Here is a 111,620-nt window from a genome sequence, read left to right as displayed (position 1 = left end):
GGGACATGTGGCCGGGGCCGTACGGCAGCGGCGGCGGGTCGCGCAAGTACGTGCTCGCGAGCCTCGACCAGAGCCTGCAGCGGATGGGGCTCGACTACGTCGACATCTTCTATTCGCACCGCTTCGACGCGCATACGCCGCTCGAGGAAACGGCGGGCGCGCTCGCGTCGGCCGTGCAGCAGGGCAAGGCGCTCTACATCGGCATCTCGTCGTATTCGGCGGCGAAGACGCGCGAGATGGCCGGGTTGCTCGCGCAGTACAAGGTACCGCTGCTGATCCACCAGCCTTCGTACAACATGCTGAACCGCTGGATCGAGAGCGACCTGCTCGGCACGCTCGACGACGTCGGCGCGGGCAGCATCGCGTTCACGCCGCTCGCGCAGGGGCTGCTCACGTCTAAGTACCTGAACGGTGTGCCGGCCGACGCGCGCGTGAACAAGCCGGGCGGCGGCTCGCTGACGCAGGATCACCTGAGCGCGGACAACCTCGAGCATGTGCGCAAGCTCAACGCGATCGCAGAGCGGCGCGGGCAGAGCCTCGCGCAGATGGCGCTTGCGTGGGTGCTGCGCAGTGGCCGCGTGACGTCCGCGCTGATCGGCGCGAGCCGTGCGGAGCAGGTGCGTGAGAACGTCGGCGCGCTGAAGAACCTCGAATTCTCGGCGGAAGAACTCGCGGAGATCGATCGTTACGCGACGGAAGGCGGCATCAATCTGTGGGAAAAGCCGTCCACCGATCAGGCCATCTGACCGGCAGTCGATACGGCATGCGAAACATCGCGTGCCGGTATCTCCGGCTTGCAGGCAACAGATCGCATCGCTGCGGTGCAGCGATGCGCGTCAGGCACGAGGTGCGCGGCTAGAGCAGCGCAGGCAGACCTTCGACCAGCAATACCGCGACGCCGACGCCGAGGATGACGCCCAGCACGCGCAGCAGGTTGTGGCGGAATTCGGTTGCGCACGGCACCGCGCCAAGAAATAGCGCTCCGGCCAGCGCCATCGGAATCAACAGGATGAAGTCGCCGATCGTGAAATAGGTCGTCATGCGTGTCTCCAGTGTCGGCCGGAGTTGGCGCTTTAGTGCTGACTCCAGTCCCATGCCGGGTGTTTCTAATGTTGGTCCGACCCGATTGCGAGTGGGGCGGTCAATTCGAGTATAGGTAACCGGCAGCGCTTTTCGCTATCCGAACCATTAAAAATCAGCGGAAAGCCCGGCGAATCGCGCATTTTTCCTGCAAGCTCGACGAACGCCTTGCACGCATCTTTCCCGTTCCTTTCGATTTTCGCGGAATTGTCGTATATGTCCGATGCAGGCCGCCGCACCCGCGGGCGCGGCGGCCTGTCCGCTTACGCGCGGTTCGGTTGCGTGCCGGCGGCCGGTGCGCGGAACACGAGCGCCAGCCCCGCGATGATCGCGCCCATGCCGGCAAGCGCGAGCGGCTCGGGCCGGTTGCCGAGCCACATGGCATCCATCAGCGTCGTGACGACGGGCACGAGGTAGAACAGGCTCGTTACGTTGACGAGATCGCCGCGCTGCATCAACCGGTAGAACAGCAGTTGCGCGATCACCGAGATCACGATGCCGAGCCACAGGAGCGGCACGACGAACGCCCAGCTCATATCGAGCGACACCGGCCGGAACGGCACGATCGCCACGCACAGTGCGAGGCCGATCGCATTCTGCAGCGGCAGCACGTCGGCGGGCGCCGTGCGTACGCGCTTTTGCAGCAGCGAGCCGACGGTCAGCGCGACGAGTGCCGTGAGCGCGCACGCGACGCCCGCGACCGGCAGGCCGGCATCGCCCACGCCGCGGCATACGACGAGCGCGAGGCCGGCCAGCGACAGCGCGAGCCCCGCGATGCGCACCGGCTGCCAGCGCCGCTCGACGATCGCGAGCGTGAGGATCGGCTGCACGCCGAGGATCGTCGCGAGCACGCCCGGCGCGATCCCGCGCTCGAGTGCGAGCAGGTAGAAGATCGAATAGCCACCCATCATCAGCAGGCCGGTCAGCGCGGCCATGCGCCGCTCGCCGCGCGGCGGCAGCCAGCGTTTGCGCACGAAGGCCAGCGCGAGCAGCACGAGCGATGCGAGCGCGAAACGCGCGGTGAGAAAGACGAACGCGGATGCGTGACGCAGACCGAGTTCGGCGAAGATCGCGCCGCTGCTCCACAGCAGCACGAAGAGCGACGTCGCTCCATGCGCGGCAAGCGCGCGTTTGAACGAAACCATGTGAATCCACCTGTCGAACGGATCGGAACGTTCCATCCGCGCGCGCAGCCAGGAGCCGTGCGTCACGACGCACGAACGAAAGCTGACGGGCGAATGGAAGACGAAACGGAAGCCGGCTGGTCAGCCGGCGCGTGCCACCGGAGGGGGCGGCGCGGCGCCGACGAGCGGCGGTGCGACAGGAGGCGGGAGGACCGACGGATGCGCGCACGCCTGCGGCCGCGAGTCGAACTGCGGCCGGGATTTTGCGAGGGCGGACGTGAGCGGATGCATCGTGTCGGAATGCGGTTGAACGCGAATGAACGTCAAAGGTACTGCAAGGCCGGCATCCAGCGCAACAACTGTCGGCGGCCCGCATGACGAAAGACGTGTTGCGGCGATGCCGGGCGACGCGTGCGCGCCGGCGGCTGCGCGAGCCGCGTACCAGGCGGGGGCATCGCACGAGGCCGGCGGCGTGGTTCCGGCAGGCTCGGTCACGCGAAATCTCCCGGCGGCCGGGCACCGGACAAACGATGTGCGCGTTGCGTCAATCGCGTGCGCGCTGCGGCGCCGGGCGGATTCGGCGGGCGGTCACATTCGACAGGGTATGATGGGGGTATCCGTCCGTGCAAGCGCACGCGCGGCGCAGTGGTTGATTGGAGACATTCGACGAATTCGCGGCACTTCGCCTGCTTCTTCTTCTTTTCGCGCTTCGATAAACCGTGAACAATGGGATGACGCGCAACGCTCCGTCGAGAGCGGCGCGGATCGCGCATTTGCCGGCTCGCCAGCGGGCCGGGTTTCAAGATTCAAGAGTGGGGAACCATCATGCATGTCGGGTCGATTGTCTGCACTACCCATATCGCGGTGCCGAAGGGCGCGCGCGGCATCGTCCAGCGCATCCTGGGCGACATGGCCATGGTGACCTGGTACGCGGGCGTGCCGGGTGAGTCGAAAGAACTCAACACCGAGCCGTTCTTTCTCGAGGACCTGATCGACACCGGCGAATCCGTGCTGCCGGCGGGCGCCGCGCTTCACTGAGCGTGCAAGCCGTACCGGGCGCTCGTCTTTCGGCCCGGCTGACGGCACAATGCGGGGCATGACAGACGCTACTTCCGCTCCCGCTTCTCCCGCCGGCCCGCCGTTCGCCGGCCTCACGCCCGAGTGCGTGCTCGACGCGCTCGACAGCGTGCTGATGCCGGCCGGCCTGCGCACCGACGGGCGCCTGCTCGCCCTCAACAGCTACGAAAACCGCGTCTACCAGGTCGGCATCGAAGACGGCCCGCCGGTCGTCGCGAAGTTCTACCGTCCGGCGCGCTGGTCGGACGACGCGATCCTCGAAGAGCACGCGTTCGTCGCCGAACTCGCCGCGCGCGAGATTCCGGCGGTGCCTGCGCGCACGTTCGACGGCCGCACGCTGCACGCGTTCGACGGCTTTCGGTTCTCGATCTTCGAGCGGCGCGGCGGTCGCGCACCCGATCTCGATCGCAACGACACGCTCGAATGGCTCGGCCGCTTCATCGGCCGGATTCATGCGGTCGGCGCGACGCAGCCGTATGTCGCGCGTCCCGTGCTCGACATCGGGACGTTCGGCTACGAGCCGCGCGACTACCTGCTTGCGCACGATTTCATTCCGGATGACGTACGACCCGCGTACGAGACGGCGGTCACGCTTGCGCTCGAAGGGGTCGAGGCCGCGTTCGAACGCGCGGGCGAGATCCGCCTGCTGCGCACGCACGGCGACTGTCATCCGAGCAACGTGCTATGGACCGATGCCGGTCCGCATTTCGTCGACTTCGACGACAGCCGGATGGCGCCCGCGATCCAGGATCTGTGGCTGTTGTTGCCGGGCGATCGCGAAGGCGCGTCGCGCGCGCTGGCGGACCTGCTGGCCGGCTACGAGGATTTCTGCGAATTCGAGCCGCGCGAGCTGCATCTCGTCGAAGCGCTGCGTACGCTGCGGCTCATCCACTACGCGGCGTGGCTTGCGCGGCGCTGGGACGATCCCGCGTTCCCGGCCGCGTTTCCGTGGTTCAACACGCATCGTTACTGGGAAGCACGCGTGCTCGAACTGCGCGAGCAGATCGGTGCGATGCAGGAAGGGCCGCTCTGGCCCGTGTGACGGCGCGCGCGGCACCCGCGCCGCGCGGCAGGCTTGCGCGGGCCGCGGCGCGATGCGCGCGGCCCGTTCCGATCAGAACTTCAGCATCAGCTTGATCACCGCGGCGAAGCGCTTGCCGTACGGCGGCGCGATCAGGCCGCGCGTGTTCAGCCGCGCCTGCGTGAGCACGGGCTTCATCTTCGAGAACGTCACGAAGCCGTCGTAACCGTGATACGCGCCCATGCCGCTCGCACCGACGCCGCCGAACGGCAGGCTGCCGCATGCGATGTGCATCAGCGCTTCGTTGACCGTCACGCCGCCCGAGATCGTTTCGCGCATCACGCGGTCGATCGTGCCGCCGTCCTCGTCGAACAGGTAGAGCGCGAGCGGACGCGGGCGCGCATTCACATACGCGATCGCCTCGTCGAGCCGTTCGTACGGCACGAGCGGCAGCAGCGGCCCGAAGATTTCCTCCTGCATCAGTTGCGACGCGGCCGGCACCTGCGTGACCGCGCACGGTACGAAGCGGCGCGACGCCGGATCGGACTGCGCATCGGACAGCGGATGCAGTTGCGCACCGGCCGCCTGCGCATCGCTCGCGAGTTGCTGCAGCCGGGCGTAATGGCGCGGCGACACGATCGTCGTGTAATCGCCGTTCGCCGACAGGTCGGGATACATCTTCGCGAACTTTGCTCGCGCCCGCTCGATGAACGCGGCTTCCATGCCGCGCGGCAGCAGTACGTAGTCGGGCGCGATGCAGGTCTGGCCCGCGTTCAGCGTCTTGCCCGCGACGATCGCGTCGACGGCTGCGTCGAAGCGTGCATTCGGGCCGACGATCGCCGGCGACTTGCCGCCGAGTTCGAGCGTGACGGGCGTGAGGTTATCGGCGGCCGCACGCATCACGTGGCGGCCGACTTGCGTCGAGCCGGTGAACAGCAGGTGATCGAACGGCAGCCCGCTGAACGCGGCGCCGACCTCCGCATCGCCGTTCACGACCGCGACGTGATCGCGCGTGAAGGTCTTCGCGATCAGTTGCTCGAACAGCGCCGACGTGCGCGGCGTCAGTTCGGACATCTTGATGATCGCGCGGTTGCCGGCCGCAAGCGCGCAGATCAGCGGGCCGGCCGCGAGCAGCACCGGGTAGTTCCACGGCACGACGATGCCGACCACGCCGAGCGGTTGCGGAATCACCTTCGCGCGCGCCGGGCGCAGCCACTTGTTCATCGGCTTGCGGATCGGCTTCATCCAGCGCTTGCCGTGCTTGAGCGCGTCGTCGATCTCTTCCTTCGCCATCCAGATTTCCGACAGCAGCACTTCCTGCTTCGAGCGATGGCCGAAATCGGCGCTGATTGCTTCGGCGAGCGCGTCCGCGTGGTCGAGCAGCATCGCGCGCAGCGCACGCAGGTGTTGCACGCGCGTCTCCCAGGCCGGGTACGGTGCGCGCAGGTAGGCCGCGCGCTGGTCGCGCAGCAGCGACGTCAGCGCATCGGCCGACGGCAGTGCTTGCGGGGCCAGTTCGGGCAGGTCGTTCTTCATGTCGTCTCCTCCAGTTGGGCCTGGCTTGTCGGCCAGCCGTCACGCCGCACGCGAGCGCTCGGCGAGCGCGGCGGCGCGGATCGGGGTGGTGCGCGTCGCGCGGCGCGGGGCCGGATGCGACGTGTGCTCGAAAACCGGTTGCAGCGTGCGGCGGGCGTCGCATCCGCGCGACGGTATTGGCATCCGAAAACCGCGCTGCGGTGCATGCGGGTGCCGTGCGATACGACTACTGTCGGGCATGCGACGCTGCAGCGCGAGCGCCTGCCGGCGCACCGAAGCGGGGCCGCGCGACACGCACGCCGATACGAGCCGCAGCACATCGTGCCGCTGCGGCGGACAGCCGTCCAAACGGTCGGCGACGACGCATGCCGTTCGATTTCGATCGGCTGCGCGCATGACGCCGACCGTCCCCGCGCGGGCAGCCGTTTGAAATGAAATGCGGGCCGCGTGCGGTGCATCCGGACAACCCGGTCGACACCCGGCCTGCAGAACCTGGCGCTGCATCGTCGTCCCTCCCGTTTCGCGACGGATCGGCTTCTCGTGGCCGGCGCGTCGCGCGAAGCGAATCGATACATCTTAAATTTAGTTCACGCGGGCGTTTAGAGGAATCGCTCTTGAATCCGCGCGCCGCGCGTGCGACGGCGATTCCTACAATGCCCGAACATTACAAGAGGGGACGCGGTCGCGCGGCGGTGCCGGGCGCCTTCCATGACACGACGGAGACGTGACATGCAATACGACTACATCATCGTCGGCGGCGGTTCGGGCGGTTCGAGCCTGGCAGGCCGTCTCGCCGATGCCTGCCCCGACGCGACGGTCGCGCTGATCGAGGCCGGCTCGCATACCGAGCGCAACCTGCTCGTCAACATGCCGGTCGGCATCGCGGCGCTGGTGCCGTTCAAGCTCGGCACGAACTACGGCTACGAGACGGTGCCGCAGCCGGGCCTCGGCGGGCGGCGCGGCTACCAGCCGCGCGGGCGCGGGATGGGCGGCTCGAGCGCGATCAACGCGATGATCTATACGCGCGGCCACCCGGGCGACTACGACGAGTGGGCGCAGCTCGGCGCAACGGGCTGGGGCTGGCAGGACGTGCTGCCGTATTTCCGTCGCTCGGAAGGCAACGAGCGCGGCGCCGATGCGTGGCACGGCGCGGACGGCCCGTTGTCGGTGTCCGATCTGCGCTTTCGCAATCCGTTCTCCGAACGATTCATCGAGGCCGCGCACGCGGCCGGCTATCCGCTGAACGACGACTTCAACGGCGCGACGCAGGAAGGCGTCGGCTTCTACCAGGTTACGCACCGCGACGGCTCGCGCTGCAGCGTGGCGCGCGCGTATATCTACGGCCGCAACCGGCCGAACCTGCACGTGATCACCGATGCGACGGTGCTGCGCGTCGGCTTCGACGGCAAGCGCGCGGTCGGCGTCGCGGTATCGCGCAACGGTCGCATCGAGACGCTCGGCGCGCGTGCGGAAGTGATCCTGTCGGCCGGCGCGTTCAATTCGCCGCAACTGCTGATGTGTTCGGGGATCGGTCCGGCCGAGCAACTGCGCCGGCACGGGATCGCGGTCGTGCAGGATGCGCCGGACGTCGGCACGAACCTGATCGACCATATCGACTTCATCATCAACACGCGCGTGAATTCGTCGGAACTGGTCGGCGTGTGCCTGCGCGGGATCGCGAAGATGACACCGGCGCTCGCGCGCTATTTCTCGAGCCGCACGGGGATGATGACGAGCAACGTCGCGGAGGCCGGCGGCTTCATCAAGAGCGATCCGTCGCTCGAGCGTCCCGACCTGCAACTGCATTTCTGCACGGCGCTCGTCGACGATCACAACCGCAAGATGCACTGGGGTTTCGGCTATTCGCTGCACGTGTGCGCGCTGCGGCCGTTCAGCCGCGGCACGGTGGCGCTCGCGAGCGGCGATGCGCGCGACGCGCCGCTGATCGATCCGCGTTTCTTCAGCGATACGCGCGATCTCGACCTGCTCGTGCGCGGCACGCAGGCGATGCGCCGCATCCTGTCGCAGGCACCGCTCGCGTCGCAGGGCGGGCGCGAGCTGTACACGCGGGCAGATCAGAGCGAAGCCGAGCTGCGCGCGACGATCGTCGCACATGCCGACACGATCTATCACCCGGTCGGCACGTGCCGGATGGGCTCCGATGCGCGCGCGGTCGTCGATCCGCAGCTGCGCGTGCGCGGCGTCGAAGGGTTGCGCGTGGTGGATGCGTCGGTGATGCCGACGCTGGTCGGCGGGAACACGAATGCGCCGTCGGTGATGATCGGCGAACGCGCGGCGGACTTCATCGTCGCGGCGCGCAAGGGCGGTGTGCCAAGCGGCGAGGCGGCTGCCGCGGTGCACGGCCGCTGAGCGGCGTGCACCGGGCCGCGCGGCGGCGTCGAAAGGGGACTTCCGTCGGGGCGTTCGGCACGGCCAAACGGTGCCCCTCACTTCTTGCATGCGCCCGAAGGAAGTCCCCCTGGGGGACGACCGGCAACGCACGTTCGCAAGCCCGTTATTAACGGGAACAGGCCCTATGCAAACGTATCGACGAGGCCGGCGCGGCTCACGCTCGCGGCGGCCGGTGCGGATTGCGCAGCGTCGATGGGTGCGTCGACGGCTGACGATCCGCCGTTCCCGCGCCGCGACGACTGGCCGCCTGCGAAGGTCTGTTGCGGGTTCTGCTGCTGCGACGCGAAGCCGCCGTCGCTGACGGTCGCGCTGCCGAGCCCGAGTCCGCCCGCTTCCATCGCTTCGCGCAGCTTCGGCAGCGCGGCTTCGACCGCGTCGCGCACCTGCGCGTGCTGCGACACGAACAGCGCGTGCGCGTGGTTGTCCGCGACGCGCAGCACCACCTGCAGCGGCCCGAGATCGGGCGGGTTGAGCGTCAGCTCGGCGCTCTGCTGGTGCGCATTCGACAGGAATACGACCTTCTGGCTCAGCGCGTCCGTCCAGTCGGCGGTGCCGACGTGCGGGGCGAGCACGTGCGTGTTGGCGGCGGCGATCGCGCTCGCGGCGGGCGACAGTTGCAGGTTCGCCTGCGCCGCGGCCGCAGCCGTTGCGCCGGCCGCGAGCGTCGCGCTGGCGGCCGGGTCCGTTGCTTCGCTGGCTGCCGCGAGCGCATGCTGCGCGCCGGACTGCGCGTTCGCGTCGGCCTGCAGCGCCTGCGCGGGGGCCTGCGTCGGCGTCTGCTGCGGGGCGAGCGCCCCTTTCGCGTCGGCGAGCGTGCGGTCGAACGTCGGCACTTTCGGCGTCAGCGGTGCGGCAGCGGCGGTCGAGGCAGACGGTGCCGGTGTCGAAGTTGAAGCCGAAGCCGTTGCGCTGGTCGCGGGCATCGCGATCGCGCCCGAGCCGCCGGTCAGCTTGGCGAGCGCCGCTTGCAGCGCGTCGCGGCTAGACGCAGGCGTGGCCGGCTGGGCGGCCGCATCCTTGGCTGTGTGGTCCGCCAGAGTCGCCGTCGCGTCGGGCTGGCCGGACACGGCCGTCTTTTGCGCGGCAGAGGCAATGGCAGTGGCAGCGGCAGCGGCGGTAGAGGTAGCGGCATCGGCCGGCGTTGCGTTGTCCGTGCGTGCCTGCAGTTGTGCCTGCACGGCCGCGGCAGCCGCGAGTGCGCCGGCGTCGGGGTTGATGGCGGCGTTCGTGCCGTCGGTCGACTGGTCGTCGTCCGTGCCGGACGGCTTCGTTCCGGCGGCTGGTTTCGACGCGGCCTGCGTCGTCGACGCATCCGGCGTGGCGGAATTCGCCGCGTCGCGCCGCGTGTCGACGCTTTGCTTCAGCGTCTGCGCGAACGGCACGGCGGTCGTGGCGGTTGCGGCGTCGTTACCGGCGGCGCCGGACGAACCCGAGCCGCGGGCGGCCTTGAGTGCGGCGCCGGCGGTGTCGATCAGCGCGCCGAGCAGGGGCAGGGGAGGCATGACGGTTCTCTCGTTCGAAGGCGGTGGTCGGTTACGACGAGCGGGCCGCGTCGGCCCGCATGCGCAGGATCTTCGCGGCGTGTTCGTCGGAGTCGCGCTGTTCGCGTCGGGCGTCGCGCTGCGCTTCCTGCGCGACGCCGCGCGCCTGCAGGATTTCATACGAGCCGACGGTGCGTTTCTTCTGTTGCCAGTTTGGGCGCGCCTCGTCGATGCGGACTTCGGCCGCGGCCAGCACGTTGCGCTGCTGCGCGATTGCCGATTCGAGCGTGTCGATGAATGCCTGGAAATTGCGCCAGTTGCCGGCCGGCATCCCGTGCTGCGCGGATTGCGCGAAGCGCGCGTGGTATTCGTCGCGATAGCGCAGCAGCGCGTCGAGCTGCTCGGCGGCCGCGCTGCGGTCGCGCTGCGCGGTGCCGAGCTGCTTCGCGGCCGAGTCGAGGTCTTCCTGCGCGCGGTCGAGCAGCAGTTGAAGGGGAAACCCGTGAGCCATCTGGATCAGCCTCCGTAAGCGTCGAACAGCGCATCGAGCCCGGCGAGGCTCGATGCGAACGGCGCGCATTCGCGAAAGCCCTGCTGCAGGAACGCCTCGATGCGCGGATAGAGCGCGATCGCGCGGTCGAGCTGCGCGTCGCGTCCGGGTGCGTACGCGCCGACCGCGATCAGGTCGCGATTGCGCTGGTAGCGCGACAGCATCTGCTTGAATTGCCGCACGTGGTCGAGATGCGTTTCGTCGATCAGCGCGGTCATCGCGCGGCTGATCGACGCCTCGATATCGATCGCCGGATAGTGGCCGGCCTCGGCGAGCGTGCGCGACAGCACGATGTGGCCGTCGAGGATCGCGCGCGCCGAATCGGCGATCGGGTCCTGCTGGTCGTCGCCTTCGGTCAGCACCGTGTAGAACGCAGTGATCGAGCCGCCGCCTTCGGGCCCGTTGCCGGTGCGCTCGACGAGCGCGGGCAGCTTCGCGAACACCGACGGCGGATAGCCCTTCGTCGCGGGCGGCTCGCCGATCGCCAGCGCGATCTCGCGCTGCGCCATCGCGTAGCGCGTCAGCGAATCCATCAGCAGCAGCACGTGCTTGCCCTGGTCGCGGAAATACTCGGCGAGCGACGTCGCGTAGGCCGCGCCCTGCATCCGCAGCAGCGGCGACACGTCGGCCGGCGCCGCGACGACGACCGAGCGCGCGAGCCCGTCCTCGCCGAGGATTTGTTCGATGAATTCCTTCACTTCGCGGCCGCGTTCGCCGATCAGCCCGATCACGATCACTTCCGCGCTCGTGTAGCGCGCCATCGTGCCGAGCAGCACCGACTTGCCGACGCCGGAGCCCGCGAACAGGCCCATGCGCTGCCCGCGGCCGACGGTGAGCAGCGCGTTGATCGCGCGCACGCCGACGTCGAGCACATGGTGGATCGGTTCGCGTTCGAGCGGGTTGATCGACGGCGCCGACAGCGGCGCATCGACCTTCGACGCGAGCGGGCCGAGGCCGTCGAGCGGGCGGCCCGACGCGTCGACGACGCGCCCGAGCATCTCCCAGCCGACCGGCAGCCGTTTCGCGCCCGCGAGCGGATCGGCGACGGGTGCGCTTTCGAGCGGCCACACGCGCGCACCGGGCAGCACGCCGGCGACGTCGGTGGTCGGCATCAGGAACAGGCGGTCGCCGGCGAAGCCGACGACTTCCGCCTCCGCGTGCGGCAGCGTGCTGCCGGGCGGCAATTCGATCGTGCATTCGGCGCCGACCGACAGGCGCAGCCCGATCGCCTCGAGCACGAGGCCCGCCGCGCGCGTGAGGCGCCCGCACGGCCGCAGCGGCAGCGCGCGGTGGCTGCGCGCGGCAAGCCCGTTCAGGTGCGTGCGCCAGTGCGCGAGATGCGGATTGTGCGGCGCGCGCGGCGCGGCGTCGTGTGCGACCGCCGCTGCGGCGGTTGCGTGCGGCGTCGTGTCGTGTGCGATGTCGTGCGCGGCAGCGGGGCCGAACGACGCGAGCGCGAGTTCGCGCTCGAGCGGCGTCATGCCGTCGTGCGCGAGCGATTCGGGCGACCGCGTCACCACGTGCTCACCTTGCCGATCGCGGCGGCGACGCGCTGCCAGCGCGTGGGCAGCGTCGCGTCGACTTCGCCGGTCGCGGCGTGCGCGCGGCAGCCGCCGCGCGCGATCGACGCATCGGTGTGTACGTTCCAGCCGAGCGTGTCGAGATCGTCCTGCAGATAGGCTTCGACGACGGGCAGGTCGGCCGGATTCACCGCGAGATGCGGCGCGCCGGACAGCGCGGGTTCGGCCGCGAGCACGTCGCGTACGGCAGCGACGAGCGCGGCCGGGTCGTGCTTCACGTGCTGGCGTACGACCTGCTGCGCGATGTCGAGCGCGAGCTGCGCGATGTCGGACGCGAGATCGTGCTCGGCGGTCGATACGGCCTCGCGAAACGACGCGGCGAGCGCCGCGAGTTGCGCGGCCTGTTCGCGCGCGTCGGCCTGGCCGATCTCGAAACCCTGTTCGCGGCCCTGCTCGAAACCGGCCCGGTAGCCGAGCGCCTGGCCTTCGACGTGGCCGGCCGCATGGCCTTCGGCGTGCGCGGCGTCGCGCACGCGCTGCAGTTCCTCGGCGAGCGCGGCGGCGGCCGCGGCCGCGTTGTCGGGCGGCGGCGGGGGCGGGGGCGGGTCGAATGACGCCATCTCCCACCGCTGGTAGGCGGTGAGGGTGCCCACGCGATCGCTCGCCGAATCAGACATACGCGTCTTCCGCCTTGCCGCCGATCGCGATCTGGCCGCTTTCGGCGAGGTTGCGCACGATCTGCAGGATGCGGCGCTGCTGCGTCTCGACGTCGGACACGCGCACCGGGCCGCGCGCGTCGAGATCCTCGGCGAGCAGTTCGGCCGCGCGCTGCGACATGTTCGCGAGGAATTTCTGGCGCAGCGCGGGCGGCGCGCCCTTCAGCGCGATGATCAGCGTTTCCGACTCGACTTCCTTGAGCACCATCTGGATCGCGCGATCCTCGAGGTCGAGCAGGTTCTCGAACACGAACATCTGGTCGATGATCTTCTGCGCGAGATCGGCGTCGTACTGGCGCACGCTTTCGAGCACGCCTTCCTCGTGCACGCTCGTCATGAAGTTCAGGATCTCGGCCGCGGTGCGGATGCCGCCCATCGGGCTGCGCTTCAGGTTATCGCTGCCGGACAGCAGGCCCGTCAGCACGTCGTCGAGCTCGCGCAGCGCGGCCGGCTGGATGCCGTCGAGCGTCGCGATCCGCAGCAGCACGTCGTTGCGCAGCCGCTCGGTGAAGCACGACGCGATCTCGGACGCCTGGTCGCGGTCGAGGTGCACGAGGATCGTCGCGATGATCTGCGGATGCTCGTTCTTGATCAGTTCGGCCACGGCGCCCGAGTCCATCCACTTCAGGCCCTCGATGCCGCTCGTGTCGCTGCCCTGCAGGATGCGGTCGATCAGCACGCCGGCCTTGTCCTCGCCGAGCGCCTTGGTCAGCACCGAGCGGATGTACTCGCTCGAATCGAGCGACAGCGCGGTGTGCTCCTCGGCTTCCTTCACGAAGTCCTGCAGCACGCTCTCGACCTGCTCGCGCGTGACGTTCTTCAGCGCGGCCATCGCGGCGCCGATCTTCTGCACCTCGCGCGGCGCGAGGAACTTGAATACCTCCGCGGCCTCTTCCTCGCCGATCGACATCAGCAGCAGCGCGCTCTTGGTCAAGCCTTCAGCGTTCATCGGACACCCAGTTCTTCACGACGGTGGCGACGATCTTCGGATCCTGGCGGGCGATCGTGCGCGCGTAGTCGAGGTTGCGTTCGTAGCGGTTCTTCTCGGATTCGAAGCCGAGCAGCAGCGAATCGGGCTCGTCGTCCGCCTTGACCGGAGCGGGCAGGCCGTCGAGCGTGACGACGTCTTCCGGCGCCGCGAGCGCCGGCGCGACCGGTTCGGGCGGCGGGAACGCGCGGCGCATCGCCGGGCGCACGAACATGAAGTAGAGCGCCGCAGCGGCCGCCGCGATGCCGAGCCACTTCGCGGCTTCCTTCGCCATCGCGATCATGTCGGGCTGGCGCCACCACGGCAGGTCGGCGTACAGGTCGCTCACGGTCGAGAACGCGCTGTTCACGACGTTCACCGAGTCGCCGCGCTTCTCGTCGTAGCCCATCGCGTCCTTCACGAGCTGCTCGACCTGCGCGAGCTTCGCGGGCGGCAGCGGCTGCATCGTCACGTGGCCCTTCGCGTCCGCGACCGGCTGGTAGTTGACGACGACCGCGACCGACAGCCGCTTCACGCTGCCCATCGGCTGTTCGAGATGGCGGATCGTCTTGTCGACTTCGTAGTTGGTCGTCTGGTCCTTGCGGTCGCTGACCGGCGTCGTCTGCGGCGCGTTCTGGCCGTTGCCGGCGACGACCGGCGCGGAGGCAGGCTGCGGCGGCGTGTTCGACAGCGCGCCCGGCACGCCCGACGCGCCGCCCTGCGCGAGTTCGGTCGCGCTGCTGGTCTGCTGGCTGCGGATCGCGGCCTGCTGCGGCACGCCGTTCGGTCCGTAGCTTTCCGAGGTCTGTTCGATCTTCGAGAAATCGAGGTCCGCGCTGACCTGCGAGCGCGCGTTGCCGGTGCCGAAGATCGGCGCGAGGATCGCGTCGATGCGCTTCTGCGTGTTGTGCTCGACCTGCTGCACGTACTTGAGCTGGCTCGCGTCGAGGCCGGACGCAGAAGCCGACTGGGTCAGCAGGTTGCCGTCCTGGTCGACGATCGTCACGTTCTTCGCGGGCATGTCGGGCACGCCGGACGACACCATCCGCGTGATCGCCTGGACCTGGCCCTCGTCGAGCACGCGGCCCGGGTAGAGGTCGACGAACACCGACGCGCTCGGCGCTTCCTTGTCGCGCACGAATACCGACGGCTTCGGGATCGCGAGATGCACGCGTGCGCTGCGCACCGCGTTGATCGATTCGATGGTGCGCTGCAGCTCGCCTTCGAGCGCGCGCTGGTAGTTGACCTGTTCGGCGAACTGGCTGATGCCGAATTTCTGGTTGTCCATCAGCTCGAAGCCGACCGAGCCGCCCTTCGGCAGCCCCATCGCGGCGAGCTTCAGGCGCGTTTCATGCACCTGGTTCGACGGCACGAGGATCGCGCCGCCGGCATCGGCGAACTTGTAGGGAACGTTTGCCTGCTGGAGCGCGGTAATGATCGCGCCGCCGTCGCGGTCCGACAGGTTGCTGTACAGCACGCGGTAGTCGGGCGTCCGGCTCCACAGCACGAGCGCGGTGATCGCGGCGATCGCGAACGCGACGGCGATCAGGAACGGCAGCTTCGGGTTGCCCTTCATCCGCGAGATGCCGGGAATGCGTTCCGCGAAGCCGCCGAGCCCGAAGTCCGCGCCGGCGACGCCCGCGCCCGGCAGCGCGGCGGCCGCGGCGGCGCCGGACGCCGGGCTGGCGAGGCCCGCGCGGGCGTCGGGGTTGATCAGCGAGTTGGCCTGCGAATCCATGCGTCGAGTTTCTCCGGAGCGGGACGACTGAGCTCGCTCGGACGAGCGGGCGGACAATGACACGATGCGATTATCGTGACCCGGGCCGGACTCCGATCGACCGAAAAGAGCGGGGTTTCCCCCGTACTTTCTCGGCTTTGCCGCGCGGCGCGCTGCTATCCTTTTTCGCGATCCGGCATGGTGCGCGTGGTGCGGCGCCGGCGGAAACGCCCGGTGCGTCCGGGTCTCTTCTCTTATGTCTGGGGACAGCATGACGGCGAACGTCAGCGGAATCGGTTCGGTGTTGCAACAGATGCAGTCGATGGCCGCGCAGGCGTCGGGCGGCGTCGCGAGCCCGACGGCGGCGCTTGCCGGCTCGGGCGCGGCGACGGCCGGCACGTTCGCGAGCGCGATGAAGGCGTCGCTCGACAAGATCAGCGGCGACCAGCAGCACGCGCTCGGCCAGGCGCAGGCGTTCGAGGTCGGTGCGCCGAACGTGTCGCTGAACGACGTGATGGTCGACATGCAGAAAGCCAACATCGGCTTCCAGTTCGGGCTTCAGGTCCGCAACAAGTTGGTGAGCGCTTACAACGACATCATGCAGATGTCGGTGTGACGGGACGGCCAACCGGGGCCGGCCATCCGGGCGACGGGCATCCGGGGACGGCCACCGGCGACGGCCATCCGGGGACGGCCACCCGGCGACGGGCATCCGGGGCCGGCCAACCGGCGACACCCATCCGGGCTTGCCGGACGGGGCCGGCGGGCCGGTTTCCCGCGCCCGGCGGAGGCCCCGCGCGCCTAAAGCTTTTCAAATCCCTTCCGATAACTCCGGAGAAGGCCGCGTCGTGCGATGCACGGCGGCGGCTCCCGTATAGCCAAGGCATCACAAGGAGAAGCGCATGTTTTCCCCAGGACACGCTGGAGCCAGTGCCTACGCGCGTGTCGGCGTCGAGACGGGGGTGATGGGCGCGTCCCCGCACCGGCTGATCGCGATGCTGTACCAGGGCGCGCGGCAGGCGATCGCACTGGCGCGCATGCACCTGCAGCAGGGCAACGTGTCCGCGCGCGGCGAAGCGATCGGCAAGGCGATCCGGATCGTCGAGAGCGGCCTGCGGGCGTCGCTGAACCGCGACGCGGGCGGCGACATCGCGGGCCGGCTCGACGCGCTGTATGCGTATATCGGCCGGCGCCTGCTGGAAGCGAACGCGCAGGCGAGCGACGCGATGCTGGTCGAGGTCGACGGGCTGCTCGCCACGCTCGAGGAAGCATGGACGGGCATCGCCCCGGAAGTCGCGCGGATGGCCGCGCAACAGGCAGTGGAAGCAGCACGATGAATCTCAAGGCCGAATACTTCGCGCGTTACGAGGCGCTCGCCGCCGTGTCGGGCCGGATGCTGTGCGCCGCGCGCAGCGCCGACTGGAGCGCGTTGCCGGGGTTGCAGGCCGAATTCATGCAGCTCGTCGACGGGCTGAAGGAAGCCGATCCGGGCGTCGCGCTCGACGAATCGGATCTCGGCCGCAAGCTCGACCTGATTCGCCGCATCCTGGCCGACGACGCCGCGATCCGCGATCTCGCGAGCCCGGACGTCGCGCGGCTGTCCGCGCTGTTCGAGGCGCGGCGCTCGACCAAGGTATTGACCGATCTCTACCGCGCGCGCGGGTAGGGCCCGTTTTCCGGGGAGACGGGCGCGGGGCGCCCATGCCCGTTGCCGCACGTGGCACGCGCGCTGTTCCCGTGGGCCGCACCGGCGTGCTGCTCCCGGATTCGCAACGATGTCGCTGAGGTGAGCAGGCTCCGATCATGACCGGTATCGACCCCGTTGCGGCCGCACTGCTGGCAAGCCGCCTCGACAGCTTGCTGACCGGCACCGTATCGGCACCCGCCGGCGGCGGCGCGACCGCGCAGGTCGGCACGCCGGGCGTCGGTGTGTCTTCCCCGCCTCCGGCCGGCGGCCAGCCCGCCGCGCCGCAAGCCTCCACGCAGACCGCGCTGTCCGACGTCGGGCGCGTGCTCGACGCGATCTCGCGCGCGGGCGGCGACGCGACGCCCGCGATCGCCGGGCGTGCGCCGCTGCTGGCCGATCCCGCCGTGCTGCTGACCGATCCGGCCGTGCCGGCGCGTGCGCCGGCCGCGTCCGATCCGGCGACGCCTTCCACGCCTTCTTCCGCTGCGGCTTCGTCCGCCGCGGCGGCGCGCGAAACGACCGCGCTGCCGCCGGTCGCGGCGTTGCGCGCAGCGCTCGCGCAGGCCGTGAGCGAGAGCGGCCTCTTCTACGAATCCCATCTGGCGCAGTGGCTGGCCGGCCAGCGTCCGCTCGCGGCGCTGATGCGCGAGCCGCAGGCGCGCCTGACGGCCGCGCTCGCGCCGGCCGACCCGAATGCCGTGCAGCACGACTCGACCGACGTGCTCGACGAACTGCTCGCGCAGCGCACGCCGCTGCCGGCGACCACGCGGGCGACCGCGCCAGCGGGCCCGCCGGCCCAAGGCGGTGCACCCGCTCGCGACCCCGCGCAGACGTTGCCGGCGGCCGCCCGGCAGGGCGTGTCGTTGCCGCCCGACACCGCCGATCCGCTCGGCGCGCACGCCGACCCGCGCTGGACGCCCGCGCGTGCCGAGCTGGCCGCCGCGTCGTCCGATCCGCAGGCGCAGACGCTTGCTCCCGTGCACCCGGCCGCCGTGCCGCTCGTCAGGCAGCAGCTCGACGCGCTTGCGACCGACCAGTTCCGCTGGACCGGCGAGGCGTGGCCCGGCGCACGGCTCGACTGGACGATCGAACCCGACGATCCGGGCGGTCGCGCGCCGCGCGGCGGTGGCGATGACGCGGGCGACGGCATCGCATGGCGCACGCGCCTGACGCTGACGTTGCCGTCGCTCGGCACGGTCGACGCGGAGCTGGTGCTGAACGGCGCGCAACTCGTCGCACGGCTGCGTGCGAACCAGACGGGCGCCGACCGCCTCACGCGGCACGAAGCCGCGCTGCGGCAGCGGCTCGAGGGATCGGGGCTGCGGGTGGGCGGACTGTCGATCCGCGCGGTCGACGACGGGCCGGACGGCTTCGACCTGTTTGCCGCGCAGGCGGCCGCCGCCGCATATGCGCGCGGTGCGGCGGGTATGCCCGGCGCCGACGACGAGGTGCCGCAATGAGCATGACGTCCCGCAAGCGTGCGGCCGCGCTCGTCTACGATCCGAAAGGCGGCGATGCGGCGCCGCGCGTGGTCGCGAAGGGCTATGGCGTGCTCGCCGAGATGATCGTCGCGCGCGCGCACGATGCGGGGCTGTACGTGCATACCGCGCCGGAGATGGTGTCGCTGCTGATGCAGGTCGACCTCGACGACCGGATTCCGCCGCAGCTCTACCAGGCCGTCGCGGATCTGCTCGCGTGGCTGTACGCGCTCGATCGCACCGAGCCCGCACCGGATGGCGTCGCGCCGCGTTTTCCACTGCCGCCGCTGCGCTGAACGGCGCGCCGTCGCGCCGCTTCTTACGAAATGCTGTCCCGGTCTTGCGGGATCATTCGGACGGCATGTGTCGTCCATCTGTCGATATTCCGGCGCAACGTGCCTGCATCGTCCGCGTTCCTTGGTTCGTCGAGCCCGCCGCTGCGTAGCCGGGCCGATTGAGCCGGAATTCGATTTATGTAATGATATCCATTCTCATTTTCATGTTGCCGGGCGGTGCGCGATCTCTGCGCGCCGCCCGTTGTTTTGAACGAATGGAACCTTCCGCGTGAACGCGCCCGAAACGATCGACCCTCCCAAAACGGGTAAGCCGCGCGCGGGCGTCACCGTGCTGCACCCGGCGGCCCGCCCGCTGACCGACGACGAACTGGCCGCGCGCCGCCAGCGCTCGCGCCGCGCGACGTTCATCAAGTGGCTGCGCAAGGTGCACGGCTGGGTCGGGCTGTGGGGTGCGGTGCTCGGGCTGCTGTTCGGCGTGACGGGCGTGCTGCTGAACCACCGCGCGCCGCCGCTGAAGATTCCGACCGGCGAGCCGCAAGTCGAGCAGATGCAGATCGCACTGCCCGATCCGGCGCCGAAGACGCCCGCCGCGATGACGAAATGGCTGCAGCAGGAACTGCACTTCGACGGCCGGCCCGGCCGCATCCGCAAGGATCCCGCGCAGGCCGTCGCATGGGGCGACCAGCGCGTGATGCAGCCCGAGCACTGGCAGTTCGGCCTGTTCGGCCCGCACCGGAACCTGCAGGCCGAATACTGGGTCGGCAACGGTTATGTGTCGGTGAAGCGCACGGACAACACGTTCCTGACGACGCTGAACAACCTGCATCGCGGCGTCGGGATGAACCTCGGCTGGGTGCTGCTGATGGACACGATCGCGGGCTCGCTGATCCTGCTGTCGCTGACGGGCGTGCTGCTGTGGACCGAGCTGAACAAGCGCCGCACGGTCGGCGTCGTGCTGGTGGTCGGTTCGGTTGCCGCGGCGCTTGCCGCCGGCCTGACCTGATCGACGATCGCGCCGGCCCGACGCCGGCGTGAGCCGGTTCGTCCGATTCCGCCGCGCATCCGGCGCGGCCGAGGCGGTTGGCCGGTGCGGCTCAGAGGCCGCAGGCCGCGCCGCTGTTCGCCGCGATTTCTCGCGCGGCCTTTGCGCCTTCGACCTGCAGGATCGTCGGCAGCGACACGTTGTTCTTCGCGGCGGTGATCTCGGCGAGGATCGAGATCGCGATTTCCGGCGGCGTCCGGCTGCCGATGTAGATGCCGGCCGGCCCGTGCAGCCGGCCCAGTTCCGCTTCGTTCAGGTCGAACTCGCGCAGCCGCTCGCGCCGCGCCGCGTTGTTGCGCCGCGAGCCGAGCGCGCCGACGTAGAACGCGGGCGTCTTCAGCGCCTCCATCAGCGCGAGATCGTCGAGCTTCGGATCGTGCGTGAGCGCAATCACGGCCGAACGCGCATCGAGCTTCATGTCGAGCACCGTATCGTCGGGCATCGTGCGCACGACGCGCGTGCCCGGCACGTCCCACGCATCCGTGTATTCCTCGCGCGGATCGCACACCGTCACCTGGTAGTCGAGCCCGGCCGCGATCTGGCACAGATAGCGCGACAACTGGCCCGCGCCGATCACGAGCATCCGGTAGCGCGGCCCGTGGATCGTCACGAGCCGCTCGCCGTCGAACGCGAGCCCGTCGGCCGCCTGCGCGGGCGACAGCGACGCGCGGCCGGTCGCGAGCGTCATCGTGCGCGTGACGAGGCGGCCGGCCTCGACTTCCGCGCACAGCGCGGCAATTCCGCTGTCGCGCGTGAGCGGCTCGAGCACGAGCTGGATCGTGCCGCCGCACGGCAGCCCGAAGCGGTGCGCTTCCTCGGCCGTCACGCCGTACTTGAGCGCTTCCGGGCGCGCATCGGCCTCGATCCCGCTCGCGTGCACGCGGGCGATCAGGTCGTCCTCGATGCAGCCGCCGGACACGGAGCCGACCACGAGCCCGTCCTCGCGCACCGCGAGCATCGCGCCTTCGGGGCGCGGCGACGAGCCCCACGTCTTCACGACCGTCACGAGCAGCACGCGGCGGCCTTCTTTGATCCAGCGCGCGCTGGATTTCAGTACATCGAGATCGACGCTTTCCATCATCTTTTTCCTGTTGCCGGACGGCCCGCCGGTCCGGCCGTCGTTCGATGGCGGGATTATGAACCGCCCGGCGCACGCGTGCAGGCAGCGTGCAATGCGTGCGGGCAAATCCGGACGATCAGGCAAGATTTCGCGACGATCGGACACGATCGCGCGGGGGAACGGCGCTGCGGCGCGTGTCCGGCGGCGGCTGGTTCGGCAGGGGAAGGGGGGCCGCACGGGGTCGGTGACGACCCGGCGCGGCGTCGCACCGCTGCGCGCGGCGAGCGCGCGCAGCGGCGGAGGTCAGTGCGCGTCGTGGTGACCGTGCGCGAGCTTCGAGTGGTGTCGCGAGTACAGGAAGTAGATCACGAGGCCGATCACGAGCCAGATGCCGAACGCGGCCCACGTGACGGGCTGCAGGTTCAGCATCAGGAACAGGCACGACGCGACCGCGAGGATCGGCACCACGGGCACGCCCGGGCAGCGGAACGCGCGCGGCAGGTCGGGGTGCGTGCGGCGCAGCACGAGCACTGCGATCGACACCATCGAGAACGCGGCGAGCGTGCCGATGTTGATCAGTTCGGCGAGCACGTTGAGCGGCACGAGCGCGGCGATCAGGCCGAAGAACAGGCCGACGAGCCAGGTGGTCAGGAACGGCGTCGCGTAGCGCGGATGCACGCGCGACAGCGCCGCCGGCAGCAGGCCGTCGCGCGACATCGCGAAGACGATGCGGGTCTGGCCGTAGCTCATCACGAGGATCACGGTCAGCATGCCGAGCACGGCGCCGAGGTCGATGAAGCCCGCGACCCAGTTCTCGCCGGCGGCCTGCAGCGCGTACGAGATCGGGTGCGAGATGTTCGCGTACTGGGCCGACGGCACGATGCCGGTCGCGACCGCGGCGACCGTCACGTACAGCACCGCGCACACCGCGAGCGACGCGATGATGCCGATCGGCAGGTCGCGTTTCGGGTTCTTCACTTCCTCGGCCGCCGACGACACCGCGTCGAAGCCGATGAACGCGAAGAACATCACGGCCGCCGCGCCGAACACGCCGTTCCAGCCGTGCGGCATGAACGGCTTCCAGTTCGCGGGCGTCACGTGGAACACGCCGACCGCTATCACGAGCAGCACGACCGACACCTTGATGAACACCATGATGTTGTTGATGCGGGTCGATTCGCGGATGCCGATCGACAGCAGCGTCGTGATCACGAGCATCACGAGGAACGCGGGCAGGTTGAACCACGTGACCACGCCGGGCACCGCGCCGGGCGCGGCCGTCAGCACGGTCGGCAGCGACAGCCCGAAGCCCTGCAGCAGCGACTGCAGGTAGCCCGACCAGCCGACCGACACGGCCGATGCCGCGAGGCCGTACTCGAGCATCAGGTCCCAGCCGATGATCCATGCGACCAGCTCGCCGAGCGTCGCGTACGAATACGTGTAGATCGAGCCGGCGACGGGGATCGTCGACGCGAATTCCGCGTACGACAGCGCCGCGAGGCCGCATGCGATCGCGGCGATCACGAACGACAGCATCAGTGCGGGGCCGGCCTGCACGGCGCCGGTGCCGGTCAACACGAAGATGCCGGTGCCGATGATCGCACCGATGCCGAGGAAGGTGAGGTCGATCGCGCCGAGCGCTTTCTTGAGTCCGGCGGCGTGCGCGCCGGCGATCATGCGATCGACGTTTTTCTTGCGGAAGAGAGACATTGCGGATGAATGGCCAGCGCGCGCGAGCGCGGCTGCGCTGACTGAGTGAAAACCCGTAATTTTAGCCGATTTGACGAACAAGACCCGCTGCGGCGCAGCGGCGTGCCGTGGAATCGTCCGGTAAAACAAGCGCTTGCGCGCGAAACGGGTGGCTGTTGAAGGCGACGCGGCGTGCCGCGTCGTTGGATCGGACGAATCCGATGTGTCGGGGGAATCGGACGAATCAGGCGCCGGCCGCGGGCGCCATGTCGACGAGCTGGTTGCTCATCACGTAGAACGTGAGTTCCGCGTTGTTCGACAGCCGCATCTTCTCGAGCAGCCGCGACCGGTACACGCTCACCGTCTTCACGGACAGCGACAGCGTGTTCGCGATGTCGGTGAGCCGCTTGCCCGATGCGAGCATGCAGAGCGTCTGGTATTCGCGGTCGGACAGCTTCTCGTGCGGCAGCGGCTCGTTCTCGAACGACACGTATTCGGCGAGCGCCTCGGCCATCGCGGGGCTCACGTACTTGCGGCCGGCCGCGACCTGCTGGATCGCGCCGATCATCTGCGCGGCGTTGACCGTCTTCGACAGGTAGCCGGCGGCGCCGGCCTTCAGCGCACGCACCGCGTACTGGTCCTCGCGGTACATCGAGAACATCAGCACCGGCGTGCGCGACAGCTTGCGCTTGAGGCGCTTGAGGACCTCGATGCCGTTCGTGTCCGGCAGCGAGATGTCGAGCAGGATCACGTCGAATTCCTGCCGGTCGACGGCAGCCATCGCGTCGCCGCCGGTCTCGGCCTCGGTCACGTCGCGGGCGATGCCGCGATCGATCAGCAACTGGCGAATCCCTTGCCGGACGATCGCGTGATCGTCCACGAGCAGGATGTTCAGGCTCATGCCGACCTCACGAAAGCGACGCGCGGCGTGCCGCGACGGGCACCGCGAGCAGCGAATCCCACGCGAAGCGCGCGGTGACGCGGGTGCCGTGGCCGGTCTCCGGCGTGGCCGCCTCGAAGCTGCCGCCGAACGCTTCGCAGCGGGCGCGCATGCCGGCGAGGCCGTAGCCGGTGCGGCGGCGCCGGGCGAAACCGATCCCATCGTCGGAGACAATCAGCGACAGATGCGTGCCGTCGGTGACGATCCGCACGTCGACCGACGCCGCGCGTGCGTGTTTCGCGACGTTCGACAGCGCTTCCTGCGCGACGCGGAACACCGCGAGCGCGCTGGCGCCGGCGATCTGGGTCAGGCGCGCGTCGGCCGCGCACACGAAGCTGGTGCGCAGGCCCGTGCGCGTCGCATGGCTGTCGACCCACGACGACAGCGCGCCGACCATGCCCGCGTCGAGCGCCGGCGTGTCGCGTTCGTCGATCAGCCGGCGATTCGCGTCGGTTGCGGCGTCGAGCGCCTGCTGGGCAAGCTCCAGCGCGCGCAGGCAGCCGTCCGGCGCATCGGCCGGCAGCCACGTTTGAACGTTTGCGAGCGCGAAACGCGCAGCGGTGAGTTCGGCGCCGAGCCCGTCGTGCAGCTCGCCGGCCAGATGGCGGCGGGCGGCTTCGTCGGCGGCAAGCAGTTGGGCGGACAGCGCCGCGATGCGCGCGGCGCAGGCATCGCGTGTCGACGCGGTTTCGGCAATGGGCGGAGTAGCGGCGCAGCCATGCACGAGCTGCGGCGACGGGAACGGGGCGTGGGCGCCCGGGGGCGCGTTAAGCGACGTATCCATGACTCTCCCTGCTGTCAGAAAGCGGTTCAGACACCGGCTGGTTGCGTGGAACGGTTGCCGTTTCGATGACGGTCGCCGCCAGAGAATCGCCCCATGCCGAGGTAACAAAAGTTACGTTTTGTAACACTTGCATCCGACCCTTCACACGTATCCGAGCGGCAATCACGCGCGCCGAATAATATCTCAAAAATTCCGTAAAAGTCATGTCAGGCGGACATTTAAGGGTAAATGTGAATAATCGGGATGAAGCTGTTGTAGGAAAAACACTGACACCCGAGCGCCGGGCGATGACGTATCGAAATGTAACTATTTGAGATGAGATGGTCCCAGTTTGTTACGAATTCGCCAAGTGGGGACGAAAAAAAAACCGGAGCGAAAGCTCCGGTTCTTGATGCTGCACAAATTTCGGGGACTGATCAGTCCACGAATGCGCGTTCGATCACGTAGTGGCCCGGCGCGCTGTTCTTGCCTTCGACGAGGCCGGCCTGCTTCAGCAGGTCGGTCGTGTCCTTCAGCATCGCGGTGCTGCCGCACAGCATCACGCGGTCGTGTTCCGGCGAGAACGGCGGGACGTCGAGATCCGTGAACAGCTTGCCCGTCGCGATCAGGTCGGTGATCCGGCCTTCGTTGTCGAACGCTTCGCGCGTGACCGTCGGGTAGTAGACGAGCTTTTCCTTGATGATGTCGCCCAGGTACTCGTGGCCCGGCAGGTCGTGCTTGATGTAGTCCATGTACGCGAGCTCGCCCTTCAGACGGCACGTGTGCGTGAGGATCACCTTGTCGAAGCGGTCGTAGATGTCCGGATCGCGGATGATCGACATGAACGGCGCCAGGCCCGTGCCCGTCGACAGCATCCACAGCGTCTTGCCCGGCAGCAGGTTGTCGGCGACCAGCGTGCCCGTCGGCTTCTTGCCGATCAGCACGGTATCGCCCACCTTCAGGTGCTGCAGGCGTGACGTCAGCGGGCCGTTCTGCACCTTGATGCTGAAGAATTCGAGGTGCTCTTCGTAGTTCGGGCTGACGATCGAGTAGGCGCGCGCGAGCGGCTTGCCGTCGACCTCGAGGCCGACCATCGTGAATTCGCCGTTGTTGAAGCGCAGGCTCGCCTCACGGCTGCAGGTGAAGCTGAAAAGCGTGTCGGTCCAGTGGTGGACGGATTGGACGGTGGCGGTGTCGTATTTGCTCATGGCTTTGAAAACGGACGCGCGTGGCGAACGCGTGTAACGGGCCCAAAAACGGGCAAAAAAAACCGAGTGCGACGGCCCGATCGAGGATCGGCCGGCCGGCGCGTCGGACACGCGCCTTCTCGATGACAGACGATTGACGAACTGGTTATTTTACCCTGTTGGCGCTGATCGCGGGCTTGACCCCCGCAGCCGCGCGGATTTGGCGCAACGAATTATTTCAATCAGCTTTCAGCGATCGGCCGCGAGTTTCGCGCCGAGGCCGACGAGCGCGACGCCGCACAGCGCGTCGAGCGGGCGCCGCACGCGCCGGTAGCCGCGCTGCGCGCGCGGGCTCGCGAACAGGGTCGCGACGCACGAGTACCAGCCGGCCGACAGCACGCCGATCGTCACCAGCACCGCGCCGTTGAACCACAGCGGCACATGCGCGGGCAGCATCGCCGCGAATACGCTGGTCCAGAACGCGCACGATTTCGGGTTCGTCAGGCAGGTGAACAGGCCGCTGCGATAGGCGCGCAGGTAGTCGCGCGCGTGCGGCGCGGCCAGCGGCGCGCGTTCGTCCGGTGCGTCGACCGGCGCCGCGTCGCGGCGCACGCCCGAGCGCAGCAGCTTGAAGCCGAAATACACGAGATAGACGGCGCCGCCGATCCGGATCGCCTCGTACAGCCATTCGACCTGGTGCAGCACGGCCGCGAGACCGAGCATCGCGAGCGTCGCCCAGGCGACCGACGCGGTGCCGACGCCGAGCGCCGACGCGGCGCCGAGGCTGCGCCGCCCCGCGAGCGACAGTTGCGAAATCATGAAGAAATTCGGGCCGGGCGTGATCGCCGCGACGAGATAGACGACGGCGATTTGCAGCAGGATCGGCAGGTAGGTCATGGCGGCGCGGGCCGGCGGCGGCTCGGTGGCGGGATGGGCAAGCCGTTAATGTAGCGTGCGCCGCGCGGCCGCGCTTGCGACGGATCGCGATCGAGACCGTTATTGCGGATCGAGGCGCAGGCGCGCGATGTACGGCAGGTGGTCCGACAGCCACGCGGCCTCGCCGGACGGCGCGCGCCATTCGAGCGGCGTCAGGCCGCGCACGAACATCTTGTCGAGCGCCAGCGCCGGCGAGAACGCGGGGAACGTGCGGCCCGATTCGCCGAGCAGCGTCGCGACCTCGGACATCCCGATCTCGCCGAACAGCGCAACCGAATCGTTGCGCCAGTCGTTGAAGTCGCCGGCGAGCATCAGCGGGCCGTCGCCCGCATTGCGCACGATCCAGTGCGCGATCCAGTGCATCTGGCGCAGCCGCGCGGCGCGCGTGAGCGCGAGGTGTGCGCACAGCAGCGTGACCGGGCGCGCGCCCGCCAGCGTCGCGCGCGCGACGAGCAGCCCGCGCCGCTCGAAGCGGTGCGCGGAGATGTCCCAGCGGCCGCCGAGGTCGAGCGGATGCGGCGACAGGATCGCGTTGCCGTGCCGCCACGACGGCTTGAACACGTTCGGCCCGAGCGCGATCTGCCAGTCGAGCGCATGCGCGATCTCGGTGGCCTGGCAGTGCCACACGTCGTCGACCGCGTCGTCCATCTGCGCGCCGAAGCCGGGGGCGAGCATCGGGCGCGGCATGCGGCGCGCCATCGCTTCCTGCAGGAAATACACGTCGGCGTGCGTCGACTGCATCCAGTTGCGCATCGCGTTCCACGCGGTGAAGCCGAGCGGCGAGCGGCCCTTGTGCAGGTTCCAGCTGACTGCGGTGATTTCGTCGGGGGCGGCGTGCGGTTCGGCGAACGGCAGGGACAGGGCGTCGGCGGACATGACGCTCAGTCCTTCGCGACGTGCGCACGCACGCGGTACACGAGATGCGGATGCTGCTCGACGAGCGTCCAGTCGGTCCACGCGTCGCCGCCGACCGACAGGCCGGGGTGGCTTGCGACGATCTGCCGTGGCGATGCGGGCACGCACGGATCGCCGCGCGTCGCGTTTTCGTCGTCGAGCGTTTCCTGCACGTCGAGCGCGAGCGACACCGTGTTCGCACTGGCGTCGACGGTGAGCGGCGCGACCGTCACCGAGCGCGAGCGCTCGGTCGGCACGACGCGCGCGGCGTTGCCGCAGCCGACCGGCACGGCGGAAGGATAGCGATGGGTGTCGGTGCGGGTCTGACCCACGGTGGTGCGCTGCTGGAACGTGTCGATCGTCTGACCGTCGCGCACCACCTGGATCTCCCATGCGACGGAGGCCGGTGCGGGGCTCTGCGCATGGGCGGCGAGCGCGACGCTCGCAAGCAGGACGGCCAGGCCGTGTTTCAGCATGAAACGTCTCCGGAAACGCGGAATAGCGGGGAACGGACGCACATCTTACGCCCGATCGATTTCGATCGGGATGTGACAGGACGCGCCGCGGCAGGTTCGCCGCACGATGCGGTCCTGTTCGAAAGGTAGGTGCGCGTCATGCGTTTTCAAGCGAAAAAGCGCGCGAATTCGGCGACGGGCGCGCGTTCGGTGACGAGGCGGTTCTCGATCGCGTCGGGGTCCGCATGGCCGAGCGACATGCCGCAGACGAATTGCTCGTTGGCGGGAATGCCGAGGTGTTCGGTGACGATCCGGTGAAACGGCACGAACGCGGCCTGCGGGCAGGTATCGAGCCCGCGTGCGCGCGCGGCCGTCATCACGCCGTGCAGGAACATCCCGCAATCGAGCCATGCACCGTGCGTCATCACGCGATCGAGCGTGAAGAACAACGCGACCGGCGCATCGAAGAAACGGAAGTTGCGCGCGTGCTGCGCGTGCATGCGCGCTTTCTCGTCGCGGCCGATGTTCAACAGGCCGTACAGGTCCCAGCCGACCTTGCGGCGCCGGTCGATGTACGGCGACACCCATTCGCGCGGGTAGTAGTCGTACTCGGCGACGTATTTCTCGTCGCGCGCGGGATCGTCGTGGGCTGCAGTCAGCGCGGCGGCGAGCGCATCGCGCGTGGCGCCGGTCGCGACGTACACGCGCCACGGCTGGATGTTGGTGCCCGACGGCGCGCGGCTCGCGGCTTCGAGGATCGCCTCGAGCGTGTCGCGCGGCACGGGTGTCGGCAGGAACGCGCGGATCGCGCGGCGCGACGTGAGCGCCGCGTCGACGGCGCCGATCGCATCGGCATCGACGCGCGGGGAAGCAGTGGGGACGGACATCGGCATACCTTCGGGACCGGGCGCGAAGCGCCGCGTGGGCGCCGTCGACGAGGGCCGGCTCGGCGGGTGAATGGATGGGTGAACCGACGATCATACGCCGCGCCGCGCAGCCGTGCAGCGCACGCCGGGTGTTAGCAGCAGACTCGCACGGCTGCTTGCTTGCGCGGCGATGCGGGCCCGCTACACTGAAATCGTAAGGGTCTGATGGTTGTGCGACAGCAAGCGGCAGCGAGGTTGGTATGACGACGGCGATGGTGAAACAGGAACTGGCGGTGGCGTCCTTCAGCACGGTGTACGACCTCGAGCAGGTCGAGACGGCGCTGAGCGACCTGAACGAGAGCGCGAGCGACGCATTGCGCGCCACCTACGAAAGGATGCTCAAGACGGGGAATCTGCGCTTTTGCGTGAAGCCGAACCGGATGCCGTCGTTCGACGCGCTCGGCGACGCGCTGCCCAATTTCGTCGAACCGCTCGACGACGTGCGCAAGCAGGTCGCGCTGTGTCTCGAAACGGACGACCGGCTCGAACTGATGCCGATCCTGCTGCTCGGGCCGCCCGGTATTGGCAAGACGCATTTCGCGAAGGCGCTCGCGCAACTGCTCGGCACCGCGTACCACTACGTGCCGATGAGTTCGCTGACGGCCGGCTGGATCCTGTCGGGCGCGTCGTCGCAATGGAAGAACGCGAAGCCCGGCAAGGTGTTCGATGCGCTCGTGAACGGCAGCTACGCGAACCCGGTGATCGCGGTCGACGAGATCGACAAGGCCGGCAGCGATGCGCAATACGATCCGCTCGGCGCGCTGTATGCGTTGCTCGAGCACGACACCGCGCGCGCGTTCATCGACGAATTCGCGGAAGTGCCGATCGATGCGGGCAACGTGATCTGGGTCGCGACCGCAAACGACGCGCAGGCGATTCCGGAGCCGCTGCTCAACCGGATGAACGTGTACGAGATCGCGCCGCCCGATGCGGCCGGCGCGCGCCGGATCGCGCAGACGATCTACGACGAGATCCGCACGTCGCACGCGTGGGGGCGGCGCTTCCCCGAGACGCTCGGCGACGACGCGCTCGACGTGCTGGCCGCGACGCCGCCGCGCACGATGCGCCGCGCGCTGCTGCACGCATTCGGCGCCGCGCGGCTCGGCGGCCGCGACGCGATCGGGCCGCACGACATCCGCGCAGACGAGGGGGCGGCGAAGCGCAGGCCGATCGGCTTCTGAACCGGCGGCGCGCGCACGGCGGCGGCGTGCGCGCGCCGCGTCGTGCATCGCGCGACGCGTCGTCGCGACGCGATGCAGATGCGTTCGGCAAGCGGATGAGCCGGGACGTACAATTCTGTTCTCTCCCCTCGACGCGTTAGCGGCGCGAAAAGTCATGGAGCAGATGGATTGTGTAGTGATCGGCGCGGGCGTCGTCGGCCTTGCGATTGCACGCGAACTGGCTGCGCGCGGGCGGGACACGCTCGTGCTCGAGGCCACCGATGCGATCGGCATGGGCACGAGCTCGCGCAACAGCGAAGTGATCCACGCGGGGCTCTACTACCCGCGCGGTTCGCTGAAGGCGATGTCGTGCGTGCGCGGCCGCGATCTGCTGTACGAATTCTGCGATACCCATCACGTGCCGCACCGGCGCACGGGCAAGCTGCTCGTCGCGACGAGTGTCACGCAGGTGAAACAGTTGAAGGCGATCGCCGCACGCGCGGCCGAAAACGGCGTGCTCGACCTGATGCCGCTCACGCGCGTCGAGGCGCAGACGCTCGAACCCGCGCTCGAATGCGTGGAAGCGCTGTTCTCGCCGTCCACCGGCATCGTCGACAGCCACCAGTTGATGCTTGCGCTGCTGGGCGATGCGGAACGCGACGGCGCGGTGTGCGCGCTGAAATCCCCGGTCGAGTCGATCGACGTGCTGCGCGGCGGGCGCTTCGTCGTGCGCACGGGCGGCGACACGCCGACCGAGATCGAGGCCGCCTGCGTGATCAACAGTGCGGGCCTCGGTGCGCAGGCGCTGGCGCGCCGCACGCGCGGCCTCGACCCGCGCTGGGTGCCGCCGCTTTATCTCGCGCGCGGCAATTATTTCAGCCTGTCGGGCCGCGCGCCGTTCTCGCATCTCGTCTACCCGATGCCCGACCGCGCGGGGCTCGGCGTGCACCTGACGCTCGACCTCGCCGGGCAGGCGCGCTTCGGCCCGGACGTCGAATGGTGCGATTCGCTGCGCTACGAAGTCGACCCGGCGCGCGCGGGCGCGTTCTACGCGTCGATCCGCGCGTACTGGCCGGATCTGCCCGACGACGCGCTGCAGCCTGCGTACGCGGGCATCCGGCCGAAGGTCGCGGGGCCCGGCGAGCCGCCCGCCGACTTCATCGTGCAGGGTGCCGCGCAGCATGGCGTGCGCGGGCTCGTGAACCTGTTCGGCATCGAATCGCCGGGGCTCACCGCGTCGCTCGCGCTCGCGCAACGTGTCGGCGAGATGACTGCTTACGGCTGACGCACCGGTGCGCGTCGCGCCGTGTGAAATCCCTTATCTCCGGCATTTCGGCGCGCACGGTTTATTCGTTGGCGGTTATTCTGTCGAACGGCTGTCGCCAGAACAGCTTTCAAACCGATAACGTTGGAGCGAGTCCCCCATGAAAACATCCCGTCGGAGTTTCCTGATTTCGAGCGTTGGCGTCGTGTCCGCGCTGGCGCTGTCGCGTGAAGCGCTGGCCGATGCGCCGATGCTGTCGGAAACCGATCCGACCGCGGTGGCGCTCGGCTACAAGGCCGATGCCACGAAGGTCGACAAGACGAAGTACCCGAAATACGCAGCGGGCCAGGATTGCGCGGCCTGCATGCTGTACCAGGGCAAGAAGGGTTCGGCTTCGGGCCCGTGCGGCGCCTTCCCCGGCAAGCAGGTGTCGGCGAAGGGCTGGTGCAGCGCATTCTCGAAGATGGGTTAACGCGCAAGCGGCATCGTGCGATGCCGCAATGTGGCGAAAACCGCAAAACGCCCGCCGTCGAAAGACGGTGAACTGACCCCACGAAGTTGGACGGTTAAAGGCTAAGCGCCGAAGGGCTGAGTTCTGTATTGCACGGGACTCAGCCCTTTCAGTTTGAGCTTGATACGTTCGTGGTTGTAGTAATGGATGTAGCGGGTCAGCGCATCGCGTAGCTGATCTACGCTGCTAAAGCGGCTGAGTCTGTAGCACTCGGACTTCAGCGTACCGAAGAAGCTTTCCATCGCTGCATTATCAAGGCAATTTCCCCGACGGGACATGCTCTGAGTCAGCGCGTGCTGCGCGAGCAGTCGGCGGTAAGCGGGCATCTGATACTGCCATCCTTGATCGGAGTGCAATAGCGGCCGGTCCTTCTGCCCGAGTTTGGCCAGCAACTTCTTCAACATGCCGCTGACCAATTCAAAGCTTGGCCGCTGATCCATTTGGTAGGCGACGATCTCCGCGTTGTACAGATCCATCACCGGCGACAGATATAACTTCTGGTCGCCGACGTTGAACTCGGTCACATCCGTTACCCACTTTTGATTCGGCCGCTCGGCATCGAACTGACGCTGCAGCAGATTGGGCGCAACCCGGCCGACTTCACCTCGCCAGGAACGGTATTTCTTTGGACGTACCCGCGACTTCAACTGCAACTGCTCTATCAGCCGTTGCACCGTCTTGTGGTTGATGACGTGCCCTGCCTGCCGGATCGTGGCGGTGATCCGTCGATAGCCGTAGCGGCCTTGATGATGGTCGTACACGGTCCGGATCTTTGCTTTGAGCTCCGCATACCGATCACCGACGTCCAGCGCCTTGAGCTGGTAATAGAACGTGCTGCGCGCCAGACCTGCTGCCCTCAGGAGCGCGGCCACCGGATAGCGCTGCCTCAGCTCATGCACTATTTGCGCTTTTTCTTTGGCGCTGCCGCCTTCTTTGATTGCAGCAGCGCATCGAGTTTTTTTAGGTACGCCACCTCCGCGCGCAGATACTCGATCTCCTTGAGCAATTCCTCGCGGGGCCGCTCGTCCGGCGTGGGTTCTTCACTGGCAGATTGGGGCGGCAGAGATTCGTGCATGTTCCTGGGACGCCCGCGCGGACGGGGCGCCAAAGCGGCTAGACCGCCGTCATGATACAGGCGCTCCCATTGCCCGATGCACCCCGGGCTGCGGATGTCGAAGACGGCTGCCACCTGTCTGTACGACAACTCCGCCCGCCACATATGGAGCAGCACCGAGAGCTTGAACTGTGCATCGTACCGACTTGTCTTCCTGCGCAATCCGGCATCGCCATGCACATGGTAGGCCGTGATCCATTGGCGTATCGCCGATCGGCCAATACCGTGACGCTTCGCCAGTCGGATCGAGCCAAGCCCCTCCGCCAGATGCTCTTGAACAACTTGCCGTCGAAGCTCTTCGCTGTACTTCGTCATGAAAAAACACCCCAAAGGTCGGATCAGAATCCAACTTTTGGGGTGCAGTTCACGGCGGGCGTTTTTATTGCTTGAAAACGGTTTCTGAACGCACGGTCCCGTTGCGCCTGCGCAGGGCAGGTCGATGCCGGCACGGAACGTTTTGTCAGGGGCGACGGAGGTTCGAGCGTCGCTTTGGCGTGTCTTGCATGACTTAGGGAAACTGCGTCAGGAAGCGATCGTAAAGAGAGGGCGGGAGATGGATTGTCTTGAGGGCATCACCCTCTGGATAAATCAATGCATCCTTTGTCCAAGTCAGGCTGGGGAGGATTCCCGACGTGTCCCGGTAGGTTCGCTCGGCAAGAAGCCGCGCGTTGTCTTTGCCATACAGCCTCAGAATGATCGCATCCCTGAAGTAGCAGTATTTCGCGACATAGCGACCGTCTGGCGAGTATTCGGTCACCCGATCGCGAGGGCTGCAGGCCGTACGCAATCGTGCGTCCTGCCAGTAGCGCCATGCAAGGCAGAGCATGATCAGGGCGGCGAGGGTGACGACGAGGCGACGGATCGAGAGGCAGAGCATTTGTCTGGTTCGTTGCGGCCGGCCATCGAAACCTGACCAGATGAAACGTAGCGCACGAATCATCGAGATCGACGCAATCACGATGAAGATGCTCGCCAACAACAGGACGAACGTACCGATACTTGTGGACTCTGCGGCGGTACTCACGAAAACACGATCTCGATGGGTTGGGGGAGGGTTACGCAGCGGTAGTCGGAGAAGATAATGAAGTCTCCGCCGCGCCGATGCCGTTGCTGCCACTCGCGAAACGACTTGTTTCTGACCGGATAATAGATGTTGTCTCGAGATCGCTTGCCTTCGGCGACAACGGGGTAGTCCAGCCAGGGAATGCCGGCAATTCCGGCTGCGCCCGCTGCGGGCACGAGGACGACACGCTTGTGGTTCCAATGCCCGAGATATTGCGATTGATTGTCGCTCCTGTCGGAAAACGTATAGTTGTCGCGCACATAGAGGTAAATCGATGTGACCGTTGCTCGACGGGCCTCCCGGTTGAATTCGGCATACGCGACTGCCGCATAGATATTGAACGACCCCAGCGCTCCCGTCAGGTCATCCGGGATTCCACTGTTGGTCAGGCGCTTCAGGATGAACTCGTCGAGTTTTTGACCGAACGTACTTTCAACGCCGGCGAGCTGGAACTGGAAGCGGTTGTGCAATTCCACGAGGTTTCCATTGCAAAGCGACAACGCATTGATCGTGGTGTCTGGGGTTCGGACACGAGACAGGCACTTGCGAAGCGCTTCGACGGCTCTGGGCGTGGTCAACCGCTGCCTTTGTTGAAGTGCCAAATATTGCGCCTTTGCACGAGGGTAGTTGAGAATCCATTCGAGCTTGATGGATCTCATGTCGTACATGTCGGCCGGATAGGGCTTGCCATCCTGATTGATGCATAGCGCCTCGTCCTTGTCGGTCGGCGAGTAGTTCAGTGCTCCGGCAAACCACCGTTCCATCAGCCGCGCGGATACCGGCATCGAGAGTTTCCGCATCGCGCCGGGGATCTCCTGGATATCCAGCGGTGCGATTGCGTGCTTCTTGTTGCGCTGTGCTGTTGGCGCGGGTTCGGAATGTTTCGGTGCGTCCGGCGTGTCGAGCCACTTCTTGAATCGCGCGAATGCTTCTGCGATGGCCAGAAGATCGTCGAGCGATTTGTCCATGCGATCCTTGTGAGTCAGGTGCTTGACGGACCGCCGGACGGGTTCGGGAGGCTTCGGCCTAGCTGGCAAAGGTGGTGGTGCCTGGTTCATCGACAGCTTGGTGTCGCGAACGATTTCGCAGCCGTCGATGCCTTCGCACCGAGCCCATTTCCACAGCAGTCTATTTGCCTTGTAATAGGGAATCTTGTTGTTGCCCATGACGGTGTCCGAGAATGGTGTGTTGCGACAGACCAACGTTCCGGCGCTCGGCCGAATGCCATGCGACCTGACGAAGCGGAACGGCGCCAAGCGAAAGTTAATAGAAAGAAATGGGATGGGAAATCGGACAAGGTCGAAAGTGCAATCGTCGCAGCGCGAATGCACGCAAGGCGAAATGGTGGAGGGCGTCGCAGGGCCTGGGGCCCCGGTGTAACGCCCATACGCGATCGTGCGATGCCGCAATGTGGCGAAAACCGCAAAACGCCCGCCGTCGAAAGACGGCGGGCGTTTTTATTGCTTGAAAACGGTTCCGTCGCTTTCTACACTCGCTGCAAACCAGCGCGCCGCGGCACACTGCGCCGCGCCACCCGACACGGCGCATTCACGAGGATGAGGCACGCATGGCGACGATTGCGAATTCAACTAAAACGATCCGGCCCGAACGTGCGCTGAACCGGCGTGCGGTCGTGGCCGCCGTGATCGGCAATGCGCTCGAGTGGTACGACTTCACGGTGTTCGGCTTCATGACGGTCGTGATCGCCCAGTTGTTCTTCCCGACCTCCAGCGAATACTCGTCGCTGCTCCTGACCACCGCGACGTTCGGCGTCGCGTTCTTCATGCGCCCGATCGGCGGCATCGTGTTCGGACTGTATGCGGACCGCGCGGGCCGCAAGGCCGCGCTGTCGCTCGTGATCCTGCTGATGACGGGTGGCATCTTCCTGCTCGCGATCGCGCCGCCCTATGCGGCGATCGGCATCGGCGGCCCGATCCTGATCGTGCTCGGCCGGCTGCTGCAGGGCTTCTCCGCGGGCGGCGAATTCGGCAGCGCGACGGCGCTGCTGATCGAGGCGGCGCCGTTCTCGAAACGCGGTTTCTACGGCAGCTGGCAGATGGCGAGCCAGGCGGCCGCGCTGCTGATCGGCGCGCTCGTCGGCGCGGCCGTCACGCGCGGGCTGTCGCACGACGCGCTGCACAGCTGGGGCTGGCGCGTGCCGTTCGTCCTCGGGCTCGTGATCGGCCCGATCGGCTTCTACATCCGCCGCCATCTCGCCGATTCCGAAGCGTTCCTGCATGCGCAGCAGAGCGCGCGCCGCGCGACGCTCGGCGAAGTGTTCACGCGCCACCCGCGCGAGGTGCTGTGCGGGCTCGGCTCGGTGATCGCGCTGACGGTGACGATCTACGTGCTGATCAGCTATCTGCCGACCTTCGCGGTGAAGCAGCTGAAGCTGCCGTATTCGGAATCGTTCTACGCGGTGATCGTCGGCAACCTGCTGCTGATGGTGCTGTCGCCGGTCGCGGGCGCGTGGTCGGACCGCATCGGCCGCAAGGGGCTGTCGCTGTGGTCGCTCGTGCTGACGCTCGTGCTGATGTATCCGCTGTTCGCGTGGCTCGACGCGGCGCCGAGCATCGGGCGGCTGATCGCGGTGCAGGCCTTGCTGTCGGTGACGCTCGCAGGCTATTACGGGCCGTTCGGCGCGATGATCGCCGAGCTGTTCCCGGCCAACGTGCGCTCGACCGGGCTGTCGATTGCGTACAACGTCGCGGTGATGCTGTTCGGCGGCTTCGGGCAGTTCATCGTCACGTGGCTGATCAAGGTCACCGGTTCGCCGCTGGCGCCGACCTACTATGTGATGGCCGGGCTCGCGCTGTCGATCGTCGCGGTCGCGTTCGTGCCCGCACGCAGCGCCGACCTCGACGCGCCGGCGTGACGGCGTGACAGCATGACAGTGCGAAGACTGTCATCGGATCGTTTCGCAAAACGCAATGATGTGCGGCCAATCGCGGGAAACGGCGCGCCGGCCCTTCGCGTTCGCACCCGAATTGTTTAGTTGTCGAACGAAACTTGCGCGAGATGAACGGAACTGTCGCTCGCGCGCGTTTTTCGCATTTTTTACCCACACTAAACATTGGCACAAACCCGGCGGGGCATATAGAAGAGTTTTTTCTCCAGCTTGTTGCCACATCGTTAGCTCAAGTAATATCCGCGTACGCCGGACCCTGGCGGGGCCGGTTCCGATCTGGAGACCTGGAGGAAACATGGAATACAACCGTCTGTTGCACACCCTGCGTGTTACCGCCATTGCAGGCGTGGCAGCGGCATCGCTCGGCGTCGCGGGTTCTGCATTCGCACAGATCCCGAACAAAACGCTCGTCTACTGCTCAGAAGGCAGCCCGGCGGGTTTCGATTCCGCGCAATTTACGACCGGCGTCGATTTCACTGCCGCCACCTTTACCGTTTACAACCGTCTCGTCGAATTCGAGCGCGGCGGCACGAAGGTCGAACCGGGCCTCGCCGAGAAGTGGGACGTGTCGTCCGACGGCAAGGTGTACACGTTCCACCTGCGCCACGGCGTGAAGTTCCACACGACCGACTTCTTCAAGCCGACGCGCGAATTCAACGCGGACGACGTGCTGTTCTCGTTCGAGCGCATGCTCGACCCGAACCAGGCGTTCCGCAAGGCGTATCCGGTGTCGTTCCCGTACTTCACCGACATGGGCCTCGAGAAGCTGATCACGAAGGTCGAGAAGGTCGATCCGTACACCGTGAAGTTCACGCTGGCCGAGCCGAATGCGCCGTTCATCCAGAACATGGCGATGGAATTCGCGTCGATCCTGTCGGCCGAATACGGCGACCAGCTGATGAAGGCCGGCAAGGCCGCCGACATCAACCAGAAGCCGGTCGGCACGGGCCCGTTCATCTTCCGCAGCTACACGAAGGACGCGACGATCCGTTTCGACGGCAATCCTGATTACTGGAAGAAGGGCGAAGTGAAGCTCTCGAAGCTGATCTTCTCGATCACGCCGGATCCGGGCGTGCGCGTGCAGAAGATCAAGCGCAACGAATGCCAGGTGATGAGCTATCCGCGCCCGGCCGACATCGCGACGCTGAAGGCCGATTCGAACGTCGACATGCCGTCGCAGGCGGGCTTCAATCTCGGCTACCTCGCGTACAACGTCGAGCACAAGCCGGTCGACAAGCTCGAAGTGCGTCAGGCGCTCGACATGGCGATCAACAAGAAGGCGATCCTCGAATCCGTCTACCAGGGTGCGGGCCAGGCTGCCAGCGCGCCGATGCCGCCGACCCAATGGTCGTACGACAAGAACCTGAAGATGGCCGCGTACGACACCGCGAAGGCGAAGGCGCTGCTCGCGAAGGCCGGTTATGCGAACGGTTTCGAGATCACGCTGTGGGCGATGCCCGTGCAGCGCGCGTACAACCCGAACGCCCGCCTGATGGCCGAGATGATCCAGGCCGACTGGGCGAAGATCGGCGTGAAGGCGAAGATCGTCACGTACGAGTGGGGCGAGTACATCAAGCGTGCGCACACGGGTGAGCAGGACACGATGCTGATCGGCTGGACGGGCGACAACGGCGATCCGGACAACTGGCTCGGCACGCTGCTCGGCTGCGAGGCGATCAAGGGCAACAACTTCTCGCACTGGTGCTACAAGCCGTTCGACGAACTGGTCCAGAAGGGCCGCACGACGACGGGCCAGGACGCGCGCACGAAGCTCTACACGCAAGCTCAACAGGTCTTCGCGCAACAGCTGCCGTTCTCGCCGATCGCGAACTCGACGGTCTACCAGCCGGTGCGCAAGAACGTGGTCGACATGCGCATCGAGCCGCTCGGTTATGCACGCTTCGACGGTGTCGGCGTGAAGTAATACGACCGGCGTAAGCTGTCTACGAAGACCGAAACCGGTAATTCATCCGGCGGCGGGAGGCCACGAGCTTCCCGTCGCCGGTCGCACATTTCCCACAAGAAAATACGAGACGCATCATGTTCACATTCGTGTTGCGCCGCGTGGGCATGGTGATCCCGACTTTCATCGGCATCACCATCCTGGCGTTTGCGCTGATTCACCTGATACCGGGCGACCCCATCGAAGTGATGATGGGCGAGCGCGGCGTCGATCCCGCCATGCATGCGGAGGCGATGAAACGCCTCGGGCTCGACCAGCCGCTGCCCATGCAGTACGTCCACTACATCGGCCGTGCGATGCACGGCGACCTCGGCACGTCGATCATCACCAACACCAGCGTCGCGGGCGAGTTCTTCGCGCGCTTCCCGGCGACCGTCGAACTGTCGCTGTGCGCGCTCGTGTTCGCGCTCGCGGTCGGGCTGCCGGCCGGCGTGATCGCCGCGCTGCGGCGCGGCTCGGTCGTCGACCACGGCGTGATGGGCACCGCGCTCACCGGCTACTCGATGCCGATCTTCTGGTGGGGGCTGATCCTCATCATGGTGTTTTCGTCGTACCTCGGCTGGACGCCCGTGTCGGGGCGCATCGCCGTCGAATACGACTTCCCGCACCCGACGGGCTTCATGCTGATCGACGCGCTGCTTGCGCCGGACGAAGGCTCGTTCAAGTCGGCGGTCAGCCACCTGATCCTGCCCGCGATCGTGCTCGGCACGATCCCGCTCGCGGTGATCGCGCGGATGACGCGCTCGTCGATGCTCGAAGTGCTGCGCGAGGACTACATCCGCACCGCCCGCGCGAAGGGGCTGTCGCCCGCGCGCGTGGTCGTCGTGCATGCGCTGCGCAACGCGCTGATCCCGGTCGTCACCGTGATCGGCCTGCAGATCGGCACGCTGCTCGCGGGCGCCGTGCTGACCGAGACGCTCTTTTCGTGGCCCGGTGTCGGCAAGTGGCTGATCGATGCGATCGGCCGCCGCGACTATCCGGTCGTCCAGGGCGGCATCCTGCTGATCGCGACGCTCGTGATCGTCGTGAACCTGGTCGTCGACCTGCTGTACGGCGTGCTGAATCCGCGCATCCGCCACACGAGGTAATTCCATGAGCAATCTGCAAAACACCCTGCCGAGCGAATCCGCGCCGGCCGGCGGCCGTGCGCTCGCGCTGCGCGAGTTCTGGGCCAATTTCTCGCGCAACCGCGGCGCCGTCGGCGCCGGCATCGTCGTGCTCGCGCTGATCCTGGTCGCGCTGCTCGCGCCGCTGATCGCGCCGCACAGCCCGGTCGAGCAATACCGCGACTACGTGAAGATCCCGCCCGCATGGCTCGACGGCGGCAACTGGAAATTCATCCTCGGCACCGACGAAGCGGGCCGCGACATTCTTTCGCGCCTGATGTTCGGCGCGCGGATGTCGTTCTGGATCGGCTTCGTGTCGGTCGTGCTCGCGCTGATCCCCGGCATCGTGCTCGGGCTCGTCGCCGCGTTCTTCCAGAAGTGGGCCGACACGCCCGTGATGCGCATCATGGACGTGCTGCTCGCGCTGCCGTCGCTGCTGCTCGCGGTCGCGGTCGTCGCGATCATCGGCCCGGGCCTCACCAACACGATGTTCGCGATCGCGATCGTCGCGCTGCCGGCCTACGTGCGCCTCACGCGCGCGTCGGCGCTCGGCGAGCTGCAGAAGGAATACGTGACGGCGTCGCGCGTGGCCGGTGCCGGCACGCTGCGCCTGATGTTCTCGCAGGTGCTGCCCAACTGCACGGCGCCGCTGATCGTGCAGGCGACGCTCGGCTTCTCGTCGGCGATCCTCGACGCGGCGGCGCTCGGCTTCCTCGGCCTCGGCGTGCAGCCGCCAACCGCCGAGTGGGGCGCGATGCTCGCATCCGCGCGCGACTACATCGACAACGCGTGGTGGATCGTGACGATGCCCGGCCTGTCGATCCTGATTTCGGTGCTCGCGATCAACCTGCTCGGCGACGGGCTGCGCGACGCGCTCGATCCCAAACTGAAGCGGATGGCCTAAGATGAAACAACCCCCACGCTCTCTTCGTTCGCTGCCCCCCAAGGGGGCGGTCATCCTCCTTGGGGCTGCCCGGCGGAGGATGACATGAGCAACCTTCTGACCATCCGCAATCTCGCGGTGAACTTCAACGGCCTGCCCGCCGTCGACCGGATCAACCTGTCGATCGCGCCGGGCGAGGTGGTGGGCGTCGTCGGCGAATCGGGCTCGGGCAAGAGCGTGACGATGATGGCGCTGATGGGCCTGATCGACGCGCCGGGCAAGGTGACGGCAGACGAGGTCACGTTCAACGGCGTCGACCTGCTGAAGGCGTCGCCGAAGGCGCGCCGCAAGATCGTCGGCAAGGACATCGCGATGGTGTTCCAGGATGCGCTGACGAGCCTGAACCCGAGCTACACGGTCGGCTACCAGATCAAGGAAGTGCTGAAGCTGCACGAAGGCCTGCGCGGCGACGCGCTGCACCGGCGCGCGCTCGAGCTGCTCGACCAGGTCGGCATTCCCGATGCGAAGAACCGCATTACGTCGTTCCCGCACCAGATGTCGGGCGGGATGAACCAGCGCGTGATGATCGCGATGGCCGTCGCGTGCAACCCGAAGCTGCTGATCGCCGACGAGCCGACCACCGCGCTCGACGTGACGATCCAGGCGCAGATCATGGATCTGCTCGTGAAGCTGCAGAAGGAACGCGGGATGGCGCTCGTGCTGATCTCGCACGACCTGGCCGTGGTGTCGGAGGTCGCGCAGCGCGTCGCGGTGATGTACGCCGGCGAGATCATCGAGACCAACAGCGTGCCCGACATCTTCCGCGCGCCGCATCATCCGTACACCGAAGCGCTGCTCGCGGCGATTCCCGAGCACAATAAGGGGGCGCGTCGCCTTGCCGCATTGCCCGGCATGGTGCCGGGCCGCGATGATCGCCCGTCCGGGTGCCTGTTCGCGCCGCGCTGCAAGTACGTGGTCGACGATTGCCGCAAGGCGCGGCCGGCGCTCGATACGCTGGTGTCCGGCAACGATGCGATGCGCGCGCGCTGCATCAAGCCGCTCAATGTTTCCAACCTCGACCTGACGGGAGGCGCACGATGAATGCAGTCCACGAAACGCGTGCGCCGCACGACGAGGAAGTAGTGCTGGTCGCCGACCAGCTCGCGAAACACTACACGGTGAAGCGCGGCATGTTCGGCCACGGCACGGTGAAGGCGCTCAACGGCGTGTCGTTTTCGCTCAGGCGCGGCAAGACGCTTGCCGTCGTCGGCGAATCCGGTTGCGGGAAGTCGACGCTCGCACGGCAGCTGACGATGATCGAGACGCCGACGTCCGGCCACCTGTCGATCGACGGCAAGGACGTCGCGGGCGCGGACCGCCACCGGGTCGCCGACCTGCGCCGCCGCGTGCAGATGGTGTTCCAGAACCCGTTCGCGTCGCTGAACCCGCGCAAGACCGTCGAGCAGACGCTCTCCGAGCCGCTCGAGATCAACGCGAACCTGACGGCTGCCGAACGCGCGCAGCGCGTCGCGCAGATCATGCGCACGGTCGGCCTGCGGCCCGAGCACGCGAAGCGCTATCCGCACATGTTCTCGGGCGGCCAGCGGCAGCGGGTCGCGATCGCGCGCGCGATGATCCTCGATCCGCGGATCGTCGTCGCCGACGAGCCGGTGTCCGCGCTCGACGTGTCGATCCAGGCGCAGATCCTGAACCTGTTCATGGATCTGCAGGAGCAGTTCAAGACGAGCTACGTGTTCATCTCGCACAACCTGTCGGTGGTCGAGCACGTCGCGGACGACGTGATGGTGATGTACTTCGGCAGCGTCGCCGAGCTCGGCGACAAGGCGACGATCTACGCGCATCCGCGCCATCCGTACACGCGCGCGCTGATGTCGGCGACGCCGGCGATCTTCGAGGAAGATCGCCGCGTGCAGATCAAGCTGCAGGGCGAGCTGCCGTCGCCGCTCAATCCGCCGTCGGGCTGTGCGTTCCACCAGCGCTGCCCGTACGCGGTCGAGCGCTGCCGCGTCGAGGAGCCGCAGCTGCGCGAGGTCGACGGACGGCGCGTGGCCTGCCATCGCGCCGAGGAGGTAGGGGAGGGGAATGCCTGAAGCGTTGGCGGCGCGCGTGTCCGGCGTGCGCCGTTCGGGGGCAAGCAGCGCGCGCGTGATGCGCGCGTACCGCTACGCGCGGCGCTGGAGCGTGCGCACCGTCACGGGTGCGGCGCTGGTCGGCGCGTGCGTGGCGGCCAGCCTCGCGGTTCCCGTCGAGGCCGCGCGCGCCGAAGGGCGCGCGCCGGCCACTTCACCGATCCATCCGTCGCAAGTCCCGCCGCCCGGCATGAGCCTGCCGGGCTTCCACGCGCCGGCCGTGTCGAACGGCACGGTCGCGAGCGGCGCGGTGCGCGTGCAGCCCGCGCGCATGCCGTTCTACGTCGCGACCAAGGGCAAGGTCACGCTCTACGTGCTCGGCACGCTGCACACGGGCGACCCGTCCGACTACCCGAGCGCGCAGCCGTTCCGGCCGCGCATCCTCGCGGCGCTCGCCGCGTCGCCGACACTCGCGCTCGAACTGTCGCCCGACGATCTGCTCGAATCGCAGGACGACGTGTCGAAGTACGGCGTGTGCCGTTATCCGTGCCTGCAGCGCCTGCTGCCCGAGCCGTTGTGGCAACGGCTCGCGGCGCGCCTGCGCGGCAACCCGGCCGCGCTCGCAGAAATCCGCAAGATGCGGCCGTGGCTCGCGGCGCTCGTCGTCGAGACCTACGATTCGCTGTCGGCCGGCCTGCAGACCGAATACGGCACCGAGGCGCAACTGCAGAACGTGTTCCTGAAGAAGAAGGGCGGCCGCGTGATCGGGCTCGAGACGCTCGCCGAACAGATGCGCGCGTTCACCGGGCTGACGCTGGCCGAGCAACGCGAGATGCTTGCGCAGGACATGGTGCAGACACCCGCGCAAAACGCCGACGACATCAAGTCGCTGCACCGGCTGTGGCGAATTGGCGACGCCGACGCGATCTCGGCGTGGGCCGTCGCGAAGAGCGAGCGGCTCGCGCGTTCGAAGGCGTTGTCGGCGTCGATCGACAACAAGATCCTGTACGAGCGCAACCGGCGCTTCGTTGCACGGATGACGGCAATCGCCGCGCCGAACCGGCCGCTGTTCGTCGCGATCGGCGCGCTGCATCTGGGCGGCCCGCGCGGCGTGCTCGAATTGTTGCGCCAGCAAGGATACCGGGTCGACGCGAACTGATCGCGCCCGGCGGCACGCACTGATCTTCCCCTGTTTGATCGACATCGCGCGCCCGGCGCGAGGCGCCTGAGCGGCGGTGTCAATCGATAAGGAAAACCCTTGAATCGTCGGAAAATAGCGTTTAAAACGATTGACATCCCGTTCTGCCAATATCTATTCTTCATCCCACAAGTTGAAAAAATGAAAAGAATAGATAAGTTCTACGGGGTAGCAGAAATAAAGCGCGGGGTTAGCGTTGCCGGCACGTGCAGCACGTGCCGGCCGCGGAGTGTCTGCATGCACGGCGGGGCCAATCATCGTCGGATACACATGCATGCAGGCCGACTTGCAAATAAGCAACGTTCCGTCGTCTGACCGGGGAATGCAGTGATCGGGCGCGGCGGACGTTTTTTAATCCGGAATGTTTTTCCGGTCACCGTCGAATGACGGTTTCGGGGGGCGAATCGACAGACGGCAAAGCCGCAGCGATTGCGCCAACGTAAAAGCGCCACGAGGGCGCTTTTTTCTTTTGTGCGTTCTTTTGTGCGACAGATTTCGTCCATGGCGCGCGCCAGGCGGCGGACGCGCATCGTGCGCGTCGCATGTCCTACGCGCCTTCGTCGGCCTGCAGCGCGCCGGGCGCCACGACGTCGACGCCGGCGGCCTCCAGCGCCGCGCGAATCCGCTTCGCAAAGGCCAGCGCATGCGGCCCGTCGCCGTGCAGGCAGACGGTCTGCGCGTTCAGCGGCACCCATTCGCCGCTCAATGCCCGCACCTGCCGGTTGCGCACCATGTCGAGCGTGCGCGCGAGCACCGCCTCTTCATCGTCGATCAGCGCGCCGGGCTGGCTGCGCGGCACGAGCGAGCCGTCCGCGCGGTAGCCGCGATCGGCGAACACTTCCTCCACCGCGGCGAGCCCCGCATGCCGCGCGGCCGCGACGAACACGCTGTTCGCGAGCCCGAACACCGCGAGCGACGGATCGAAATCGTGGATCGCGGACACCACCGCATCGGCGATCATCGGGTCGCGCGCGGCCTGGTTGTACAGCGCGCCGTGCGGCTTCACGTGCGCGATGCGCCCGCCTTCGGCCTGCGCGATCGCCGACAGCGCGCCGAGCTGGTACAGCACGCCGGCGTAGATGTCGCCGGCCGGCAGCTGCATTTCCTTGCGCCCGAAATTCTCCGGATCGTGAAAGCTCGGGTGCGCGCCGATCGACACGCCTTTCTGCACGGCCCAGCGCACGCAGTCGCGCATCGCATTGGCGCCGCCCGCGTGCCACCCGCATGCGATGTTCGCCGACGTGACGAGGTCGAGCAGCGCCTCGTCCGATCCGCATCCTTCGCCGAGATCGGCATTCAGATCGATTTCCATGATGTTCCTCGTCCACTGATTGCGTGGCGCGTCTTCCGTCCTGCTTCCGCCATTGTCACGCCGCGCGCGATTGTGCGCGGCGGCGCGCTTCCTCGCGCATGTCGATCGCGACGTCGATCTGCCGCAGATACGCACGTTCCGCGGCCAGGGCGGCGCGCGCGGCGTCGGCTGTCGTGCGCACGAAGCGGATCGGCAGGTTGAGCCGGGCCTGTGCGAGCTTCCACAGGTCGGCGCGGATCACCGTGCCGATCTTAGGGTAGCCGCCGGTGGTCTGCGCGTCGTGCATCAGCACGATCGGCTGGCCGTTCGGCGGCACCTGGATCGTGCCGGGCAGCACCGCGTGCGACAGCAGCTCGACCGGCCGCTCGCGCACGAGCTCGGCGCCGGCGAGGCGATAACCCATCCGGTTGCTGTTCGCGGTGACGAGCCATTCCTCGTCCCAGAACGCCTGGTGCGAATCGGCGGCGAACGACGCGTAATCGGGGCCCGGCAGCACGCGCACGGGCATCGCCCACGGCGCATGTGCGGGGCGGTGGCGGCGCGGCGGCTCGTCGACACGGACGAATGCGCACCACGCGGGCGCCTTCACGCCGAATTCGGGCGCATCGGCCGCGAGGCAGCCCGCGCCGGCCGGCGGCACGCCGACCGGGAGCCGATCGCCGTCGCGCAGCGTGCGGCCGCCGAGGCCGCCGAAGCGCGACGCGAGATCGGTGCTGCGCGAGCCGAGCATCGGCAGCACGTCGATGCCGCCCGCGATGCACAGGTAGCCGCGCATCCCGCGTTTCGCGGCCGGCAGCACGAGCGTCTGCCCGGCTTCGACCGGCAGGCTCCACCACGAATACACGCGCTGGCCGTCGAGCGTTGCACCGAATTCGGTGCCGGTGATCGCGATGCGGGTGGCGCGCGTGAAGCGGAAGGCGGCCGGGCCGATCGTGATCTCGACGGCCGCCGCGTCGGGGCGGTTGCCGACGAGCCGGTTGCCGACCTCGAGCGCGAGGGCGTCGAGCGCGCCGCCCTGCGCGACGCCGAGATGGCGCGCGCCGCGGCGCCCGAGATCCTGCACGGTCGACAGCGGGCCGGCCCGCATCACCTCGATGGTGCCCGGTGTGTTGCTCTGGGTCATCGTGCGTCGACTCCCGCAATGGTGAAGCGCACGCGGTCGCCGGGCAGCAGCAGCGTCGGCTGCGGCCGCGCCGGATCGAACAGCACGTGCGACGTGCGGCCGATCAACTGCCAGCCGCCGGGCGACGTGGCCGGGTAGATGCCCGTCTGCGCGCCGCCGATGCCGACCGAGCCGGCCGGCACCTCGAGGCGCGGCGCCGCGCGGCGCGGCGTGTGCAGCGACGCGTCGAGGCCGCCGAGATACGCGAAACCCGGCTGGAAGCCGATGAAGAACACGACGTATTCGCCGGCCGCGTGGCGCGCGACGACCTCGTCGGCCGACAGGCCCGTGTGCGCTGCGACGGCCGCCAGATCGGGGCCGGCGGCACCGCCGTACTCGACCGGGATCTCGACGTCGCGGCCGTCCGCGTGCTCGACGTCGGCCGTCTCCCACGCGTCGCGCAGCGCCAGCGTGAGCGACTCGGCCGTCGCGGCGAGCGCGTCGAACACGATGGTCAGGTTGTTCATGCCCGGCACGACGTCGATCACGTCGGGCCACGCGCGCGCGACCTCGGCGACGGCCCAGACGCGGCGCTGGCAATCGAGCGTGGCGGGCGGTGGCACCTCGCAGACGAGGGCGGCATCGCCGAGCGGATAAAAGCGGGGTTGCGTCATCGGACTGGCACGGTTCGGACGGCAATGTTAGCGCACATTGTCAATAAGATATCGATAACTTACCAATAAGCGTTTTCGCCTAGCCCGTATACCGGGGCTTCTGACGTACACTCGGCACACCCTGACATCCTGCTTGCGCCGCCTTTCCATGAAGCGTCCCCCGACCAAGATCGTGTCATCCGAACACCTCGTTTCCGATTCGAGCGCGGAGCTGTCGGAACTCGAATACGGGCTCATCATGGCCGGCAACGCGTTCAACCGCTGGATGGTGCGCTGCATGTCGGCGGCCGGCGCGAAGGACATGACGGCGGTCGAGGTGTCGCTGCTGCATCACGTCAGCCATCGCGAACGCAAGAAGAAGCTCGCCGACATCTGCTTCGTGCTCAATATCGAGGATACGCACGTCGCGACCTATGCGCTGAAAAAACTGATCGCGCGCGGCTATGTGAAGAGCGAGAAGAGCGGCAAGGAAGTGTTCTTCTTCGCGACCGAAGCAGGCCGCGACCTGTGCCTGAAGTATCGCGAGGTGCGCGAGCACTGCCTGATCGAGACGCTGAAGGACAGCGGGCTCACCAACGAGCAGATCGGCGACGCGGCGCAGTTGCTGCGCCACGCATCGGGCCTCTACGACACGGCCGCGCGCGCGGCGGCGTCGCTGTAAACGATTGCGGAAAGGGTTGCGCGCGGCTTTGTGCTGACGGGCGTGCGACGACGGCCGTGGCGCCGCGCGCCGCGTCATCCGGCGGCCGGGTAGAGCGCGCCGTCGGTCACGATCCAGCGCAGCGCGAGATCGTGCGCTTCGGCCGGCAGTGCTTCGACGCGGCACGCTTCGTACGCGATGCCGACCGTCACGGGCAGCGTGTCGCCCGGCCACGCGGCGAGCGTGCGGTCGTAGTAGCCGCCGCCGTAGCCGAGCCGGTAGCGCTGCGGATCGAATCCCAGACAGGGAATCAACAACAGGTCGGGCACGACGACGATTCCCGCCGCCGGTTCCGGAATCCGGTGATGACCTTCGCGCATCGGCGTGTGCGCGTCCCACGCATGGAACGCGAGCGGCGTGTGCCGCTCGCCGATCACGGGCAGCGCGGCGCGCCGGCCGGCGCCTGCCGCACACCACGCGAGCACCGCGTCGCGCGCATCGAATTCGCCCGGCAGCGGCCAGTAAAACCCGACCGTGCGCGGTGCGAGCCGGTCGAGCAGCGTGCGCAACCGTGCGTCGAGCGCGGCGTTCGCGGCGGGCTGCGACGCGGCGTCGCGACGCGCGCCGGACAGCGTTTTGCGCAGTGCAACCTTCGGGTTCGGCACAGGGTTGCGTGCTATGCTTTCGCTCAATTCGTGCTCCATTCAAAACGATGTCGAACAGCCTTTTCCGAGTATATCGCGCGGTCGCGCTGACACTTTCGGCCGCCGCGCTCGTCGCGGGTACGGCCGCGTGCGCCGCACCGGGCGACGACACGGTCGCCGGGGATGACCAGGTCTTCGTGCAGCTTCGCGAAGCCGCACGCCGCAACGACGCCGCGAAAGCCGCGCAGCTCGCGTCGACGATCCCGAACTATCCGGTTCCGTCCTACGTCGAGTATTTCCAGATCAAGCCGCAGTTGTTCGATTCGACGGGCCGCGCGCGCGTCGATGCGCCGGACGCGCCCGTGCAGTCGTTCCTGCAGCGCTACGACGGCCAGGCGATCGCCGACCGCATGCGCAACGACTACCTGCTCGTGCTCGGCGCGCGCCACGACTGGCGCAGCTTCGACGATCAATACAAGCGCTTCGTGCTCGACGACGACACGCAGGTCAAATGCTACGCGCTCGAATCGCGCGCGGCGCGCGGCGAGAACGTCGCCGAGGCGGCGCGCGCGCTGCTGGTCGAGCCGAAGAACTACGGCGACGCGTGCGTCGACCTGATCACCGCGCTCACGGTCAACCAGCAGTTCACGAGCGACGACGTGTGGCAGCAGGCGCGCCTCGCGTACGAGCAGAACTACACGACGCTCGGCGGCAAGATCGTCGACGCGCTCGGCCCGCGCCCGGCCGGCTTCGACCAGGCGACGAGCGCGCCGCCGCTGTACCTCGCGCGCGGCGTCGGCTCCGACGCGGCGTCGCACCAGCTCGCGCTGATCGCGCTCGGCCGCATGGCGCGCAACGATCCGGACGCGGCCGCCGGGATGCTGACGTCGGTCGCCGGCTCGCTCACGAAGCAGGAACAGGCGATCGCGTGGGGCGCGATCGGTTACCAGGGCGCGATCAAGCGCTCGGCGCTCGCGTCGGTCTGGTACGCGAAATCCGCGAATGCGCCGCTGTCGAACCCGGGCTACGAATGGCGCACGCGCGCCGCGCTGCTCGCCGGCAACTGGCCGATGGTGCGCTGGTCGATCGAGCAGATGCCGCCGTCGCTGCGCAACGATCCGGCGTGGATCTACTGGCATGCGCGCGCGCTCAAGCAGAGCGGCGACACGCTGCAGGCGAACCAGGAATTCGAGCAGGTCGCGGGGCAGTTCAACTTCTACGGGCAGCTCGCCGGCGAAGAACTCGGCCAGCGCACGACGATCCCGCCGCGCACGAAGGTGAGCGACGCCGAGATCGACGCGATGGGCAAGATTCCGGGCTTCGCGCTCGCGCAGCGCTTCTACGCGCTGAACCTGCGCCTCGAAGGCAATCGCGAATGGAACTGGCCGCTGCGCGGGATGACCGATCGCCAGCTGCTCGCGGCCGCCGAATACGGCAAGCGCGTCGAGCTGCTCGACCGCACGGTCAACACGGCCGACCGCACGAAGGCCGAGCACGACTTCACGCTGCGCTACCCGTCGCCGTACCGCAATATCGTCGAGCGCTACGCGCAATCGACGAGCCTCGACGTCGAATGGGCGTACGGGCTGATCCGCCAGGAATCGCGCTTCGTCACGAGCGCGCGTTCGTCGGTGGGCGCGGGCGGCCTGATGCAGCTGATGCCGGCGACGGCTCAGATGGTCGCGAAGAAGCTTGGCATGGGCGCGATCACGCGCGCGCAGATGCACGACATCGATACCAACATCCAGCTCGGCACCTGGTATCTGGCGGACATCTTCAACAACTTCGACAGTTCGCCGGTGCTGGCCACCGCCGGCTACAACGCGGGCCCGGGCCGGCCGCGCCAGTGGCGCCAGGTGTTGACGCAGCCGATCGAAGGCGCGATCTTCGCAGAGACGATTCCGTTCAACGAGACGCGCGACTACGTGAAGAACGTGCTGTCGAATACCGTCTACTACGCGGCGCTCTTCGAGGGCAAGCCGCAGTCGTTGAAGAAACGTCTAGGCATGATCTCGCCCTGATCCGCAATCTTCACACTGCCGCGCGAGACGCGGCAGTGTTTTTTTGAGGTGTCGAACATGGATCGCCAGACCGTCGCGCTGCTGGGCGGCACCGGCTTCATCGGCAGCCGGCTCGTCAATGCGCTGATCGACGCCGGCAAGCAGGTACGGATCGGCACGCGGCGGCGCGACCACGCGCGCCACCTGCAGATGCTGCCGGTCGAGATCGTCGAGCTCGAAGCGCTCGATACGCGCACGCTCGCGCGCTTCGTCGCCGGCGCGCACGCGGCGATCAATCTGGTCGGCGTGCTGCACGGCGGCCGCGGCACGCCGTACGGGCCCGGCTTCGAGCGCGCGCACGTCGCGCTGCCGGCCGCGCTCGCGAGCGCGTGCACCGAGGTTGGCGTGCAGCGCCTGCTGCACATGAGCGCGCTCGGCGCCGATTCGCGCGGCGCGAGCATGTACCAGCGCTCGAAGGGCGACGGCGAGGCCGCGCTGCATGCGATCGCGGCGACCGATTCGCTCGCGCTGACGATTTTCCGCCCGTCGGTCGTGTTCGGCCCCGGCGACGCATTCCTCAACACGTTCGCGAACCTGCAGCGCACGGTGCCCGTGCTGCCGCTCGCGATGCCCGACGCGCGCTTCCAGCCGGTGTTCGTCGGCGATGTCGTGCGCGCGTTCGTCAACACGCTCGATCTCGCGGCCGCGCACGGCAAGACCTACGAGCTCGGCGGCCCGACCGTCTACACGCTCGAGCAACTGGTGCGCTATTGCGGCACGCTGGTCGGCCGGCAGGCGCGCATCGTGCGGCTGCCCGACGCGCTCGCGCGGCTGCAGGCAATCGCGTTCGAATGCCTGCCCGGCGAACCGGTAATCACGCGCGACAATCTCGCGTCGATGTCGGTGCCGAACGTGCTGTCGGGGCCGCTCGCGCCGGAGCTCGGAATCACGCCCGCGAGTCTCGAAAGCATTGCGCCCGCTTATCTCGGCAACGCCGCGGCGCGGTCGCGGTTCGACTGGTTCCGTTCGCGCCGTCGTTAGTCCCGGCCGGGATGCCGTCGTTCAGCCTCTTCCTTTCCACCTTCGCGTTTTCCGGAACACCGTCATGAAACTCGTCATTGGAGACAAGAACTACTCGTCGTGGTCGATGCGTCCGTGGCTGCTGCTCGCGCATTTCGGCATCCCGTTCGACGAGATCGCGGTCGAGCTGCGCCGCGACGACACGGCCGCGCGCATCCTCGAGTATTCGCCGTCCGGCAAGGTGCCGTGCCTGATCGACGATCACGGTGTCGCGATCTGGGATTCGCTCGCGATCGCCGAGACGCTCGCCGAGCGTTATCCGCAGTTTCCGATGTGGCCGGCCGATCCGCTCGACCGCGCGCATGCGCGCTGCATCGCGGCCGAGATGCATTCGGGTTTCGCGGCGCTGCGCACGCAGATGGGCATGAACGTGCGCGCGTCGATGCCGGGGCGCGGCGCGACGCCCGACGCACTCGCCGATGTCGCGCGCATCGATGCGCTGTGGAGCGCGTGCCTCGAGGCGTCGGGCGGGCCGTTCCTGTTCGGCGAGTTCGGGATCGCCGATGCGATGTACGCGCCCGTCGTGATGCGCTTCAACACGTATGCGCCGGGCCTGTCGCCGGAAGCGGCCGGCTATGCGGCGCGCGTGACGGCGCTGCCGGCGGTGCAGCGCTGGACCGACGCCGCGCGCAGCGAGACCAACGTGATCGCCGAATACGAGCCACAGCCATGAACATCTACGCAGTGGGCGGTGCGATCCGCGACGAATTGCTCGGCGTGCCCGTGCAGGACCGCGACTACGTGGTGGTGGGCGCGACGCCCGAGCAGATGGCCGCGCAAGGCTTCCGGCCGGTCGGCAAGGATTTCCCGGTGTTCCTGCATCCGCAGACGCAGGAGGAATACGCGCTGGCGCGCACCGAGCGCAAGACGGCGGCCGGCTATCACGGCTTCCAGTTCCATTACGCGCCGGACGTGACGCTCGACGAGGATCTCGCGCGGCGCGACCTGACGATCAACGCGATGGCGCGCGAGGTGAGCCCGGAAGGCGCGCTGGTCGGGCCCGTGATCGACCCGTTCGACGGGCAGGCCGACCTGCACGCGCGCGTGTTCCGGCATGTGAGCGATGCGTTCGTCGAGGATCCGGTGCGGATCCTGCGCATTGCGCGCTTCGCCGCGCGGTTCGCGGATTTCACGGTCGCGGACGAAACGCTCGCGCTGATGCGGCGGATGGTCGACGCGGGCGAGGCCGACGCGCTGGTGCCCGAGCGCGTATGGCAGGAAATCGCGCGCGGGCTGATGGAGGCGAAGCCGTCGCGGATGTTCGCGGTGCTGCGCGACTGCGGCGCGCTCGCGCGCATCCTGCCCGAGGTCGATGCGCTGTGGGGCGTGCCGCAGCGCGCCGACTACCACCCGGAAGTCGATACGGGCGTGCACGTGATGATGGTCGTCGACTACGCGGCGAAGCAGGGCTATTCGCTGCCGGTGCGCTTCGCGGCGCTCACGCACGATCTCGGCAAGGCGACGACGCCCGCCGACGTGCTGCCGCGCCACGTCGGCCACGAGGGCCGCAGCGTGGACCTGCTCAAGCCGTTGTGCGAGCGGCTGCGCGTGCCGAACGATTGCCGCGATCTCGCGCTCGTGGTCGCGCGCGAGCACGGCAACCTGCATCGCGTGATGGAGATGGGCGCGGCTGCGCTGGTGCGGCTGTTCGAGCGCAGCGACGCGCTGCGCAAGCCGGCGCGTTTCGCGGAGATGCTGCAGGCGTGCGAATCGGATGCGCGCGGGCGGCTCGGGCTCGACGCGCAGCCGTATCCGCAGGCCGAGCGATTGCGCGTGGCGCTCGCGGCCGCACGCAGCGTCGATGCCGGCGCGATCGCGCGCGGCATCGGCAGCGAAGCGGAGAAGATCAAGGAGGCCGTGCATCGCGCGCGGATCCAGGCCGTCGCGCAGGCGCTCGCGATCGGCGAATAGGGGCAGGGATGACAACGGCGGGCGCCACGCGCCCGCCAGCCGTTACGGCTTCTTGCGCGCGGCTGCCTTGCGTGCCGGGGTGGCGGCAGCCGGGCGTTTGCCGGCGGATGCGCGCGGCTTGCCGGCAGCCTTCTTTTCCGCCGCGCTGGCCGGCCGTGGCGGATCGGCGTCGCGGCCGCGTTTCGGCGCCGGTTCGCGGCGGCTCACGCGCGGCTCGCCTGGCGCAGTGCGCACGACGGGCGCGGGCTGCCTGATTTCCATCGTCGCGGACACGAATTCGGCGCAACTGTCGTCGAACAGCGGCAGCGTGCTGACCGCGATCAGCTCGGCGGGCCCGTCGCCGACGTTGGCGACACGATGCCGCTTGCGCGCGTCGAAGTGCAGCGAGTCGCCGGGCGCCAGCGGGTAATCGTTCTTGCCGACCGTGTAGCAGACGCGGCCGGTCAGCACGTAGACGAATTCGTCGCCGCCGTGCGACACCCATTCCGAGCGGTAGCCTTCCATCATCTGCACCTTGACCGCATTGATCTGGCTGCCGTCGAACGTGGTGGACAGCCGTTCGTACCACTGCGACGCGCTGTCGACTGCGTACGGCTTGCGGCTGCCCTCGTGCGAATCGGGCTGCGCCTGGCGCGGCTGGTCGATCAGCGCACCGAGCGGAACGCCCAGCGCCTTCGCGACGTTGACGAGCGACGACAGCGAGATGCCCGTGAGATGGCGCTCGACCTGCGACAGGAACCCGACCGACAGCTTCGCTTCGGTCGCGACTTCCAGCAGCGTCTTCTTCGCTTCCCGGCGCAGGCGGCGAATGCGCTGGCCGATACGCATGATGTCTGAATCCATGAATCTCTTTCGTGGCAACGAGTCGGGAGGCGAGCGGAGGGGCGGTGCAGTCGCCGGGACGTTGCTTTCCGCGCATCGCACGAAGCACGGCCGTCGGGACGACGATGCCGGCGCATTGTACCGCGCAGTGTCGCCGGGCGACGCCACGCCTGCATGCGGCACCGTTCCGCCGATTTTAGTCCTACGAAAATTTTAGCTTGACCTCAATTTCAGCCTGCTCTAGATTCTGTCGCGCGCATCAAACAAAGTTAAGTGAGACAAAAATTTCCGCGGACCTGCCGCTGGCACGCCACAGCGGCCCGGCGACGTGCAGTGCCGCGCGTCGTCCGGCCATCGGCGCCGTGTCGCGTCAAGCCTGCGTCAGGCAGGCGCCCCGCCGCGTCACGCCGCCGGCCGCCGACAACCATGAATAACGTGGGCATCCGATGATCGATCGACTGAAATACAGTTTCTCCGGCCTTCCCCCGTACGACGCGTCCGTCGTCGATACGCAGGCCGGCCTGTCGCGCCTGCTCGACGCCGCGCGGCTCGACGCGGTGGTGGTGACGTCGCAGGACGAATACGTCACCGAGTACCTGCCGCTCGGCAATAACCCGCGCTATGCGCTGTCGGGCTTCGACGGCTCGGCCGGCTGCGGAATCTTCCTGAGCGCGGCGACCGCGCAGGCGCTCGGCATGCCGCCGTTCGTGCTGTTCGTCGACGGCCGTTATCACCTGCAGGCCGAGCAGCAGTGCGATCCGGCGCGCGTGCGCATCGAGAAGCTCGGGATGAAGGTGACGATCTGGCAGGCGATGGCCGACTGGCTGCTCGCGCATGCGAGCCGGCTCGCGCGGGTCGGCTACGACGGGTTGCGGATCAGCGTCGCGCAGCGCAACCGCCTGCTCGAACAGACGCAGGCCGCGGTGCTCGACTGGACGAGTCTCGCCGATCGCGAGATCGACCGCGCGATCGCGCTGCCGGGCTGGGCCGTCGAGCGGCCGATCTTCGAGCTGCCGGAAGCGATGACGGGCCTGAGCGTCGCGCAGAACCTCGACACGCTGAACCGCAAGCTCGCCGCGCATACCGGCGCGGCTGACGGCAAGACCGCGTTTTTCACCTGCGCGTCGGACGATCTCGCGTATCTGCTGAACAGCCGCGGCTATCACATCCCGAATGCGTCGTCGCATCTCGGCTTCCTGTTCGCGGTCGGCGGGGAGGTCGCGCTGTTCTTGCCGGAAGGCTGCGACCGCTGCGAAGTCACGCTCGAGTCGTATCCGGCGCTGCACGTGATCCGGCGCGACGTCGCCGCGCTCGAGCGCTTTCTCGCGCAGTTCGCGGTCGATCACGTGTGCTATGGCTTCGAATCGGTGAACTGCGCGCTCGTCGATGCGGTGCGCCGCGTGTGGCCGCACGCGCGGCATGCCGACTTCAATCCGGTCGAGGCGATGCGGGCCGCGAAGACGCCGGCGGTGCTCGACCGGTTCCGCGATGCGTTCGCGCGCAGCTCCGCGGCGATCGCCGAGACGATGCGCTGGGCGAAGACCGGCGAGCCGGGCGCGCGCCACACCGAATACGACCTGGCGCGCACGATCAACGACGCGTACGGTGCGCGTTCGGCGGTTGCGCTGACGTTTCCGTCGATCGCGGCGAACGGCGCGAACAGCGCATTCGCGCATTACACGGCGGCGAGCGCCGACGTCGAGCTGACGGAAGGCGAGCTCGTGCTGCTCGACAGCGGCGCGTACTACGAAGCCGGTTTCGCGACGGACTGCACGCGCGTCGTGCTGCGCCGCACGCGCACGGACACGGTCGCGCAGCCGTGGCAGCGCGAGATCTACACGGTCGCGCTGAAGGCGTGCATCAAGGGGCTCGTCGCGCGCTTCCCGGCCTCTGCGACGGGCAGCGACGTCGACGCCCTCGTGCGGCAGGTGTGCCGCGATCACGGCCACGATTTCGGCCACGGCACCGGGCACGGCGTCGGGATTCACGTGCACGAGGGCGGTGTGCGCTTCGCGCCGGGCGCGAAGTACGGGCTGGTGCCGAACGCGGTGATTTCGGTCGAGCCGGGCATCTACGTGCCGGGCAAGGGCGGCGTGCGGATCGAGAACATCGTGATCATCCGGCAGGACGACGCGCAGCCGGACACGGTGACGTTCGAGAACATCGTGACGGTCGGCTACGACTGGGACCTGATCGATCTCGACCTGCTGGACGACGACGAGCGCGCGTACCTGCGCGACTACGAGCGGCTGTGTGTGGAGCGCGGCACGCAGGTGACGGCGTGCCCGTTGCTGTAAGCGGTGCCGGCGCGGGCGGCGTCGGCCGCCCGCTGTCCGTCGGTCATCGATGACGGATCATCGGCGCCCGATCCGGATCCATTTCAATCCAGCAATCGCGCGCGCACGAACGGCGTGATCCGCTCGGCGAGCCACGCGTGCGTGCGCGTCGTCGGGTGCAGCGTGTCCCAGAACACGAAGCGCGCCGGGTCGCGGCAGTCCGCGCGCGGCGTCTGCGCGGCCAGGTAGGTCAGCGACGACGGCTTCGGGATGTCGAGGCACGAGCGCTTCGCATCGTCGAAGCCGTATTGCGCGGGGCGGTTCAGCAGATCGTCGAACGGCGCGTACGCGTCGAACACCTCGAGCCGCAGCGTCGCGCCGTAGCGGGCTCGGACGGCGGCCGCCGCGTCGGCGAGCCGCTGGTTGTAGTCCTTGACCTGCGCGGCGACGCTGGCGGTGTCGGTGCGCGTCGCGAACACCGGCGCGCGCGACACGTCCGGCAGCGTGACGAGCAGGATGCGCGTCGCGCCGGCCGCGGCGAGCCGCTCGAGACTGTCGCGCACCGCGTTCGCCGCCTGCTCGGACGTGCGGCCGTAGTTCACGAGATCGTTGCCGCCGGCGAACACCACGAACAGCGTATTGGCGGGCCGGTAGTTCGGCGCGCGATCCATGTATTCGCGCCACGAGTCGACCTCCTGCACCAGGCCCGGCACGACGAGGTGCTGGTCGGTCGCCGCACCGCCGATTGCCCAGTTGTAGAACGGCAGCCGCAGCGTGTTCGCGACGTATTCGGCCCACACCGGCCCGTTGCTGAAGCGTCCGGCGTGCCAGCTCGTGCCGTTCGGCAGCTTCCACTGGCTCGCGTTGAACATGTTCTGGGTGTCGGACAGGCTGTCGCCGAACACGATCAGCTTGTTGACTCGCGCGTCCTGCTGCGCGGCGTCGATCGTCCAGACCGTGTAGTTGAACGACAGCGCGTTGTTCGCCGCGACCGCCTGCGTCAGGTTCGCGCGGATGCCGCGCGCGGCGAGCGTCTTGCGGCAGACGTCGGCGAGCGTGTCCTGCGTTGTCGCGCTGTAGAACATGTTCTTCCACTGCGTGACGCCGTCCGCCCACCAGTAGCCGGGCACGCGATACCAGTCGCCGCCCGCCGGATCGCGCGCCCATTCGTAGGTCGCCTCGGGCTTGAGCGGATCGTCGCTGATCCGGTACCAGCAGCGCAGGTAGGTGTAGGTGTCGCTGCCGCGCGACGCGCGCGGCGCCCTGCCGGGCGGAGTGGAAGCCGGTGCCGCGAGCGGGCCGGCCGGCGACAGCGTCATGTCGCCGGTCGGCGTCGGCAGCGGGGCCGGGGCGGCCGGCGCGAGCGACGCGGTGAACGTCAGCGCGGCGCCGAGCGTGGCGATGGCGGCCACACGGCGTGCGGATTCAAAACGGGAATGATGCATCGATGCCCTCCGATCTGTTGTTGTTGGATCAGGCAGCGCGGCTGCGCTGCCGCGTATCGGGGGGACGGTTGCGCCGGGCTGGAGCCCGGTCTGTCGAAGCGGAATTCGGGGTGAAGCGGGTGAGGCGGGTGCAGCGGCGAGGCGGGTGAAGCGGCGGGGCGGGGCGCGATGCGCGCCGCCGCGCGACGTCAGCGCATCAGTGCCGACACGCGCCCATCGGGGCCGTAGACGCCGGCCGGTGCGGGGGCCGAGCGCAGCACCGCGAGCGCGCGCTCGTTGTAGTCCATCCGGATCCGGATCAGCATCCCGTTGTTCGCGTTGGCCTGGCGTGCGCGTTCGGCGGCCTGCTGCAGCAACTGCCAGCGGCCGGCGAGGCGTGCATCGCGCTCGGCGGCCTGGTCCATCCCTTTCTTGCCCGACGCAAAGCCGAGCGCGGACAACTGCGTGTCGCGCGTGCGCTCGAGCTGCGCGAGCCGGTCGATCAGCTCGCTCTTCTTCTCGACGATCCCGGGCAGCATCTCGAGCGGCTCCGGCGTCGTCAGCGCTTTTTCTTCATACGCGAGCAGGGACGCGAACGCCTCGACCGTCGCGTGTTCGTCGTTGACCGTGGCCAGCAGCTCTTCTCTCATCGCGTCATGCTCGTCGCGCCGGCGCGCGTGGTGCGGTGCGCCGGCAAACCGGGGGACCGGCCGCGAGGCGGCCGGCTCAGCTGCCCTGCGGGCGCTGCTGCTGCAGCAGCTCGCGGGCGGTATTCAATACGCCGTCGGCAATCTTGTTCGCGTCGATCGTCAGCGTGCCGTCTTTCAGCGCATCCTTGATCGACTGGACAAGGCCCGTGTCGATATCGGCGTTGCCGGACGCGGATGCCGAGCGCAACTGGCCGGACAGACCCGACAGGTTCACGGTCGTGTCGCCGCCGGTCGATCCTGCATCGGCCGCCTGCGCGGACGACTGGGCCGTGCCGGATTGCGCACGGGTCGCGCCGTTGCCGGTCGGCACGACGGGGCTCGAGTTCGGAGTGGAATCGATCTTCACGATGGGTTTCCTGTACGGTTTGACCCAGATAACGGCCGGGTCGGCCCGAACTTTAGCATCGTGAGCCCGAAATTCTCCGAATAAACAATTCTTTGCAATCTTGCAGCGGCATCCGGCCCTACAGCGGAATTTCCACGGTGCCGGCGTCCTTGACGATCGCCGTGACGATCTGGCCCGCCGCCATCCGGACCCGCACCGACTGGCCGGGCGCCGCATTCGCGAGCACGCTGCCTTCGGCCGAAATCGTGAAACCGGGGCCGGCCGCGACAACCCGCACCGTCTGGCCGGCCGACACCGACGCCGCGCTCTTCAGCATGTCCTGCCGCAGCGGCAGCCCGGCCGAGATGCGCGCGAGCGCGGTCGAGCCGATCGCCTGCGCCGGATCGGTGATCACCGCGAGCGGCAGTACCGTCAGGTCGCCGTCGCGCGCGATCAGGTCGGCCGCGCCCAGCGGCTCGCCGGGCGCGATCTGGCGCGCGGCGACGTAATAGGTGGCCTGCACGGCGACCTTCGCCTGCAGGTAGACGGTCCACGGCCGCTCGCCCGCGCAGCGCACGCCGACCGTCGTGCGGCCCCACAGGCGCGCGCCGGTCGGCAGGAACGGCTCGAGCGTCGTGCACGCGGCGAGCCCGCGCGGAAACGCGGTCGTGACCGTCGCGGTGGTCTTGCCGGGCAGGCCCGCGATCTGCTGCTGCAGGAACGTGAGGGCCGCGCGGCGGATCGCGTCGGGGTCTTGCTGGCCGGGCGGCGTCGCGGGCTGGGCTGCGGGGGCCGCCTGGGCCGGGTTGGCGGAAGCCACCGGTGCGCGCGGCGCCGGCGCGGCTGACGCGGCGCGGCCCGCCGCCATGCGTGCGGCGACTGCCGGCGGCGCCGGCCGCGCGGGATTCGACGCGGGCTCCGACGTACCGGCGACGACCGTCGCGATGGCGTTGGGATCGGCGGCGCGCGGCGCGCCGTAGGCGGTGTTCGCGCGAGCAGCTGTGTAGACGGAGGCCGGTGCGGCAGCCGGCGGCGGGACGTTCGTCACGATCATCGTGCCGGCCGGTTGCGCCGCGTAGCCGGCAGCGGCGGCACCGGCCGCACCACCCGCACCACCCACTCCGGCCGCACCACCCGCTCCGGCCGCACGTCCGGCGTCCGCCGCCATCCCCGCACCCAAAGCCATCCCCGCATTCCCGCCGAACTGCCCGCCGCTCGCCGCATTGGCGTGCGCGAGCGCGGTTTCGGCCGTCTCGCCGCGTCCGGGAATCACGATCATCCCGTCGTCCGCGTGCGCGGCCGGCGCGGCGATCCACAGCGCCGCGGCGAGCGCAAACGCACGCCGCACGTGCGTGAGCCGCCCGTTCCTGCCGCGAAGTGCGCTGCCCGTCATCGCCGTGTCCTCGATCCGTTGATCCGAGTTGCATTCTAGGGAGCCGGGCCGCCGCGCAAACGATGAATAGAGGGGGCCTTTGCCGCGTTATTCGCCCGATTGCCGGTTGCACGCGGCGCCTACCATCGCTGTCATGGAAAAAAGCCTCTCGGGTTGCCATCCGGCGCGAGGGGCGTGCAGCGCTTCATACGGAGAGACGCACACATGCTGGACAAACTCGATGCGGAATTCGCGTTCGGCCGACAGGCGCTCGACGTGCGCGCCTACCGGCAGGAACTGCTGTCGTCGAACATCGCGAACGCCGACACGCCCGGCTACCAGGCCCGCGACGTCGATTTCGCATCGACGCTCGCGCGCTCGCTGAAGCAGACGAACGGCGGCCTCGCGCCGAGCAACGCCGCGCAACTGCCGATGACGCAGCCGGCCGGCGTGACGAGCGGCATGTCGATGGTGTCGACGGCGGCGGGCCACATGGCCGGCACGGCGAAGCTGATCCCGACGGGCGGCCCGGCCGACGACTACGGCCGCGCGCAGTACCGGATGCCGCTGCAGCCGTCGCTCGACGGCAACACGGTCGATCTCGACGTCGAACGCGTGCAGTTCGCGAACAACGCGCTGCACTACCAAACCGGGATGACCGTGATGACCCAGCAGATCAAGGCCATGATCGCCGCGATCTCGACGAACTCGTAAGCGCGCCGCTTCCGACCCCGCGCACCAGTACAAGGAGCCTCCATGCCTTCGTTGATGAACATCTTCGGCGTCGCCGGTTCGGCGCTGTCCGCGCAATCGCAGCGCCTGAACGTCACCGCGTCGAACCTCGCGAACGCCGACAGCGCCACCGGCCCCGACGGCAAGCCGTACAAGGCCAAGCAGGTCGTGTTCGCGACCGACCCGATGGGCGGCGCGCGCACCGCGTCCGGCCAGGGCGTGGGCGGCGTGCGCGTGACGAAGGTGGTGGACGACCCGTCGCCGATGAAATCGACCTTCGACCCGGCGAACCCGGCCGCCGACGCGAACGGCTACGTGCAGATGCCGAACGTCGACCCGGTGCAGGAGATGGTGAACATGATCTCGGCGTCGCGCTCGTACCAGGCCAACGTCGAGACGCTGAACACCGCGAAGACGCTGATGCTCAAGACGCTGACGATCGGCACGTGAGCCGCGCGCCGACCGACCTTACAGACCCGAAAGTTCCGACAGTTCCGACAGAAGGCCACCCAGGATGACATCCTCCAACACGACGATCGGCGGCAACGGCACGAGCGTGTCGACCTTGCCGACCGACACGATGAACACCAACAAAGTGTCGTCGACCAACGGCACGTCGGCGAGCGACCTGCAGGCGACGTTCCTGAAGCTGCTCGTCACGCAGCTGCAGAACCAGGATCCGACGAGCCCGGTCGACAGTTCGCAGATGACGACGCAGCTCGCGCAGATCAACACGGTGAGCGGCATCGCGCAGCTGAACACGTCGCTCACGTCGCTGTCGACGCAGCTCGCGGCCGGCCAGCAGACGCAGGCCGCGCTGCTGATCGGCTCGAACGTGCTCGCGCCGGGCAATTCGGTCGCGGTGAAGAGCGGCGCGGCATCACCGTTCGGCGTGTCGCTCACGAGCGACGTGTCGAACCTGACGATCACCGTGAAGAACAGCTCGGGCGCCGTCGTCAACACGATCAACGCGGGCAAGCAGTCGGCCGGCACCGTGCCGTTCAACTGGACGCCGACGGACGTGGCCGGCAATGCGCTGCCGGACGGCGCGTACACGGTCAGCGCGCAGTACACCGGCACCGATGGCAAGACCTACGCGCCGACCGTGCTGGCGGCCGCGCAGGTGCAGAGCGTGATCAAGCAGGCCGACGGCACGGCGGGGCTGGTGCTGTCGAACGGTACGACGGTGGGGCTCACCCAGGTCGCGTCGATCTTCCCGAACGTCAAGACGTCGTCCTCGTCCGGCGGCACCACCACCAACTGATCGAGTTTTCTCGAAACGGAGACCGAAATGGGTTATCAACAGGGGCTGAGCGGCCTCGCCGGCGCTTCGAACGCGCTCGACGTGATCGGCAACAACATCGCGAACGCGAACACGGTCGGCTTCAAGTCGAGCACCGCGCAGTTCGCCGACATGTACGCGAACTCGGTCGCGACGTCGGTCAACACGCAGATCGGCATCGGCACGACGCTGAACTCGGTACAGCAGCAGTTCGGCCAGGGCACGATCAATACGACGAACTCGTCGCTCGACGTCGCGATCAACGGCAACGGCTTCTTCCAGATGTCGAACAACGGCGTGACGACGTACTCGCGCGACGGCACGTTCCAGCGCGACAAGGCCGGCTTCATCGTCGACTCGCAAGGCCGCAACCTGATGGGCTACACGGCGGGCCCGGGCGGCGTGATCAACACCGCGCAGACCGTGCCGATGCAGGCGCCGACGACCAACATCGCGCCGACCGCGACGACCAAGATCACCGGCCAGTTCAACCTGAACTCGCAGGACACGGTGCCGGTCAAGACGCCGTTCAACCCGAACGACACCACGACCTCCAACTACTCGACGTCGATCCAGGTGTACGACACGCTCGGCGGCTCGCAGGCCGTCAGCATGTACTTCGTGAAGTCGGCGGCCGGCACGTGGGAAGCGTACGCGGGCGTCCAGGGTGGCGCGGCGACCGATCTCGGCACGATCACGTTCAATTCGTCGGGCGCGATCCAGAGCACGACGACGGGCACGCCGCCGACGCCGACCACGTCGCTCGGCCAGTTCCAGTTCACCGTGCCGAACACCGACGGCTCGGCGACGCCGCAGAGCATCACGCTCGACCTGACCGGCACCACGCAGTACGGCGGCAAGGACGGCGTGAACAACCTCGTGCAGGACGGTTTCGCGAGCGGCACGCTGACGACCTACACGATCGGTGCCGACGGCAAGCTGACCGGCAACTACTCGAACGGCAAGACCGCGGTGCTCGGCCTGATCGCGCTCGCGAACTTCAACAACCCGAACGGGCTGGTGAACCTCGGCGGCAACCAGTATGCGGAGTCCGCCGCATCAGGCGTGCCGCAGGTCTCCGCGCCGGGCAGCACGAACCACGGCTCGCTGCAGGGCAGCGCGCTCGAGAACTCGAACGTCGACCTCACGTCGCAGCTCGTCAACCTGATCACCGCGCAGCGCAACTACCAGGCGAACGCGCAGACGATCAAGACGCAGCAGACCGTCGACCAGACGCTCATCAACCTGTAAGCGCGGATAACCGGCAGCCATGGACCGACTGATCTACACGGCGATGACGGGCGCGTCGCAGTCGCTCGACCAGCAGGCGGTCGTCGCGAACAACCTCGCGAACGCATCGACGACGGGCTTTCGCGCGCAGCTCGCGACGTATCGCGCGGTGCCGATGAATTTCGGCGACGGCAGCAACATCGACCCGACGACGACGCGCACCTACGTACTCGCGTCGACACCCGGCGCGGACTACGCGCCGGGTCCGATCACGCGCACCGGCAATCCGCTCGACGTCGCCGTGCAGGGCGCCGGCTGGCTGTCGGTGCAGACGGCCGACGGCAGCGAGGCGTACACGCGCGCCGGCAACCTGCACGTCGACGAGAACGGCCAGCTCGTCAACGCGAGCAACCTGCCGGTGATCGGCAACGGCGGCCCGATCTCGGTGCCGCCGAACGCGGCAGTGACGATCGGCAAGGACGGCACCGTTTCCGCGCTGATGCCGGGCGATCCGCCGACGGCGGTCGCGATCGTCGACCAGATGAAGCTCGTCAATCCCGATCCGGCCACGCTTACGCGCGGCAACGACGGGTTGTTCCGCACCGCCGACGGCAATCCGGCCGACGCCGACACGAGCGTGGTCGTCACGCCGAATTCGCTCGAAGGCAGCAACGTCAACCCGGTGACCGCGATGGTCGCGATGATCGACAACGCGCGTGCGTTCCAGCTTCAGTCGAAGCTGATCCAGACGGCCGACCAGAACGAGCAGACGGCGAACCAGCTGCTCAACTTCAGCTGAGCGCCCGTGCCAGCCCCAGCCCACGCAGGAGACCTTACAAAGTGAACCGTTCGCTCTACATCGCCGCCACCGGCATGAATGCGCAGCAGGCGCAGATGGACGTGATTTCGAACAACCTCGCGAACACCAGCACGAACGGCTTCAAGGCGTCGCGCGCGGTGTTCGAGGATCTGCTTTACCAGACGATCCGCCAGCCCGGCGCGAACTCGACGCAGCAGACCGCGATGCCGTCGGGCCTGCAGCTCGGCACCGGCGTGCAGCAGGTCGCGACCGAGCGCCTGTACACGCAGGGCGGCCTCACGCAGACCGGCAACTCGAAGGACGTCGCGATCAACGGCGCGGGCTTCTTCCAGGTGCTGATGCCGGACGGCACGAACGCGTACACGCGCGACGGCTCGTTCCAGACCAACGCGCAGGGCCAGCTCGTCACGTCGAGCGGCTACCAGATCCTGCCGGCGATCACGATCCCGCAGAACGCGACGTCGCTGACGATCGGCAAGGACGGCGTCGTGTCGGTCACGCAGGCGGGCTCGACCAACGCGGTGCAGATCGGCTCGCTGCAGATCGCGACCTTCATCAACCCGGCCGGCCTCGATGCGCGCGGCGAGAACCTGTTCTCCGAGACCACGTCGTCGGGCGCGCCGAACGTGTCGCAGCCGGGCCTGAACGGCGCAGGCGTGCTCAGCCAGCATTACGTCGAGGCGTCGAACGTGAACGTCGTGCAGGAGCTCGTCAACATGATCCAGACGCAGCGTGCCTACGAGATCAACAGCAAGGCCGTGACGACGTCCGACCAGATGCTGCAGACCGTCACGCAGATGAAGACCTAACCGGAACACCCCGTCGTCGCCATGAAGCAGGTTCGCCTTCCCTCGTCAGCCACCGTCCGCGCCGCATGCGCGGTCGCGGTGGCGGCGCTCGCCGGTTGCGCGCAGATTCCGCGCGATCCGATCATCCAGCAGCCGATGACGGCGCAGCCGCCAGCGCCGATGTCGATGCAGGCGCCCGGCTCGATCTACAACCCGGGCTACGCGGGGCGGCCGCTGTTCGAGGATCAGCGGCCGCGCAACGTCGGCGACATCCTGACGATCATGATCGCGGAGAACATCAACGCGACCAAGTCGTCGGGCGCGAACACGAACCGGCAAGGCAACACCGACTTCAACGTGCCGACGGCCGGCTTCCTCGGCGGGCTGTTCGCGAAGGCGAACCTGTCGGCGGCGGGCAACAACAAGTTCGCGTCGACGGGCGGCGCGAGCGCGGCGAACACGTTCAACGGCACGATCACGGTGACCGTCACCAACGTGCTGCCGAACGGCAACCTCGTCGTCAGCGGCGAGAAGCAGATGCTGATCAACCAGGGCAACGAATTCGTGCGCTTCTCGGGCGTCGTCAACCCGAACACGATCTCGGGCGCGAACTCCGTCTACTCCACGCAGGTCGCCGACGCGAAGATCGAATACTCGGCGAAGGGCTACATCAACGAAGCCGAGACGATGGGCTGGCTGCAGCGCTTCTTCCTCAACATCTCGCCGTGGTGATGACGATGCAGAAGCCCCTTTTCAATCGCCTGTCGTCCCGCGCACGTGCCTTCGCGCGGCTCGCCGTCGCGTTCGCGGCCGCGGCCTGCGTGTTCGGCGCGGCGCCCGCGCACGCGGAACGGCTGAAGGATCTCGTGCAGATCCAGGGCGTGCGCGACAACCCGCTGATCGGCTATGGCCTCGTCGTCGGTCTCGACGGCACGGGCGACCAGACGATGCAGACGCCGTTCACGACGCAGACGCTCGCGAACATGCTCGCGAACCTCGGCATCTCGATCAACAACGGCTCGGCCAACGGCGGCACGTCGTCGCTGAACAACATGCAGTTGAAGAACGTCGCGGCCGTGATGGTGACCGCCACGCTGCCGCCGTTCGCACGGCCCGGCGAGGCGCTCGACGTGACGGTGTCGTCGCTCGGCAACGCCAAGAGCCTGCGCGGCGGCACGCTGCTGCTCACGCCCCTGAAGGGCGCGGACGGGCAGGTGTACGCGCTCGCGCAGGGCAACATGGCGGTCGGCGGCGCGGGTGCGAGCGCGAACGGCAGCCGCGTGCAGGTGAACCAGCTCGCGGCCGGCCGGATCGTCGGCGGCGCGATCGTCGAACGTTCGGTGCCGAATGCGATCGCGCAGATGAACGGCGTGCTGCAACTGCAACTGAACGACATGGACTACGGCACCGCGCAGCGGATCGTGTCCGCGGTCAATTCGAGCTTCGGCCCGGGCACCGCGACCGCGCTCGACGGCCGCACGATCCAGCTCGCGGCGCCGGCCGACTCGGCGCAGCAGGTCGCGTTCATGGCGCGGCTGCAGAACCTCGACGTGAGCCCGGACAAGGCCGCGGCGAAGGTGATCCTGAATGCGCGCACCGGCTCGATCGTGATGAACCAGATGGTCACGCTGCAGAGCTGCGCGGTCGCGCACGGCAACCTGTCGGTCATCGTCAACACGCAGCCGGTCGTGTCGCAGCCGGGGCCGTTCTCGAACGGGCAGACGGTGGTGGCGCAGCAGTCGCAGATCCAGCTGAAGCAGGACAACGGCGCGCTGAAGATGGTGACGGCCGGCGCGAATCTCGCCGACGTCGTGAAGGCGCTGAACACGCTCGGCGCGACGCCGGCGGACCTGATGTCGATCCTGCAGGCGATGAAGGCGGCCGGCGCGTTGCGCGCCGACCTGGAGGTCATCTAAATGGCAGCCAATCTCCCGAACGCGAACGACCTCACGCAGCGCTTCGCGCTCGACGTGCAGGGCTTCGACGCGCTGCGCGCGCAGGCGAAGCAGTCGCCGCAGGCCGGCGCGAAGGCCGTCGCGGGCCAGTTCGACGCGATGTTCACGCAGATGATGCTCAAGAGCATGCGCGACGCGTCGCCCGACGGCGGATTGTTCGATTCGCATACGTCGAAGATGTACACGTCGATGCTCGACCAGCAGCTTGCGCAGCAGATGTCGACGCGCGGGATCGGCGTCGCCGACGCGCTGATGAAGCAACTGCTGCGCAACGCGGGGCAGGGCGCGGGCAACGACACGGCGGCCGACGACGGCGCGGGCGGGATGGGCGCGGCCGGCTTGGGCGCGGGCGGCCTCGGCACGGCCGGCAACGAAGGCAGCCTCGCCGCGATGAACGCGATGGCGCGCGCGTATGCGAACGCGGCCGGGAACAACGGCGGGCTCGCCGGCACGCGCGGCTACTCGGCCGGCAGCGCGCTGACGCCGCCGCTGAAGGGCGCGAGCGGCGCGCCGGACGCCGACGCGTTCGTCGACCGGCTCGCCGCGCCGGCGCAGGCCGCGAGCACGACCACGGGCATCCCGGCGCGTTTCATCGTCGGCCAGGCCGCGCTCGAATCGGGCTGGGGCAAGCGCGAGATCCGCGCGGCCGACGGCTCGACCAGCTACAACGTGTTCGGCATCAAGGCGAACAAGGGCTGGACGGGCCGCACGGTGTCGGCGCTGACGACCGAGTACGTGAACGGCACGCCGCGCCGCGTGGTCGCGAAGTTCCGTGCGTACGACTCGTACGAGCACGCGATGACCGATTACGCGAACCTGCTGAAGAACAATCCGCGCTACTCGGGCGTGCTGAGCGCGAGCCGCAGCGTCGAAGGCTTCGCGCACGGGATGCAGAAGGCCGGTTACGCGACCGACCCGAACTACGCGAAGAAATTGATCTCGATCATGCAGCAGATCGGCTGACGGGCCAGGGCCTGCGCCGGCTGATAGCCGGCCCGGCCCCTCGCCAGTTACCCTCTCAGGACCGCGCCCGGCAGCCCGCCGCGCGCGGTTTCAACGTTTGCGCGAAAAAAATCGGCAAATCGATCTAAACTTTCGGTCAGCACTGCCGCTAAGTGTGAGAGACCTGCGACCGGGCCCGTGCTCCGGCCCCGTTTTATTGCGCACCGGTTGCCCCGGGCGCCCATGACAAGAAAGACCGGCTAGCCATGAATATCGAAACGTCGACGGACCCCAGCCTGGATGCAGGCCACTCCGGGCCCGACTATGCCCGCCGCAATCCGCTGGAAATCGGTGTGCAGCTGCGCAACCTCGTGAACCGCGGCGATTTCCTGACCGTCCAGTACCCGGGCGGCCAGCTCGTCACGCGCCTGCTCGAGGTCGACGTCGGCGCACGAACGTTCACGTTCGACTGGGGTGCGCTGTCCGAGCAGAACGCCGGCATCCTCGCCGCGTCGCACTGCACGTTCGCGGCGTCGCCGGAGGGCGTGCGCGTCGAATTCACCACGGGCACGCCGCGCGAGACGCGCTACGAGGGGCTGCCCGCGTTCGTCGCCGATTTCCCCGACGTCCTGATGTGCATCCAGCGCCGCGAATATTTCCGGGTCGATGCGCCGATCGTCGATCCGTTCCTGTGCCGCGGCAAGCTGCCGGACGGCGAGAGCTTTCTGTTCGAGGTGCACAACCTGTCGCTCGGCGGCGTGGGGCTGCGCACGGCCGACGAACGCGTCGAGGCGCTCGAGGTCGGCACGCTGCTGCCGGACGTCGAGCTCGAGCTGACCGGCCACGGCAAGCTGTCGCTCGACCTGCAGCTCGTGTCGCAGCGCTCGACGCAGATGCCGAACGGGTCGCGGCGCTACCAGCTCGGCTTCCGCTACATGTCGCTGCCGGGCAGCGCGGAGAACACGCTGCAGCGGCTGATCACGCAGCTCGAAATGAAGCGCCGCTCGCTCGCGCGGGCCTGACGCGCACGCGGTCGCCGGCCCCGCACGGGCCGCCCGCGCACCGCCGCCGGCCCCGCCCGCCGGACGCTCCGGCCAGCGATGCGCACCCGTGCGTCGCGCGTGCATTTTTTCCTCAATTTTTTCGATCCGCGGCCGATATACCGGGAGTCACGCAACCCGGCGGCCGCAGCGCGGCCGGCTCATCAGGATCGCGCATGTCCAACACACTCATGAACCTCGGCGTCAGCGGCCTGAATGCCGCGCTCTGGGGCCTCACGACGACCGGCCAGAACATCAGCAACGCCGCAACGCCGGGCTATTCGGTCGAACGCCCCGTCTATGCCGAGGCGAGCGGCCAGTACACGAGCAGCGGCTACATGCCGCAAGGCGTCAACACCGTCACCGTGCAGCGGCAGTACAGCCAGTACCTGAGCGACCAGCTGAACGGCGCGCAGACGCAGGGCGGCGCGCTGTCGACGTGGTATTCGCTCGTCACGCAACTGAACAACTACGTCGGCAGCCCGACGGCCGGCATCTCGACCGCGATCACGAGTTATTTCACCGGGCTGCAGAACGTCGCGAACAGCGCGTCCGACTTGTCGGTGCGGCAGACCGCGATGAGCAATGCGCAGACGCTCGCGAACCAGATCACGGCGGCCGGCCAGCAGTACGACGCACTGCGCCAGAGCGTGAACACGCAGCTCACGAGCACCGTGACGCAGATCAACTCGTACACCGCGCAGATCGCGCAACTGAACCAGCAGATCGCGTCCGCGAGCAGCCAGGGCCAGCCGCCGAACCAGCTGATGGACCAGCGCGACCTCGCGGTGTCGAACCTGTCGAACCTCGCGGGCGTGCAGGTCGTGCGCAACAGCGACGGCTACAGCGTGTTTCTCGCGGGCGGCACGCCGCTCGTCGTCGCGAACAAGAGCTACCAGCTCGCGGCCGTCACGTCGCAGTCCGACCCGAGCGAGCTGACCGTCGTTTCGCAGGGGATCGCCGGCGCGAACCCGCCGGGGCCGAACCAGTTCCTGTCGGACACGTCGCTGTCGGGCGGCACGCTCGGCGGCCTGCTCGCGTTCCGCAGCCAGACGCTCGACCCCGCGCAGGCGCAGCTCGGCGCGATCGCGACCAGCTTCGCCGCGCAGGTCAACGCGCAGAACGCGCTCGGCATCGACCTGTCGGGCAATGTCGGCGGCAACCTGTTCGCGACCGGCTCGCCGATCATCTACGCGAACCAGGGCAACACCGGCAACGCGGCGCTGTCCGTGTCGTTCGCGAACGCGTCGCAGCCGACCACGGGCGACTACACGCTGTCGTACGACGGCACGAACTACACGCTGACCGACCGCGCGAGCGGCACGGTGGTCGGCTCGTCGGCGTCGATGCCGGCCTCGATCGGCGGGCTGAACTTCTCGTTCACGTCGGGCTCGATGAGCGCCGGCGACAAGTTCACCGTGCAGCCGACGCGCGGCGCGCTGAACGGCTTCGGCCTCACGACGTCGAACGGTTCCGCGATCGCGGCGGCGGCGCCGTACGTGCCGTCGGCCACTACGACGAACACGGGCACCGGGACGATCGGCGGGTTGTCGGTCACGAGCGCGGCGGCCGCGGCCAGCGCGCACAAGTACACGATCACGATGGGCGGCACCGCCGCCAGCCCGACCTACACGGTCACCGACAACACGGCCGTGCCGCCGACGACCACCGCCGCGCAGCCGTACCAGTCCGGCACGCCGATCACGCTGACGGCCGGGGTCACGGTGACGGTGTCGGGCACGCCCGCGGTGGGCGACACGTTCAAGGTTGCGCCGAACACGGGCGGTACGAACGACGGCAGCAACGCGCTCGCGCTGTCGAAGCTCGTCAACTCGAAATCGTTCGGCAACGGTTCGACCACGCTGACGGGCGCGTACGCGAACTACGTGAACAGCATCGGCAACACGACGAGCCAGCTGAAGTCGTCGAGCGCCGCGCAGACCGCGCTGGTCGGCCAGATCACGTCCGCGCAGCAGTCGGTGTCGGGCGTGAACCAGAACGAGGAAGCGGCCAACCTGATGCAGTACCAGCAGTTCTACCAGGCGAACGCGAAGGTGATCCAGACCGCGTCGACGCTGTTCCAGACCGTGCTCGGCCTGTTCAACTGATTAGGGTCTGTTCGCGTATGAAACGCACATGCGAATGCCTGAAATCGCGCGCAGGGCAAGAAGTGAGGAGCGCCGTTTGGCCGAGCCAAACAAGCGACGAGCGACGCCGCCATGCGGGCGATTTCGGGCATTCCCGTGGAATGAATCTTTTAATTTGGGGTTGCCACGAGAAGGGCCGCTCGCCGCGTTGCGCTCCTTGCGAATACGTCCAGTATTCGCAGCGTCGCGCGCCTCGCGAGCGGCCCTTCTCGTGGCAACGCATGCGCGTTTCATACGCGAACAGACCCTAGGGATCGAAGCGATGCGGATTTCCACCACCCAGTTCTACCAGATGAACGTCGCGCAGATGAGCGACCAGCAGGCGCAGCTCTCGCAGCTGTACCAGCAGATCTCGAGCGGCGTGAGCCTCACGACGCCGGGCGACAACCCGCTCGGCGCGGCGCAGGCCGTGCAGTTGTCGATGACGTCGGCGACGCTGTCGCAGTACGCATCGAACCAGAACGTCGCGCTGTCGTCGCTGCAGAAGGAAGACCAGACGCTCATCAGCGTCAACAACCTGCTGAACAGCATTCATACGGTCGTGATCCAGGCCGGCGACGGCTCGCTGTCCGACAGCGACCGCTCGGCGCTGTCGACGCAGCTGCAGGGCTATCGCGACCAGTTGCTGACGCTCGCGAATTCGACGGACGGTTCGGGCAACTACCTGTTCTCGGGTTTCCAGTCGACCACGGCACCGTTCTCGAACGCGCCGGGCGGCGGCGTGACCTACAGCGGCGACTCGGGCACGCGCCAGGTGCAGATCGCAGACACGCGCTCGATCTCGCAGGGCGACAATGGCGCGAGCGTATTCCTGTCGGTGCCGATGCTCGGCAGCCAGCCGGTGCCGCTCGCGGGCGCGGGCAACACGGGTACGGGCACGATCGGCGCGGTGTCGATCACGAGCCCGTCGGCCGCGACCAACGCGCACCAGTTCGCGATCACGTTCGGCGGCACGGCGGCCGCGCCGACCTATACGGTCACCGACAACACCGTCGTGCCGCCGACCACGACCGCCGCGCAGCCGTATTCGGCCGGCGCCGGGATCGCGCTCGGCAACGGCCTGTCGGTGCCCGTGTCGGGCAAGCCGGCCGCCGGCGACACGTTCACGGTCACGCCCGCGCCGCAGGCCGGCACCGACGTGTTCGCGGCGCTCGACACGATGATCTCCGCGCTGAAGGTGCCGATCAGCAACAACACGACCATCGCGGCTTCGCTCGCGAACGCGATGACCACCGGCACGACGAAGCTGAACAACATGATGACGAACGTCCTCACCGTGCAGGCGTCGGTCGGCGGCCGCGAGCAGGAAATCAAGGCGATGCAGGCCGTGAACCAGACCAACACGCTGCAGGTCACCAGCAACCTGGCCGACCTGACGAGCACCAACATGGTGTCGACGATCAGCCAGTTCCTGCAGATGCAGAACGCGCTGACCGGCTCGCAGAAGGCTTACGCGCAGCTTCAGAACCTGTCGCTGTTCCAGTACGTCAATCCTTGACGCACGGTGCGCCGGCGACGATGTGAACACACGCTCGCATCGCCGCCGGCGCCATCCGCCGCCCGCGCGCAACGCACGGACGGCAGCTGCACCGGGTCGCGCACCGGTTCGCGTATGCGGCAAACCGCGTCCCGCGCTTTCCGGCGGCCCGTTCGGGCTTGCCGCGCTTGCCAGCCTGATTCCCGCTCCGTAAACTCGCGCCAGATTCCAGACCGGCGCGCCCTCCGCAGCCGGCGACCGACAGGAGCCCTTTCCCCATGTCCGATTCCTACTTCCCGCGCTGGCGGGTGCAATCGACCGGCGCGGCGTCGCGCGTGGTCGGCCCCGACGAGCGCCTGCCGTGGCCGCAGATGGTCGCGATGGGCGTGCAGCACGTCGTCGCGATGTTCGGCTCGACCGTGCTCGCGCCGCTCCTGATGGGCTTCGACCCGAACCTGTGCATCTTCATGTCGGGCATCGGCACGCTGCTGTTCTTCGCGCTGGTCGGCGGCCGCGTGCCGAGCTACCTCGGCTCGAGCTTCGCATTCATCGGGCTCGTGATCGCGGTGACGGGCTACGGCGGCAGCGGCCCGAACCCGAACATCCCGGTCGCGCTCGGCGGGATCGTCGCGTGCGGCGTCGTGTACGTCGCGCTCGGCGCGCTGGTGCAGGTGATCGGCACGCGCTGGATCGAGACGCTGATGCCGCCCGTCGTGACTGGCGCGGTCGTCGCGGTGATCGGGCTGAACCTCGCGCCGATCGCGGTCAAGGGCGTGTCGGCGTCGACCTTCGACTCGGTGATGGCGCTCGTCACGGTGCTCTGCGTCGGCGGCGTCGCGGTGTTCGCGCGCGGGATGATGCAGCGCTTGCTGATCCTCGTCGGGCTCGCGATCGCGTACGCGATCTACGCGGTCGCGACCAACGGGATGGGCCTCGGCAAGCCGGTCGACTTCGCGATCGTCGGGCATGCCGCGTGGTTCGGCGTGCCGGCGTTCCGCGCGCCGGTGTTCGATCCGCACGCGATGCTGATGCTCGCGCCGATCGCGGTGATCCTGGTCGCCGAGAACCTCGGCCATATCAAGGCCGTCAGCGCGATGACGGGGCAGAACCTCGACCGCTACGTCGGCCGCGCGTTCATCGGCGACGGCCTGGCGACGATCGTGTCGGGCAGCGTCGGCGGCACGGGCGTCACGACCTACGCGGAGAACATCGGCGTGATGGCCGTCACGCGGATCTACTCGACGCTGGTGTTCGCGGTCGCCGCGCTGATCGCGATCGGGCTCGGCTTCTCGCCGAAGTTCGGCGCGGTGATCCAGACGATCCCGGGCCCCGTGCTCGGCGGCGTGTCGATCGTCGTGTTCGGGCTGATCGCGGTGACGGGCGCGCGGATCTGGGTCGTCAACAAGGTCGACTTCTCCGACAACCGCAACCTGATCGTCGCGGCCGTCACGCTCGTGCTCGGCGCCGGCGACTTCTCGCTGAAGTTCGGCGGCTTCGGGCTCGGCGGGATCGGCACCGCGACGTTCGGCGCGATCATCCTGTACGCGATCCTGCGCCGGGAAAAGGAGCCGGGCCCGGTGGTGTGAGCCGCCGCGCGGATCATGGCCTCGGGCCCCGGCGAACGTCGGACGTCACGGGTTGGGCTGCACCGAAAACGTGATCTTCCCGGGTTCGCCTATCGAATCGAGGCGTCGTGGCGTCGGGTGACGGTGCGGACCGTGTCGGCGCATCGGATGTCGACGGTGCGAAGTCGCGCCGCCGGCATCAGCGGATGCGTAACAGGTGCAGTGAAAGTAGCCGTGATGCGAGACAGCAGCCGTGTGACGGCCGATATGATTTTCGACATGATTTCCCCGACTTCATGATTGTTTGTCGTCTGCATCGAGTCGCTCGCCCGTGCAGTCGTTTTTGTCTGCACGGGTGCACGAGCAAGCAGCGGGCCAGCGCGCGGATCGCCGCGCGGACAGGGGCCGAGCGGTCGCCGCTTGCAGCCGTGCAACGTGCCGGAGGGGGCGATGTTTCAGGCGTGAAACCTGCGGCGGCGGAGCCGGTTGGCGGCGCGCCGCGCCTGGAGCGGAACGGCTGGACTGACGGGGAATCGCAGGTGCGGCGCGACGGCGATTCAGCAGGGGAAACGGACGCAACGCGTGCGAAACGGTTTCAGCCCTGAAACGCGTGCGGGGAGGGGCGGCGGCGCGTCGCTGCCGTTTCGATCAGGTGTCGGGTGCGCGATGCGTCACGCGTTCACATTCGACTGCGCTTCCAGCCATGCGCAGAACTGCGCGACGAGCGGATCGTCGGCCGGCGCGCGCGGCGCGATCCACCAGTAGCTGCGCGTCGCGATGCGCGGCCCGGGCAGCGGCATCACGAGCCGGCCGCTCGCGAGTTCGTCGTCGATCAGCGGCAGCGGGCCGAGCGCGACGCCGAGCCCGTCGACGGCCGCCTGCAGCGCCAGGTAGAAGTGGTCGAACGACTGCCGCTTGCGCCCCTTCATCGTGACGCCGGCCGCCGCGAACCAGTCGCGCCAGCCTTCCGGCCGCGTATCCGAATGCAGCAGCACGTGGCGTGCGAGGTCGTCCGCGCGCGCGATCGGTGCGCGCTTGAGCAGCGCCGGGCTGCAGACCGGAATCACGCTTTCGTCGAGGAAGTGGCCGCTCGTGCAGTTCGGCCAATGGCCGGGGCCGCGGCGGATCGCGACATCGAAGCCGTCGAGCGCGTCGAGCGGCGCGTTCGACGTCGACAGCTTCAGTTCGACGTTCGGCACGTCGCGCTGGAACCGCGACAGGCGCGGCAGCAGCCATTTCATCGCGAAGGTCGGCAGCGCATTGATGCGCAGCACGCGCGCCGCGCCGGTGTTGCGCAACTGCTCGGTCGCGTGCGCGATGCTGTCGAACGCCGCGCGCACGGTGTCCAGGTAACGGCGGCCTTCGTCGGTGAGCTTCACGCGCTTGCCGTAGCGGTGGAACACCGGCTTGCCGAGCCACGCCTCGAACGCGGCGATCTGCCGGCTGATGGCACCGTGAGTCACATGCAGCTCATCGCCGGCGGCGCTGAAGCTTTCATGTCGTGCCGCAGCTTCAAAGGCCCGAAGCGCGGAAAAGGGAGGGAGGTCGCGTGCCATGCTTGTGATTCTAGATCACAAGGGCGCGTCGATAATATCGTTTTGCCGGGATCGGGAACGACGGTAACCTCGGCTGACCGTTCGATGAGGAGCCCCATGCAATCCGTTTCCCCGCCGCCTGCCGCGCCATCTCGCAGCATCGGTCTTGCCGAGCTGTTCACCGGCTTCCTGTCGCTCGGCCTCATGTCGTTCGGCGGCGCGCTGCCGTTCGCGCGGCGCACAATCGTCGACGAGCGCAAGTGGCTCTCCGCCGACGAATTCGCCGATCTGCTCGGCCTGTGCCAGTTCCTGCCGGGCGGCAACGTGATCAACCTGTCGGTCGCCGTCGGCATGCGCTTTCGCGGCGTCGCCGGCGCGTTCGCCGGCATTCTCGGGCTGATCGCGGGCCCGACGCTCGTCGTCGTCGCGCTCGGCGTGCTGTACGCGAAGACCCAGAACGATCCGCACGTGCAGCACCTGTTCGCGGGGCTCGCCGCGGCCGCCGCCGGGCTGCTCGTCGCGATGGCGGTGAAGGTTGCGAAGCCGTTGCAGCACGCGCGCGCGGCGGCCGGCATCGCGGCGCTCGCGTTCGTCGCGATCGCGGTGCTGCGCATTCCGCTGCTGACCACGATGCTGGTGCTGACGCCCGTCAGCGTGTGGTTCGCGTCGCGGCGCCGCGACGCGGGCACGCCGCAGCCGGCACCGGCTGCGGTGCGCGATACGCAGCCGGGAGGCCGGCCATGAACGACACGCTGGTCGCGATCGCGACGATCTTCAGCCAGTTGTCGCTGCTCGCGTTCGGCGGCGGCAACACGATCCTGCCGGAGATGCAGCGGCAGGTCGTCGACGTGCATCACTGGATGAGCGCGCACGAGTTCACCGCGCTGTTCGCGCTGGCGCAGGCGGCGCCCGGGCCGAACATGATGATCGTGTCGCTGGTCGGCTGGCACGTGGCCGGCTGGGCCGGGCTGCTCGTCGCGTCGCTGGCGAAGTTCGGGCCGTCGTCGATCGTCACCGTGCTTGCGCTGCATGCGTGGGAGCGCTTTCGCGACCGGCCGTGGCGCCGCTACGTGCAGCAGGGGATGATGCCCGTCACGGCCGGGCTCGTCGCGGCGAGCGCGGTGCTGATCTCCGAGGCGTCGAACCGCACGGCGATCCAGTGGGGCATCACGGCCGCGTGCGCGGTGCTCGCGTGGCGCACCCGCATCCATCCGCTGTGGCTGCTCGCGGGCGGCGCGCTGATCGGGCTCACGGGCATCGGGCAGTAGACGGAGCACGGATCGCCTCCCTTGCCGCATACTGGCGCGTCTGTTCACGGGAGGATTGATGGATCTCGACGGCGCCAGCCGCAATCTCACTGTCGCCGCGTTGCTGACGCTGTCCGGCGGCTACCTCGATGCGTACACGTACGTCGGCCACGGCCACGTGTTCGCGAACACGATGACCGGCAACGTCGCGCTGCTGGGCATCAACCTGTCGGCCGGCGAATGGGCCGCCGCGCTGCATCACGTGCCGCCGCTCGTCGGCTTCGTGATCGCGGTGTTCGTCGCGCACCTGCTCGGTCTCGCCGCGCAGCGCGGCTGGATGCGGCACACCGCGTTCGCGAGCCTGATCGTCGAGATCGCGTTTCTCGGCGTTGCCGCGAGCGGCCTCGTCGGCGCATCGAGCGCGTGGCTGATTCCGGGCATCTCGTTCGTCGCGACGCTGCAGACGCTGTCGTTTACCCATCTCGAGGAACTGTCGTACACGTCGGTGATGACGACCGGCAACCTGCGGCGCGCCGCGCAGAAGCTGTTCGTCGGGTTGATCCCGCGCTACGACGCGGGCGCGCTGCACGACTCGGCGCTGCTCGCGACGATCAGCTTCTGCTTCCTGGCCGGCGCGGTGGTCGGCGGCCTCGTGACGCGGCTCGCGCCGGACGTCGCGCTGTGGGGCGCCGTGCTGCTGCTTGCGGGCGCGTTCGCGGAGATCGTGCGGCGCGCGTGGCGCCGCGCGGGGAACGGCGGCGACGGTGGTCGCGGCGAAGACGGGGCGGCGCAAACGGCCTGACGGCGCGCTCCGGGCGGCAGCCGTTGGTGCCGCACCCTCGCCGATCCTTACAGCCCCGCGCGCGCGCCGACACCGTCGCGAACCGTCCCGCCGGCGCGCGAGGCAAGCCCGGCACGGGAAACGTTGTTCCCGGGCGACAGTCACGCGATTACCGCGCGTTTCAATTTCTTTCAGCGATTGCAGTCGTCATATGATTCACGCCACATCGCACGCGCCAAGAACGTGTGCGATCGCCACCCGGCTGCGCATGCGGCCGGCAGTGAACGGAGACACCTACAAAAAGGAAAGCTCATGAAGCAGACCACCCGACTCGCAGCCATCGCAGGGGGCGCCGCGCTCGCATTCGCCAGCCAGTACGCGGCCGCACAAAGCTCGGTCACGCTCTGGGGCGTCGCCGACGTCAGCGTCCGCTACCTGACCAACGCGAACGCCAAGAACGACGGCCTGCTGTCGATGACCAACGGCGCGGTCACCAACAGCCGCTTCGGCATCTACGGCACGGAAGACCTCGGCAGCGGCCTGAAGGCCGTGTTCAAGCTCGAAAGCGGCGTGAACCTGCAGAACGGCGCATTCGCCGACAGCGGCCGCCTGTTCAACCGTGCGGCATACGTCGGCCTGGATAGCCCGTACGGCACGGTGACCCTCGGCCGCCAGAAAACGCCGCTGTTCGACCTGCTGTCGGACACCTACGATCCGCTGACGGTCGGCAACTACTTCGAAAATGCCTGGCTGCCGGTCGCACTCGGCGGCGGCCTGTATTCGGACAACCAGATCAAGTACACGGGCACGTTCGCGGGCCTGACCGCGAAGGCGATGTACTCGACGGGCACCAACTACGAATCGACCGGCGCCGGCGGCTTCTCGGGCCAGATCCCGGGTTCGCTCGGCAAGGGCAATGCGTGGGGCGTGTCGCTGTCGTACGTGATGGGCCCGCTCAGCGTCGCAGCCGGCGCGCAGCAGAACAGCGACAACTCGGCGCGCAAGCAGACGATCTACCACGCGAACGTCGTGTACGCGTTCAGCAAGGTGAAGGTCTACGCGGGCTACCTGCGCTCGAAGGACGACACCGGCTTCGTCGACAGCCTGCTCGCGCAGCAGACGATTCCGGTCGCGAAGGGCACGGGCCGGATCGACGACGGTCCGTTCGCGGGCGTGAGCTGGCAGGTCAGCACGCCGCTGACGCTGACGGGCGCGTTCTACTACGACCACATGCGCAATGCGATGACCGCGAACGGCACGCTCGCGAGCGGCAACCGCTACGCGGTCGTCGGCATCGCCGAGTACGCACTGAGCAAGCGCACCGAAGTCTACGGCACCGTCGACTTCAACAAGACGAACGGCGCGGCGAACGTCGAGCTGCCGGGTCGCAGCAACCAGACGGGCATCGCGATCGGCCTGCGCAATATCTTCTGACGAACGTCGGAACGCACGCGCCGGCATTCGTCCGGCATGCATCGAAGAGGCGCCGCAAGGCGCCTATTTTTTTTCGTCATGCGGTGTTCATACGCGCACCCGACTATTCGGCAATCGCTTCATCACGGAATCCCCGCGCCGTAAGCGATCCGTCGGCATTCCAGAACATACTTTTACAGTACGCGCGAAGGCTTTCCGCTACGCTGCGTGCATGGCCCGCTGCGTGCCGTCGTGCGCGCGCGGGCGTCGTTCCGGTGGCGCTCGTCGAGCGTGGCCGGCCTGGTGCGTAACTTGTGTATCCGGTGATGACAGACACGGTCTGCCGGTTTTTTTTCGTGGGACGATCGGTCTCACGATTTCTTGAAAGGGGATGACGATGGGTATCCTGAACACCGTGGGTGAAATCGCCGGCGCAGTGGCGGCAGTCGAAGGCGCGGAAAAGCTGGATCCGGATGCGGGCCTGCTGACCAAGGCGGCAGCGGCCGTCGCCGGTTTCAAGGGCGCCGAGGCGATCGAAGGCATGCTCGAGAAGAAGGAAGAGAAGCCCGAACAGGCGGCAGACGATACGCAGGCGACGGACGGCAGCGACACGTCGCAGGCCTGAGCATGGCGGCTGGTCCGGCCGCGGGTACGCCCTTCGCGCGCCCGGGCGGACCTGGTGCCGCGCGCCGGCAGGTCGGGCATGCGGTCGATCGGTGACGCATGACACACCCGGCAGCTGGTTTGACCGGCGAGAGGCGACGCTTCTCGCCGTTTTTTGTTGGGCGCGCGGCATGCGGCGCCGTGCCCCGCACGAAATCCGGAATCTTGCTATCGTGCCGTCATCCGAACTGCGATGAGGCAATGCGATGGATTTCGACTACGACCTGTTCGTCATCGGGGCCGGCTCGGGCGGCGTAAGGCTCGCGCGAATGTCGGCATCATACGGCGCGCGCGTCGGCATAGCGGAAGAGGAGCAGATCGGCGGCACCTGCGTGCTGCGCGGCTGCATTCCGAAGAAGCTGCTCGTCTACGCATCGCACTACCCGCACGAAGTCGACGACGCGAAGGGCTTCGGCTGGACCTTCGGCGCCGGCACGCTCGACTGGCCCGCGCTGATCGCCGCGAAGGATCGCGAGATCAATCGGCTGAGCGACATCTACATCAATCTGCTGCGGCAATCGGGCGTCGAGATGCACGCGGGGCGCGCGACGCTCGTCGATGCGCACACCGTCGCGATCGGCGAACGCACGATCCGTGCGCGCCACATCGCGATCGCGACCGGCTCGCGTCCGTCGCTGCCGCCGCGGCCCGGCATCGAGCACGCGATCACGTCGCGCGAGGCGCTGTCGCTCGCGACGTGCCCCAAGCGCATCGCGGTGGTCGGCGGCGGTTATATCGCGGTCGAGTTCGCGGGCATCTTCAACGGCTTCGGCAGTCACGTCGACCTGTTCTATCGCGGCGAGAAAATCCTGCGCGGCTTCGACGACGACGTGCGTCAATTCCTGACCGACGAGATGACGAAGCAGGGTGTGGCGATCCATTCGCGCACGGTGGTCGAATCGATTTCCCGCGCGGACGACGGCACGCTGAGCGTGCGCGTCGGCAATGCGCAGCACGGGCCGTACGACGCGGTGCTCTATGCGACCGGCCGCGTGCCGAATGTCGACGGGCTCGGGCTCGAACAGGCGGGCGTTTTGCTCGACGCGCACGGCGCGATTGCCGTCGATGCCTATTCGGCGACGTCGGTCGCGTCGATCCATGCGATCGGCGACGTCACGTCGCGGCCGCAGCTCACGCCGGTGGCGACGCGCGACGGCGCGTTGCTCGCGCGCACGTTGTTCGGCGGGTCGCGCGTCGCGGCCGATCACGAATGGGTGCCGTCGGCCGTGTTCAGCCAGCCCGAGGTCGCGACTGTCGGCCTGACGGAGGTCGATGCACGTCGCGTGTACGGCGACGTCGACATTTACCGCACGTCGTTCAAGGCGCTGCGCCACACGCTGTCGGGCCGCGACGAGCGCACGCTGATGAAGCTCGTCGTCGCGCGCGACAGCCAGCGCGTGATCGGCGCGCACATGGTCGGCCGCGATGCAGGCGAGATCATCCAGGGGATCGCGATCGCGATTCGCGCGGGCGCGACGAAGGCGCAGTTCGACGACACGATCGGCATCCATCCGACCGCGGCCGAGGAGTTCGTGACGATGCGGCAGAAGGTGGCCGACTAGCGGCGCAGGGCGGCGCACGGGCGCGCCTGCGGCAGGGTAATCGGGGCATTCGATTGTCTGCCCCGATTGCATTTCAAATACCGAGATGTTGAATCGGTGTCTTCTTCGCTATTTATCGACGTGTGCCGATCATCGCGCTCGCGATGGCATCGGCCAATGAGCAGTGGACAGGGAGCGCGGCGACCGGGTTTGTCCCGTGTCGATACCGGGCGATCGCTGCCGCCACACAAAATTCGTCAATTATCGAAAAGACGTCCCGTCTCAATAAATACGTTTGGTATCATCGCGCAAAATCATACAGGGGGCCGATCATGCGCGATCAACAGCGCAGCATCCGCAATAACGGGGTACCGGGCGCGCACGCGCATGTCGCGTGTTCTGCCGCCTTTCCGCTTTTCGCCGCAACACGCCTGTTGCGCGCACCTTTCCTTCGAATGTCGTAGTCGCCGGTCCGGCGATGAATCAGGCCGTCCGTGCGCCGTGTCGACGCGCGCGCGTTCGCACCGACACGCCCGTTCCGGGCAATCTTTCCACGCAAGGAGACCAGCAGTGAAAATCCAGACACGACGCACTGTACTCGTGGCGGCCGCCGTCGTCGCAGCGCTGTCCGGCTGCGCGACCGAATCGTCGCGCACGCTCGACGTGCCGGCCGTCAGCAGCGCGCAGAAGCCGTATGCAGGCAAACCCGTCGCGATCGCAGTCGGCAAGTTCGACAACCGCTCGAGCTACATGCGCGGCATCTTCTCGGACGGCATCGACCGTCTCGGCGGGCAGGCGAAGACGATCCTCGTCACGCGCCTGCAGCAGAGCCGGCGCTTCAACGTGCTCGATCGCGAGAACCTCGACGAGATCAAGCAGGAAGCCGGCTTCATGAAGAAGGCGCAGGCCGTGAAGGGTGCGAACTACGTGGTGACGGGCGACGTGACCGAGTTCGGCCGCAAGGACGTCGGCGATCACCAGCTGTTCGGCATTCTCGGCCGTGGCAAGACGCAGGTCGCGTATGCGAAGGTCAACCTGAACATCGTCGACACGACGACGTCGGAAGTCGTCGCATCGAGCCAGGGCGCGGGCGAGTTCAGCCTGTCGAACCGCGAAGTGATCGGCTTCGGCGGCACGGCCGGCTACGACTCGACGCTCAACGGCAAGGTGCTGGACCTCGCGATCCAGGAAGCCGTGAACCATCTGGCCGACCAGGTTGACGCCGGGGCGCTGAAGGTCGCACCGTAAGTACCGCGGCACGTGCCGCAGCGGGCGCCGGGGCCGGCGTCGCGCTCGACCGATTCACCACGACATCAAAAGAGAAAAGACCATGAAACGGGCTAACTGGCTGCCGGCGACGGCAGCCGCATTGCTGCTCGCCGGCTGCGCGAGCTCCACGCCGCCGCTTTATCAGTGGACCGGCTACCAGCCGCAGGTGTACGAATACTTCAAGGGGCAGAAGTCGCCGCAGGAGCAGATCGACGCGCTCGAAAAGGCGTTGCAGGAGATCCGCGGGAAGGGCCATACGCCACCGCCGGGCTTCCATGCGCATCTCGGAATGCTGTATGCGAGCGTCGGCAACGAGCAGCAGGCCGAGCAGGAACTGCAGGCCGAAAAGCAGCTGTTCCCGGAATCGTCGACCTACATGGATTTCCTGCTGAAGAAGAAAACCGGCGCAGCGAAACCCGCGGATCAGAAGGCTGCCGGGCAGAAGGGCGCCGACCAGACGATCGCCGGGCAGAAGAACGCCGATTCGAATCCCGCCAAACAGTGACGCGCCCGCCATGTTCAAGACTCTCTCATTCAAGCTGATGTCCGTGCTGTCGATCGTCGCGCTGCTGAGCGCGTGCGCGCAGCCGGTGAAACGACCCGACTACACGGCGTTCAAGAAGAGCCAGCCGCGCTCGATCCTCGTGCTGCCGCCGATCAACGACACTTCCGAGGTCGGTGCGACCTACGGGGTGCTGTCGCAAATGACGCTGCCGCTCGCCGAGTCCGGCTATTACGTGGTGCCGGTCGCGGTGATGGACGAGACGTTCAAGCAGAACGGCCTGACCAACGCGGCCGAGATCCAGGAAACGTCGCCCGCGAAACTGCGCGAAATCTTCGGCGCGGATGCTGCGCTGTATTCGAAGGTTTCGCAGTACGGCACCGTGTACCGGATTCTCGCGAGCGCGACGGTCGTGTCCGCGTCGGCGAAGCTCGTCGACCTGCGCACGGGCGACGTGCTGTGGCAGGGCCGCGCCAGCGCGAGCAGCGACGAGGGCGGCAACAACGGCGGTGGCAGCCTGATCGGCATGCTGGTGGTGGCCGCGGTCAAGCAGGTCGCGAACACGCTGATGGATCAGAGCCACGACGTCGCCGCGTTCACGAGCAACCGGCTGTTGTCGGCCGGGCCGCCGAGCGGGTTGCTCTACGGGCCGCATTCGCCGAAGTACGGCACGGACTGACCGGCGCCGGCGCCACGCGCTGCGGCAGGCATGAGCATTCGCCTGCCGCGGCGCAACCCTGCAGTGAGGTCGAACGGCCGCGCTTTCGCGCGGCCGTTCTGCATCCTCGTGCCGCGTGCATTTGCCGCCCGCGGCGCGCAGGCGCTTCGCGATGCTCAATGCACGCCGAACGCGTCGAGCATCCGATACCAGCTCATCGCGAGCACCAGCGCCGGCGTGCGCAGCGCCTCGCCGCCCGGGAAGTCGCGATGCCGGATCTTGTCGAACAGGTCGAAGCGGCTCGCCTGTCCGTCGATCGCCTCGGCGATCAGCTTGCCCGCGAGCGCGGTCGTGTTCACGCCGTGCCCCGAAAATCCCTGCGCGAAGTACATCGTCGGCGCGACGCGGCCGAAGTGCGGCGCGCGGTTCATCGTGATGTCGACGAAGCCGCCCCATGCGAAGTCGACCTTGACGTCCGCGAGCTGCGGGAACGTCTTCAGCATGTCCGCGCGCATCGCGGCCGCGAGATCGCGCGGCTGCCGCGTCGAATAGCTGACCTTGCCGCCCCACACGAGCCGCGTGTCGGGCGCCGGCCGGAAATAGTCGAGCACGAAGCGGCTGTCGCAGATCGCCGCGCGCGCGGGCATCAGCGCGGCGGCGCGCGCTTCGCCGAGCGGTTCCGTCGCGATCACGTAGGTGCCGACCGGCATGATCTTCTTCGACAGCGCGGGCGCGAGCGTGCCGACGTAGGTATTGCACGCGAGCACGACGAAACGTGCGCGTACGTTGCCGCCGCTCGTTTCGACGACGTGGCCGCCCGCGACGTCGCGCACGCGCGTCACGCAACTGTCCTCGTGGATGCGCACGCCCGCGCCGGTCGCCGCACGGGCGAGGCCGAGCGTGTAGTTGAGCGGGTGCAGGTGGCCGCTGTCCGGGTCGTACAGGCCGCCGCAATAGCGGGCGGACTGCACGTAGTCGCCGAGTTCGTCGGCTTCGACGAAGTGGAAGCGGTCGTAGCCGAAGCGCTTCGCGGCTTCGTCGCGCCAGCGCTTCAGCGCATCCGCGTCGCGCTCGGTGTTCGCGGCGGTCAGGTAGCCGGGCACCAGCGCGCAGTCGATGTCGTGCTGCGCGATGCGCGACTTCACGAGCGACAGCGTTTCGAGCCCCATGTCCCAGATGCGCTTCACGTCGCCTTCCGGCATGAATTGCCCGAACGTGTCGATGTCGCACGCAAAGCCGCCGATCAACTGGCCGCCGTTGCGGCCGCTCGCCGCCCATCCGACCCGCGACGCTTCGAGCACGATCACCGAATGGCCGCGCTCGGCGAGGTTGAGCGCGGCGGACAGGCCCGTGAGGCCCGCGCCGATCACGCACACGTCGGCGTCGGTCGTGCCGGCGAGCGGTGCGTGGCGGGTCGTATCGTTGGCGGTCGCCGCGTAGTAGGACGCGACGTGCGGCTGGTTGGCGAATGTCTGCATGATCAGGAAAACGGAAAAAGAGGGCTCAGAACAGCTCGCGCACGCGGTGGTACAGCATCCCGAGTTCGAGCGCGGGTTGCCGCCATGCGTCGCCGCCGGGGAAGCGCCGGTGACGCACGCGAGCGAACAGGTCGAACGCGCGCGTGTCGCCCGCGATCGCGCCGGCGACCGCACGTCCGGCGATGCCGGTGAGTGCGACGCCGTGTCCGCTGAAGCCCTGGACGTAGAAGAAGTTCGGATCGAGCGCGCCGAAATCCGGCGCGCGGTTGCGCGTGACGTCGACGAAGCCGCCCCACGCGTGGTCGACGCGCACGTCGCCGAGTTGCGGGAACACGCCGACCATGCGCTGCCGGATCGTTTCGGCGAGCGTCGCGGGCGACGCGCCGGCCGAATTCGCGCGGCCGCCGAACAGCATCCGGTGGTCGGCCGACAGCCGGAAATAGTCGAGGAAGAAGTTGTTGTCGCACACGGCTTCGCGCTGCGCGATCAGTGCGTCGGCGCGTGCCTGGCCGAGCGGCTCGGTCGCGATGATGTACGACGCGATCGGCGCGATGCGTGCGGCGGTCGCGGCCGGCAGCACGCCGCCGGGGCCCGCGTTGCCGCACGACACGACGAAGCGGCAGCGTACCTCGCCCGACGGTGTGCGCACGACGGGCCGCGCGCCGCGCACGATGTCGAGCGCGGGCGTGTGCGCATACAGCGCGACGCCTTCGCGGCGTGCGGCATCGGCGAGGCCGAGGCAGTACTTGAGCGGATGCAGGTGGCCCGACACCGGATCGTGCACGCCGGCCAGGTAACGCGTCGATGCGATGCGCGCGCGGATCTCGCCGGTGTCGAGCCACGCGAGCGACGGATGGCCCCAGCGCGACGTCGCGGCGTCCATCCATGCGCGCAGGTCGTCGATGCGGCGCGGCTTCGTCGCGACCGTCAGGTAGCCGCGCGTGAAGTCGCAGTCGATTCCGTAGCGCGCGATCCGCTCGGCGATCAGCGCGACACCGTCGAGCGACAGCGACCACGCGGCGCGCGCGCCGTCGGCGCCGAGCTGCCGCTCGATCTCCTCGTCCTTCGCGAAGCCGGTGATCACCTGGCCGCCGTTGCGGCCCGACGCGCCCCAGCCGGGCCGGTGCGCATCGATCACCGCGACCGACAGCCCGCGCGCGCGGCAGTCGAGCGCCGTCGACAGGCCCGCGAAGCCGGCGCCGATCACGCAGACGTCGACGTCGATCGTATCGTCGAGCACTGGGTCATCGACTGCGGGCCGCGTGGCCGTCGCTTCGTAGTACGAGTCGCGCGCGAGCGCATCGGCGCGGCGGGTGAAAGACTGCGTCATCAAATCGACTCCTTCGGTACGGCCGGCAGACGGTGCGCGACGCACCGCGAGCCGGCCGGCAAAAACGGCACGGGACGCCGTGCGCACGGCACGGCGTCCCGCGTGTGCTGCGTCAGAACGAATAGATGAACTGCGTCGCGAGCAGGTCGTTGGACTTGCTGTACGAACCGTCGTTGCGCAGGAACACCTTGTTGTTCGCCCAGTCATGCCGGTATTCGACCTTCACGGTGATCTGCTGGGTCGGATAGAACAGCAGGTCGAGCGCAACGTCCTGACGGATCGCGCCCTTGCACTCGAAGCCGAGGCCGCCGCCGGCCTTCGACGTCGCGAGGCAGTCCGAATCGACGCCGAAGCCGTTGTTCGGATCCATCCCGTTGCCGTTCAGCGCGATACCGCCGCCGCCGCCGCCGTTCTTGCTGTTGACGAGCGCATCGTAGCGCAGCGTCACGCCCATGCGGCCGACCACCGGCGCGTTGAACTTGCGGTGCGCGAGCAGCGACAGCCCGTACCACTGCGCGAGCCCGCCGTTGAACGCCGCATGGTCCTGCCGGCCGTAGTCGACTTCGGCGTTGTACTGGATATCGGCAAGCGTGTAGGTCGCGTCGAGCTCGCCGAAGAAGAACGAGCCATACGCGCTCGGCGCGTTGCCGCCCGGGCCGTAGTGTACGACGCCGTTCGAGTCGATCGCGCTCGCGAGCGTCTGCCGCCCGATGTTGAACGACCCGCCGATGTCGAGCGCGCTCGACCACGTGTAGTCCGCGCGCGCGGTGAACGTCGGCACCTTGTTGCTGGTGCTGATCGGATCGCCGAGCGCATTGGTGCCGGTCTGCGTGACCGAACCGTAGGTGCGGTACTGCTCGTTGCCGAGGAAGAACTTCCACGCCCAGCTGCCCTTCGTGTAGTTCGCGCCCGCACCGATGTAGCTGCCCGGATCGGAGAAGTCGTACAGCAGGTTGTGCGTGAGCGTGAGCATCTGGTTCGACTGCTGCACCTCGTAGCCGCCGAAGCTCGGGATCAGGCCGGCGACGAGCGTCGTCTCGGCCGTGATCGGCACGTTGACGACCGCCGTGTTCAGGATGTTATTGCCGATGTTGCCGCGCGAGTTCTGCAGCAGCGTGATGCCGTTGCCGCGGTTCGGCATCAGCGTGATCTCGGCCGACGGCGCCATCGGGCCGACGCCGAAGGTCTTCTTGATGTCGAGGTAGAGATCGCCGAACGTGCTGTTGAAGTAGTTGTACGCGCTCTCGTGGTTCGCGAACAGGAACGACGACGTGCCGGCCGAGCGGTTGTAGATGTAGGTCGGATCGATGTAGCCCGTCACCGACAGGCCGGCGAGCGGGCCAGTGTTGGCCGCGTCGGTCAGCGAGTCGACCTTCAGCTGCTGGTTCGCGATCTGCTGTTTCATTTCGCCGACCTCGTCGTTGGTCAGCGTGGCCTGCGCCTTGCCGTAATCCGGCGAGCCCGGATCGACGGCCACCGCAACCGGCGCCACGCCGGCCTTCGCACCGGCCTGCGCGACAGCGGCGCCGCCCGGCTTCGCGGCGAGCTGCGCCTGCATGGCCTTCATCTGTTTCTGCAGCGCCGCGACCTGCGCCTGCAGCGCCTTGATCTCGGCGGATGTCGAGTCGGCCAGCGCGATGCCCGGCAACGCGCCGGCCACCAGCAGGCAGATCAGTTTCTTCTTCATTGCGGATTCTCCTTGTCGTGCGCCAGTCAAAGTGCGATTGGTTCGCGCGCCGCAGGGTGCGGCGCGCGGGTCTTGTTATCGATGAAAAGAACAGGGGAGGCTCACGCCACCGCGAACGCCGCCTTCATGTCGGCCACGCGGCGCCGCTCGCGCGCGATCATCATCCGGTTCACGACGATCACGCCGATCGTCACGGCCGTGATGAACAGCGTCGCCAGCGCGTTCATCTCCGGGTTCAGCCCGAGCCGCACGCGCGAGAACACCACCAGCGGCAGCGTCGTCGAACCCGGCCCCGACAGGAACGCCGACAGCACCAGGTCGTCGATCGACAGCGTGAACGACAGCAGCCACCCCGACAGCAGCGCCTGCGAGATCAGCGGCAGCGTCACCACGAAGAACACCTTCAGCGGCGTCGCCCCCAGATCGAGCGCGGCCTCTTCCAGCGACTTGTTCATCTCCTTCACGCGCGACTGCACGATGATCGCCACGTACGACACGCACAGCATCACGTGACCGATCCAGATCGTCACCATCCCGCGACCCTTCGGCCAGCCGAACATCTGCTCCAGCGCCACGAACAGCAGCAGCAGCGAGATGCCCTGGATCACTTCCGGAATCACCAGCGGCGCGTTGATCATCCCCGTGTACAGCGTGAAGCCCTTGAAGCGGCCGAAGCGCGCGAGCACGAAGCCCGCCCACGTGCCGATCACGACCGACGCGGTGGCCGTCAGCAGGCCGATCTTCAGCGACAGCCACGCGGCGGTCAGCAGCTCGTCGTCGTCCAGCAGCGCGCTGTACCACTTCAGCGAGAAGCCGGACCACACCGTCACCAGCTTCGACTCGTTGAACGAGTACACGACCAGGCTGATGATCGGGATGTACAGGAACAGGAAGCCGAAGGCGAGAACGCCCGTCGACAGCGGTTTGCTCGGCTTGATCATTTCGCTTCCTCCAGTTCCTTGACCTGGTAGTACTGGAACAGCGCCATCGGCACCAGCAGCAGCATCACCATCGCGACCGTCACCGCGGACGCCATCGGCCAGTCCATGTTGTTGAAGAACTCATCCCACATCACGCGGCCGATCATCAGCGTGTCGGCACCGCCGAGCAGCTCCGGAATCACGTACTCGCCGACCGCCGGGATGAACACCAGCAGGCTGCCGGCGATGATCCCGTTCTTCGACAGCGGCAGCGTGATCCGCGTGAACGCGACCCACGGCTTGGCGCCCAGGTCGTACGCGGCTTCGAGCAGCGTGAGGTCCATCTTCACGAGGTGCGCGTACAGCGGCATCACCATGAACGGCAGGTACGAATAGACCATCCCGATATAGACGCCCGCATCGCTGTGGTACAGCCGCAGCGGCGTGTGGATGATGCCCAGCGCGATCAGCGTGTGGTTCAGCAGGCCGTCATCCTTCAGGATGCCGATCCATGCGTACACGCGGATCAGGAACGACGTCCAGAACGGCAGCATCACGGCCATCATCAGCACGTTGCGCCGGTTCGGCTCGGCGCGCGCGATGTAGTACGCCATCGGGTAACCGATCAGCAGGCACAGCACCGTCGACACGGCGGCCATCTTCAGCGAGCTGAGGTAGGTCGCGATGTACAGGTCGTCCTGCAGCAGGAACGCGTAGTGCGACAGCTGCAGCGCGAAGTGCACGATGCCGTCCTTCATCTCGACGAGCGACGTGTACGGCGGGATGCCCATCACCTGGTCGGCGAAGCTGATCTTCAGCACCAGCACGAACGGCAGCGCGAAGAAGACCGCGAGCCACAGGAACGGCACGCCGATCGCGACGTTGCGGCCCGACGGCAGGAACCGCGACAGCGCGGCAAAGCGGCCGGGGCGCGACCGGCCGGCGCCGGTGCTCGCGGCGCCGGTCGATACCGGCGCGGACGGAGTGGAAGCGGAGGTTCTCATCGTGTCGTCCTCACTGCGTCAGCACGACGCCGCTGGCCGGCGACCACGACACGAACACGTCGTCGTTCCAGGCCGGCGCACTGTCGGTCATCAGGTGCGAGCTCGACAGGTTCGACACGACCGTCTTGCCGCTCGGCAAACGCACGTGATACAGCGAATAGCTGCCCATGTACGCGATATCGGTCACGACGCCGCGCGCCCAGTTGTGCTTCGAACCCGGCTTGTCGCGCGACACGTGCACGCGTTCCGGACGCACCGAGATGCCGACCGGCATCCCGAGCGGGCCCGTCACGCCGTGGCTCACGTACATCCGTGCTTCGAGGTCGTCGCTCTCGACGAAGATATGATCGGGCTCGTCCTCGACGACGCGGCCTTCGAACAGGTTCGTCGAGCCGATGAATTCGGCCGAGAAGCGGCTGTTCGGGAATTCGTACACTTCGCCGGGCGAACCGATCTGCACGATCTTGCCTTCGCTCATCACCGCGAGGCGGCTCGCCATCGTCATCGCCTCTTCCTGGTCGTGCGTGACCATCACGCAGGTCACGTCGACCTTCTCGATGATGTTCACGAGTTCGAGCTGGGTCTTCTGGCGGATCTTCTTGTCGAGCGCCGACATCGGCTCGTCGAGCAGCAGCAGCTTCGGGCGCTTGACCAGCGAGCGGGCGAGCGCGACGCGTTGCTGCTGGCCGCCGGAAAGCTGGTGCGGCTTGCGCTTCGCGTACTTGCTCATCTGCACGAGCGCAAGCGCATCGGCCACGCGTTCCTTGATCTCGTTCTTCGGCGTGCCTTCCTGCTTCAGGCCGAACGCGACGTTCGATTCGACCGTCATGTGCGGGAACAGCGCGTACGACTGGAACATCATGTTCACCGGGCGGCGGTACGGCGGCAGCGACGCGAGGTCTTCGCCGTCGACGAAGATCTTGCCGGAGGTCGCCGTTTCCAGCCCGGCGAGCATGCGCAGCAACGTCGACTTGCCGCAGCCCGAGCTGCCGAGCAGTGCGAACAACTCGTTCTTCGCGATCGTCAGGTTCACGTTGTCGACGGCCGTGCTGTCGCCGAATTTCTTCACGACGTTTTCGATGCGCACGAAAGCGTCGTTTTGCGTACGGGCCGCGGCGGCCGGTTGAGTCTGTCGTGCAGCAGCGGAAGAGGGTATCGATTGCATGGGAGTCACCATTCGTTCTTCACGGATTGCAGGCGTGAGCGTCCCCGCACGAGGCGCGCAACGCGACTCGCGGACAACGGCTCGTGCCGGATGGAACAGGGCGCGCGATGCGCGCGGGCGGACGGATGTCCGCAGATCTCAGGCGGGCAGGCGTGGAGCGATGCCTGCGCCGCCGTGATGCTTGGCGATCAGTGGCCGGTTTTCAGCTGCGCCCACAGACGGTTCTCGAGGCGCAGGATGTCGGCCGGCATCGGCTTCATCAGCACCATCTTCTTCAGCACGTCTTCAGGCGGATAGACGGTCGGGTCCTGCGCGACGGCCGGCGTGACGAACTGGTGCGCGGCCTTGTTCGCGGTCGGGTAGAACACCGTGTTGGTGATCGCCGCGTTGACCTTCGGATCGGAGACGTAGTTGATCCACTTCAGTGCAGCCTCGGGGTGCGGCGCATCCTTCGGGATCACCATCACGTCGAACCACAGCAGGCCGCCTTCCTTCGGGTTCGAGAACTTGATGTCGTACGAGCGCTTCGCTTCCGACGAGCGGCGATGCGCGATACCGACGTCGCCCGACCAGCCGAGCACGACACACACGTCGTTGTTCGCGAGGTCGTTGATGTAGCCGGACGAGTTGAACTGGGTGATGTACGGGCGGACTTTCTTCAGGACTTCGAACGCAGCCTGGTAATCGCCGGGGTTCTTGCTGTTCGGATCCTTGCCCATGTACTGCAACGTGGCGGCGAACACGTCGACGGCCTGGTCGAGGAACGACACGCCGCAGCTCTTGAGCTTCTCCATGTTGGCCGGATCGAACACGAGTGCCCAGCTGTCGACGGGCGCCTTGTCGCCGAGCGCCTTCTTCACCGCCTGCGCGTTGTAGCCGATGCCGTCCGTGCCGTAGGCCCAGGGGACGCCGTACTGGTTGCCCGGATCGGCATCCGAGATCATCTTCATCAGCAGCGGGTCGAGGTTCGCGAGGTTCGGCAGCTTCGACTTGTCGAGCTTCTGGTACACGCCGGCCTGGATCTGCTTGGCCATGTAGTTCGACGTCGGCACGACGATGTCGTAGCCCGAGCTGCCGGCAAGCAGCTTCGCCTGGAGCGTGTCGTCGCTGTCGTAGTTGTCGTACTTGACGTGGATGCCCGTCTGCTTCTGGAAGTTCGGGATCGTGTCCGGTGCGATGTAGTCGGACCAGTTGTAGACATTCAGCTCGTCGGCGGCATGCGCCGACGGGCTGGCGACCGACGTGAACGCTGCCGCGGCGGCGAGGGCGGCAACGGAACAGGCTTGGCGAAGAATGCAGGCACGCATGGTGGAGTTCCCCTGGTTATGGCGGCGTGCGGCGCCCGCCGCACGCCTGTAGACAAAGCCGTTACGAAATACCCAGTTGCTGGGCGGTTGCATCGACGGCCTTCTTCGCCTTCGACACGAGTTCATCGATTTCCGGACGCGAGATCACGAGCGGCGGCGACAGCAGCATCCGGTCGCCGGTCGCGCGCATGATCAGGTTGCCGTTGAAGCAGAAGTCCCGGCAGATCGTGCCGACGTCGCCGCCGTTCGCGAAGCGGCGGCGTTCGGCCGGCGCTTCGGCAAGCTGCAGGCTCGCGACGAGGCCGTGGCCATGCACTTCGCCGACGATCGGGTGACGCGCGAAGGTTTCGCGCATCAGCGCCTGGAAGTACGGGCCCGTGTCGTTCTTCACGCGCTCGACGATGCCTTCGTCGCGCAGCAGCTTCAGGTTCGCGACCGCGACGGCCGCGGCGACCGGATGGCCCGAGTACGTGAGGCCGTGGTTGAATTCGCCGTTGTCGATGATCGGCCGCGCCACTCGCTCGTGAATCCCGACCGCACCCATCGGCACATAACCCGACGTGAGGCCCTTCGCCATCGTGATCAGGTCCGGCTCGAAGCCGAAGTGCTGATGCGCGAACCATTCGCCGGTGCGGCCGAAGCCGCCGATCACTTCGTCGGCAACGAGCAGGATGTCGTACTTGCGGCAGATCCGCTGGATTTCCGGCCAGTACGTCGACGGCGGGAAGATCACGCCGCCCGCGCCCTGAAACGGCTCGCCGATGAATGCCGCGACGTTCTCCGCGCCGAGTTCGAGAATCTTCGCTTCGAGCTGCTGCGCACGTGCAAGGCCGAACGCTTCGGGCGTCTCGCCCGGCTGCGCTTCGCCGAAGAAGTACGGCTGGTCGATGTGCACGATATGCTCGACCTTCGACGGCATCTGCTCGTGCATGTAGCCCATCCCGCCGAGCGTGCCGCCCGCGATCGTCGAGCCGTGATAGCCGTTCTTGCGCGAGATCACGTATTTCTTCTGCGGCTTGCCCTGCACGCGCCAGTACTGGTGCACGAGGCGCAGCACGGTGTCGTTGCCTTCCGAGCCGCTGTTGCAATAGAAGAAGTGGTTGAAGCCGGCGGGCGTCACTTCGGCGAGCATCGCGGAAAGCTCGATCACCGGCGGGTGCGTCGTCTTGAAGAACGTGTTGTAGAACGGCAGTTCCTGCAGTTGGCGATACGCGGCGTCGGCGAGTTCCTTGCGGCCGTAGCCGACGTTCACGCACCAGAGGCCGGCCATCCCGTCGATGACCTTGTTGCCGTCCGAGTCCCACAGGTAGACGCCGTCGGCCTTCACGATCACGCGGCTTCCCGCGCGGTTCAGCGCGCCCATGTCCGAGAACGGGTGGATGTGGTGCGCGGCGTCGAGCGCGCGGTATTCGGCGGTCGAGCGTGCCTGTGTCGCGCGCGGCGCGGCGGCCGGCGCGGCCGGCTGGATCCAGGCAGATTCGTTGCGGTAAGTCATGTTTCCTCCGTGATTCCGTATGGCGGTTGTGCGCGCGCTTATACGTGCAGCAGCAGATGGCGGCGTTCCCACGAGCTGATCACGCGGAAGAACGCTTCGTATTCGGTTTCCTTCAGCGCGAAATACGCCTTCAGGAACTTGTGGCCGAGGATCTCGCCGAGCGGTTCGCACGCGGCCATCAGCGTCAGCCCCTCCTCGAGATTGCGCGGCAACTGGTACGGCAGGTTGTAGCCGTCGCTGACGAGCGGCTCGGTCGGCTCCAGGCGTTGCGTCATGCCGAGGTAGCCGGCCGCGAGCGTCGCGGCGAGCGCGAGGTACGGGTTGCAGTCGACGCCCGGGATGCGGTTCTCGATGCGGCGTGCCGCCGGGCCCGAGTGCGGGATGCGGAAGCCGACCGTGCGGTTGTCGTAGCCCCACTGCACGTTGATCGGCGCGGCCATGAAGCGCGACAGGCGGCGATACGAATTGATGTACGGCGCGAAGATCGGCATCAGTGCCGGCGTGTACTTCTGCAACCCCGCGAGGTAGTTGTAGAACATCGACGTCGCGCCGCCCGTCTCCTGCGACGTGAACAGGTTCTGGCCCGTTTCCTCGTCGACGATGCTCTGGTGCACGTGCATCGCCGAACCCGGTTCGTCTTCCATCGGCTTGGCCATGAACGTCGCGTACATGTTGTGACGCAGCGCGGCCTCGCGCACCGTGCGCTTGAACAGGAACACCTGGTCGGCCAGCGACAGCGCGTCGCCGTGCATGAAGTTGATCTCCATCTGCGCGGCGCCGACTTCGTGGATCAGCGTATCGATGTCGAGGTTCTGTGCTTCGCAGTACTCGTAGATGTCCTCGAACAGCGGATCGAACTCATTGACGGCTTCGATCGAATACGACTGGCGGCCCGTTTCGGGGCGGCCCGTGCGGCCGACCGGCGGGCGCAGCGGCAGGTCGGGATCCTTGTTCATGTCGACCAGATAGAACTCGAGCTCCGGCGCGACCACGGGCTTCCAGCCCTTCGCCTTGTACAGCTCGAGCACGCGGCGCAGCACGTAGCGCGGCGAGATTTCGACCGGCGAGCCGTCGAAGTGCACGCAGTCGTGGATCACTTGCGCGGTCGGGTCGACGGCCCACGGGATCAGGCGGATCGTCGACTCGTCGGGCACGCACACCATGTCGGGGTCGGTCACGCCGGTCAGCGAGCCGTCTTCCGGATATTCGCCGGTGACGGTCTGCACCATCACGGCCTGCGGCAGCCGCATCGATTCGCCGGACGTGAACTTGTTGCGCGGCGTGATCTTGCCGCGCGCGATGCCGGCCATGTCGGGAATGATCGCCTCGACTTCGGTGATCCGGTGTTGCTTCAGAAAACTTTCGATATCTTGCATGTCTGTTCTCGTTGTTTGGTCGGCGCGCTCAGGCGAGCGCGGCAGCGGCCGGGGTTCGCGTGCGGGCATTCCGGCGGGCGCGGCAGGCGTCGCCGAAGGCGCGGAAGATCGCGCTCGACAGCGGGTCATGCGCATGCCGCCATTCCGGATGCCATTGCACGGCGAGTGCGAAAGCCGGTGCATCGACGACGCTCACGGCCTCGATCAGGCCGTCCGGCGCGACGGCTTCGACGGCGAGGCCGGAGCCAAGCTGCGCGATGCCCTGCTTGTGCAGCGAGTTCACGTGCACTTCGTCGCGGCCGCCGGCCAGCGCGTGCAGCTTGCCGCCGGGCGTCAGGTGCACGACGTGCGCGGGGCCGTATTGCGTGTCCGTCGGTGCGTCGTCGTCCTCGCGGTGATCGGCGAGGCCCGGCACGTCGTGCACGCGCTGGTGCAGCGTGCCGCCGCAGACGACGTTCAGCTCCTGGAAGCCGCGACAGACGGCGAGCGCGGGCACGCCTGCGGCGATCGCCGCGCGCAGCAGCGGCAGCGTCGTTGCATCGCGTGCCGGGTCGTGCTTCGTGCCGGGTGCGCTCGGCTCGCCGCCATACAGGTGCGGCTCGACGTTCGAGTAGCTGCCGGTAAACAGCAGGCCGTCGACCGTGTCGAGGATGTCGCCGACCGACTGGCGTTCGCCGAGCGCGGGCAGCACCATCGCGAGCGCCTGCGCGCCGTCGACGATCGCGGCGACGTATTTGTCGCCGACCGTATGCGACGCGTGTGCGCCGATTTGCGTGTGGTCGGCGGTGATGCCGACGAGGGGTTTCCTTTCCATGACGTCAATCAGTAATCCGTAGGGCTGTGGCGTGCGTCGGGTCGGATACTGCAAAACGCAGGCACGACACAGCCCCGCAGCCTGGCGCAGAGCGCGAGGCCGCTGGTGAATGGGCGCAGCGGGATGGCGGGGCGATCCGCGCTGCGCGCGACGATCAGGCCGTCGTTCGTTTGGTTGCGATACGCGACGCGGCAACGAATGCGCGAACGCGTTCCGTCACCGCATGGACGATGCGGTTGGCGAATCGGCAGACAAAACGAACGACGTAAAGAAAGGAGAGGCGCTACGGCAGCAGCGACGCCACTTCGTCGGTATCGACGGCGACGAATGCGCGTGCGGATACGGCGTTGTGGCGCCGAACGGAACGACGAGACAGGATTGTGTAGATCGACAGATGCTGCAGGCGAGGACTATGCCAGCCGCAACTGCCATCGGAAGGGGACGCCGCGCTGCGCGAACTTCGCGCCACGCTTCGATCCCACCTCACCAGAGGGCCACGGACTCTCACGATTACACTCGACTGGGTTGTTGAAAGTATTGAACACCCGACCGTTTCAACGCGCTGGGCGTTTAAAATAATCAAGGCGCCGGTTACGCGTCATTTACATTGATGGGCATCAATTTTTGCGTTGCAATAACGCGTTTTGCTGCCTGTGAAAGTCAAATGACGCTGACCTGTGAGCCAGCATATACGAGCCAAAAACGGCGTCAAATGTTTTTTAACGGTCTTGCATCAGGGCTTTCCCGAGCAGTGCGAACAAAAGATTCGCAAACGGAATAATCGACACGGTGTTCATTATTTCGAACGCCTTTCAGGGTTTTCCCCGCTGATGTGCGGCATAAAGTGATTAGAATATTCAACGGCTGTCCACTGCGTCGTTTCACTTTGTCATCGCACTTATCGTGTCCGAAACCGAATCGATGTCCACCGAAGTCGCCGAGCGCCTGCGTTACGTGCGCAACAAGCATGCCCTGTCGCAGCGCGAACTCGCGAAGCGCGCCGGCGTGACCAACGGCACGATCTCGCTGATCGAACAGGGCCGAGTGAGCCCGTCAGTCGGCTCGCTGAAGAAACTGCTCGAATGCATACCGATGAGTCTCGCGGAGTTCTTCACGTTCGAGCTCGTCGAATCGCGCTCGGTCGTGTCGCGTCGCGACGACATGCCGAACCTCGGCAACGACACGCTCGCGTTTCATCTGGTCGGCGCGAGCGTGAAGGACCGCAACATGTGCATCCTGCGCGAGATCTACCAGCCGCACGCCGATACGGGGCCCGAGATGCTCGTGCACGCGGGGCATGAGGGCGGTGTCGTCGTGTCGGGCCGGCTCGAGCTGACCGTCGACGGCGCGACGTGGCTGCTCGACCCCGGAGACGGCTACTACTTCGAAAGCCGTTTGCCGCACCGTTTTCGCAATCCCAGCGCGGAACTGATCTGCGAGGTCGTCTCGGCCAATTCGCCGGCGACCTTCTGACCGCGCATCACCGCATTCGCTGACGGCCGGCCGCGCATCAGGCGCGCGGCGTGTCGCATCGCGAATGTCACAACATTGAGGCATCCTGATGAACAAGTTGACTTTGGCTGACTGGCAGGACAAGGCGGCGTCGCTCAAGATCGAAGGGCGCGCATTCATCGACGGCGCGTCGCGCGACGCGCACGGCGGCAAGACGTTCGACTGCGTGAGCCCGATCGACGGCCGCGTGCTGGCGAAGGTCGCCGAGTGCGGCGAAGCCGACGTGAACGCAGCCGTCGCGGCCGCGCGCCGCGCGTTCGACGCAGGCGTGTGGGCCGGCCTGAATCCAGGCGCACGCAAGGCCGTGCTGCTGCGCTGGGCCGCGCTGATGCGCGAGCATCTCGACGAACTGTCGCTGCTCGAGACGCTCGACGCGGGCAAGCCGATCGGCGATACGACGACGGTCGACGTGCCGGGCGCCGCGTACTGCGTCGAGTGGTTTGCGGAAGCGATCGACAAGGTCGGCGGCGAAGTCGTGCCGGCCGATCATCATCTCGTCGGCCTCGTTACGCGCGAGCCGGTCGGCGTGGTGGCGGCCGTCGTGCCGTGGAACTTCCCGATCCTGATGGCCGCGTGGAAATTCGGCCCCGCGCTCGCGGCCGGCAACAGCGTCGTGCTGAAGCCGTCGGAGAAATCGCCGCTGACCGCGATCCGCGTCGCCCAGCTCGCGTACGAAGCCGGGATCCCGGCCGGCGTGTTCAACGTCGTGCCGGGCGCGGGCGAACCCGGCAAGCTGCTTGCGCTGCATCGCGACGTCGACTGCATCGCATTCACCGGATCGACGGCGGTCGGCAAGCTGATCATGCAGTACGCCGCGCAGTCGAACCTGAAGCGCGCATGGCTCGAACTCGGCGGCAAGTCGCCGAACATCGTGCTGCCCGATTGTCCCGATCTCGACCGCGCCGCGCGGGCGGCGGCCGGCGCGATCTTCTACAACATGGGCGAGATGTGCACGGCAGGCTCGCGTCTGCTCGTGCATCGCGACATCAAGGACGCATTCATCGAGAAGCTCCTGGCGGCCGCGCGCGCATACACGCCCGGCAATCCGCTCGATCCGTCGGTGTCGATGGGCGCGATCGTCGACGGCATCCAGCTCGAGCGCGTGCTCGGTTATATCGAGGCAGGGCGCAGCGAAGGCAGGCTCGTTACGGGCGGTGCACGCGTGAAGGCGGAGACGGGCGGCTTCTACGTCGAGCCGACGGTGTTCGAGGTGAAGCCCGATGCGAAGATTGCGCGCGAGGAGATCTTCGGGCCCGTGCTGTCGGTGATCGTGTTCGACGACGTCGACGAAGCCGTGCGGATCGCGAACGACACCGAATACGGGCTGGCCGCGGCCGTGTGGACGTCGAACCTGACGACCGCACACGACGTGTCGCGCCGGCTGCGCGCGGGCACGGTGTGGGTGAACTGCTACGACGAGGGCGGCGACATGAACTTCCCGTTCGGCGGTTACAAGCAGTCGGGCAACGGCCGCGACAAGTCGCTGCACGCGCTCGAGAAGTACACCGAGCTGAAGTCGACGCTGATCCGGCTGCGCTGATGCGATGCCGCGGGCGCAGCGCCATTCGGCGGTGCGCCCGCAGTTCGCAGCCCTCAGCCCGCAGCCCTCAGCCCGCAGCCGTCAGCCCGCGTTATGCGGTGCGCAGCGCGGGGTGGAAGCCGGCGGCTTCGATGATCGACTGCACGCGCTCGGCGCGTTGCGCCGATTCGACCTTGACGATCTTCGTCGCGACGTCGATGTCGAGCTTCGCGGCGGGATCGGCGGCCGTCACCGCGCGTGTGATCGCATTGGCACAGCCGCCGCAGGTCATGTCCTGGACTTCGAATTCCATCGTGTTCTCCTGAGTTGACGATTGACGAGCACTGTCAGCATGAAGCTTGCCATGGTGGGAAGGTCAAGCGCATCCATGCAGCTTGGCACATGCATTGCCGCCTCGGCACGGCGAGATCACTCGCCAGCACGAAGTCAGACAAATCGGAAGGCAGTGCATGCGTCAGTCGGAATTTTTCCCGATTGACGCCGATGCGCCGCCGGCGTCATGCGATGAGAGCCTTGCCTGGCAAGGCTTGGTGCGTTCTTGTGAAACGCTATCTCCATATTGAGAGTAAGGGTACGCGATATCGAAATGCGAATCGATCTTAGTATCAATGTCCTTCGATATTTCATTTCGTTACGCACATGAACCGTTTCGCACTGGGTTTCGCCGCTGTCCTGCTGGGCGCGTCCGCCGCCACCGCATTCGCCGCCGACGACGTCGTCAACCTGACGCTGAAGGACCACAAGTTTTCGCCCGATGGCGTGACGATTCCGGCCGGCAAGAAGGTGAAGTTCGTCGTGAAGAACCTCGATGCGACGCCCGCGGAATTCGAGAGCGACGATTTCAAGGCCGAGAAGGTCATTCCGGCCGGCAAGTCGGCCGAGATCCTGGTCGGGCCGCTGAAGGCCGGCACCTACGAGTTTCACGACGAGTATCACGAAGCGCAGTCGAAGACCCACCTGACCGTCAAGTAAGCGAATCCCGCCATGCTGTCTACCGCGCTGATTGTCTTTCGTGAAGTGCTCGAGGCCGCGCTGGTGGTCTCGATCGTGATGGCCGCCACGAAGGGCGTGCCGCGGCGCGGCTGGTGGGTCGGCGGCGGGCTCGTCGGCGGCGTGATCGGCGCGGGCCTGATTGCGGCGTTCGCCGACGTGATCTCGCAGTGGGCGTCCGGCATGGGGCAGGAAGTATTCAACGCGGGCGTGATGTTCGTCGCGACGCTGATGCTGGCCTGGCACTGCATCTGGATGAGCCGGCACGGCCGCGAGATGGCGCTGCACATGGGCGAAGTCGGCCGGGCCGTCGCGGCCGGCAACCGGCCGCTGACGGGGCTGGCGATCGTGGTCGGCGTCGCAGTGCTGCGCGAAGGCTCCGAGGCCGTGCTGTTCCTGTACGGGATCGCCGCGGGCGATCCGGGGCAGACGCCGCAGATGATCGCTGGCGGGCTGCTCGGCGTGCTCGGCGGGGCCGGGCTCGGTTATGCGATGTATGCGGGCTTGCTGCAGATTCCGCTGAAGCGCCTGTTCTCCGTCACCAACGGGCTGATCGTGCTGCTGGCTGCCGGGATGGCGAGCCAGTGTGTCGGTTTCCTGCTGGCGGCCGGTCTCGTACCGTCGTGGGGCGACGCGATCTGGGATACGTCGTGGCTGCTGAAGGAGACGAGCATCGTCGGCAAGGCGCTGCATACGCTGATCGGCTATACCGCGCGTCCGGCGGGCATTCAGATTGCCGCGTACGTCGCGACGCTGGTGGCGATCGTCGTGCTGACGCGGCTCGTCGGTCGTCCGCACGCGGCGATGAGGCCGCCGCGGCCTGTCGCGTGAGTGTTCCGGGTTAGAACGAAAGAAGGGGCGTCATGGACGCCCCTTCTTTCGTTTACGGTTCGCGGCCGGCCCGTGTCCGGCGGCCTGCCGGATGCACGCGGCCACGCCGGTCAGCGGTGGCTGTCGATCCACGCGCGGGCCCATTCGAGTCCGACCTCGCGCGCGTCGTCCTCGGTGTCGAACACGCCGAGCACGCCGGACGCTTCGACGAGCTTGTTGTTCTGCGTGATCGTCCCGCTCGCCGCGAAGCGCTCGGGCTGCAGGATCTCGTCCTGCTGCAGGATCGCGTGGCCCCAGATCTGGTAGCCGAGGTAGTGTTGCGCTTCCATTATCGAGTCACCTCCGCGGAGCGGTTGTGCGTGCCGACCCGCAGCACGTTGCCGTCCGGCGTGTATTGCCGCGGGATAGCGGAGAAATTGAGCGCGTGCGTCGCGTCGGGGCCGGCAGGCTGCATGACCGTGAGACGCCCCGGCGCGGGTTGTGCGACGGGACGCGGTGCGGCCGGTGCCTCGACCGCGGCGGCAGGCGGGCGATGCGAACCGGCTTTCACGGTTTGCGCGACACGACGCTTGTGCGGTTTCGCGGCGGCTTTCGGCGTGGCGCTCGCGTGCTTCTCGGCGCTCTTGCCGGTGCGCGCGTCGGCAAGAGCGCGCGCGGCCGGCGTATGGGCTGCAGGCGTACGGGCTTCCGGTTGCCGCGCCTCGGGCGGGTTCCAGACTTCGACGTAGTGCTCGGCGGCCCAGCCCGTCGACGCGAACGTCAGCGCCAGCAATCCGCATCCAAACAGTCTTACCATTGTCTCTCCGTCATATTCGTTGCGGCTCGCGTCGCGGTGTCCAGTGCGGAACGCGTTCGGTCGACCGCTTATGCGCATTCGGGGAAACCAGCTCAGGAGAACACCTCGAGCCCGTGTTTCTCGACGATCTGGAGCATCCGCGCGGCAATGCCGCTCGGCCGTTTGTCGCCCTGTTCCCACTGGCGGATCGTCGACGTTGTCGTGTTCAGGTAGAGCGCGAACACACTCTGGCTGACGTTGACGGATTTGCGGATGCGGGCGATCGCTTGCGGATCGAACTGCGGGGCGGCTTCGATGCAGAGATCGTCGTATTCGCGCATCGTTTTCTTGTCGATCAGGTTTGCGCGATAGAGGCCCGACGCGGCGCTGTGGATCGCCTCCGTTGCGTCGCTCTTGAATCGACTCTTAGCCATTGCAAATCTCCACAAGCTCTTTCAGTGCGATCAGCGTCGCGATATCGGCGTCGGTGCGGCGCCCGACATCCGCGGCGAGCTTTCTGAAGGCGCGCAGTTCGCGTTCGTCGATGTCGTCCCTGTCGCGTTTCGCGAACAGGAACACGAAAACCCACGCCTGCCCGACCTTGCTCAGCACGATCCCGCGCTGCCGATTCCCGTCCAGGCGCTTTTTCCAGACGTTGCCGCCGAGCTCGACGCCCTGGCCGCGTGCCAGTTCCAACGCGGCGCGGCAGAGTTCGGCATCGGCGATTCCTGCTTTTCTGGCTGCCTTGTGAAACCACTTCGTCTTGAAGACGCGTCGCACGGAAGCAGGCATGTCGGGCCGGTCGAGTTTGCACAGGATTATATACCACTACGTGGTACATATTTCGACCTGGCCGAATGGCCTGCTTCGCGTCGATACGCGGCCGGGACGGCCCGGCGGGCGCCCTCCCGGTCGTCCTGCTTTACTCCACCGTCACCGATTTCGCGAGGTTCCGCGGCTTGTCGACGTCGGTGCCGCGTGCACACGCGGTGTGATACGCGAGCAATTGCAGTGGCACGACGTGCAGGATCGGCGACAGTTGCCCATAGTGTTCCGGCATCCGGATCACGTGCAGGCCGTCGTCGTTGACGATCTGCGTATCGGCATCGGCGAACACGTACAGCTCGCCGCCGCGCGCACGCACTTCCTGCATGTTCGACTTCAGCTTCTCGAGCAGCGTGTCGTTCGGCGCGACCGTGACGACCGGCATCGCTTCCGTGACGAGCGCGAGCGGCCCGTGCTTCAGTTCGCCGGCCGGATAGGCCTCGGCGTGGATGTACGAGATTTCCTTCAGCTTCAGCGCGCCTTCGAGCGCGATCGGGTAGTGCAGCCCGCGGCCGAGGAACAGCGCGTTTTCCTTGCGCGCGAATTCCTCCGACCACGCGATGATCTGCGGCTCGAGCGCGAGCACGCTGTTCAGCGCGGCCGGCAGATGGCGCAACTGCTTCAGGAATTCGGCTTCCTGCGTGGCGTCGACGTGCCCGCGCAGCTTGCCGAGCGTCGCGGCCAGCACGAACAGCGCGACGAGCTGCGTCGTGAACGCCTTCGTCGATGCAACGCCGATCTCGGTGCCCGCGTGCGTCAGGAACTGCATTTCGGTCAGGCGCACCATCGCGCTCGTCGCGACGTTGCAGACCGCGAGCGTATGCGTGTGGCCGAGCGACTGCGCATGCTTGAGCGCCGCGAGCGTGTCGGCCGTCTCGCCCGACTGCGAGATCACGAGCACGAGCTGGCGCGGGTTCGGCACCGATTCGCGGTACCGGTACTCGCTCGCGATCTCGACCTGGGTCGGGATCTTCGCGATCGATTCGAGCCAGTACTTCGCGGTGAGGCCCGAGTAGTAGCTCGTGCCGCACGCGAGGATCAGCAGGCTGTCGATGTCCGCGAACGCGGCGGGCGCGGCGTCGCCGAACAGCGTCGCGTCGAACGCGTCGGTTTGCGGCACGGTGTCGCCGATCGCGCGCGGCTGCTCGAAGATTTCCTTCTGCATGAAGTGGCGATACGGGCCCAGCTCGACCGCGCCGCCGTATGCGCTGACGACGCGGATTTCGCGCTGCACGGTCGCGCCGTGGCGGTCGACGATCTTCACGCCGTCGAGCGACAGCTCGCACACGTCGCCTTCCTCGAGGAACGTGAAGCGGTCGGTGCTGCCCGCGAGCGCGAGCGCATCGGACGCGAGGAAGTTCTCGCCGTCGCCGTGGCCGACGACGAGCGGCGAACCCTGGCGCGCGCCGACGACGGTGTGCGGCTGGTCCTTGTGGATCACCGCGATCGCATACGCGCCGTGCAACTGCTGCACGGCTTCGCGCACCGCGTCGAACAGGTTGCCGCGGTACAGGCTGTGCACGAGGTGCGCGATCACTTCGGTGTCGGTCTGCGACACGAATTCGTAGCCCTTCGCGCGCAGCGCTTCGCGCAGCGGCTCGAAGTTCTCGATGATGCCGTTGTGGACGAGCGCGAGCGCGTTCGACGAGAAGATCGGGTGCGCGTTGTGCGTGACGGGCGCGCCGTGCGTCGCCCAGCGCGTGTGCGCGACGCCCGTCGTGCCTTCGAGGTGCGATTCGCGCACCTGCGCGTCGAGATCGGCGACGCGCGCGACGCTGCGCGCGCGCTTCGGTGCGCCCGGCTCGAGCACGGCGACGCCGCACGAGTCGTAGCCACGGTATTCGAGGCGCCGCAATCCTTCGATCAGCACCGGAACGATATTACGTTGCGCAACTGCGCCGACAATGCCGCACATGAATGGGTCAGTCCTGTAAGTCGACGCGGGCGCCGCCGGGGCGCCCGCAAAGGGTTCAGCTCTTCTTCTTGACCGGGCGGACGTAGCCGCTCTTCGTGGTCTGGGTCTTCTCGTTCAATACGAGCAGGCCGTCGGCAACATCCTTCCAGATCGTCGTGCCGGCGGCGATCGTCACGCCGCGGCCGACGCGCACGGGCGCGACGAGCTGCGTGTCGGAGCCGACGAACACGTCGTCCTCGATCACGGTGCGGAACTTGTTCGCGCCGTCGTAGTTACAGGTGATCGTGCCCGCACCGATGTTCACGCGTGCGCCGATGTCGGCGTCGCCGATGTACGTGAGGTGGTTCGCCTTCGAGCCGTGGCCGATCACCGCGTTCTTCACCTCGACGAAGTTGCCGACGTGCGCTTCGTCCGCGAGCTGCGCGCCGGGGCGCAGCCGCGCGTACGGGCCGATCACGGTGTTCGCGCCGAGCTCGGCGCCGTCGATGTGCGAGAACGCGTCGATGCGCGTGCCGGCGCCGACCGACGCGTTGCGGATCACGCAGTTCGCGCCGATCGTCACGTTGTCGGCGAGCGTCACGTTGCCTTCGAACACGCAGTTCACGTCGATCGACACGTCGCGGCCGCAGCGCAGCGTGCCGCGCACGTCGAGGCGCGCAGGATCGGCGAGCGTGACGCCGTCGACGAGCAGCGCTTCCGCGACATTGCGCTGATGAATGCGTTCGAGTTCCGCGAGCTGCGCCTTGCTGTTCACGCCGAGCGTTTCCCAGTCGTCGTCGGGCTGCGCCGTGACGACCTCGAAACCGGCCTCGATCGCGAGCTCGACGACGTCGGTCAGGTAGTACTCGCCCTGCGCGTTTTCGTTCTTCAACGCGCCGAGCCACATCGACAGCTGGGCCGTGGGCGTGACGATGATGCCGGTGTTGATCTCGGCGATCTTCAGTTCTTCCGGCGACGCGTCCTTCTGCTCGACGATGCGCGTGACGAAGCCGGCTGCGTCGCGCACGATGCGGCCATAGCCGGTCGGATCGTCGAGCGTGACGGTCAGAATCCCGTAGCGGCCTTCGCGCGCGGCGTCGACGAGACGCCGCAGCGTCGACGCGCGGGTGAGCGGCACGTCGCCGTACAGCACGAGCGTCGGTTGCGCGGGATCGAGGAGCGGCAGCGCCTGGCGCACCGCGTGGCCGGTGCCGAGCTGCTCGGCCTGCACCGCGAACTGGACGTCGGGCGCGGCGACGGCAGCCTGGACCCGCTCGGCGCCGTGACCGACGACGACGACGAGCCGGGACGGCTGCAGCGTGCGCGCGGTGTCGATGACGTGGGAGAGGAGCGGCCTGCCGGCCAGGGGGTGAAGCACTTTCGGCAGCGCGGAACGCATGCGCTTGCCGGTGCCTGCCGCCAAAATCACGATATTCATGGCGCCAGCTTGTCAGAGGAGTTCGAAGCCGTCCATTTTAGCATGCGGCCCCCGCCGTTCCGGGACCGCCGCGCGGGCGCGGCGGCGCCGGAAAGGGCGGCCGGCGCCCCGTTCCGGCGGGTCTTCCGACCCCGCTTACAGGTCGTCGAACTGGACGATCGAGATCGGTTGGGCGCCACCCGGCGCCGCTGCGTCGTCGCCCGACGCGCACGGTTCCTCGTCGAACGCGATGTCGCCCTGCGGATCGGCTTCGCCTGTCGCGCGCAGCGACGTGAACGGGAACAGCGTCGTATCCATCAGGTGCGACGGCACGACCTTCGCGAGCGCGTTGAACATGTTCTCGACGCGGCCCGGGAAGCGCTTGTCCCATTCGCGGATCAGCGCCTTCATTTCCGCGCGCTTCAGGTTCGGCTGACTGCCGCACAGGTTGCACGGGATGATCGGGAATTCGCGCAGCTCCGCGAATTTCTCGAGATCGGTTTCCTTCACGTACGCGAGCGGGCGGATCACGATGTTCTTGCCGTCGTCCGACTGCAGCTTCGGCGGCATCCCCTTCAGCTTGCCGCCGTAGAACATGTTGAGCAGCAGCGTCTGCACGATGTCGTCGCGGTGGTGGCCGAGCGCGATCTTGGTCGCGCCGAGCTCGCCGGCCACGCGGTACAGGATCCCGCGGCGCAGCCGCGAGCACAGCGAGCAGGTCGTCTTGCCTTCGGGCACGAGCCGCTTGACGATGCTGTAGGTGTCCTGGTTCTCGATATGGAACGGCACGCCGACCTGCTTCAGGTATTCGGGCAACACGTGCTCGGGGAAGCCCGGCTGCTTCTGGTCGAGGTTCACCGCGACGATGTCGAAGTCGATCGGCGCGCGCTCGCGCAGGCGCAGCAGCACGTCGAGCATCGCGTAGCTGTCCTTGCCGCCCGACAGGCAGACCATCACCTTGTCGCCGTGCTCGATCATGTTGTAGTCGCCGATCGCCTGGCCGACCTGGCGCACGATCCGCTTGAACAGCTTGTTGTTCTCGTACGCTTCCTTCTGCTCGCGGCGCGTCAGCGCCTGGCGGCCGGCCGGGGCGGCGGTCGCGTCGAGGGTGGCGGCGTCGGCCGCCGTGTCATTCATGTGGGGGGCGTTCATGCGCGCTCCTCGTCCTTGATGCGAAAGACTTCGACGCCGACGGCGTCGCAGTCCGGATAGGCGTCCGGTTTCTCGGTACAGACGCGTACCGCGCGCACGGAGTCGTGCGCCAGCAGGTGCGCGGCGATCGCGTCGCACAGCGTTTCCTGCAGGTGGATGTGGCCGCGCGCCATGCATTGCGCGACGCTCTGCTTCATCAGGTCGTAGTCGACGACTTCATGCAGCCGGTCGTCGACGGGGGTGGACAGCGCGAGCGGCACGAACAGGTCGACGTTGATGACGACGCGCTGCTCGCCGCGCTTCTCGTGTTCGAAGGCACCGATGTTGATGTGCACCTCGTAATCGCGCAGGTAGAGCCTGCGGCAATCCGCGAGGCGGGGGTGCAGGAGAGCGGAAAACATGGTCGTCCCAGTCAAATTGGCGTGCGCGCACGCAAAGCGGCGCGGGCGGCGGCAGTCAGGCCGCGCGCCCGCGCGGTTCATTCATTCGGGCCGGCGGCGGGCGGCACGAGGTGCTCGCCGCCGTCGACGGTCAGCGTCGCGCCCGTGACGCCGGGCGCGCTCGCGAGGTAGCAGGCGGCCGCCGCGATGTCGTCCGCATGCGCCGCATGGCCGCGCACGAGCGCCGCGACCCGCACCTTCGGCGCGAGCGCCAGCGCCAGCGCCGACGTCGCGCGGTTCAGCGCGGCCTGCATCAGCGCGTGCGACAACTGCGCCGGTGCCGGGTGAAACAGCACCTGGTCCAGCACGTGGATCGCACACGCGCGCAGCGCTTCGTGCTCGCGCGCGGCGTCGGGCGTCGCATCGGCGAGCGCGCGGGCCAGCGCGAGCGGCGCCGTCACGTTGCGCGCGAGCGCGCCGGCAAGCGATGCGCCGTCCACCGTGTGCGCGTCGTCGGCGCCCGCACTGGCGCTGACGAACACCGCGCACGCGGGCCGGCCGAGCGCCGCGCCGCATGCGGCGACGAGCGCGGCTGCGTCGGCTTCCAGGGCCAGATCGGCGTCGAGCACGGCTGCGCGGCGGCCGAGCGCCGCGACTTCGGCGACGATCGCATCGGCGGCCGCGCGCGGCGCACCGTGGCTGCGCTGCAGCGCGACGTCCCAGCCGCGGCGTGCAAATCCCGTCGCGAGCGCACGACCGATCGACGCGGCGTCGGCCGCGCTGCCCAGGGCGCCCGCGACGAGCACCACGCGCAGGGTCGACGTATCGGCTGAAACGGTCATTTACAATGCCGGGATGAACCCGAAAGCTCACGAACCCGCTAGTTTACCTGCTCCCGGCCCTGACGCGCTCGCGCAGTCCGAAACCCTTGCCGCGCAACTGCGCGACGAGATCGCGGCGGCCGGCGGCTGGCTGCCGTTCGACCGCTTCATGGAGCGCGCGCTGTATGCGCCGGGCCTCGGCTATTACAGCGGCGGCGCGCGCAAGTTCGGGCGCCGTGCCGACGACGGCAGCGACTTCGTCACCGCGCCCGAGCTGTCGCCGCTGTTCGCGCAGACGCTCGCGCAGCCGGTCGCGGAAGCGCTCGCGGCGAGCGACACGCGCCGCGTGATGGAATTCGGCGCCGGCACGGGCAAGCTCGCGGCCGGGCTGCTCGCGGCGCTCGACGCGCTGGGCGTCGAACTCGACGAATATCTGATCGTCGACCTGTCCGGCGAGCTGCGCGAACGGCAGCGCGACACGATTTCGGCGGCCGCGCCGACGCTTGCGGCGAAGGTCCGCTGGCTCGACGCGTTGCCTGAGCGGTTCGAGGGCGTCGTGGTCGGCAACGAGGTGCTCGATGCGATGCCGGTGCGGTTGTTCGCGAAGGCGGACGGCGCGTGGCACGAGCGCGGCGTCGCGCTCGACGCGCGGCATGCGTTCGTGTTCGAGGACCGGCCGGCCGCGCCGGCCAGCCAGCCGCCGGTGCTCGCGGGGCTCACCGCCGACGTCGCCGACGGCTACGTGACCGAGACGCACGAGGCCGCGCTGGCGTTCACGCGCACCGTCTGCACGATGCTCGCGCGCGGCGCGGTGCTGCTGGTCGACTACGGCTTTCCCGCGCACGAGTACTACCATCCGCAGCGCGACCGCGGCACGCTGATGTGCCACTACCGCCACCACGCGCACGACGACCCGTTCCTGTACCCGGGCCTGCAGGACATCACTGCGCACGTCGAATTCACCGGTATCTACGACGCGGCCGTCGCCACGGGCGCCGACCTGCTCGGCTACACGTCGCAGGCGCGCTTCCTGCTGAACGCGGGCATCACCGACGCGCTGGCCGCGATCGACCCGTCGGACATCCGGCAGTTCCTGCCGGCCGCGAACGCGGTGCAGAAGCTGATCTCCGAAGCCGAGATGGGCGAGCTGTTCAAGGTGATCGCTTTTTCGCGCGGAATCGACGGCACGCTCGACGCGTTCGCGCGCGGCGACCGCTCGCACGCGCTTTGAGGCCGGCATGCTGCGCTGGCTGATGGCGTCGTTCGTCGCGGTGATGATCCTGACGCGCTGCTGGCCGTGGCTCGGCGAGCTCGGCATCGGGCGGATGCCGGGCGACGTCACGCTGACGCTCGGCGGGCGGCGTTACCCGTTCCCGTTCATGTCGACGCTGGTGCTGACGATGCTGGTATCGATGGTGGCGCGGCTGCTCTGAGCCGCGCCGAAAAGGCTGGTGCGCGTCACAGCTCGATCTCGCCGAGGATCCGGTGTGCGAGCGCCTTCGCCTCGTCGAACGCTTCTTCCTCGCTGGGGCTCGTCGAGTGGACGTCGTAGCGCGTGTTCTCGGTGTCGTCCCCGTCGTCCCGCGCGAGGATCACGTAACCCTGGAACTGCCCGTTGGCCGAATGCTGGGTATGCGCCTTGGCCGTGTAGATGCCTTTCGTGAACGTGTTCGTGTCCATCGTGCCTCTCCCGCAAAAGGACACTTCATCGTAGCACTGCGGCGCAGCATGTACAGCGCCGCATATCGGTGACCGAACGGTGTCCGGTCGCGGTGTCCGGTCGCGGCGCCCGGGCAGCGTTCGATCAACCTTTGATCAACCTTCGATCAGCCCTCGATCAACCTTCGATCAACCTTTGATCAGCGCGACGACCTCGTCGAGCGTCGGTGCGTGCGCGCCCGTGTGCCGGCATGCGGCGGCGCCCGCCGCCAGTGCGAACGCGAGATGCTCGCGCCACGATCGCTGCGGCGCGGCCATCAGGCTGAACAGCATGCCGCCGATCGACGCGTCGCCCGCGCCGACGGTGTCGGCCACTTCGACGCGCGGCGGGCTGGCCTCGTGCACGTCGCCGTCCGCGTAGAGCGTCGCCGCCTGCGCGCCGCGCGTGACGAGCACGGCCGCGCGCGGGTTCAGCGCGCGCACCGCCGCGATCGCGTCGGGGCCGTCGCCGCCGAACAGGTGCCGCAGGTCCTCGTCGGACACCTTGATCAGGTCGGCGAGCGCGGCCATCTTCTCCAGCGTCGGCCGGTACGCGGCCGTCATCAGGTTCCGGTAGTTCGGATCGAAGCTGATCTTCACGCCGCGCGCGTGCAGGTCGGCCGCGAGCGCGGCCAGCGTGCCCGCGAGCGGTTCGCGCACCAGGCTGATGCAGCCGAAGTGCGCCCATTGCACGTGTTCGGTCCAGCCGGCCGGCAGCCGCGCGGGATCGAACGCGAGATCGGCGCTCGCTTCGCCGATGAAGAAGTACGCGGGCGGGCGCGTCTCGTGGACGATCGCGAGCAGCGGCGGCCGTGCGACGCGCTGCAGGAAGCGCAGGTCGAGCCCGGCCGCTTCGCTCGTGCGCCACAGCACGTCGGAGAAGCAGTCCTCGCCGATCGAGCCCGCGAGCGCGCTCGGCACGCCGAGCCGCGCGACCGCACGTGCGACGTTCCAGCCGGCGCCGCCCGGCACCGACGTCCACTGCGCATCGCCCGCGCGCACCATGTCGGTCAGGATGTCGCCCGCCGATACGAAAGCCGGAAACGTGCCGTCGCTCATTGCGTCGGCTCGCTGCGCGCGGTGCGCGCAAGGGTCGCGAGCACGTCGTAGCACGCGCCCATCGTGTGATAGTCGGTCTTGCCGGCCGGGCTCTTCTCGTCGCTGTACTTGCGGTTGTCGCAGGTGAGGATCCGGTACCACGCGCCGTAGCGGTGATCGACGAAATGCGCCCAGCTATAGCGCCAGATCTCGTCGTACCAGTCCCAGAAGCGCTCGCTGCCGGTGCGTGCACCGAGCATCGCGGCTGCCGCGAAGGTTTCCGCCTGCACCCAGAAGTACTTGTTGTGGTCGCAGATCGTGAAGTCGGGGCCGAAGCCGTAGTACAGGCCGCCGTGATCGGCGTCCCATGCATGCGTGAGCGCCGCGTCGAACAGCTCGGCCGCGCGCGGCACGAGCCAGTCGAGCGGGCGGTGCCGCTCGAGGATCAGCAGCAGCTTCGCCCATTCGGTCTGGTGCC

The 111,620-nt window shown here is 67.7% G+C and carries 108 protein-coding genes and 2 pseudogenes (2 of these 110 running past the window's edge); 55 read left to right on the top strand and 55 right to left on the bottom strand.

Annotation, left to right across the window (positions count from 1 at the left end; all coding sequences use genetic code 11):
• Positions 1–746 carry the 3' portion of an L-glyceraldehyde 3-phosphate reductase gene (mgrA, locus tag R9B84_RS16230; protein WP_423758721.1) on the top strand. It extends 298 nt beyond the left edge of the window, so the window shows 746 of its 1,044 coding nt (coding positions 299–1,044); its start codon lies beyond the left edge, outside the window; its stop codon occupies positions 744–746.
• A gap of 109 nt (positions 747–855) precedes the next feature.
• On the opposite strand, the gene R9B84_RS16225 is transcribed toward mgrA, so the two are convergent.
• Both R9B84_RS16225 and R9B84_RS16220 read right to left on the bottom strand, forming a co-directional pair.
• Positions 856–1,041, bottom strand: coding sequence for a hypothetical protein (locus R9B84_RS16225; protein ID WP_014895742.1), 186 nt, complete (start codon positions 1,039–1,041; stop codon positions 856–858).
• Between the two features lie 302 nt (positions 1,042–1,343).
• Positions 1,344–2,225: a DMT family transporter gene (locus tag R9B84_RS16220; RefSeq protein WP_423758720.1), complete on the bottom strand. Its 882-nt coding sequence runs from the start codon at positions 2,223–2,225 to the stop codon at positions 1,344–1,346.
• A gap of 804 nt (positions 2,226–3,029) precedes the next feature.
• On the opposite strand from R9B84_RS16220, the gene R9B84_RS16215 reads away from it, so the two are divergent.
• Positions 3,030–3,242 carry a hypothetical protein gene (locus R9B84_RS16215; RefSeq protein ID WP_004198969.1) on the top strand — a complete coding sequence of 71 codons (213 nt, stop codon included), beginning with the start codon at positions 3,030–3,032 and terminating at the stop codon, positions 3,240–3,242.
• A gap of 58 nt (positions 3,243–3,300) precedes the next feature.
• Positions 3,301–4,323: a serine/threonine protein kinase gene (locus R9B84_RS16210; RefSeq protein WP_423758719.1), complete on the top strand. Its 1,023-nt coding sequence runs from the start codon at positions 3,301–3,303 to the stop codon at positions 4,321–4,323.
• A 72-nt stretch (positions 4,324–4,395) separates the two neighbouring features.
• Here the strand turns inward: R9B84_RS16210 and R9B84_RS16205 are convergent, their stop codons facing one another.
• Complete coding sequence (locus R9B84_RS16205; protein ID WP_423758718.1) at positions 4,396–5,838, bottom strand: coniferyl aldehyde dehydrogenase; 1,443 nt, start codon at positions 5,836–5,838, stop codon at positions 4,396–4,398.
• 729 nt (positions 5,839–6,567) lie between these two features.
• Between R9B84_RS16205 and R9B84_RS16200 the strand changes: the two genes are divergently transcribed.
• On the top strand, positions 6,568–8,208 hold the full coding sequence (locus R9B84_RS16200; RefSeq protein ID WP_423758717.1) for a GMC family oxidoreductase: 1,641 nt from the start codon (positions 6,568–6,570) through the stop codon (positions 8,206–8,208).
• Positions 8,209–8,372: 164 nt separating this feature from the next.
• Here the strand turns inward: R9B84_RS16200 and R9B84_RS16195 are convergent, their stop codons facing one another.
• From R9B84_RS16195 to fliF, 6 genes are read right to left on the bottom strand one after another with little or no spacing between them, the layout of a single operon-like run.
• The gene (locus R9B84_RS16195) at positions 8,373–9,752 is read right to left on the bottom strand and encodes a flagellar hook-length control protein FliK (protein ID WP_423758716.1); all 1,380 of its coding nucleotides are present in this window, start codon (positions 9,750–9,752) and stop codon (positions 8,373–8,375) included.
• Between the two features lie 31 nt (positions 9,753–9,783).
• A complete protein-coding gene (gene fliJ / locus R9B84_RS16190; RefSeq protein ID WP_047899286.1) occupies positions 9,784–10,242 on the bottom strand; it encodes a flagellar export protein FliJ in 459 nt (152 codons plus the stop codon).
• Positions 10,243–10,247: 5 nt separating this feature from the next.
• Positions 10,248–11,801 (bottom strand): flagellar protein export ATPase FliI, encoded by a 1,554-nt coding sequence (gene fliI / locus R9B84_RS16185; RefSeq protein ID WP_423758715.1) that lies wholly within the window; start codon positions 11,799–11,801, stop codon positions 10,248–10,250.
• Positions 11,795–12,478 carry a flagellar assembly protein FliH gene (gene fliH / locus R9B84_RS16180; RefSeq protein WP_423758714.1) on the bottom strand — a complete coding sequence of 228 codons (684 nt, stop codon included), beginning with the start codon at positions 12,476–12,478 and terminating at the stop codon, positions 11,795–11,797. Before fliH ends, fliI begins: the two co-directional genes overlap by 7 nt.
• On the bottom strand, positions 12,471–13,466 hold the full coding sequence (fliG, locus tag R9B84_RS16175; RefSeq protein ID WP_072437575.1) for a flagellar motor switch protein FliG: 996 nt from the start codon (positions 13,464–13,466) through the stop codon (positions 12,471–12,473). The genes fliH and fliG overlap by 8 nt, the downstream gene beginning before the upstream one ends.
• Positions 13,456–15,222, bottom strand: a complete 1,767-nt coding sequence (gene fliF, locus R9B84_RS16170; RefSeq protein WP_423758713.1) for a flagellar basal-body MS-ring/collar protein FliF — start codon at positions 15,220–15,222, stop codon at positions 13,456–13,458. The genes fliG and fliF overlap by 11 nt, the downstream gene beginning before the upstream one ends.
• 250 nt (positions 15,223–15,472) lie before the next feature.
• Here fliF and fliE point away from each other — a divergent pair, with 250 nt between their 5' ends.
• The 6 genes from fliE to R9B84_RS16140 all read left to right on the top strand — a co-directional run bounded on the left by fliE (position 15,473) and on the right by R9B84_RS16140 (position 19,665).
• Positions 15,473–15,817, top strand: coding sequence for a flagellar hook-basal body complex protein FliE (fliE, locus tag R9B84_RS16165; RefSeq protein WP_047899281.1), 345 nt, complete (start codon positions 15,473–15,475; stop codon positions 15,815–15,817).
• 286 nt (positions 15,818–16,103) lie between these two features.
• The gene (gene fliS, locus R9B84_RS16160) at positions 16,104–16,538 is read left to right on the top strand and encodes a flagellar export chaperone FliS (RefSeq protein ID WP_423758712.1); all 435 of its coding nucleotides are present in this window, start codon (positions 16,104–16,106) and stop codon (positions 16,536–16,538) included.
• Positions 16,535–16,867, top strand: a complete 333-nt coding sequence (locus tag R9B84_RS16155) for a flagellar protein FliT (RefSeq protein WP_262537712.1) — start codon at positions 16,535–16,537, stop codon at positions 16,865–16,867. The genes fliS and R9B84_RS16155 overlap by 4 nt, the downstream gene beginning before the upstream one ends.
• A 137-nt stretch (positions 16,868–17,004) precedes the next feature.
• Entirely contained in the window at positions 17,005–18,348 is a 1,344-nt protein-coding gene (locus tag R9B84_RS16150) for a flagellar hook-length control protein FliK (RefSeq protein ID WP_423758711.1), read from the top strand.
• Complete coding sequence (locus R9B84_RS16145) at positions 18,345–18,662, top strand: EscU/YscU/HrcU family type III secretion system export apparatus switch protein (RefSeq protein WP_050014230.1); 318 nt, start codon at positions 18,345–18,347, stop codon at positions 18,660–18,662. The genes R9B84_RS16150 and R9B84_RS16145 overlap by 4 nt, the downstream gene beginning before the upstream one ends.
• A 268-nt stretch (positions 18,663–18,930) precedes the next feature.
• On the top strand, positions 18,931–19,665 hold the full coding sequence (locus R9B84_RS16140; protein ID WP_423758710.1) for a PepSY-associated TM helix domain-containing protein: 735 nt from the start codon (positions 18,931–18,933) through the stop codon (positions 19,663–19,665).
• Between the two features lie 91 nt (positions 19,666–19,756).
• Here R9B84_RS16140 and R9B84_RS16135 read toward each other — a convergent pair whose 3' ends face one another.
• The 9 genes from R9B84_RS16135 to R9B84_RS16095 form a co-directional block, all read right to left on the bottom strand.
• The gene (locus R9B84_RS16135) at positions 19,757–20,782 is read right to left on the bottom strand and encodes an XdhC family protein (protein ID WP_423758709.1); all 1,026 of its coding nucleotides are present in this window, start codon (positions 20,780–20,782) and stop codon (positions 19,757–19,759) included.
• A 285-nt stretch (positions 20,783–21,067) separates the two neighbouring features.
• Positions 21,068–22,474, bottom strand: coding sequence for an amino acid permease (locus R9B84_RS16130; protein ID WP_423758708.1), 1,407 nt, complete (start codon positions 22,472–22,474; stop codon positions 21,068–21,070).
• Between the two features lie 223 nt (positions 22,475–22,697).
• A complete protein-coding gene (gene rqpR, locus R9B84_RS16125; RefSeq protein WP_423758707.1) occupies positions 22,698–23,354 on the bottom strand; it encodes a response regulator transcription factor RqpR in 657 nt (218 codons plus the stop codon).
• A gap of 7 nt (positions 23,355–23,361) precedes the next feature.
• Positions 23,362–24,177, bottom strand: coding sequence for a quorum system sensor histidine kinase RqpS (rqpS, locus tag R9B84_RS16120; RefSeq protein WP_423758706.1), 816 nt, complete (start codon positions 24,175–24,177; stop codon positions 23,362–23,364).
• Positions 24,178–24,593: 416 nt separating this feature from the next.
• Positions 24,594–25,364, bottom strand: a complete 771-nt coding sequence (locus R9B84_RS16115) for a ferredoxin--NADP reductase (protein WP_047899271.1) — start codon at positions 25,362–25,364, stop codon at positions 24,594–24,596.
• A 228-nt stretch (positions 25,365–25,592) separates the two neighbouring features.
• Positions 25,593–26,240 (bottom strand): LysE family translocator, encoded by a 648-nt coding sequence (locus tag R9B84_RS16110; protein ID WP_423758705.1) that lies wholly within the window; start codon positions 26,238–26,240, stop codon positions 25,593–25,595.
• A gap of 99 nt (positions 26,241–26,339) precedes the next feature.
• Positions 26,340–27,155, bottom strand: a complete 816-nt coding sequence (locus R9B84_RS16105) for an endonuclease/exonuclease/phosphatase family protein (protein ID WP_047899269.1) — start codon at positions 27,153–27,155, stop codon at positions 26,340–26,342.
• 5 nt (positions 27,156–27,160) lie between these two features.
• Entirely contained in the window at positions 27,161–27,649 is a 489-nt protein-coding gene (locus R9B84_RS16100) for a hypothetical protein (protein WP_423758704.1), read from the bottom strand.
• A 146-nt stretch (positions 27,650–27,795) separates the two neighbouring features.
• Positions 27,796–28,515 (bottom strand): nitroreductase, encoded by a 720-nt coding sequence (locus R9B84_RS16095; protein WP_423758703.1) that lies wholly within the window; start codon positions 28,513–28,515, stop codon positions 27,796–27,798.
• 239 nt (positions 28,516–28,754) lie between these two features.
• Between R9B84_RS16095 and R9B84_RS16090 the strand changes: the two genes are divergently transcribed.
• From R9B84_RS16090 to R9B84_RS16080, 3 genes are all read left to right on the top strand, one after another.
• Positions 28,755–29,735 (top strand): AAA family ATPase, encoded by a 981-nt coding sequence (locus R9B84_RS16090; RefSeq protein ID WP_423758702.1) that lies wholly within the window; start codon positions 28,755–28,757, stop codon positions 29,733–29,735.
• Positions 29,736–29,889: 154 nt separating this feature from the next.
• Entirely contained in the window at positions 29,890–30,999 is a 1,110-nt protein-coding gene (locus R9B84_RS16085; RefSeq protein ID WP_423758701.1) for an NAD(P)/FAD-dependent oxidoreductase, read from the top strand.
• Positions 31,000–31,138: 139 nt separating this feature from the next.
• Entirely contained in the window at positions 31,139–31,450 is a 312-nt protein-coding gene (locus tag R9B84_RS16080) for a high-potential iron-sulfur protein (protein ID WP_014895772.1), read from the top strand.
• 101 nt (positions 31,451–31,551) lie between these two features.
• On the opposite strand, the gene R9B84_RS16075 is transcribed toward R9B84_RS16080, so the two are convergent.
• The 3 genes from R9B84_RS16075 to R9B84_RS16065 form a co-directional block, all read right to left on the bottom strand.
• Positions 31,552–32,918 (bottom strand): IS3 family transposase gene (locus R9B84_RS16075; protein ID WP_423758700.1). Its coding sequence is split into 2 segments (ribosomal slippage): positions 31,552–32,444 and positions 32,444–32,918, totalling 1,368 coding nucleotides; the frame shifts between segments, so codons are not numbered across the junction.
• Between the two features lie 193 nt (positions 32,919–33,111).
• Complete coding sequence (locus R9B84_RS16070; protein ID WP_423758699.1) at positions 33,112–33,627, bottom strand: hypothetical protein; 516 nt, start codon at positions 33,625–33,627, stop codon at positions 33,112–33,114.
• Complete coding sequence (locus R9B84_RS16065) at positions 33,624–34,832, bottom strand: DUF6402 family protein (RefSeq protein ID WP_423758698.1); 1,209 nt, start codon at positions 34,830–34,832, stop codon at positions 33,624–33,626. Before R9B84_RS16065 ends, R9B84_RS16070 begins: the two co-directional genes overlap by 4 nt.
• A gap of 401 nt (positions 34,833–35,233) precedes the next feature.
• Between R9B84_RS16065 and R9B84_RS16060 the strand changes: the two genes are divergently transcribed.
• From R9B84_RS16060 to R9B84_RS16030, 7 genes are all read left to right on the top strand, one after another.
• Positions 35,234–36,541, top strand: a complete 1,308-nt coding sequence (locus tag R9B84_RS16060; RefSeq protein WP_423758697.1) for an MFS transporter — start codon at positions 35,234–35,236, stop codon at positions 36,539–36,541.
• Between the two features lie 328 nt (positions 36,542–36,869).
• Complete coding sequence (locus R9B84_RS16055; RefSeq protein WP_423758696.1) at positions 36,870–38,498, top strand: ABC transporter substrate-binding protein; 1,629 nt, start codon at positions 36,870–36,872, stop codon at positions 38,496–38,498.
• 116 nt (positions 38,499–38,614) lie between these two features.
• Entirely contained in the window at positions 38,615–39,625 is a 1,011-nt protein-coding gene (locus tag R9B84_RS16050) for an ABC transporter permease subunit (RefSeq protein WP_047899262.1), read from the top strand.
• 4 nt (positions 39,626–39,629) lie between these two features.
• The gene (locus tag R9B84_RS16045) at positions 39,630–40,547 is read left to right on the top strand and encodes an ABC transporter permease subunit (protein WP_072437556.1); all 918 of its coding nucleotides are present in this window, start codon (positions 39,630–39,632) and stop codon (positions 40,545–40,547) included.
• A gap of 84 nt (positions 40,548–40,631) precedes the next feature.
• The gene (locus R9B84_RS16040; protein ID WP_423758695.1) at positions 40,632–41,627 is read left to right on the top strand and encodes an ABC transporter ATP-binding protein; all 996 of its coding nucleotides are present in this window, start codon (positions 40,632–40,634) and stop codon (positions 41,625–41,627) included.
• Positions 41,624–42,637 carry a peptide ABC transporter ATP-binding protein gene (locus R9B84_RS16035; RefSeq protein WP_423758694.1) on the top strand — a complete coding sequence of 338 codons (1,014 nt, stop codon included), beginning with the start codon at positions 41,624–41,626 and terminating at the stop codon, positions 42,635–42,637. The genes R9B84_RS16040 and R9B84_RS16035 overlap by 4 nt, the downstream gene beginning before the upstream one ends.
• Positions 42,630–43,775 carry a TraB/GumN family protein gene (locus tag R9B84_RS16030; RefSeq protein WP_423758693.1) on the top strand — a complete coding sequence of 382 codons (1,146 nt, stop codon included), beginning with the start codon at positions 42,630–42,632 and terminating at the stop codon, positions 43,773–43,775. The genes R9B84_RS16035 and R9B84_RS16030 overlap by 8 nt, the downstream gene beginning before the upstream one ends.
• Positions 43,776–44,361: 586 nt before the next feature.
• Here the strand turns inward: R9B84_RS16030 and pxpA are convergent.
• From pxpA to pxpB, 3 genes are read right to left on the bottom strand one after another with little or no spacing between them, the layout of a single operon-like run.
• Entirely contained in the window at positions 44,362–45,126 is a 765-nt protein-coding gene (pxpA, locus tag R9B84_RS16025) for a 5-oxoprolinase subunit PxpA (RefSeq protein WP_047899257.1), read from the bottom strand.
• A 55-nt stretch (positions 45,127–45,181) separates the two neighbouring features.
• Positions 45,182–46,249, bottom strand: coding sequence for a biotin-dependent carboxyltransferase family protein (locus R9B84_RS16020; protein ID WP_423758692.1), 1,068 nt, complete (start codon positions 46,247–46,249; stop codon positions 45,182–45,184).
• On the bottom strand, positions 46,246–46,902 hold the full coding sequence (gene pxpB, locus R9B84_RS16015) for a 5-oxoprolinase subunit PxpB (protein WP_423758691.1): 657 nt from the start codon (positions 46,900–46,902) through the stop codon (positions 46,246–46,248). Before pxpB ends, R9B84_RS16020 begins: the two co-directional genes overlap by 4 nt.
• A gap of 148 nt (positions 46,903–47,050) precedes the next feature.
• Here pxpB and R9B84_RS16010 point away from each other — a divergent pair, with 148 nt between their 5' ends.
• The gene (locus tag R9B84_RS16010; RefSeq protein ID WP_096471976.1) at positions 47,051–47,563 is read left to right on the top strand and encodes a winged helix DNA-binding protein; all 513 of its coding nucleotides are present in this window, start codon (positions 47,051–47,053) and stop codon (positions 47,561–47,563) included.
• Between the two features lie 74 nt (positions 47,564–47,637).
• Here R9B84_RS16010 and R9B84_RS16005 read toward each other — a convergent pair whose 3' ends face one another.
• Positions 47,638–48,246, bottom strand: coding sequence for a 5-formyltetrahydrofolate cyclo-ligase (locus tag R9B84_RS16005; protein ID WP_423758690.1), 609 nt, complete (start codon positions 48,244–48,246; stop codon positions 47,638–47,640).
• Between the two features lie 8 nt (positions 48,247–48,254).
• Between R9B84_RS16005 and R9B84_RS16000 the strand changes: the two genes are divergently transcribed.
• The 4 genes from R9B84_RS16000 to R9B84_RS15985 all read left to right on the top strand — a co-directional run bounded on the left by R9B84_RS16000 (position 48,255) and on the right by R9B84_RS15985 (position 53,177).
• Positions 48,255–50,207 carry a transglycosylase SLT domain-containing protein gene (locus tag R9B84_RS16000; RefSeq protein ID WP_423758689.1) on the top strand — a complete coding sequence of 651 codons (1,953 nt, stop codon included), beginning with the start codon at positions 48,255–48,257 and terminating at the stop codon, positions 50,205–50,207.
• A 57-nt stretch (positions 50,208–50,264) separates the two neighbouring features.
• Positions 50,265–51,227, top strand: coding sequence for a complex I NDUFA9 subunit family protein (locus R9B84_RS15995; RefSeq protein ID WP_423758688.1), 963 nt, complete (start codon positions 50,265–50,267; stop codon positions 51,225–51,227).
• 64 nt (positions 51,228–51,291) lie between these two features.
• A complete protein-coding gene (locus tag R9B84_RS15990; RefSeq protein ID WP_423758687.1) occupies positions 51,292–51,939 on the top strand; it encodes a glutathione S-transferase family protein in 648 nt (215 codons plus the stop codon).
• Complete coding sequence (locus R9B84_RS15985; protein WP_423758686.1) at positions 51,936–53,177, top strand: multifunctional CCA addition/repair protein; 1,242 nt, start codon at positions 51,936–51,938, stop codon at positions 53,175–53,177. The genes R9B84_RS15990 and R9B84_RS15985 overlap by 4 nt, the downstream gene beginning before the upstream one ends.
• A gap of 42 nt (positions 53,178–53,219) precedes the next feature.
• On the opposite strand, the gene R9B84_RS15980 is transcribed toward R9B84_RS15985, so the two are convergent.
• Positions 53,220–54,020, bottom strand: coding sequence for a helix-turn-helix domain-containing protein (locus R9B84_RS15980; protein ID WP_423758685.1), 801 nt, complete (start codon positions 54,018–54,020; stop codon positions 53,220–53,222).
• A gap of 425 nt (positions 54,021–54,445) precedes the next feature.
• On the opposite strand from R9B84_RS15980, the gene R9B84_RS15975 reads away from it, so the two are divergent.
• On the top strand, positions 54,446–56,296 hold the full coding sequence (locus R9B84_RS15975; protein WP_423758684.1) for a M24 family metallopeptidase: 1,851 nt from the start codon (positions 54,446–54,448) through the stop codon (positions 56,294–56,296).
• An 83-nt stretch (positions 56,297–56,379) separates the two neighbouring features.
• Here R9B84_RS15975 and R9B84_RS15970 read toward each other — a convergent pair whose 3' ends face one another.
• From R9B84_RS15970 to flgA, 4 genes are all read right to left on the bottom strand, one after another.
• On the bottom strand, positions 56,380–57,720 hold the full coding sequence (locus R9B84_RS15970) for an SGNH/GDSL hydrolase family protein (protein WP_423758683.1): 1,341 nt from the start codon (positions 57,718–57,720) through the stop codon (positions 56,380–56,382).
• Positions 57,721–57,908: 188 nt separating this feature from the next.
• Complete coding sequence (locus R9B84_RS15965; RefSeq protein WP_342308130.1) at positions 57,909–58,349, bottom strand: flagellar protein FlgN; 441 nt, start codon at positions 58,347–58,349, stop codon at positions 57,909–57,911.
• Between the two features lie 76 nt (positions 58,350–58,425).
• Positions 58,426–58,755 (bottom strand): flagellar biosynthesis anti-sigma factor FlgM, encoded by a 330-nt coding sequence (flgM, locus tag R9B84_RS15960; protein ID WP_423758682.1) that lies wholly within the window; start codon positions 58,753–58,755, stop codon positions 58,426–58,428.
• A gap of 118 nt (positions 58,756–58,873) precedes the next feature.
• Positions 58,874–60,127: a flagellar basal body P-ring formation chaperone FlgA gene (gene flgA / locus R9B84_RS15955; protein WP_423758681.1), complete on the bottom strand. Its 1,254-nt coding sequence runs from the start codon at positions 60,125–60,127 to the stop codon at positions 58,874–58,876.
• Between the two features lie 204 nt (positions 60,128–60,331).
• On the opposite strand from flgA, the gene flgB reads away from it, so the two are divergent.
• From flgB to R9B84_RS15885, 14 genes and pseudogenes are all read left to right on the top strand, one after another.
• Positions 60,332–60,820, top strand: a complete 489-nt coding sequence (gene flgB, locus R9B84_RS15950) for a flagellar basal body rod protein FlgB (RefSeq protein WP_423758680.1) — start codon at positions 60,332–60,334, stop codon at positions 60,818–60,820.
• A gap of 42 nt (positions 60,821–60,862) precedes the next feature.
• Complete coding sequence (flgC, locus tag R9B84_RS15945) at positions 60,863–61,288, top strand: flagellar basal body rod protein FlgC (protein ID WP_423758679.1); 426 nt, start codon at positions 60,863–60,865, stop codon at positions 61,286–61,288.
• A 64-nt stretch (positions 61,289–61,352) separates the two neighbouring features.
• Positions 61,353–62,102: a flagellar hook assembly protein FlgD gene (locus R9B84_RS15940; RefSeq protein ID WP_423758678.1), complete on the top strand. Its 750-nt coding sequence runs from the start codon at positions 61,353–61,355 to the stop codon at positions 62,100–62,102.
• A 27-nt stretch (positions 62,103–62,129) separates the two neighbouring features.
• Positions 62,130–63,371 carry a flagellar hook protein FlgE gene (flgE, locus tag R9B84_RS15935; RefSeq protein WP_423758677.1) on the top strand — a complete coding sequence of 414 codons (1,242 nt, stop codon included), beginning with the start codon at positions 62,130–62,132 and terminating at the stop codon, positions 63,369–63,371.
• Positions 63,372–63,390: 19 nt separating this feature from the next.
• Positions 63,391–64,149: a flagellar basal-body rod protein FlgF gene (gene flgF / locus R9B84_RS15930; protein ID WP_423758676.1), complete on the top strand. Its 759-nt coding sequence runs from the start codon at positions 63,391–63,393 to the stop codon at positions 64,147–64,149.
• Between the two features lie 41 nt (positions 64,150–64,190).
• Positions 64,191–64,979 (top strand): flagellar basal-body rod protein FlgG, encoded by a 789-nt coding sequence (gene flgG / locus R9B84_RS15925; protein ID WP_423758675.1) that lies wholly within the window; start codon positions 64,191–64,193, stop codon positions 64,977–64,979.
• 21 nt (positions 64,980–65,000) lie between these two features.
• A complete protein-coding gene (gene flgH / locus R9B84_RS15920) occupies positions 65,001–65,690 on the top strand; it encodes a flagellar basal body L-ring protein FlgH (RefSeq protein ID WP_423758674.1) in 690 nt (229 codons plus the stop codon).
• A gap of 5 nt (positions 65,691–65,695) precedes the next feature.
• Positions 65,696–66,874, top strand: coding sequence for a flagellar basal body P-ring protein FlgI (locus R9B84_RS15915; RefSeq protein WP_423758673.1), 1,179 nt, complete (start codon positions 65,696–65,698; stop codon positions 66,872–66,874).
• Positions 66,875–67,876 (top strand): flagellar assembly peptidoglycan hydrolase FlgJ, encoded by a 1,002-nt coding sequence (flgJ, locus tag R9B84_RS15910; protein WP_423758672.1) that lies wholly within the window; start codon positions 66,875–66,877, stop codon positions 67,874–67,876.
• 245 nt (positions 67,877–68,121) lie between these two features.
• Positions 68,122–68,877 (top strand): flagellar brake protein, encoded by a 756-nt coding sequence (locus tag R9B84_RS15905; protein ID WP_423758671.1) that lies wholly within the window; start codon positions 68,122–68,124, stop codon positions 68,875–68,877.
• Between the two features lie 194 nt (positions 68,878–69,071).
• A pseudogene (gene flgK, locus R9B84_RS15900) lies at positions 69,072–70,436 on the top strand (flagellar hook-associated protein FlgK); the annotation flags it as partial.
• A gap of 174 nt (positions 70,437–70,610) precedes the next feature.
• Positions 70,611–71,003: pseudogene (locus R9B84_RS15895) on the top strand (flagellar basal body rod C-terminal domain-containing protein); the annotation flags it as partial.
• 301 nt (positions 71,004–71,304) lie between these two features.
• On the top strand, positions 71,305–72,540 hold the full coding sequence (gene flgL, locus R9B84_RS15890) for a flagellar hook-associated protein FlgL (protein WP_423758670.1): 1,236 nt from the start codon (positions 71,305–71,307) through the stop codon (positions 72,538–72,540).
• Between the two features lie 257 nt (positions 72,541–72,797).
• A complete protein-coding gene (locus R9B84_RS15885) occupies positions 72,798–74,105 on the top strand; it encodes a solute carrier family 23 protein (RefSeq protein WP_423758669.1) in 1,308 nt (435 codons plus the stop codon).
• A gap of 650 nt (positions 74,106–74,755) precedes the next feature.
• Here R9B84_RS15885 and R9B84_RS15880 read toward each other — a convergent pair.
• The gene (locus R9B84_RS15880) at positions 74,756–75,640 is read right to left on the bottom strand and encodes a transcriptional regulator GcvA (RefSeq protein WP_423758668.1); all 885 of its coding nucleotides are present in this window, start codon (positions 75,638–75,640) and stop codon (positions 74,756–74,758) included.
• Positions 75,641–75,736: 96 nt separating this feature from the next.
• On the opposite strand from R9B84_RS15880, the gene R9B84_RS15875 reads away from it, so the two are divergent.
• From R9B84_RS15875 to R9B84_RS15835, 9 genes are all read left to right on the top strand, one after another.
• Positions 75,737–76,363, top strand: coding sequence for a chromate transporter (locus R9B84_RS15875; RefSeq protein ID WP_423758667.1), 627 nt, complete (start codon positions 75,737–75,739; stop codon positions 76,361–76,363).
• Positions 76,360–76,887, top strand: coding sequence for a chromate transporter (locus tag R9B84_RS15870; RefSeq protein ID WP_065499028.1), 528 nt, complete (start codon positions 76,360–76,362; stop codon positions 76,885–76,887). The genes R9B84_RS15875 and R9B84_RS15870 overlap by 4 nt, the downstream gene beginning before the upstream one ends.
• Positions 76,888–76,945: 58 nt before the next feature.
• On the top strand, positions 76,946–77,668 hold the full coding sequence (locus tag R9B84_RS15865) for a YoaK family protein (protein WP_423758666.1): 723 nt from the start codon (positions 76,946–76,948) through the stop codon (positions 77,666–77,668).
• 291 nt (positions 77,669–77,959) lie between these two features.
• A complete protein-coding gene (locus R9B84_RS15860; RefSeq protein ID WP_423758665.1) occupies positions 77,960–79,081 on the top strand; it encodes a porin in 1,122 nt (373 codons plus the stop codon).
• A gap of 376 nt (positions 79,082–79,457) precedes the next feature.
• The gene (locus R9B84_RS15855) at positions 79,458–79,685 is read left to right on the top strand and encodes a hypothetical protein (RefSeq protein ID WP_047901084.1); all 228 of its coding nucleotides are present in this window, start codon (positions 79,458–79,460) and stop codon (positions 79,683–79,685) included.
• A gap of 244 nt (positions 79,686–79,929) precedes the next feature.
• A complete protein-coding gene (gene gor, locus R9B84_RS15850) occupies positions 79,930–81,285 on the top strand; it encodes a glutathione-disulfide reductase (protein ID WP_423758664.1) in 1,356 nt (451 codons plus the stop codon).
• A gap of 555 nt (positions 81,286–81,840) precedes the next feature.
• Positions 81,841–82,512, top strand: a complete 672-nt coding sequence (locus R9B84_RS15845) for a CsgG/HfaB family protein (protein WP_423760012.1) — start codon at positions 81,841–81,843, stop codon at positions 82,510–82,512.
• A gap of 82 nt (positions 82,513–82,594) precedes the next feature.
• Entirely contained in the window at positions 82,595–83,038 is a 444-nt protein-coding gene (locus R9B84_RS15840) for a DUF4810 domain-containing protein (RefSeq protein WP_423758663.1), read from the top strand.
• Between the two features lie 10 nt (positions 83,039–83,048).
• On the top strand, positions 83,049–83,714 hold the full coding sequence (locus R9B84_RS15835; RefSeq protein WP_423758662.1) for a DUF799 domain-containing protein: 666 nt from the start codon (positions 83,049–83,051) through the stop codon (positions 83,712–83,714).
• A 155-nt stretch (positions 83,715–83,869) separates the two neighbouring features.
• Here the strand turns inward: R9B84_RS15835 and R9B84_RS15830 are convergent, their stop codons facing one another.
• The 11 genes from R9B84_RS15830 to R9B84_RS15780 form a co-directional block, all read right to left on the bottom strand.
• Positions 83,870–85,171, bottom strand: a complete 1,302-nt coding sequence (locus R9B84_RS15830; protein ID WP_423758661.1) for an NAD(P)/FAD-dependent oxidoreductase — start codon at positions 85,169–85,171, stop codon at positions 83,870–83,872.
• Between the two features lie 25 nt (positions 85,172–85,196).
• A complete protein-coding gene (locus tag R9B84_RS15825; RefSeq protein ID WP_423758660.1) occupies positions 85,197–86,501 on the bottom strand; it encodes an NAD(P)/FAD-dependent oxidoreductase in 1,305 nt (434 codons plus the stop codon).
• A gap of 112 nt (positions 86,502–86,613) precedes the next feature.
• On the bottom strand, positions 86,614–88,188 hold the full coding sequence (locus R9B84_RS15820) for a DUF3138 family protein (RefSeq protein WP_423758659.1): 1,575 nt from the start codon (positions 88,186–88,188) through the stop codon (positions 86,614–86,616).
• Between the two features lie 101 nt (positions 88,189–88,289).
• Positions 88,290–89,129 (bottom strand): ABC transporter permease subunit, encoded by an 840-nt coding sequence (locus tag R9B84_RS15815; RefSeq protein WP_027788939.1) that lies wholly within the window; start codon positions 89,127–89,129, stop codon positions 88,290–88,292.
• Positions 89,126–90,112 carry an ABC transporter permease subunit gene (locus R9B84_RS15810; RefSeq protein WP_423758658.1) on the bottom strand — a complete coding sequence of 329 codons (987 nt, stop codon included), beginning with the start codon at positions 90,110–90,112 and terminating at the stop codon, positions 89,126–89,128. Before R9B84_RS15810 ends, R9B84_RS15815 begins: the two co-directional genes overlap by 4 nt.
• Positions 90,113–90,122: 10 nt before the next feature.
• A complete protein-coding gene (locus R9B84_RS15805; RefSeq protein WP_423758657.1) occupies positions 90,123–91,277 on the bottom strand; it encodes an ABC transporter ATP-binding protein in 1,155 nt (384 codons plus the stop codon).
• Positions 91,278–91,465: 188 nt separating this feature from the next.
• Positions 91,466–92,584 (bottom strand): polyamine ABC transporter substrate-binding protein, encoded by a 1,119-nt coding sequence (locus R9B84_RS15800; protein WP_047899216.1) that lies wholly within the window; start codon positions 92,582–92,584, stop codon positions 91,466–91,468.
• A gap of 61 nt (positions 92,585–92,645) precedes the next feature.
• Positions 92,646–94,079 (bottom strand): aspartate aminotransferase family protein, encoded by a 1,434-nt coding sequence (locus R9B84_RS15795; protein ID WP_423758656.1) that lies wholly within the window; start codon positions 94,077–94,079, stop codon positions 92,646–92,648.
• A 38-nt stretch (positions 94,080–94,117) separates the two neighbouring features.
• Positions 94,118–95,455, bottom strand: coding sequence for a glutamine synthetase family protein (locus R9B84_RS15790; RefSeq protein WP_262537504.1), 1,338 nt, complete (start codon positions 95,453–95,455; stop codon positions 94,118–94,120).
• A 28-nt stretch (positions 95,456–95,483) separates the two neighbouring features.
• The gene (locus R9B84_RS15785) at positions 95,484–96,269 is read right to left on the bottom strand and encodes a gamma-glutamyl-gamma-aminobutyrate hydrolase family protein (RefSeq protein WP_423758655.1); all 786 of its coding nucleotides are present in this window, start codon (positions 96,267–96,269) and stop codon (positions 95,484–95,486) included.
• 283 nt (positions 96,270–96,552) lie between these two features.
• On the bottom strand, positions 96,553–96,777 hold the full coding sequence (locus R9B84_RS15780) for a hypothetical protein (protein ID WP_072437498.1): 225 nt from the start codon (positions 96,775–96,777) through the stop codon (positions 96,553–96,555).
• A gap of 413 nt (positions 96,778–97,190) precedes the next feature.
• Between R9B84_RS15780 and R9B84_RS15775 the strand changes: the two genes are divergently transcribed.
• Together R9B84_RS15775 and R9B84_RS15770 are read left to right on the top strand one after the other, a co-directional pair.
• Complete coding sequence (locus R9B84_RS15775) at positions 97,191–97,742, top strand: cupin domain-containing protein (protein ID WP_423758654.1); 552 nt, start codon at positions 97,191–97,193, stop codon at positions 97,740–97,742.
• 88 nt (positions 97,743–97,830) lie between these two features.
• Positions 97,831–99,321: an aldehyde dehydrogenase gene (locus R9B84_RS15770; RefSeq protein ID WP_423758653.1), complete on the top strand. Its 1,491-nt coding sequence runs from the start codon at positions 97,831–97,833 to the stop codon at positions 99,319–99,321.
• A gap of 91 nt (positions 99,322–99,412) precedes the next feature.
• On the opposite strand, the gene R9B84_RS15765 is transcribed toward R9B84_RS15770, so the two are convergent.
• Entirely contained in the window at positions 99,413–99,613 is a 201-nt protein-coding gene (locus R9B84_RS15765) for a heavy-metal-associated domain-containing protein (protein ID WP_423758652.1), read from the bottom strand.
• 347 nt (positions 99,614–99,960) lie between these two features.
• On the opposite strand from R9B84_RS15765, the gene R9B84_RS15760 reads away from it, so the two are divergent.
• Both R9B84_RS15760 and R9B84_RS15755 read left to right on the top strand, forming a co-directional pair.
• Complete coding sequence (locus R9B84_RS15760; RefSeq protein WP_034179235.1) at positions 99,961–100,293, top strand: cupredoxin domain-containing protein; 333 nt, start codon at positions 99,961–99,963, stop codon at positions 100,291–100,293.
• Positions 100,294–100,305: 12 nt separating this feature from the next.
• On the top strand, positions 100,306–101,142 hold the full coding sequence (locus R9B84_RS15755) for an FTR1 family iron permease (protein WP_423758651.1): 837 nt from the start codon (positions 100,306–100,308) through the stop codon (positions 101,140–101,142).
• Between the two features lie 110 nt (positions 101,143–101,252).
• Here the strand turns inward: R9B84_RS15755 and R9B84_RS15750 are convergent, their stop codons facing one another.
• From R9B84_RS15750 to R9B84_RS15710, 9 genes are all read right to left on the bottom strand, one after another.
• On the bottom strand, positions 101,253–101,471 hold the full coding sequence (locus R9B84_RS15750) for a hypothetical protein (RefSeq protein WP_423758650.1): 219 nt from the start codon (positions 101,469–101,471) through the stop codon (positions 101,253–101,255).
• The gene (locus tag R9B84_RS15745; RefSeq protein WP_423758649.1) at positions 101,471–101,938 is read right to left on the bottom strand and encodes a hypothetical protein; all 468 of its coding nucleotides are present in this window, start codon (positions 101,936–101,938) and stop codon (positions 101,471–101,473) included. The genes R9B84_RS15750 and R9B84_RS15745 overlap by 1 nt, the downstream gene beginning before the upstream one ends.
• Before the next feature lie 92 nt (positions 101,939–102,030).
• Complete coding sequence (locus R9B84_RS15740) at positions 102,031–102,351, bottom strand: helix-turn-helix domain-containing protein (RefSeq protein ID WP_034179231.1); 321 nt, start codon at positions 102,349–102,351, stop codon at positions 102,031–102,033.
• Positions 102,344–102,709: a type II toxin-antitoxin system RelE/ParE family toxin gene (locus tag R9B84_RS15735; protein ID WP_423758648.1), complete on the bottom strand. Its 366-nt coding sequence runs from the start codon at positions 102,707–102,709 to the stop codon at positions 102,344–102,346. Before R9B84_RS15735 ends, R9B84_RS15740 begins: the two co-directional genes overlap by 8 nt.
• A 130-nt stretch (positions 102,710–102,839) precedes the next feature.
• Positions 102,840–104,657 (bottom strand): glutamine--fructose-6-phosphate transaminase (isomerizing), encoded by a 1,818-nt coding sequence (gene glmS, locus R9B84_RS15730; RefSeq protein WP_423758647.1) that lies wholly within the window; start codon positions 104,655–104,657, stop codon positions 102,840–102,842.
• Positions 104,658–104,712: 55 nt separating this feature from the next.
• A complete protein-coding gene (glmU, locus tag R9B84_RS15725; RefSeq protein WP_423758646.1) occupies positions 104,713–106,074 on the bottom strand; it encodes a bifunctional UDP-N-acetylglucosamine diphosphorylase/glucosamine-1-phosphate N-acetyltransferase GlmU in 1,362 nt (453 codons plus the stop codon).
• A gap of 135 nt (positions 106,075–106,209) precedes the next feature.
• A complete protein-coding gene (ttcA, locus tag R9B84_RS15720) occupies positions 106,210–107,205 on the bottom strand; it encodes a tRNA 2-thiocytidine(32) synthetase TtcA (protein ID WP_423758645.1) in 996 nt (331 codons plus the stop codon).
• The gene (locus R9B84_RS15715; protein WP_423758644.1) at positions 107,202–107,606 is read right to left on the bottom strand and encodes a dihydroneopterin aldolase; all 405 of its coding nucleotides are present in this window, start codon (positions 107,604–107,606) and stop codon (positions 107,202–107,204) included. The genes ttcA and R9B84_RS15715 overlap by 4 nt, the downstream gene beginning before the upstream one ends.
• A 77-nt stretch (positions 107,607–107,683) precedes the next feature.
• Positions 107,684–108,427, bottom strand: a complete 744-nt coding sequence (locus R9B84_RS15710; RefSeq protein ID WP_423758643.1) for an SDR family oxidoreductase — start codon at positions 108,425–108,427, stop codon at positions 107,684–107,686.
• A 13-nt stretch (positions 108,428–108,440) separates the two neighbouring features.
• Here R9B84_RS15710 and R9B84_RS15705 point away from each other — a divergent pair, with 13 nt between their 5' ends.
• On the top strand, positions 108,441–109,637 hold the full coding sequence (locus R9B84_RS15705) for a class I SAM-dependent methyltransferase (protein WP_423758642.1): 1,197 nt from the start codon (positions 108,441–108,443) through the stop codon (positions 109,635–109,637).
• 7 nt (positions 109,638–109,644) lie between these two features.
• A complete protein-coding gene (locus R9B84_RS15700) occupies positions 109,645–109,839 on the top strand; it encodes a DUF2905 domain-containing protein (RefSeq protein WP_423758641.1) in 195 nt (64 codons plus the stop codon).
• 25 nt (positions 109,840–109,864) lie between these two features.
• Here the strand turns inward: R9B84_RS15700 and R9B84_RS15695 are convergent, their stop codons facing one another.
• From R9B84_RS15695 to R9B84_RS15685, 3 genes are all read right to left on the bottom strand, one after another.
• Positions 109,865–110,086, bottom strand: a complete 222-nt coding sequence (locus R9B84_RS15695; RefSeq protein WP_096471929.1) for a hypothetical protein — start codon at positions 110,084–110,086, stop codon at positions 109,865–109,867.
• Positions 110,087–110,254: 168 nt separating this feature from the next.
• Positions 110,255–111,163: a carbohydrate kinase family protein gene (locus tag R9B84_RS15690; RefSeq protein WP_423758640.1), complete on the bottom strand. Its 909-nt coding sequence runs from the start codon at positions 111,161–111,163 to the stop codon at positions 110,255–110,257.
• Positions 111,160–111,620 carry the final stretch of an AGE family epimerase/isomerase gene (locus tag R9B84_RS15685; RefSeq protein WP_423758639.1) on the bottom strand. 820 nt of this gene lie beyond the right edge of the window, so the window shows 461 of its 1,281 coding nt (coding positions 821–1,281); its start codon lies off the right edge, out of view; the stop codon is at positions 111,160–111,162. Before R9B84_RS15685 ends, R9B84_RS15690 begins: the two co-directional genes overlap by 4 nt.

Origin of the sequence: Burkholderia sp. NLJ2 (assembly GCF_049487195.1) — a bacterium.
Taxonomy (GTDB): domain Bacteria; phylum Pseudomonadota; class Gammaproteobacteria; order Burkholderiales; family Burkholderiaceae; genus Burkholderia; species Burkholderia pyrrocinia.
The sequence above is the reverse complement of the archived record's forward strand: the minus strand, read 5'-3'. Positions and strand labels throughout refer to the sequence as shown.

What these genes read in the sequence shown, in the direction of transcription:
- R9B84_RS16225 (WP_014895742.1), bottom strand. Translation starts at nt 1,041, where the DNA reads ATGACGACCTATTTCACGATCGGCGACTTCATCCTGTTGATTCCGATG.
- fliG (WP_072437575.1), bottom strand. Translation starts at nt 13,466, where the DNA reads ATGAACGCTGAAGGCTTGACCAAGAGCGCGCTGCTGCTGATGTCGATC.
- flgE (WP_423758677.1), top strand. Translation starts at nt 62,130, where the DNA reads ATGGGTTATCAACAGGGGCTGAGCGGCCTCGCCGGCGCTTCGAACGCG.
- R9B84_RS16080 (WP_014895772.1), top strand. Translation starts at nt 31,139, where the DNA reads ATGAAAACATCCCGTCGGAGTTTCCTGATTTCGAGCGTTGGCGTCGTG.
- R9B84_RS15860 (WP_423758665.1), top strand. Translation starts at nt 77,960, where the DNA reads ATGAAGCAGACCACCCGACTCGCAGCCATCGCAGGGGGCGCCGCGCTC.
- R9B84_RS15785 (WP_423758655.1), bottom strand. Translation starts at nt 96,269, where the DNA reads ATGGAAAGGAAACCCCTCGTCGGCATCACCGCCGACCACACGCAAATC.
- glmS (WP_423758647.1), bottom strand. Translation starts at nt 104,657, where the DNA reads ATGTGCGGCATTGTCGGCGCAGTTGCGCAACGTAATATCGTTCCGGTG.
- R9B84_RS15790 (WP_262537504.1), bottom strand. Translation starts at nt 95,455, where the DNA reads ATGCAAGATATCGAAAGTTTTCTGAAGCAACACCGGATCACCGAAGTC.
- R9B84_RS16055 (WP_423758696.1), top strand. Translation starts at nt 36,870, where the DNA reads ATGGAATACAACCGTCTGTTGCACACCCTGCGTGTTACCGCCATTGCA.
- fliE (WP_047899281.1), top strand. Translation starts at nt 15,473, where the DNA reads ATGACGGCGAACGTCAGCGGAATCGGTTCGGTGTTGCAACAGATGCAG.
- R9B84_RS16065 (WP_423758698.1), bottom strand. Translation starts at nt 34,832, where the DNA reads ATGGGCAACAACAAGATTCCCTATTACAAGGCAAATAGACTGCTGTGG.
- flgC (WP_423758679.1), top strand. Translation starts at nt 60,863, where the DNA reads ATGCCTTCGTTGATGAACATCTTCGGCGTCGCCGGTTCGGCGCTGTCC.
- R9B84_RS15940 (WP_423758678.1), top strand. Translation starts at nt 61,353, where the DNA reads ATGACATCCTCCAACACGACGATCGGCGGCAACGGCACGAGCGTGTCG.
- R9B84_RS15695 (WP_096471929.1), bottom strand. Translation starts at nt 110,086, where the DNA reads ATGGACACGAACACGTTCACGAAAGGCATCTACACGGCCAAGGCGCAT.
- R9B84_RS15810 (WP_423758658.1), bottom strand. Translation starts at nt 90,112, where the DNA reads ATGAGAACCTCCGCTTCCACTCCGTCCGCGCCGGTATCGACCGGCGCC.
- R9B84_RS16215 (WP_004198969.1), top strand. Translation starts at nt 3,030, where the DNA reads ATGCATGTCGGGTCGATTGTCTGCACTACCCATATCGCGGTGCCGAAG.
- fliJ (WP_047899286.1), bottom strand. Translation starts at nt 10,242, where the DNA reads ATGGCTCACGGGTTTCCCCTTCAACTGCTGCTCGACCGCGCGCAGGAA.
- pxpB (WP_423758691.1), bottom strand. Translation starts at nt 46,902, where the DNA reads ATGACGCAACCCCGCTTTTATCCGCTCGGCGATGCCGCCCTCGTCTGC.
- R9B84_RS16050 (WP_047899262.1), top strand. Translation starts at nt 38,615, where the DNA reads ATGTTCACATTCGTGTTGCGCCGCGTGGGCATGGTGATCCCGACTTTC.
- R9B84_RS16005 (WP_423758690.1), bottom strand. Translation starts at nt 48,246, where the DNA reads ATGGAGCACGAATTGAGCGAAAGCATAGCACGCAACCCTGTGCCGAAC.
- glmU (WP_423758646.1), bottom strand. Translation starts at nt 106,074, where the DNA reads ATGAATATCGTGATTTTGGCGGCAGGCACCGGCAAGCGCATGCGTTCC.
- R9B84_RS15880 (WP_423758668.1), bottom strand. Translation starts at nt 75,640, where the DNA reads ATGGCACGCGACCTCCCTCCCTTTTCCGCGCTTCGGGCCTTTGAAGCT.
- R9B84_RS15750 (WP_423758650.1), bottom strand. Translation starts at nt 101,471, where the DNA reads ATGGAAGCGCAACACTACCTCGGCTACCAGATCTGGGGCCACGCGATC.
- R9B84_RS16105 (WP_047899269.1), bottom strand. Translation starts at nt 27,155, where the DNA reads ATGTCCGCCGACGCCCTGTCCCTGCCGTTCGCCGAACCGCACGCCGCC.
- flgA (WP_423758681.1), bottom strand. Translation starts at nt 60,127, where the DNA reads ATGACGGGCAGCGCACTTCGCGGCAGGAACGGGCGGCTCACGCACGTG.
- R9B84_RS15795 (WP_423758656.1), bottom strand. Translation starts at nt 94,079, where the DNA reads ATGACTTACCGCAACGAATCTGCCTGGATCCAGCCGGCCGCGCCGGCC.
- R9B84_RS16145 (WP_050014230.1), top strand. Translation starts at nt 18,345, where the DNA reads ATGAGCATGACGTCCCGCAAGCGTGCGGCCGCGCTCGTCTACGATCCG.
- flgH (WP_423758674.1), top strand. Translation starts at nt 65,001, where the DNA reads ATGAAGCAGGTTCGCCTTCCCTCGTCAGCCACCGTCCGCGCCGCATGC.
- R9B84_RS15800 (WP_047899216.1), bottom strand. Translation starts at nt 92,584, where the DNA reads ATGCGTGCCTGCATTCTTCGCCAAGCCTGTTCCGTTGCCGCCCTCGCC.
- R9B84_RS15875 (WP_423758667.1), top strand. Translation starts at nt 75,737, where the DNA reads ATGCAATCCGTTTCCCCGCCGCCTGCCGCGCCATCTCGCAGCATCGGT.
- R9B84_RS15710 (WP_423758643.1), bottom strand. Translation starts at nt 108,427, where the DNA reads ATGACCGTTTCAGCCGATACGTCGACCCTGCGCGTGGTGCTCGTCGCG.
- R9B84_RS16135 (WP_423758709.1), bottom strand. Translation starts at nt 20,782, where the DNA reads ATGGAAAGCGTCGATCTCGATGTACTGAAATCCAGCGCGCGCTGGATC.
- R9B84_RS15885 (WP_423758669.1), top strand. Translation starts at nt 72,798, where the DNA reads ATGTCCGATTCCTACTTCCCGCGCTGGCGGGTGCAATCGACCGGCGCG.
- R9B84_RS16030 (WP_423758693.1), top strand. Translation starts at nt 42,630, where the DNA reads ATGCCTGAAGCGTTGGCGGCGCGCGTGTCCGGCGTGCGCCGTTCGGGG.
- rqpS (WP_423758706.1), bottom strand. Translation starts at nt 24,177, where the DNA reads ATGGATACGTCGCTTAACGCGCCCCCGGGCGCCCACGCCCCGTTCCCG.
- R9B84_RS15740 (WP_034179231.1), bottom strand. Translation starts at nt 102,351, where the DNA reads ATGGCTAAGAGTCGATTCAAGAGCGACGCAACGGAGGCGATCCACAGC.
- R9B84_RS16205 (WP_423758718.1), bottom strand. Translation starts at nt 5,838, where the DNA reads ATGAAGAACGACCTGCCCGAACTGGCCCCGCAAGCACTGCCGTCGGCC.
- R9B84_RS15990 (WP_423758687.1), top strand. Translation starts at nt 51,292, where the DNA reads ATGAAACTCGTCATTGGAGACAAGAACTACTCGTCGTGGTCGATGCGT.
- R9B84_RS15765 (WP_423758652.1), bottom strand. Translation starts at nt 99,613, where the DNA reads ATGGAATTCGAAGTCCAGGACATGACCTGCGGCGGCTGTGCCAATGCG.
- R9B84_RS16150 (WP_423758711.1), top strand. Translation starts at nt 17,005, where the DNA reads ATGACCGGTATCGACCCCGTTGCGGCCGCACTGCTGGCAAGCCGCCTC.
- R9B84_RS15975 (WP_423758684.1), top strand. Translation starts at nt 54,446, where the DNA reads ATGATCGATCGACTGAAATACAGTTTCTCCGGCCTTCCCCCGTACGAC.
- R9B84_RS16095 (WP_423758703.1), bottom strand. Translation starts at nt 28,515, where the DNA reads ATGTCCGTCCCCACTGCTTCCCCGCGCGTCGATGCCGATGCGATCGGC.
- R9B84_RS15700 (WP_423758641.1), top strand. Translation starts at nt 109,645, where the DNA reads ATGCTGCGCTGGCTGATGGCGTCGTTCGTCGCGGTGATGATCCTGACG.
- R9B84_RS15865 (WP_423758666.1), top strand. Translation starts at nt 76,946, where the DNA reads ATGGATCTCGACGGCGCCAGCCGCAATCTCACTGTCGCCGCGTTGCTG.
- fliH (WP_423758714.1), bottom strand. Translation starts at nt 12,478, where the DNA reads ATGTCTGATTCGGCGAGCGATCGCGTGGGCACCCTCACCGCCTACCAG.
- rqpR (WP_423758707.1), bottom strand. Translation starts at nt 23,354, where the DNA reads ATGAGCCTGAACATCCTGCTCGTGGACGATCACGCGATCGTCCGGCAA.
- R9B84_RS15705 (WP_423758642.1), top strand. Translation starts at nt 108,441, where the DNA reads ATGAACCCGAAAGCTCACGAACCCGCTAGTTTACCTGCTCCCGGCCCT.
- R9B84_RS16035 (WP_423758694.1), top strand. Translation starts at nt 41,624, where the DNA reads ATGAATGCAGTCCACGAAACGCGTGCGCCGCACGACGAGGAAGTAGTG.
- R9B84_RS16115 (WP_047899271.1), bottom strand. Translation starts at nt 25,364, where the DNA reads ATGAGCAAATACGACACCGCCACCGTCCAATCCGTCCACCACTGGACC.
- R9B84_RS16045 (WP_072437556.1), top strand. Translation starts at nt 39,630, where the DNA reads ATGAGCAATCTGCAAAACACCCTGCCGAGCGAATCCGCGCCGGCCGGC.
- flgJ (WP_423758672.1), top strand. Translation starts at nt 66,875, where the DNA reads ATGGCAGCCAATCTCCCGAACGCGAACGACCTCACGCAGCGCTTCGCG.
- R9B84_RS16110 (WP_423758705.1), bottom strand. Translation starts at nt 26,240, where the DNA reads ATGACCTACCTGCCGATCCTGCTGCAAATCGCCGTCGTCTATCTCGTC.
- R9B84_RS15985 (WP_423758686.1), top strand. Translation starts at nt 51,936, where the DNA reads ATGAACATCTACGCAGTGGGCGGTGCGATCCGCGACGAATTGCTCGGC.
- R9B84_RS16000 (WP_423758689.1), top strand. Translation starts at nt 48,255, where the DNA reads ATGTCGAACAGCCTTTTCCGAGTATATCGCGCGGTCGCGCTGACACTT.
- R9B84_RS15715 (WP_423758644.1), bottom strand. Translation starts at nt 107,606, where the DNA reads ATGTTTTCCGCTCTCCTGCACCCCCGCCTCGCGGATTGCCGCAGGCTC.
- R9B84_RS15775 (WP_423758654.1), top strand. Translation starts at nt 97,191, where the DNA reads ATGTCCACCGAAGTCGCCGAGCGCCTGCGTTACGTGCGCAACAAGCAT.
- R9B84_RS15760 (WP_034179235.1), top strand. Translation starts at nt 99,961, where the DNA reads ATGAACCGTTTCGCACTGGGTTTCGCCGCTGTCCTGCTGGGCGCGTCC.
- R9B84_RS15965 (WP_342308130.1), bottom strand. Translation starts at nt 58,349, where the DNA reads ATGAGAGAAGAGCTGCTGGCCACGGTCAACGACGAACACGCGACGGTC.
- R9B84_RS15995 (WP_423758688.1), top strand. Translation starts at nt 50,265, where the DNA reads ATGGATCGCCAGACCGTCGCGCTGCTGGGCGGCACCGGCTTCATCGGC.
- fliF (WP_423758713.1), bottom strand. Translation starts at nt 15,222, where the DNA reads ATGGATTCGCAGGCCAACTCGCTGATCAACCCCGACGCCCGCGCGGGC.
- R9B84_RS15855 (WP_047901084.1), top strand. Translation starts at nt 79,458, where the DNA reads ATGGGTATCCTGAACACCGTGGGTGAAATCGCCGGCGCAGTGGCGGCA.
- R9B84_RS15830 (WP_423758661.1), bottom strand. Translation starts at nt 85,171, where the DNA reads ATGCAGACATTCGCCAACCAGCCGCACGTCGCGTCCTACTACGCGGCG.
- R9B84_RS16130 (WP_423758708.1), bottom strand. Translation starts at nt 22,474, where the DNA reads ATGTCTCTCTTCCGCAAGAAAAACGTCGATCGCATGATCGCCGGCGCG.
- R9B84_RS15905 (WP_423758671.1), top strand. Translation starts at nt 68,122, where the DNA reads ATGAATATCGAAACGTCGACGGACCCCAGCCTGGATGCAGGCCACTCC.
- gor (WP_423758664.1), top strand. Translation starts at nt 79,930, where the DNA reads ATGGATTTCGACTACGACCTGTTCGTCATCGGGGCCGGCTCGGGCGGC.
- R9B84_RS16100 (WP_423758704.1), bottom strand. Translation starts at nt 27,649, where the DNA reads ATGCTGAAACACGGCCTGGCCGTCCTGCTTGCGAGCGTCGCGCTCGCC.
- pxpA (WP_047899257.1), bottom strand. Translation starts at nt 45,126, where the DNA reads ATGGAAATCGATCTGAATGCCGATCTCGGCGAAGGATGCGGATCGGAC.
- flgB (WP_423758680.1), top strand. Translation starts at nt 60,332, where the DNA reads ATGCTGGACAAACTCGATGCGGAATTCGCGTTCGGCCGACAGGCGCTC.
- R9B84_RS15840 (WP_423758663.1), top strand. Translation starts at nt 82,595, where the DNA reads ATGAAACGGGCTAACTGGCTGCCGGCGACGGCAGCCGCATTGCTGCTC.
- R9B84_RS15770 (WP_423758653.1), top strand. Translation starts at nt 97,831, where the DNA reads ATGAACAAGTTGACTTTGGCTGACTGGCAGGACAAGGCGGCGTCGCTC.
- R9B84_RS15915 (WP_423758673.1), top strand. Translation starts at nt 65,696, where the DNA reads ATGCAGAAGCCCCTTTTCAATCGCCTGTCGTCCCGCGCACGTGCCTTC.
- R9B84_RS16060 (WP_423758697.1), top strand. Translation starts at nt 35,234, where the DNA reads ATGGCGACGATTGCGAATTCAACTAAAACGATCCGGCCCGAACGTGCG.
- R9B84_RS15745 (WP_423758649.1), bottom strand. Translation starts at nt 101,938, where the DNA reads ATGGTAAGACTGTTTGGATGCGGATTGCTGGCGCTGACGTTCGCGTCG.
- R9B84_RS15690 (WP_423758640.1), bottom strand. Translation starts at nt 111,163, where the DNA reads ATGAGCGACGGCACGTTTCCGGCTTTCGTATCGGCGGGCGACATCCTG.
- R9B84_RS16210 (WP_423758719.1), top strand. Translation starts at nt 3,301, where the DNA reads ATGACAGACGCTACTTCCGCTCCCGCTTCTCCCGCCGGCCCGCCGTTC.
- R9B84_RS16020 (WP_423758692.1), bottom strand. Translation starts at nt 46,249, where the DNA reads ATGACCCAGAGCAACACACCGGGCACCATCGAGGTGATGCGGGCCGGC.
- R9B84_RS16010 (WP_096471976.1), top strand. Translation starts at nt 47,051, where the DNA reads ATGAAGCGTCCCCCGACCAAGATCGTGTCATCCGAACACCTCGTTTCC.
- flgL (WP_423758670.1), top strand. Translation starts at nt 71,305, where the DNA reads ATGCGGATTTCCACCACCCAGTTCTACCAGATGAACGTCGCGCAGATG.
- R9B84_RS15815 (WP_027788939.1), bottom strand. Translation starts at nt 89,129, where the DNA reads ATGATCAAGCCGAGCAAACCGCTGTCGACGGGCGTTCTCGCCTTCGGC.
- fliS (WP_423758712.1), top strand. Translation starts at nt 16,104, where the DNA reads ATGTTTTCCCCAGGACACGCTGGAGCCAGTGCCTACGCGCGTGTCGGC.
- R9B84_RS15755 (WP_423758651.1), top strand. Translation starts at nt 100,306, where the DNA reads ATGCTGTCTACCGCGCTGATTGTCTTTCGTGAAGTGCTCGAGGCCGCG.
- R9B84_RS16200 (WP_423758717.1), top strand. Translation starts at nt 6,568, where the DNA reads ATGCAATACGACTACATCATCGTCGGCGGCGGTTCGGGCGGTTCGAGC.
- R9B84_RS16220 (WP_423758720.1), bottom strand. Translation starts at nt 2,225, where the DNA reads ATGGTTTCGTTCAAACGCGCGCTTGCCGCGCATGGAGCGACGTCGCTC.
- R9B84_RS15820 (WP_423758659.1), bottom strand. Translation starts at nt 88,188, where the DNA reads ATGAAGAAGAAACTGATCTGCCTGCTGGTGGCCGGCGCGTTGCCGGGC.
- R9B84_RS15805 (WP_423758657.1), bottom strand. Translation starts at nt 91,277, where the DNA reads ATGCAATCGATACCCTCTTCCGCTGCTGCACGACAGACTCAACCGGCC.
- R9B84_RS15870 (WP_065499028.1), top strand. Translation starts at nt 76,360, where the DNA reads ATGAACGACACGCTGGTCGCGATCGCGACGATCTTCAGCCAGTTGTCG.
- R9B84_RS16090 (WP_423758702.1), top strand. Translation starts at nt 28,755, where the DNA reads ATGACGACGGCGATGGTGAAACAGGAACTGGCGGTGGCGTCCTTCAGC.
- R9B84_RS16040 (WP_423758695.1), top strand. Translation starts at nt 40,632, where the DNA reads ATGAGCAACCTTCTGACCATCCGCAATCTCGCGGTGAACTTCAACGGC.
- R9B84_RS16195 (WP_423758716.1), bottom strand. Translation starts at nt 9,752, where the DNA reads ATGCCTCCCCTGCCCCTGCTCGGCGCGCTGATCGACACCGCCGGCGCC.
- R9B84_RS16155 (WP_262537712.1), top strand. Translation starts at nt 16,535, where the DNA reads ATGAATCTCAAGGCCGAATACTTCGCGCGTTACGAGGCGCTCGCCGCC.
- flgF (WP_423758676.1), top strand. Translation starts at nt 63,391, where the DNA reads ATGGACCGACTGATCTACACGGCGATGACGGGCGCGTCGCAGTCGCTC.
- R9B84_RS15825 (WP_423758660.1), bottom strand. Translation starts at nt 86,501, where the DNA reads ATGACGCAGTCTTTCACCCGCCGCGCCGATGCGCTCGCGCGCGACTCG.
- ttcA (WP_423758645.1), bottom strand. Translation starts at nt 107,205, where the DNA reads ATGAACGCCCCCCACATGAATGACACGGCGGCCGACGCCGCCACCCTC.
- R9B84_RS15735 (WP_423758648.1), bottom strand. Translation starts at nt 102,709, where the DNA reads ATGCCTGCTTCCGTGCGACGCGTCTTCAAGACGAAGTGGTTTCACAAG.
- R9B84_RS15970 (WP_423758683.1), bottom strand. Translation starts at nt 57,720, where the DNA reads ATGCATCATTCCCGTTTTGAATCCGCACGCCGTGTGGCCGCCATCGCC.
- R9B84_RS16085 (WP_423758701.1), top strand. Translation starts at nt 29,890, where the DNA reads ATGGAGCAGATGGATTGTGTAGTGATCGGCGCGGGCGTCGTCGGCCTT.
- R9B84_RS15835 (WP_423758662.1), top strand. Translation starts at nt 83,049, where the DNA reads ATGTTCAAGACTCTCTCATTCAAGCTGATGTCCGTGCTGTCGATCGTC.
- R9B84_RS15980 (WP_423758685.1), bottom strand. Translation starts at nt 54,020, where the DNA reads ATGGATTCAGACATCATGCGTATCGGCCAGCGCATTCGCCGCCTGCGC.